This is a genomic window from Pseudofrankia sp. DC12, assembly GCF_000966285.1.
Lineage (GTDB): Bacteria > Actinomycetota > Actinomycetes > Frankiales > Frankiaceae > Pseudofrankia.
This window is the reverse complement of record NZ_KQ031391.1, coordinates 2683894-2799236: the sequence shown is the minus strand read 5'-3', so window position 1 is coordinate 2799236 and position 115343 is coordinate 2683894. Positions and strand designations below refer to the sequence as shown.

Sequence of the window (115343 nt, the reverse complement as noted above, 5' to 3'; positions counted from 1 at the left end):
CTGTCCGGCGGGGAGCAGAAACGCCTGGTCCTGGAGGCGCTGCTGCGCGGCCCGGACGGGGTGCTGCTCCTCGACGAGCCGGACAACTATCTCGACGTGCCGGGCAAGCGCTGGCTCGAGGAGCAGCTGAAAGCGACGCGTAAGACCGTGTTGTTCGTCTCGCACGACCGGGAGCTGTTGTCCCGTGCGGCCGAGAAGATCGTCAGTGTGGAGCCGAGCCCGGCGGGATCCGATGTCTGGGTGCACGGCGAGAGCTTCGAGACCTATCACGAGGCCCGCCAGCAGCGTTTCGAACGTTTCGAGGAGCTCGGCCGGCGCTGGGGCGAGAAGCACGCCCAGCTGAAGCGGCTCGTCGCCGACCTGCAGCAGTACGCCGCGCGCAGCCCCGACATGGCGTCGCGCTACCAGGCCGCGAAGACCCGGCTGCGCAAGTTCGAGGAGATCGGCCCGCCGCCGGAGCCGCCGCGCCGCCAGGACATCCGGATGCGGCTGCGGGGCGGCCGGACCGGGGTCCGCGCGCTCACCTGCGCGGGGCTGGAGCTGAGCGGGCTGATGCGCCCGTTCGACCTGGAGGTCTTCTACGGCGAACGGGTCGCGGTCCTCGGCTCGAACGGTTCCGGGAAGTCGCACCTGCTGCGGCTGCTTGCCGGCCAGCCCGTCGCCCACACCGGTGAGTGGAAGCTGGGAGCGCGCGTCGTGCCGGGCCATTTCGCGCAGACGCACGCCCACCCGGAGCTGGCCGGCCACACCCTCGTCGACATTCTCTGGAAGGACCACGCCAAGAACCGTGGCGGCGCGATGGGCATGCTGCGCCGTTACGAGCTCGAACCGCAGGGTGATCTGCCGTTCGAGAAGCTTTCGGGTGGCCAGCAGGCGCGGTTCCAGATCCTGCTGCTGGAGCTGGCCGGCAGTACCGCGCTGCTGCTCGACGAGCCGACCGACAACCTCGACCTGGAATCGGCCGAGGCATTGCAGGCGGCGCTGGAGTCGTTCGAGGGCACCGTCCTCGCGGTCACCCACGACCGCTGGTTCGCGCGCGCCTTCGACCGGTTCCTGGCCTTCGGCATGGACGGTCAGGTCCGCGAGACCGCGGAGCCGGTCTGGGACGAGGGCCGGGTCGAGCGCAGTCGCTGACCTACGAGGTGGACTCGATCTGGGCCAGGAAACGGTTGGCCACGGCCTGTTTGGCGTAGCCGGCCGGGTCGCGGACACATTCGGGGCACCAATGGCCGGCGGTGAGGATGAGGCGTGCGCTGCCGGTGAACTCGTGGCCGTCGGCGCACCGCCAGCGCAGCGGTGCCGTGACGTCGCCGGCAGGCAGGATCTCGGACAGCAGCTCGCCGCCACGGAAGTCGGCGGCGGCGGCGAAGTCGTCGTCGGTCCAGGCAGCCGGGTCCTTCGACTCGTCGTACCCGTGGTCGAGCAGCCGCGGGGTCTGGTCCGGCGCCGGGATCTGGAAGGTGGACCAGTCGCCGATGGCCTCCCAGTCCGCGCGGGAGCCGAAATAGGCGCGAATGCGCTGGTCGTCGTCGGCGCGGATCCACGCCATGCTGCCGCGGGGCTGGCGGGTGAGCGGGCCGATCACGAGGTTCTTCACGACCGCCGCCGGGATCCTTCCCGCCAGGCGCACCGATCGAGGGCACGCGCGGACGGCCCGGGCCAGCGCGTCGTCCACGGTGTCGCGCCGGAACGGCACGAGGTTCTCCAGGTCGTCCGAGTCGGTGTACCACTGGCCGTGGAAGTTCCGCGTGGCGAACCAGTTGCGCTCGTACCAGCGCCGGATGTCCGGCACGCCGAGCACGGCGGCCAGCCTGACCTGAATCTCCCAGTTGGTCAGCCGCCAGTCGGCGCCGCCGCCGATGTTGTAGACCCGGCCCCAGAACCGCTCGGGCACGCCGTCCTCGCAGATGTTGGCGAGCAGCCGGGCCGAGTCCTCGGCGGTCGCCCATTCCATGACGCCCGTGAACGGCACGTGGGTCACGATCGCGTCCCGGATCTCCAGCATCCCGGAGTGGAAGATCCCGGTCTGGCGCAGCCACACCCAGCGCGGCAGCCCGGATTCGATCAGCGTCCGCTCGGCGACGATCTTACTCTGCCCGTACTCGTCGAACCGCGAGACCCGAAGCGGGTCGCCGACCCGGCCCCAGTGATGCGGTGGATTGCGGTCACCGGTCTGGGCGACCGATCCGATCATGACGACGCCGATCGCCCCGGGGTCCGGCTGGGCCCGGGCCGCCCTGATGATGTTCCGTGCGCCGCCGACGTTGACCCGGTAGGTGAGCTCCGGCTGGTCGTCCGCCTGCGGGGAGACGATCGCGCCGACGTGCAGGACGTAGTCGCTGCCGCGCACGCACTGTTCGACGGTGTCGTAGTCCGTCAGGTCGCCCCAGACGACCCGCAGGTTCGGCAGGTCGCTGAACGCGGCGATGGCCGCGCGCTCGCGCCGGGTCGGCAGCACCAGGGCCACGACGTCGAACCGGTCCGCCCGGTCGGCGAACTCGCGCAGCACCCGGCGGCCCCAGTTCCCGGTCGCGCCGGTCAGGAACACGCGCCGTTTTCGGCTCATCGCAGCCCGCTTTCCCTGCTCGCCCGACGACCTCGGGCCGCGGCTCCGGGCCGCCGCCGGAACTTCTCCAGGTCACCCTCGCGCGGGGCCGCACCGGTGGCCTCGACCACTCTGACGACCGGGAGGTCCTGGCACAAACCGTCCCGCGGACGGTCCAGGATCAGGTGAGGATCCCGTCGTGACGCTGGCCTTGAAACTGCTGCTCGCCCCGCTCCTGGCCGTCGCCTCGTCACTCGCGGGACGACGGTGGGGACCTGGCCTGGCCGGCACGTTGGTCGCGCTGCCCGTCGTCGCCGGCCCGATCCTGCTTATCACCGACCTTCAGCACGGCCGGCGGTTCGCCGCGCCTGCCGCGAACGCCGCGCTGCTCGGCCTGGTGACGCTCGCCCTGTTCGCGGTGGTGTTCGCCCGCGCCGCACGCAAGCTGGGCTGGAAGGGCAGCCTCGCGGTCGGCTGGGGCGCGTGCCTGACCGCCGACCTTCTCCTGGCGTTGCTCGTGGTGCCGCCGCCGATCGGCCTTCTTCTCGCGCTGGCTGCGGCTGGTGGCGCCGTCGCGGTGATGCCGGCCGTTACGCCGACCGGCGGCGGGCACGGCCGGGCCGCGCAGCCGGCCTGGGATCTGCCTGGTCGCGCGGTCGCCACCGCGGTCCTCGTTCTCATGCTGACGGAGTCCGCGGCAGCGCTGGGCCCTCGGCTGACCGGTGTTCTCGCCCCGTTCCCGATCGCGACCAGTGTCGTCGCCGCGTTCACGCTGGCCCAGCACGGCCACCAGCTCACGGCCGCGCTGTTGCGTGGCGTTCTGCGAGGCCTGGCCGCATTCGCGACTTTCTGCTTTCTCGTCGCGGTTCTCGTCGTCCCGGCCGGGACATTTGTGGCATTCGCCGCGGCGCTCGCCGCGGCTGTGGTCGTCCAGATCGCCGTCGTTCGAGTCGCCGGACGCCGGCCTGGCCGACGGCCTCGCGGTTACTCCGGCAGCCAGTAGATGCCGGTCGGCCGGGCTTTGGCGTCAGTGAGGCTTACCTCGTGGCCCACCCGGCCATCATCGGGCCGCCGGTGCTATTCCAGGCTGGACGCGGTCTCGGTCTCGGCGGCGGGGGCGGGGGCGGCGAGGGTGATGACGACGCCGGTGTCGCCATAGGGGAACCTGCCCTTGCCGAGGTGGCCAAGGGTGTTGAGGAACTTCGTGAGGTGGACAGCGACGCCGTATTTCGCCCGCACCCTGGTCCGGATCGCGTCGAAGTCCGCACCGGACTGGGCCAGCTCGGCGGTTCCGTCGACCGCGGCAGTATCGGCCTTGATGCGGCCGCGGGCGTCCGAGGGCGCGACCGTCACCCTGGGGTTGTTGCGCAGCCGCTTGTACTTGCCGGAGGCGGACGACGTCCAGAAACCGACCCGGCCGTCGTCGAGCGGCACGATCCAGGTCGGCGTGGAGACACCGGCGCCGTTTTTGCGGAAAGTCGTGACCGCCACGTACTTCTCATCGCTGATTGCCATGGCGCCGAAGTCTAGGACCCCGTCCCACCAGCCGGCCGGCAGCCGCGCGAAAGCCATCGGGTACCCGTGAAACCACCCTGAGGGCACCGTGAAACCGGCGGCAGCCAGAGTTGTTCCCATGGGCCGGCCACACCGGAGCGGTCCGGAAGGAGCACCTTCATGACAGCCGCCGTCCACGCACGTGGTCTGGTCAAGACGTTCGGCGACGTGCGCGCCGTCGACAGCGTCGACCTTGACATCGGTGAAGGCGAGATCTTCGGCGTCCTCGGCCCCAACGGCGCCGGCAAGACGACGATGCTGAAGATGCTGGCGACGCTGCTGACGATCGACGGCGGCGACGCGTCGATCTTCGGTGTCGACGTTCGCCGCGAGCCGCACCGGGTGCGCCAGCTCATCGGCGTCACCGGCCAGTACGCCTCCGTCGACGAGAACCTCACCGCCACCGAGAACCTCTGGATGTTCGGCCGCCTCCAGGGCCTGAGCTCGCGCCAGTCACGCGCGACGGCCGCCGAGCTGCTGGAGCAGTTCGACCTCACGGACGCGGCGAAGAAGCAGATCTCGCAGTTCTCCGGCGGCATGCGCCGCCGGCTGGACCTGGCCGCGAGCCTGATCACCCGCCCCCCGCTGATCTTCCTCGACGAGCCGACCACCGGCCTCGACCCCCGCACCCGCGGGCAGATGTGGGACACCATCCGCGGCCTCGTCGCCAGCGGGTGCACGGTTCTGCTCACCACGCAGTACCTCGACGAGGCCGACCAGCTCGCCGGCCGGATCGCCGTGATCGACCGGGGCCGCAAGGTCGCCGAGGGCACCCCCGACGAGCTGAAGACCTCGGTGGGCAACCTGACGCTGCGGCTGCGGCTGGCCTCGGGCGCGGACACCTCGCTGGCCACGGATGTCGTCCGCCGCCAGCTCGGCGAGGAGCCGGTCGTCACCCCCGAGGCCGGGCAGCTCAACGTCGCGCTCGAGACCTCCGACCGGGTCGCCGACGTGCTGATCGGGCTGCGCCAGGCCGGTGTCAACATCGCCTCGGTCGGCGTGGACAAGCCGACGCTTGACGAGGTCTTCCTCGCCCTCACCGGCCACGACGCCGGCGAGGGCGACCAGCCGGACCCGGCCGTGCCCAGCCAGTCGAAGCAGCAGACCCCACAGGAGGTGGCCCGATGACCACGATCACCGCCGAGCCCCGGGCCACGATCACCGTCGACCCGCGGGCCGCGGTCGCCCGCACCCAGCACCGCCCCAGCCCGGCGGACACCCTCCGCCAGGTCCTCACGATGGCCTGGCGGGCCACCAAGAAGATGCGCCGCAACCCGGAGCAGTTCTTCGACGTGACGCTGCAGCCGATCCTGTTCACGGTGATGTTCGCCTACGTCTTCGGCGGGGCGATCTCCGGGAACGTGAAGAGCTACCTGCCGCTGATGATCCCCGGCATCCTCGCCCAGACCGTGCTGACCTGCTGCATGGCCACCGGCGTGCAGCTGCGCGAGGACATGGACAAGGGTGTCTTCGACCGGTTCAAGTCGCTGCCGATGGCCCGGATCGCGCCGTTGGCCGGGCCGATGGTCGCCGACCTGATCCGGTACGCGATCGCGTCGACGCTTACCTTCACCATGGGCATCGTCATCGGCTACCGCCCCGGCGGAGGCGTGCTCGGGGTGGCCGGCGCGATCCTCCTGGCGATCTTCACCGGCTGGTCGCTGGCCTGGGTCTTCACCTTCTTCGGCACCATCGCCCGCAGCGCGCAGAGCGTCCAGGGCATGTCGATGATGATCCTCTTCCCGCTGACCTTCCTGTCGAACGCGTTCGTGCCCGTCGACACGCTGCCGGGCCCGCTGAAGGCGTTCGTCAAGGTCAACCCGGTCTCGCACCTGGTCTCGGCCGACCGGGACCTGGCCAACCACGCGCACCTGTCCGCCCAGGTGGGGTGGACGCTGGTGGCCTGCCTGGTCGTGATCGCGATCTTCGCGCCGCTTTCGGTGCGCAGCTACAAGCGTCACCTCTGACGCGGACGTTCCTGAGCCTCATGACCGGGTGGATTCGAGGTCGCCTTGACGACCATGAGCCCCACCCGGTCATGTGGTGTTGAGCTGGCTGACGGCGCGAAGGGCCTCCTCGGCCAGGTCGGCAGCGGCTCGCTCGGCATAGGCCGCGCGGAATTCCGCCATCGAGCCCGGCGCCCTGTCCTCGGCGCAGGGCATGATCTTCTCCCAGGACATCGTGGGCATCATCCGGCTGTAGGCGAACCGCTCGGCGAGCACGAGCAGGCGCACCGCCTCGGCGGCGGGCGCCGCGGACCGCAGCAGGCCCCAGGCGCCCAGGGCGAACAGCGCCATGCCGAACACCGGGAAGTCGCGGCGGGCGTCGCTGAGCTTCAGCGCTCGCGAGGTCCTGGCGAGGCACGAGTGGAACAGCTCGGTGCCTTCGGCCTCGTCCTCGGGGGAGGCGTAGTAGGCGAACGCCGTCAGCGTGCTCGCGTCCGCGAACAGCAGCCAGGGCTCGGCACCGGTCGAGATGTGGCCCGGGAAGACGAAGGCGCGCAGCCGCGCGGCCGAGTCCCGGTAGGCGGCGAGCCCGGCGGCGGTGTCTCCGTTCGCCAACGCCAGCTCGGCCACCACCGTCCCGAGCCCGAGCAGCCCGCCGAGCGCCCCCCCGGTTCCCTTGAGCCGGTCGATGTCCGCAAGATGCGCCGACGCCTCGTCGAGCCGACCCGCTGCGATCGCCGAGAGCGCCAGCACCGAATGGACCTGGATCAGGTCGTCGAGCGCGCCGAGCCGCTTCAGTACGGGAATCGCCGCGTGGGCGTGTGGAACCGCAGCGAGCGGATGTCCAAGCTGCATATGGAGACCGGCCAGATGGGCGTGCAACATTGCCGCCAGCCACGGCCCGTCGTACTCCGCGCGCATCAGGCTCAACGCGTGCTCGGCGAGCACGATCGCGCGTGCGGGCGCACCGGAGTTCTCGAGCAGATGACTGCGCCACTGCAGGGCGGCGAGCGCCACGGACCGGTCCTCGGACTCGGACAGCTCCGCCAGCCGTGCTCCGAGCGGGTCTTTCCCGGTCAGGTCGTGCGCGAGCATCACGGTGACCATCGCGTTGATCCGTGGGTCACCGTGGTCGTCCGTCCCAAGCCGGACGAGCAGGTCGTGGATCTGGGCGAAGGCCTCTTCCTTCGCCCCGATCATCGCGTTCTGCAGCACGATGACCATGGCAGCCCGCGTCGCGTCGGCTGTCTCCGGCCCAGGGTGCCAACCGGAGACGGTCTCGGCGACAGAGGCCGCAAGGGCGGTCACTCTCGGGTGCTCACCTCGCAGGGACCACAAGCCTCCGAGACCGCACAGCAGGTGGACAGCCGCCTCCGGGTCGGCGGCGGCAAGCGTCTGCCGCAGCACGTCCGCCAGGTTGGTCTCCTCGGCGTCGAGCGCGTCGATGCCTTCGAGCTGATGGGCGCCGAACATCTGCCTGGCCGCCGCGTACGCGTAGCCGACCGCCCACGCCCGCAGCGCGGCCTGCGCCTCGTCCTGCTCGCCGGCCTGCGCAAGGCGCATCCGGCCGAACTCGCGGACCGTCTCGAGCATCCGGTACCGCACGCCGGCGTCCGTCTCGGCGACGGTCAGCAGCGACTGGTCGACGAGTGCCTGCACAGCGCCCAGCGCGTCCGGGCCGAGCACATCCTCCGCCCCCGCGAGGGTGACGCCGTCCTGGAAGACCGACAGCCAGCGCAGTGCCCGGCGTTCGCGCTCCTCCAGCAGGTTCCAGGACCAGTCGATGACGGCGGCCAGGGTGCGATGCCGGTCCGGCGCGTTCCTGACCCCGCCGCGCAGCAGGGCGAACCGGTCCTCCAGCCGTCGGCTGATCTCCTCGACGGACATCACCCGGGTCTTGGCGGCGGCCAGTTCGATGGCCAGCGGCAGACCGTCCAGCCGGGCGGCGATGTCCCGCACCGCGTCCTCGGGGAGCTGGACGTCTGGCCGCGCCGCGACGGCCCGCTGCCGGAACAGGTCGGCGGACTCCGCCGCGTCGAGCTCGCCCAGCGGATAGACCCGCTCCGCGCTGATCGCCAGCGGCGCCCGTGACGTGGTCACCACTCGCAGGTCGGCCGCGGTGGCGACGAGGAAGGCGACCAGGTCGGCGACGGCGTCGACGAGATGCTCGCAGTTGTCGAGGATCAGCAGGCTGGGCGCCACGCTGAGGTGCTGGGCGATCCGCCCGCGCACGTCGGCAAGCTGCTGGGGGGTCAACGTCCGGCGACCGTGCACCGAGTCGCGCACTCCCAGCGCGGAGCCGATCTCACCGATCACGTCGTCGGGCGTGGTCACGCCGACCAGCCCGACGAAGTGCACCACCGGCTGCTGCGCCGACCGGCCGAGCGCATGGGCCAGCCGGGTCTTGCCCAGCCCGCCCGGCCCGACGATCGAGACCACCCGCGAGGCACCGACCAGTGCCCGCAGCCGGGTGAGGTCCGCGGAACGCCCGATCAGCGGGCTCGTGTCGTAGTGCAGGCCCACCCGGACCGGCCGGTCGAGGTGCAGCAGCTCCTGGTGCACCCGTTCGAGCAGGACACCCGGGCTGACGCCGAGCCGGTCGCGCAGGCCGGCGCGGTACCGCTCGTACCGGTCGAGGGCCGGGCTCGGGCCGCGCACCGCAGCCTCGCTGCGCAGCAGGCAGGCCAGCACGGCCTCGTCGGAGGAGTCCCGGTCGAACGCCTCGCGCAGGCGCGGCAGCGCGGCCGCGTGCTCCCCGGTCAGGCTCAGCACCCGGCCGAGCAGCCCGCTTAGCTCGGCCCGGTGCGCGGTCGCGTCCCGGCGCAGCTCGGCGAGCGGGTGGGCGTCCTCGTCCCTGGGCTCGACCAGCGTCTCGGCCAGGGCCATCGCCTCGGTCGCCGCCTCGCGCGCCGCGGTCAGGTCGCCGGCCGCGAGCAGGCGCCGCGTCCGTCGGGTGAGGCCGCCGAGCCACAGCGCGTCGACCTGCTCGGGCGGGACGCCGAGGCGGTAGCCGTGCCCGTCGCGCACGACGGCGTCCGGCCCGCACTGGGACCGGGTCCGCGAGATCAGGACCTGGAGGGCCTTGCCGGCGTTCCCCGGCTCCTTGTCGCCCCAGACCACCTCGGCGAGCCGCTCGCTCGCCACGGCCTGGCCACCGCCGACCGCCAGGGCCGCCAACAACGCCTGCGGGCGCTCGCCGACCACTGGCCGGCCACGCCAGCGCACGCCGTCGAGAACGGCCAGGACGATCGGCACTCCTCCAGTCTAGGGAGGCGCTACACGCCGCCGGGATTCACGCGGGAGCCCGCCAGGCCCTGACTCGTCGCACGGCTTCGAGGCTGGGTCGACCGTCGGAGCTGAAAGCGATCTCGGCGGCCGGCGCGCGGGCGTGCACGGGCGCCATCGGGATCTCGCCGCTGTGGGCTGACGCCAGATTGCATACCCAGACTGGGATCTTCGGCCGGTGTCGGGCCGGTGGCCGGCCACGCCGACGGATGATCTGAGCGGCCGGGGCCGCCGACTTTTCGTGCGCGTTCAGGAACCGGGGGTCGAGGCCGGTCGGCAGAGCCGGACAACGAACTCGTATGCGCTTCACATGCGGTGGGGATCGGATTCTCACCGTGGGCTGGCTCGCGGCGCTGCCGCTCGTCGTTCTGCTCGGCCTGCTGCTGGCCGGCCGGATGCCGGTCGGCGTCGTCGAACGTCGGCTGACTTTCCGGGCCGATTTCGGCCATCGCGTAGGAGTCGTTTCCGGCCAGGCGGCGAGCGACGTTCATGGGCGAGGCTGGTGGGCGGATGGTTGCTCGGCATCGCCGTGGGCGAGTGCGCGCAGGGCGGTGAGCACTCCTGCGACGTCCGTCCAGGTCGGGGCCACCGGCCCGGTCGTGGCTGGTCGGTCGACCATGACGACAGGCACGCCGAGGGCTCGGGCCGCGTCGAGCTTCGCCGCGGTCAGGGAGCCGCCGCTGTCCTTGGTCACCAGGACGCGGACCCCGTGCTCGCGCATGAGCCGGGTCTCGCCGTCGACGGTGTACGGGCCGCGGTCGAGCAGCACGGTGTGCCGGGGCGGCAGATCGTCTGTCGGTGGGTCGACTGCCCTGATCAGGTAGTGCCGGTCCGGGTCGGCGGCGAACGGCCCGAGCCGGCGGCGGCCGGTGGTGACGAACACCGCGCCACCCGGCGGGCACAGCGTCCGGGCTCGTTCGGCTGCCGTTTCGAGGTCCGGCACGCGATGCCAGCTGTCACCAGGACGGTCCGTCCAGCCCGGCCGGGCCAGCCGCAGCAGCGGTACCGCGCCGCCGGGCGCGCCGTCCGCCTGGCTTTCAAGGCAGGCGGTGGCGGCGTGCGCGGACATCGTCGCGGCGAACGGGTGGGTGGCGTCGACGACGGCGTCGATGGCGCGCTCGCGCAGGAAGGCGCGCAGGCCGGCCACGCCACCGAAGCCGCCGATCACGGTCTCTCCGGCGGGCAGCGCCGGGTCGCGGACGCGGCCGGCGAGCGAGCTGGTGACGGCCATCCCCGGCTCCGCGACGAGCGCGGCGGCCAGGTCGCGGGCCTCCCGGGTGCCCCCGAGGATCAGGACACGCACGCGCGGTCCCGTTCCACCGAGTACAGGTGGCTGTCCCTGAAGCCCTCGGCCGCGAGCGCCGCGCCGACGATGATGACGGCGGCCCGGCGGATGCCGGCGGCGCGCACGGCCGCCGCGATGCCGTCGAGCCGGCCGCGCAGGACGACCTGGTCGGGCCGCGAAGCCCAGGCGACCACGGCGACCGGGATGTCCGGGCCGTAGACCGGCAGCAGCCCGGCGACGACCGCCTCGATCCGCTGGACCGACAGGTGGATGACCATGGTCGCCTGGGCGGCGCCGAGGGCCGCGAGCGTCTCCCCGGGGGGCATGGCCGAGGCGTTCTCGCTGGTCCTGGTCAGCACGACACTCTGCGCGACGCCCGGGACGGTCAGCTCCCGGTTCAGCTCGGCCGCCGCCGCCGCGTACGCGGACACGCCCGGGCAGATGTCGTAGCGCACGCCGGCCGCGTCGAGCCGGCGCATCTGCTCCGCGACGGCGCTGAACACCGACGGGTCGCCGCTGCAGAGCCGGGCGACGTCCTGCCCGGCGGCGTCGGCCTCGACGAGGTGGCCGACGATCTCGTCGAGGGTGAGCCGGGCGGTGTCGACCAGCCGGGCACCCGGCGGGCAGTGCGCCAGCACGGCCGGGTCGACGAGGCTGCCGGCATACAGGCAGACCGGCGACGCCGCGATCAGGTCGCGGGCGCGCAGTGTGATCAGGTCGGCGGCGCCGGGCCCGGCGCCGATGAAGTGGACGGTCATCGCGTCGCTTCCTGGTAGGTCGGTGAAGGTGACCGGGTGAGGTACCCGATGGCGGGTCCGGGCGGGTCAGACGGCCGCGGCCGCGCCGTCGGCTGGCGCGGTATGGACCCACTGCGTGACGGGCAGCGCCGGCCGGAACGCGGTGAACGAGCCGACCGGCTCGGCATGGGAGATCGCGATCCGGCGCAGCCTGCCGCCGACCCGGCGGTGCCAGTCCGCGAGCACGGCCTCGGTCTCGATCGTGACCGCGTTGGCGACCAGGCGTCCGCCGGGCCGCAGCGCCGCGAGACAGGTCTCGACGACGCCGGGACTGCTCGCACCGCCGCCGACGAAGACGGCGTCGGGCCTGGGCAGGCCGGCGAGCGCCGCCGGTGCGCGGCCCTCGACGACACGCAGCCCGCCCGCTCCGGCGACCAGGCCCGCGGTCTGCTCGACGGCGCCCGCGAGCCGCTCGGCGTTCGCGCGCACGTGGGCGGCCCGGTCCGCCCGCGGCTCGATCGCGACCGCGCGGCACCGGTGGTCGGCGCGCAGCCACTCGGTGGTGATGCCGCCGCTGCCGGCTCCGACGTCCCAGAGCAGCTCGCCGGGCGTCGGCGCGAGGGCGGCCAGGGTGACGGCCCGGACCTCCTGCTTCGTGAGCACGCCGTCGGTGGCGAAGGTGGTGTCGGGTAGCCCGGGGACCCGACTGGCCATCGCACGGGCCTCGTCGGAGGGGCCGGGGCCGCAGTGGACCGCGACGATGGCGAGGCGGTCGTGTGGCGGCACCGCGGGCTCTCGGAGCGGGCCGCTGACCCGCTCGCGCGGCCCGCCGAGGCGTTCGAGCACCGTGATCTCGGCGTCGAGGCCGCGTTCGGCGACCAGCGCGCCGACCCGGTCCGCGCCGTCCTTGTCGCCGGTGAGGACCAGCACCCGCGCGCCTGCGCGCAGCTGCGGCCCGACGGCGGCGTACGGCCGGCCGACCGCGCTGACGACGGCCACCTCCTCGACCGGCCAGCCGAGCCGGGCGCAGGCCAGCGAGATCGACGACGGGGCCGGCAGGACCCGGACCCGCCCGGGCCCGAGCACCCGCGCGAGTGTGCCGCCGACGCCGTAGTGCATCGGGTCGCCGCTGGCGAGCACGGCGACGCGCTTTCCGGCGTGGCTGTCAGGCAGCGCCGCCGCGGCCGCCGCCAGGTCGCGGGGCCAGGCCTCGACGGCACGGACCCGGCCGGCCACGAGCCCCAGCTGACGGGCCCCGCCCAGCACGACATCCGCGGCCGCGAGCGCCGCCCGGGCCGGCTGGCCGAGGCCATCCCAGCCGTCCTCGCCGATGCCGACGACCGTGACCTCGACGGCTCCCGTCGTCCCGGCCACCGCGCGACCGGCAGCCAGGACGGGTGCGGGGCCGCCGGGCGCAGGTCCGGTGGTTGTCGGCTCGGAGGGCTGGGGTCTGGCTGGCACAGGGGCGATTGTGCCCGCCAGCACCAGGTGGCGTCGCGCCGATGGATGGGAGGGTGGCCGGCGGGTGTTCGTGGTCACTGTCCCTCGGGTGCTCTCCCATGGCACCATTCCTGCCAGGCGATACGAGGGGAACTCCGGTGCGGCGCGGGCGCCAAGACCGGGGCGGTCCCGCCACTGTGAGCCGCGGCCGGTTCGGCGCGGTGAGCCAGAACACCTCGATCGCCCGCCCGTGGGCGGCAGTTCCCGGGCCCGTACGAGCGGCAGGCGCGGACACTGCCGGTGCGAGGTGGTGCACGCGTGCCCCAGTTCCCCTTCAGCGCGATCGTCGGTATGGACGATCTGCGGCTCGCGCTCGTCCTGAACGCGGTCTGCCCCGAGATCGGCGGCGTGCTCGTCCGGGGGGAGAAGGGCACCGCCAAGTCGACGGCGGTGCGCGCGCTCGCCGGGGTGCTGCCACCCGTGGCGGTGGTGGCCGGCTGCCGGTTCTCCTGCGACCCGGCCCGCCCGGACAAGGACTGCCCCGACGGCCCGCATCCGACGGCGGCCCCCGCCTCGCACCGGCCGACCCGGCTGTGCGAGCTGCCGGTCGGCGCGACCGAGGACCGCCTGCTCGGCTCGCTCGACATCGAACGGGCGCTGACCGCGGGCGTCGTCGTGTTCGAGCCGGGGCTGCTCGCCGCCGCGCACCGAGGCGTCCTCTACGTCGACGAGGTCAACCTGCTGCACGACCACCTGGTCGACCTGCTGCTCGACGCGGCCGCGCTCGGCGTGGCGCACGTCGAGCGCGACGCGGTGTCGGTCCGGCACGCGGCCCGGTTCCTGCTGGTCGGGACGATGAACCCCGAGGAGGGTGAGCTGCGCCCGCAGCTGCTCGACCGGTTCGGGCTGACCGTGCAGGTCGCGGCGCCGCGTGAGCCGGCCCGCCGGGCCGAGGTGGTCCGCCGCCGGCTGGCCTTCGACGCGGATCCCGACGCCTTCGCCGCCGGCTACGAGGGGCCGGAGCGGGAGCTGTCGGCGCGGATCGCCTCCGCCCGGGCCGCGCTGCCCGCCGTCCGGCTGCCCGACCGGGAGCTGACCCGGATCGCCGTCGTCTGCGCGGCCTTCGAGGTCGACGGGCTGCGGGCGGACCTGGTGACCGCGCGGGCCGCCGTCGCGCACGCCGCCTGGGCCGGGCGCAGCGAGGTCACCGAGGACGACGTCCGGGCCGCCGTCGCGCTGGCGCTTCCCCACCGCCGTCGCCGCGACCCGTTCGACGCGCCCGGGCTGGAGCCCGAGGCGCTCGACGCCGCGCTGGAGTCGGCCCGCGAGGAGCTCGGCTCTCTCCAGAACGAGCCTGACCAGAGCCAGGGCGACCAGTGCCCGGACGACCAGCCCCAGCACGAGTCGAGCGACGCCGCGGGCCAGGACGAGGTGAGCCAGGACGCGGCTGACGGCCCGGAGGCGGCCGGCGGCCCGGAGGGCCAGACCGACCTGGACATCGACCCGGATCCCGGCGGCCCCGGTGGCGGCGCTCCCGTCGCCGACGCGGACGACGAGGCACGCCCCGCGCCCGGAGGATCGTCCGGTGACCAGACGGCCCCGGCACCTCGATCTGCGACGCAGCCCGCGGTGGGCGTCGTCGCGCCCGCCGCGACGTTCCGTGCCCGCCGGCTGGAGGTGCCCGGGGTCGGCGGTGGCGTGCCCGGCCGACGGTCCCGCGCGGTCACCCCGGCCGGTGCGGTGGTCGGCGCGCGGGTCCCGGCCGGGCGCCTGCGCGACCCGCACATCGTCGCGACGCTGCTGGCCGCGGCGCCGCACCAGCTGGCGCGCGGCCGGGGTGGGCCTGGCCTGCGGCTGCGGCCCGGCGACCTGCGGCAGGCCAGGCGGGAGGGCAGGGAGGGCAACCTCGTGCTGTTCGTCGTCGACGCCTCCGGCTCGATGGCCGCGCGGGCCCGGATGGGTGCCGTCAAGGCGGCCGTGCTCTCCCTGCTGCTCGACGCCTACCAGCGCCGGGACAAGATCGGTCTGATCACGTTCCGGGGCGAGGACGCGCGTCTCACGCTCCCGCCGACGTCGTCGGTGGACGTGGCGGCGACGCTGCTGGCCGACCTGCCGTCGGGCGGGCGCACGCCCCTGGCCGACGGCCTGCTGCTGGCGAACCGGGTCCTGGCCAGGGAGCGGTTGCGTGATCCGAGCCGCCGTCCGTTGCTGGTCATCCTGACGGACGGCCGGCATACCGCGGGGCCGCGGCCAGCGCCGGCGGCCCGGCTGCTCGCCCGTGCCGGCGTCGCCGCGGTCGTCGTCGACTGCGAGACGGGCCGGGTCCGGCTGGGGCTCGCCGCCGAGCTTGCCGCCACCCTCGGCGCCACGCTGCTCGGGCTCGGCGAGCTCGCCGCTTCCGAGCCCGCGAACCCAGGCCGGCGCCGAGGTGGCCGGGACAACGCCGGCCTGGATGCCGCCGCCACCGGCGCCGGGCTCGCCGCCACCGTCCGCGCGGTGCGGGACGCCGCCTGATGGCCCCGCAGGGACAGGTGTCGAGCGTCCCCGCCGACGGGCTGACCACCCGGCAGCGGCGCAACCGGCCGCTGGTCGTCGTCCACACCGGCGACATGAAGGGCAAGTCGACGGCCGCGTTCGGCCTGGCGCTGCGTGGCTGGAACCAGGGCTGGCCGATCGGGGTGTTCCAGTTCGTCAAGAGCCAGAAGTGGAAGGTCGGCGAGGAGAACGCGCTGCGGGCGCTCGGCCGGCTGCACGAGCAGACCGGGGAGGGCGGCCCCGTCGACTGGTTCAGGATGGGCTCCGGCTGGTCGTGGACCCAGCGCGGACCGCTCGACGACCACGCCGCGGCCGCCGCTGAGGGCTGGGAGCGGATCAAGGCAGACCTCGCCGCGCAGACCTACGGCCTGCTCGTGCTCGACGAGTTCACCTACGTGATGGAGTGGGGCTGGGTCGACGTCGAGGAGGTCGTCGCGACGTTGGCCGCGCGTCCCGGCTTCCAGCACGTCGTCATCACCGGCCGCCGGGCCCACCCGCGCCTCGTCGAGGCCGCCGACCTGGTCGTCGAGATGACCAAGGTGAAGCACCCGATGGACGCGGGCCAGAAGGGCCAGCGGGGGATCGAGTGGTGACCGCGCCCCCGCCGGTGCCGGCCGCGCGTCGGGCCGCGACGCCGGTGACGGGGCCGCGTCCCACGACGCCGCCGGCCGCCGCGCCGGGCGGGCCGTGAGGATTCCGCGGGTCGTCCTCGCCGCGCCCGCCAGCGGTGCCGGCAAGACGTCCATCGCCACCGGTCTGCTCGCCGCGCTGCGGGCCAGGGGGCTCGCCGTCTCGCCGCACAAGGTCGGCCCGGACTACATCGACCCGAGCTACCACGCGCTGGCGGCCGGCCGGCCGGGACGCAACCTCGACCCCTGGCTCGTCGGCGAACAGCGGGTCGCGCCGCTGTTCCTGCACGGCGCACTCAACCCCAGGCGGGCCGATGTCGCCGTCATCGAGGGCGTCATGGGGCTGTTCGACGGGCACGCGACCCGGGCCGGGTTCGGCTCGACGGCGCACGTCGCGACGTTGCTGGCGGCGCCCGTCGTGCTGGTCGTCGACGCGCGGTCGGCCGGCCGGTCGACCGCGGCGACCGTGCACGGCTTCCGGTCGTTCGACCCGGGGGTGCGGATCGGCGGCGTCGTGCTCAACCAGGTCGGCACCGAGCGCCACGCGGAGATCCTGCGCGCCGCGATGGCCGAGATCGGCATGCCGGTGCTCGGCGTGCTGGGCCGGCGCGACGACCTGGCCACCCCGTCACGTCACCTCGGCCTTGTGCCGGCCGCGGAGCGCGCCGAGCCGGCGCGGGACGCCGTCGCCGAGCTCGGCGCGGCGGTCGCGGCGGGCCTTGACCTGGACGCGCTGCTCGCGCTCGCGGCGACGGCCCCCGACCTGCCCGCCGAACCGTGGGACGCGCGCGCCGCCGGACTGGAGCCGGCCGGGTCGCCGCTGTCGATGGGGCCGCGCCCGGTGATCGCGGTCGCGGGTGGCCCGGCTTTCACGTTCGGTTACGCGGAGACGCCCGAGCTGTTGGCCGCCGCCGGCGCCGAGGTCGTCGGCTTCGACCCGACCGTCGACGAGGCGCTGCCGGCCGGGACGTCGGGACTGATCATCGGTGGCGGGTTCCCGCAGGTGCACGCGGGCGCGCTGGCCGCGAACGCCGCGCTGCGGTCCCGGGTCCGGGCCTTCGCGGCGACCGGCGGCCCCGTCGCCGCGGAGTGCGCCGGGCTGCTCTACCTGAGCAGCGCGCTCGACGGCGCGCCGATGTGCGGGGTGCTGGGCGAGGTGACGGCGGCGATGACAGCACGCCTGACACTGGGCTACCGGGAGGCGGCCGCGGCCACCGACTCGGTGCTGGCCGTGCGCGGCACCGCCGTCCACGGGCACGAGTTCCACCGCACGGTCGCCACCCCGGCGGCAGGTGGCGCGCCCGGCGGTGACACGCAACGCGGTGCCGCCCCTGCCTGGCGCTGGCGGGACGCAGCTGGCGCCGAGGTCGCCGAGGGCTTCGTGCGCGGCGCCATCCACGCCTCCTACCTGCACACCCACTGGGCCGGGATCCCCGGCGCGGCGCACCGCTTCGTCGCTGCCGCCCGCGCGGCTCAGCAGGCTGAGGCCCTCCGTGCCGCGGGCTGAGCGCCGGCCCGGCGTCGCCCCGCCTGCCAGCGATGACGCGTCGGTCCGCGATGCCGCGCCGGCCGGCGTCGGCGGTGCGGCCGGCGTCGGCGGTGCGGCCGGCGTCGGCGGTGCGGCCGGCGGCCGCGGTGCGACCCGGAATGGGGGCGCGGCACGGGACCGCCGGCGTGGGGTTGGCCCAGGCGGGTTCGCCGGGGCGATCGTCGCCGGCGCCGTCGCGGACCTCGTCTTCGCCGACCCGTGCCGGTTCCACCCCGTCGCCGGCTACGGCCGGGCCGCGGCCGTGGTCGAGCGCCGGCTCTACGCCGACTCCCGCGTGGCCGGCGCCGGGTTCGTCGCCGTGGCCGTCGGCGGCCCGATGCTCGCCGCCGCGGCCCTGGACCGTCTCGTCCCCGCTCCCGCTCGCCCGGTGGTGCTGGCCGCCGTGCTGTGGGCCGCGCTCGGTGGAACGTCGCTGCGCCGCGAGGGGGCGGTCATGGCCCGGCTGCTGACGTCCGGTGACCTGCCCGCCAGCCGGGACCGGCTCGGGCACCTGTGCGGGCGAGACCCGAGCGGGCTCGACGAGCCGGAGCTGGCCCGGGCGGCGATCGAGTCGGTCGCCGAGAACACCGCGGACGCGGTGCTCGGCCCGCTGCTGTGGGGGGCCGCGCTCGGCCTGCCCGGCGTGGTCGGCTACCGCGCCGCGAACACCATCGACGCGATGGTGGGCTACCGCTCGCCGCGTTACCTGCGGTTCGGCTGGGCCGCGGCGCGCCTGGACGACGTCGCCAACCTGGCTCCCGCGCGGCTGTGCGCGGCCCTCACGGCGTTGGTCGCACCCGTGGTCCGCGGCTCGCCTGGGCAGGCCTGGCGGACCTGGCGGCGTGACGGCGACAACCATCCGAGCCCGAACGCGGGCCAGTGCGAGGCCGCGTTCGCCGGCGCGCTGGGAATCAGGCTCGGCGGCACCAACGTCTATGACGGCGAGGTCGAGACCCGTGGCAGGCTCGGCGACGGCGGGCCGGCGCTCGGCGCGGACGTCGCCCGTTCGGCGGACCTCTCCGGGGCGGTGGGCGCCGTCGCCGTCGTGCTCGCCGCGCTCGCGGGCGCGGGAAGGGTGGCGGCGCGCCGCCACCGGGGCCGGTCGTGAGCGGCGCGCTGCTCGTCGCCGGGACCACGTCGGACGCGGGCAAGTCGGTCCTGACCGCGGGCATCTGCCGGTGGCTGGCCCGCCAGGGCGTCCGGGTGGCGCCGTTCAAGGCGCAGAACATGTCGCTGAACTCGTGGGTGACCGCCGACGGCGCGGAGATCGGCCGCGCGCAGGTGATGCAGGCGGCCGCCGCCGGCGTTGAGCCGGAGGGCGCGATGAACCCGGTGCTGCTCAAGCCGGGGGCCGGGCACCGCAGCCAGGTCGTGCTGCGCGGCCGCCCGATCGCCGAGGCGGGCGCGCTCGACTACCGGGCCCTGAAGAGCCGGCTGTTCACCGAGGTGCTCGACAGCCTGGCCGACCTGAGGGCCCGGTTCGACGTCGTCATCTGCGAGGGCGCGGGCAGCCCCGCGGAGATCAACCTGCGGGCGAACGACATCGCGAACATGGGCCTGGCCAGGGCCGCCGGCCTGCCTGCCCTCGTCGTCGGCGACATCGACCGCGGCGGGGTGTTCGCGGCCATGTTCGGCACACTGGCCCTGCTGGAGCCGGCCGACCAGGCGCTGGTCGCGGGGTTCGTCGTCAACAAGTTCCGGGGCGAGCGGGCCCTGCTGGAGCCGGGCCTGGAGATGCTGACGGGCCTGACCGGGCGCCCCGTGCTTGGGGTGCTGCCGTGGCGTGACGGGCTCGGTCTGGACGTGGAGGACTCGCTCGGCCTGCCGGGGCCGGGCGAGACGAGGGGCGACCCCGACGGGACGCTGCGGGTGGCGGTGGTGCGCCTGCCGTTCCTGAGCAACTTCACCGACCTGGACGCGCTGGCGGCCGAGCCCGGGGTCGCGGTCCGCTACGTCGACCGGCCGGAGGACCTCGACGCCGCCGACCTCGTCGTGCTGCCTGGCACCCGCTCCACCGTGGCCGACCTGGACTGGCTGCGTCGGCGTGGGCTCGACGGCCCGCTCGCCCGCCGCGCCGCGGCCGGCCGGCCGGTGCTCGGCCTCTGCGGCGGCTACCAGATGCTTGCCGAGACGATCGTGGACGAGGTGGAGAGCGGCGCCGGGCGGGTCGACGGCCTCGGGCTGCTGCCGGTGACGATCCGGTTCGCGGCGGCCAAGACGCTCGGCCGGCCCGTCGGCGTGGCCTACGGCCAGCCCGTGCGCGGCTACGAGATCCACTACGGGGTGGCGACGGTGCACGGCGGTGCGCCGTTCCTCGACGGCTGCCGGGCCGACGCGGTCTGGGGCACCACCTGGCACGGCGCCTTCGAGAACGACGCGTTCCGCCGAGCCTTTCTCGCCGACATCGCGTCCCTGGTGGCTTCACCGTGGCAACCGCGCGACGAGGTCTCCTTCGCGGCGGTGCGCGAGCGGCGTCTCGACGTGCTCGGTGACCTCGTGGCGGAGCACCTCGATACCGGCGCGCTGCTGCGGCTGCTCACCGACGGCCCACCGGCCGGCCTGCCGTTCATCCCGCCCGGCGCCCCCGCTGGTGCCGCCAGCCCGGTCACCGCCAGCCCGGTCACCGCCAGCCCGGTCACCGCCAGCCCGGTCACTGGCGGGCCGGTCACTGGCGGGCCGGCTCCAGGCGGGCCGCCCGGGTGGACGGAAGCCGGCCACCTGCGTAGTTCCGTTCCACACCTGGGGAGCCGACCGTGATCCTGTTGCTGTCGACGTCGGACACCGACCTGTCGTGCGCCCGTGCCTGCGGGGAGGACTACCGGCTGGGCAACCCGGCCCGCCTCGACGTCGCCGAGCTTCCCGGGCTGCTCGACGGGGTCGACGTGGTCGTCCTGCGCCTGCTCGGCGGCCGGCGGGCCTGGCCGGAGGGCGTCGACGCCCTGCTGGCCCGAGGCCTGCCGGTCGTGGTCCTCAGCGGGGAGCTGATCCCCGACGCCGAGCTGATGGAGCTGTCCTCGGTGCCCGCCGGGGTGGCCGCCCAGGCGCACAACTACCTCGCCCACGGTGGGCCGGACAACCTGCGCCAGCTCGCCCGGTTCCTGTCCGACGCGCTGCTGCTGACCGGCCTCGGGTTCGACCCGCCGGTGCCCACCCCGCCCTGGGGGCTCCGTCCTCGCCCGGACGCGGCGGCACCGGACGGTCGCCCGGCCGTCGCGATCCTGTACTACCGGGCGCACGAGCTGGCCGGGAACACCGCGTTCGTCGACGCGCTGGCCGACGCCGTCGACGCGGCCGGCGGCCGGGCGGAGCCGGTCTTCTGCGCGTCGCTGCGCACGGCCGACGACGAGCTGCTCGCCGAGCTCGGCCAGGCGGACGCGCTGGTCACGACCGTGCTCGCCGCCGGCGGCGCCGCGCTGGGCGCCACCCCCGCCGAGGTCGGTGCCGGCGGCCGCGACGAGGACTGGGACATCGGCGCCCTCGCCGCCCTGGACGTGCCGATCATGCAAGCGCTGGCCGTCACGTCGTCGCGGGCGCAGTGGGAGGCCAGCGACGACGGCCTGTCCCCGCTGGACACCGCGACCCAGGTGGCGATCCCCGAGTTCGACGGCCGGATCATCACGGTCCCGTTCTCGTTCAAGGAGGTCGACGCCGACGGCCTGACCCGCTACGTGCCCGACCCGGAGCGAGCCGCCCGCGTCGCCGGCCTCGCGGTGCGCCACGCCCGGCTGCGCCATGTCCCGAACGCCGAGAAGCGGATCGCCCTGGTGCTGTCGGCCTACCCGACGAAGCACGCCAGGATCGGCAACGCGGTCGGCCTCGACACCCCGGCCAGCGTGCTCGCCCTGCTCACCGCGATGCGTGCGGCCGGCTACGACGTCGGCCCGGCGGACGGCCCCGGCGCGCTGCCCGGCCTCGAAGCCGGCGACGGGGACGCGTTCATCCACGGCCTGATCGCCGCCGGCGGCCAGGACGAGGACTGGCTGACCGCCGAGCACCTGGCCGGCAACCCGATCCGCATTCCCGCCGCGGTCTACCGGACCTGGTTCGCGACGCTGCCCGAGGACCTGCGCGCCGCTGTCGAGCAGCACTGGGGCCCGGCGCCCGGCGACCTGTTCGTGGACCGTGCCACCGACCCGGACGGCGAGATCGTGCTCGCGGCAGTGAGCGCAGGCAACGTGGTGATCCTCATCCAGCCGCCGCGCGGGTTCGGGCAGAACCCGATCGCGATCTACCACGACCCGGACCTGCCACCGAGCCACCACTACCTGGCCGTCTACCACTGGCTGCGCAACAGCGTGGGCGACGCCGGGTTCGGCGCGCACGCCGTCGTCCACGTCGGCAAGCACGGGAACCTCGAATGGCTGCCCGGCAAGGCGGCGGCGCTGTCGGCGAGCTGCGCCCCGGACGCGGCACTCGGCGACCTGCCGCTGGTCTACCCGTTCCTCGTCAACGACCCGGGCGAGGGCACCCAGGCGAAGCGGCGGGCGCACGCGACGATCATCGACCATCTGGTCCCGCCGATGGCCCGAGCCGACAGCTACGGCGACATCGCCCGCCTGGAGCGGCTGCTCGACGAGCACGCGCAGATCGCCGCGATGGACCCGGCCAAGCTCCCGGCGATCCGGGCCCAGATCTGGACGCTGATCGAGGCGGCGAAGCTCGACCATGATCTCGGCCTCGCCGACCGGCCGCACGACGCCGAGTTCGACGAGTTCATCCTGCACGTCGACGGCTGGCTCTGCGAGATCAAGGACGCGCAGATCCGCGACGGCCTGCACATCCTCGGCGCCGCGCCGACCGGCGAGGCCAGGGTCAACCTGGTGCTGTCGATGCTGCGGGCCCGCCAGCTGTGGGGCGGTGCCGTGGCGCTGCCGGGCCTGCGTCAGGCCCTCGGCCTCGGCGGGGAGGAGGGGACGACCCGCACCGACGCGGTCGAGGCCGTCGCCCGGGAGCTGCTCACCGAGCTGGACGGCCGCGACTGGGACCCGGCGGCCGTGGCCGAGGTCGTCGCCGAGGTCCTCGGAGTGCCGGCCGACACGGACGCCGTCGACCGGGCCCCCGACGGCCCGGACGAGGTCGACCGGGACGCCGTCGCCGCCGTGCTGACCTTCGCGGCTACCGAGATCGTGCCGAGGCTGGCCCGCACCACCGACGAGATCGACCGGACCCTGCACGCGCTCGCCGGCGGCTACATCCCGGCCGGGCCGAGCGGCTCGCCGCTGCGCGGCCTGGTCAACGTGCTGCCGACCGGGCGCAACTTCTACGCCGTCGACCCGCGCGCGGTCCCCAGCCCGCTGGCCTGGGAGACCGGCCGGGCGATGGCCGACTCCCTGCTCGCCCGCCACCTCGCCGACACCGGGGAGTACCCCCGCTCGGTCGGCCTGTCGGCCTGGGGCACCTCGGCGATGCGGACCTCCGGTGACGACGTCGCCGAGATCCTCGCCCTCATCGGCGTGGCGCCGCTGTGGGACGAGGCGTCCCGGCGGGTGCGCGGCGTCGAGCCGATACCGCTCGCCGAGCTGGGCCGGCCCCGGATCGACGTCACGGTCCGGATCTCCGGGTTCTTCCGGGACGCGTTCCCGCACGTCGTAGACCTGCTCGACGACGCGATCCGCCTGGTCGCCGAGCTGGACGAGGCGCCGGAGGACAACTACGTCCACGCGCACGCGGACGCCGACGCGGCCGGCCACGGCGACCGCCGCCGGGCCACCACCAGGATCTTCGGCTCAAAGCCAGGCGCGTACGGCGCCGGCCTGCTCCCGCTCGTCGACTCCGGCACCTGGCACGACGACGCCGACCTGGCCGAGGTCTACGCGGCCTGGGGCGGGTTCGCCTACGGCCGCGGGCTCGCCGGCCGGCCGGCCCGGGACGACATGACGGCGGCCTACCGGCGGATCAGCGTCGCGGTGAAGAACACCGACAGCCTGGAACACGACATCGCCGACTCCGACGACTACTTCCAGTACCACGGCGGCATGATCGCGACCGTCCGGGCGCTGACCGGGCGCGGCCCGCGCGCCTACATCGGCGACTCGACCCGGCCGGACGAGGTGCGCACCCGTACGCTCGGCGAGGAGATGGCCCGGGTGGTCCGGGCCCGGGTAATCAACCCGCGCTGGATCTCCTCGATGCGCCGCCACGGCTACAAGGGGGCCTTCGAGCTCGCCGCGACCGTCGACTACCTGTTCGGCTACGACGCGACGGCCGGTGTGGTGGCCGACTGGATGTACGAGGCCGTGACGGAGGCCTACGTCCTCGACGAGGAGAACCAGAAGTTCCTCACCGACTCGAACCCCTGGGCCCTGCACGGGATCGCCGAACGGCTGTTGGAGGCCGTGGGCCGCGGGCTGTGGGCGGCGCCCCGGCCGGAGACCCTGGACGCGCTGCGCGAGGTGTTCCTGCGCGCGGAGGGCGACCTCGAAGGGCGCGCGTAGATGGCGGCCCGAGACCGGGCGACCGACCGTTGCCCCGGCGCCCTGGTCCTGCACCAGGCCGCCGACGGTGGCCTCGCCCGGATCCGGCTGCCTGGCGGCCTCATCGCCGGTAGGACGCTCGTCGCGCTGGCGGAGCTGGCCGAGTCGTTCGGCCCGCGGGGCGCCGTCGAGCTGACCTCGCGGGGGAACCTGCAGCTGCGCGGGGTTCCGGCCGACCGGCACGCCGAGCTCGCCGACCGGGTCACGGCGCTTGGGCTGCTGCCGTCGGCGACGCACGAACGCGTCCGCAACATCGTCGCGGCTCCGTTCGCCGGGCTGGTCGGGGTGGATCCGGGCGGTCGCCCGGCGAGCGGCGTCCCGGGGGCGGTCTCGCGGCTCGACGGTCTGGTACGGGAGCTGGACCGGGGCCTGTGCGCGGACCCGGAGCTCGCCGGGCTGTCCGGCCGGTTCCTGTTCGGCCTCGACGACGCCTCCGGTGCCGTCGAGGCCCTGGCGCCGGACGTCTGGGCGACGCCGCTGGCCGGGGGCCGCTGGTGGGCCGGCCCCGCCGGCGTGGCGGTCGACGGTTCGGCGGTCGTCGCGGAGCTGCTCGCCGCCGCCCGGGGCTTCCTGCGATTCGTGGCCGAGGCGGCCGGAAGCCCAGCGACAGCCGGCACCCCCGCGGCGGCCGGCACGACCGAGGCGGCCGCAACCACCAAGCCGGCCAGAACAACTGGGGCGACCGGCACCACCGTGATGGCCGGTACCAAGGCGGCGGCAGACAGGACTGCGACGGCCGGCCAGCCGATCTGGCGCGTCCGAGACCTGCCGGACGCAGGCGCGAGACTTGCGGCGATCCTGCGGGCCGGGCGTCCCGCGGCGGCCCGTCCGGACCCGGCTGCCGGCCCGCGGCCGGTCGGAGCCTGGCGCCGTCCGGAGGGCGGTCACGCGGGCGCCGTCCTCGTGCCGCTCGGCCGGCTGACCCGGGCCGGCGCCGAGATGCTCGCGGCCGCGAGCCTGGGCGCCGATCCCGCCGAGGCCCCGCTGCGGGTCACCCCGTGGCGGTCGGTCGTGGTGCCGCGGCTGAGCGACCCGGGGGCCTTCATCCCGGCCGCGCGGCGGGCCGGGCTGGTTCCCGAGCCCGGCTCGCTGTGGGCCCGGGTCACGGCCTGCGCCGGGCGGCCCGGCTGCGCGAGCGCGCTGGCGGACGTGCGGACCGACGCGGCCCACGCGGCCGCGGCCGGCCGGCTCACCCCTGCCTTCGCCGCGCGGCCGGTGCCTCCGGGCGCGCGGGCGCACTGGAGCGGCTGCGCCCGCCGGTGCGGCCGGCCCGCCGGGTCATATGTGGATATCGTCGCCGGGCCTGACGGCTACCTGGTCCAGGCCCTCGGCGCCGAACCGAAGGAGTCCTCACGATGGTGACCGGCAGCAGCCAGCGCCGCTACGACTACGAGCGCGACGGCGCAGCGATCTACCGGCAGTCGTTCGCGACGATCCGGGCCGAGGCGGACCTGGCCGTCCTCACGCCCGAGCTGGAGCACGTCGTCGTCCGCATGATCCACGCCTGCGGGATGGTGGACCTGCCCGCGGACGTCGAGGCGAGCCCCGGCGTCGTCGGCCTGGCCCGGGCGGCGTTGCGGGCCGGCAAGCCGGTGCTGTGCGACGCCCAGATGGTGGCCAGCGGGATCACCCGGCGCCGGCTGCCCGCAGCCAACGAGATCGTCTGCGCGCTCGGCGACGGTCGCGTCCCGGAACTGGCGGCTCGGCTCGGCACGACGAGGTCCGCCGCCGCCCTCGAACTGTGGGCTGACCAGCTCGACGGCGCCGTCGTCGCCATCGGGAACGCCCCGACGGCGCTGTTCCACCTGCTCGAGCTGATCGCCGCCGGTGCGCCGCGGCCGGCGGCCGTCCTCGGGCTGCCGGTCGGCTTCGTGGGTGCGGCCGAGTCCAAGCGGGCTCTCGCGGACAACCCGTTCGACCTGCCCTACCTCGTCGTGCACGGCCGGCGGGGCGGCAGCGCGATGACGGTGGCCGCGGTCAACGCGATCGCCTCCGAGGCGTTGTGACCACGCGGCCAGCCACCGCCGGCACGCTCTACGGCGTCGGTGTGGGCCCGGGTGACCCCGAGCTCGTGACGGTGAAGGCCGCGCGGCTGATCGGCGCGGCCCCGGTCGTGGCGTACCACGCCGCGCGGCCGGGGCGGTCGCTGGCGCGGGCGAGCGCGGTGCCCTACCTGCGGCCCGGCGTCGTCGAGGAGGAGCTCGTCTATCCGGTCACCCGCGGTGTCACGCCGCACCCAGGTGGCTACCAGGGCGCGATCGAGGAGTTCTACGAGCGGTCCGCCGCCCGCCTGGCCGACCACCTGGCCGCCGGGCGGGACGTGGCGCTGCTCGCCGAGGGCGACCCGACGCTGTACAGCTCCTTCACTCACATGCAGCGCCGCCTGGTGCCGCGGTTCCGATGCGTGATCGTCCCCGGCGTGACGTCGGTGTCCGCCACCGCCGCCGCCGCGGGCGTCGCGCTGGTCACCGGCGACGAGACGCTTGCCGTGCTCCCGGCGACCACGCGGGCGGATCGGCTCGGCGCACTGGCCGCCGGGGCGGACGGGCTTGTGCTGATGAAGGTGCGCGGCGACCTCGGCGGTGTCCGCCGGGCGCTCGCCGCCGCGGGCCGGCTCGAGGACGCGCTGCTCGTCAGCCGGGCCAGCCGGGAAGGCGAGCGTGTCACGGCCCTGCGCGACCTGGTGGCCCCGGAGCAGGACGTGCCGTACATGTCGACCATCCTCGTGCCGGGTGCCGCCGCGGCCAGGCCCGCGCCGTCGAGCCCGTCACCGGCCGTCGGCCACGAGCCCGGTTCGGTCACCGTCGTCGGGCTGGGGCCGGCCGGCCCCGAGTGGCTCACCCCCGAGACGGCCGACGCCCTCGCGGCGGCCGACGACGTCGTCGGCTACGAGACTTACCTGCGGCGGGTGCCGTCCCGGCCAGGGCAGCGCCGGCACGCCACGGACAACCGGGTGGAGGCGGAGCGGGCCGCGTTCGCGCTCGACCTGGCCCGGCGGGGAGCTCGGGTCGCCGTCGTGTCGTCCGGCGACCCGGGGGTGTTCGCGATGGCCTCGGCGGTGCTGGAGACCCGGGCCGATGGCGGCTACCAGGACGTGCCGGTCCGAGTGCTGCCCGGCGTGACGGCGGCGAACGCCGTGGCCGCCCGGGTCGGCGCTCCGCTCGGCCACGACTACTGCGTCGTGTCCCTCTCCGACCAGCTCAAGCCGTGGCCGCTGGTGCTGCGCCGGCTGCGTGCCGCGGCGGCCGCCGACCTGGTGCTCGCCCTCTACAACCCGGGCTCGAAGACCCGCCGGGCGCACGTCGACGAGGTCCGCGCCTGCCTGCTGGAGGAACGGGACGCCGACACCCCCGTCGTCGTGGGACGGGCCGTGGGCTCCGAGGGCGAGCGGGTCGAGGTCATCCGGCTGGCCGACCTGACCGCCGACCATGTCGACATGCGCACACTGCTCATCGTCGGCTCGTCCCGGACCCGGTGGGACGCCGAGACGGGCGCCGTCTTCACCCCGCGCCACCATGACGGGCGCTCCGGCCCGGTCACCGTCGACGCCGCAGCAGGTACACGTCCATGATCCAGCCCTTGCGGGCGCGGGCCGCCTGCTTGGCCGCCGCGATCTCGGCGCCGACCTCGGCGAGCGGCCCGGCGATGGTGATCTCGTCGGCGCCGCCCAGGTAGGCGCCCCAGTAGATGTCCCACCGGCCGGCGTCCAGGTCGAGCCAGGCCGTCGCGCCGTCGAGCATGACGACGACCGAGTCCTGGCCGTCGGCCTCGGCGGCCAGGCGGCGGCCCGTGGTGACGTGCACGGCCCCGCCGACGGTGTTCAGCGGGACCCGATGGCGGGCGGTCAGCGCCTGGACGCTGGAGATCCCGGGGATGACGGTCACCTCGACGTCGACGAGGCCGCGCGCCCGGATGTCGTCGAAAATGCGCAGCGAGCTGTCGTACAGCGCCGGGTCGCCCCAGACCAGGAACGCACCCCGGGCCGGCTCGTCGAGCTCGGTCAGCAGGGCCTGGGCCCAGACCTCGGCGCGCGCGGCGTGCCAGCGACGCACCTCCGCCTGATAGTCGACGGGCGCCCGGTCCCGGTCCGGCTCGCTGACCTCGACGACCCGCAGGCCCGGCCGCGCGTACCGGGCGCAGATCTCGGCCCGCAGCGCGTTCAGGTCACCCTTCGCAGGCCCCTTGTCGATCGTGAAAAGGACGTCGACGCCGGCCAGCGCCGCGCTCGCCTCGTGCGTGAGCGACGCGGGGTCGCCAACCCCCATCCCGATCAGCAGCACCGACCGGCGAGGCGGCGCGCCCGCGCCTGCCGTGGTCGAGTGGTCGTGGGGGAGGCTGTCCTGGGACGTCGCAGGGGGCACGGGACCGACGGTAGCGGCGGGGTGGGCGCCAGCGACAGGCCCGGCTCTCCCTGCCTGCGGAGGCCTGGCCGTGGTAGCTGCGACAGATCGGGGCACACTGCTCCCTATGTGACGGCGAACCGCACCCGGCGTCTTCTCCGCGGCCGCCCTGGCGGCGCTGCTGCTGGCTGTGCTCGCGGGCTGCGGAAGGGCCGGCCACCGGGACGACGTGACCTTGCGCCTGGTGGTCAGCTCGACGCCAGCCAGGCCGTCTGTGCTCTCTTCGCCGCCTACCGTCGTTAGCGCCTCGAACGCCACGGTCGCCGAGCTGGCCTGATTGCCGTCTTCGCCCTCCGATGGTCGCGAAACGGCTGCGAGCCCGGCCCCGGGAGCGCCAAGACGGCGATCAAGCTCGGCGAAACCGGCCGGCCGAACGGGGCCAAGCCAGTCGCGGCCAGTTCTGACGCCCGCTCACGGCCAAGTCGGCCGGCCTGTCACATGGCCTTGGACGGCACGATGGCGTAGCCGAGGACTCGGATGTTCCAGCCCGCGAGGTCGGTGTCGGTCAGGCCCGCGCCCCGGCCGGCGGCCCGCAGGAAGCGCACCACGTCCGTCGACTTGACCAGCATCGCGTAAAGGCGGGTCGTGATCCCGGGGTATCCGCCGTAGCTCAGGTTGTAGGGCGGGACCGTGAAGCAGTTCTGGTTGGTCGTCGCCAGGTCGTCGCCGGGGTAGTAACGCCCGTTACCCCGGTTGTGATCGTTGGTGGAGTCGCTCGTGCTCGGATCGGCCCAGGCGGCGAGGACGAGCCGCGTGTCGCGCGGAACCGGTGCGCTGAGCCGGCCGCCGAAGGCCAGCGACGGATGCCAGGCCGGGTAGAAGGTGTAGCGCAGCTCGGTGAGCCGGGGACCGGCCGCGTCGCCTCCCGGGCCGGCCACCACGTCGGCCTTCGTCGCCAGCGGCAGGGAGTAGCAGCCGCCGGCGACAGGGGCGGCGCCGGGCGTGGCCGGGCTCTGGTCGACGCGCGGCGGGCCGAGGCCGCCGACCGGCCACGCGGCGCCGGGACCGCCTGGCCCCAGCGGCGGGGCCTGGCCCGGGAGAAGCCGCTCGGGGCCGCCGGGTGCCGTGGCGGTATCCGTCGGCACCGGTGTCGTGGGGGCGGCCACGTCGCCGCGCATCGCGAAGTAGGTGATCAGCGCGGCGCCCGCGCTCGCCAGGAGGGCGACGCCGATGGTCAGCGAGACCGATCGCCAGAGCCCGGCTCCCACCAGTCCTGACCGGGTCCACCGACCGGCACCCCGGCGGCCGTCGGTCGCCGCGGTCGGGTCGGCGTCCGCGGGCCAGTGGGCGCCTGCCCGTGCGAACCCGTTGCCGGCTGCCACCGTCCGCGCGGCGGCGTCCGGGTCGCCAGCCACCGGGCTGAAACCCGTCGGACGATCTCCGGATTCGGCCGTCTGGGCCTCGTCATCGGTGGCCGGCGCGGCCCCGTTTCGATCGGAGCGGGCCCGGACCCGTCGCCAGGCCGCCAGCCAGTCCTCGCGCCGGTACGGGTCGTAGGCCTCGACGATCAGGGTGAGGGTCTTCGCCGTCAGCCGCCGGCGCTCGTTGCGGACGTCGTTGACCGTCGTCTTGGACAGCCCCGTCCGCCGCTCCACGGCCCGGTCGTAGGAGTCGCCCAGCAGGGCGAGCACGGCGACCCGCAGCTCCTCCTCGGTCGAGACCGACGCGGGGTCTGGCGCCGGATCCACCTTCGGCTCCGTCATCAGGTCGCGCTCCTTCAGGTCGGGTCAGGCGGGGCGCCGCCGCCGCGGGCACGACGCCGACCGGTCGCCTTGCCCGCTTCTGGCGAGCACGTGGAGTACCCGTCGCGGGGGATTCTCCCAGTCTGACCGGCGAAACAGGACGGGACGGGACAGCCGGGACGTCGTGTCGCCGCAAGGGGCGTTGTCCCAGCGTGGCGGGTGGATAACCTGCCTTCGCGGCACGGGGGGCCGGTGGTGGCCGGTCACCGACCTCGGGAGTCTCGGGGTCGGTGGCCGGCCATGCGGGATCCAGTCGTCACAGCGCGGGCGAGTATGGGCCGTGACGACGACCACGCGAGCGGGTCAGAGTCGCTCCGCGCCCAGCCGTTCCGCCAGGCCAGGCAGCGGCTGCGGGTAGCCGGGCGCGGCCCGGTCGCCGTCAGTCAGCCGCCACGGTCGATGGACAGCGCGCCCCGCCAGGCCTGCCAGCTCCGGCACGTGCCGTCGCACGTAGACGCCGTTGGGGTCGAACCGCTCGGCCTGGCGCAGGGGGTTCAGGACGCGCCCCGGCCGGGTGCCGGTGCCGGCGACCCACTGCCAGTTCAGGCTGTTGTTCGCCGCGTCCGCGTCGAGCAGATGTTCGGTGTAGTGGGCGGCGCCGGTGCGCCAGTCGAGGCCGAGAGTCTTCGTGAGGAAGCTCGCGGTGATCATCCGAGCCCGGTTGGGCAGCCAGCCCTCGGCCAGCAGCTGACGCATGCCGGCGTCGACGATGGGGATGCCGGTGTGGCCGGAGCGCCACGCGTCCAGCGCCATCGGATCGTCGCGCCAGGTGCGCCGCGCGGCGCGGTAGTCCTCGTGCGCCGCGTCCGGTCGGGCGGCCAGGAGCTGGTGGAAGAAGTCCCGCCAGGCGAGCTGGCGCACGAAGGCGCGGGCCGGCCCGCTCGTCCCGGCCCGGGTCGCGAGCTCCAGCGCCGACAGGCAGCCCAGGTGCAGGTAGGGCGACAGCCGGGACGTGGCGTCCGCCGGGAGCTGGTCCCGGCGGACGTCGTAGTCGTCGATGCTCTGGCTCAGCCAGTTCTCGGCCCGCGCCCGGCCCGCGGTCTCACCGCCCGGAAACCCGCCGTCGCCGGCTGGCCCGTCGGTGGGTGGCAGCTTGCCCGGGTCGACGGCCGGTAGCCGGATTCGATGTGGAGGCGGGACGACCCGCCGCCAGCCGGCCGCCTCCCACCGCCGGTGGTAGGCGCCGAAGACGGCGTAGTGGTCCCGGCCGGCCGGGGTCACCCGGCCTGGCCCAACCACGGCGTGGGCCTCGTCGTGGCAGCGCAGCGTTCGCCCGCGCTCCGCCAGCGCCGAGTTCAGCGCCTCCTCGCGCCGCTGTGCGTACCCCGAGCAGTCCGCGGCCAGGTGCACCGTGCCGGCGTTGACCTCGTCCGCGATCCGGCAGACCTGCTCGACCGGGTGGCCGGCCCGGACCACCAGGCGCCCGCCCAGCCCCCGCACTGACCGGTCGAGATCGGCGAGGCTCTCGGCGAGGAAGCGCTGCCGGCCGCCGGCGGCGAAGGCGGGCCGCGCCATCGCCGGGTCCAGTACGAACAGCGGCACCGTGTGCTCGGCCTCGGCGACGGCCGCGGCGAGCATGGGGTTGTCGTGCACCCGCAGGTCCCGGGTGAACACGGCGAGCGTCGTCACCACGGCTGGCCCACGGGCGCCGGCTGCTCGGCCGCCGCGGCGATGGTGCGCGCCATCCGGCCCAGGACGACGCCGCGCACCGGCGCGAAGGACTTCCAGCAGACCTGGCCGAGGAGGCCATGCGGCTCGAAGATCGCGCGTTGCCGATAGACGGATCCCTGGGCGGCGGGGGCTGCTGAGAGTTCGAGCCAGGCCTGGCCCGGCAGGCGAAGCCGCGCGCGCAGCCGGAGCCGGCGTGGTCGTTCGACGTCCTCGACGCGCCAGCCGGCCAGGGCGGTGTCGGCGCTCCCGGCCGGCCGGAGCACCCGGCGGCGCAAGGCCTCGGCGTACCGGGCGAGGCGGCCGGAGCCGGTCGAGGCTGGCCAGGCGGTGGGGATGGCGCGACGGCCGTTCTCGGTGCCGACGGCCTCGATGACCCGCCACAGCCGGGCCGGCTCCGCCGCCGTGGCCAGCTCGCGCACGTCCTGGTAGACGGTCCCGCCGGACCAGTCCGGATCGGTCGGCAGCGGGTCCGACGGCGAGAACGGACGGGCTCGCGGTGCAGTGGCGCGGGCCCACCGCGACGGCACGTCGGCCTGTCTGGTCCGCGCCAGCGCCAGCGTGACCGCCTCGTCGTAGCCGGTCAGGCCGCGGGCCGGGTCGGGGACGTAGGCGGCGAGGTCGTGGTCGCGGCAGACGACCTCGTGGACGAGTGAGGAGATCAGCGGGACGGCGATGCTGCGCGGCACCGGCGTGACGAGGTTGACCCACTGGGCCGACAACCACGGCGTGAGCAGCGGGACGGGAACCACGACGCGGCGGGGCAGGCCGGCGACCGCCGCGTAGCGGCACATCATCTCCCAGTACGTCAGAACCTCGGGACCTCCGATGTCAAAGCCGCGGTTGACTTCGGCCGGTACCAGTTCGGCGGTTCGGGTCAGGTAATAGAGCACGTCACGGATGGCGATGGGCTGAACACGCGACCGTACCCAGCGTGGCGTGACCATGGCTGGGAGCCGTTCGGTGAGGTAACGAAGCATCTCGAAGCTGGCGGATCCCGAGCCGATCACCACGGCGGCCCGCAGCACCACCGTGGGCACCCCGGAGCCGAGCAGCTTCAGCCCGACCTCCTCGCGCGAGGCGAGGTGCGCGGACAGCCGCTGCCCGGCCGGGCTGATCCCGCCGAGGTAGATGATCCGCCGCACCCCGGCCCGCCGGGCGGCCAGCGCGACCGTGCGGGCCGCGGCCCGGTCGCGCTCGACGAAGTCGCGCTGGTGCAGGGAGTGCACGAGGTAGTAGAGGACGTCCTGGCCCGCCAGGGCGGCGGCCACCTGGCCCGGGTCGCCGACGTCGGCCCTGACCAGTTCGACCTGGTCCAGCCACGGCACCCCGGCCAGCCGGGCCGGGCTGCGCGCGGCGGCCCGCACCGTATGCCCCCTGGCGAGCAGCTCGGGGATGAGCCGGCTTCCGATGTATCCGGTCGCACCCACGACGACGCATCTCATTCCACAGTGCTTCCCGCCGCTGGTTGTTTCGACCACGCCGGGCAGTGGCTCGAGCCTTATGGCCGGGATGTCGTCCCACGGATCCGTCGACCGGGCGTGCGGTCGCGCGCGCCGTCGACGCGATCCCCAGCATTCCCCCTGGGATGAAGCTGGCGGTCAATGCCTCGCCGAGCACCGTCGCCACCGCGCTGGCCGATCTCGTCCGGGGAGTGCCCCATCGCGATCGCCTGATCATCGAGATAACCGAGCACGAGAACCACACCGCCGGGCCGGGCACCCTGCGTGCCGTCAGCCACCTGCGCGAGCCGCCCGACGCGGACACCGCGATCACCAGGGTGCCGGGCCGAAGCCGGGGAAGGAGCTCGTTGCTGGCGAGCTCGGCCACCGCCCGCCCGCCCGCCGCCCGCAGCCGGGCCGCGACGACCCCGCCCGCGTAGTGCGACGAGCCCATCCCGAGCAACAGGATCGGCCGGTCGGTGTCGACCCCGGCCCACAGGCCGCTGACCTGGGCGGACAGCTCGCGCAGCCGGGCCGGCTTCGCCTCCAGGTCCGCGCGGAACAGCTCGGCGTCCGTCAGGCTTCCTCATGGCCGGCGGCTGGCGCTTGTCCGGCGGCCGGGCCGAACCGGCGCCGCAGCGCGCCCTCCGGTACGTAACGCCAGCGCGGCAGATGACCATCGGCGTAGGCAAGCTCGCGGCACAGCTGCTGCCAGCCGTAGGCCTCCAGCAACGACTCGTCCAACAGCTCACCCCGCCCGGCCGAGGCGAGGCTGGCCCGGTAGCCGTAGAGGAACTCGGCCTGGACGCAGGCGGTCCACGCGGCGGCCGCGGCGTCGGGAACCTCGGGAGCGTAACGACGGACCACGTGCCCGACGTTCTCCAGAGACATGAGCATCCCGGCGATGTCGAGCGCGGCCGGCTGCGGCGCGCTGCGCTGCTGTGGGGTCAGCGTCGGGTTGCCGTCGAAGTCGATCACGAACAGCGGGCCGCCGGGCGCGCGCAGCAGCTGGCCGACGTGAAAGTCGCCGTGGGCCGCGACGAGCGGTGTCCCAGCGGCCCTGCCGAGTGGGCCCAGCGCCGCCGCGATCGTGTCGCGGTGCGCGTCCAACAGCGGCGAGCGCGTCTGGCCCAGCAGTTCCTCTGCCGCCGCCAGCCAGGCCAGCGCCTCGCGGGGGGAGGCTGTCGCGGCGGGCTGGTCGGCCAGGGCCAGGTGCATCGCGGCGGTGAGCGCACCCAGCTCCGCACCGAAGGGCTGGCCCACCCTCCCGGCGCCGTCGCCGCTGCCGCGCGGAGCTGGCGGCGTGGCAGGCGGACCTGAGGCCGCGAGCGCGCGCCGGGCCTCGTCGACGCACCAGGTCCAGCCGTCCTCCGCGCCGGGAACGAGATCGTTGACGGTCGCGACAGGCACCCAGTGCCCGTCCGGCGTGCGCCACTCGACCATTCCCCACAGCGCCGGCGTCTGGCCGAACCCGGCCTCGACGAGCCGGCGCAACCGGTCCGGCTGTGGCCCGACCAGCGGTTCGGTCGTCCACTTGACGACGGCGGCTTCGCCGATGATCCAGGACTCGTTGGTCTGGTCGGCCGCCACCCTCCGCTCGGTCGCCTCGAACGGCCGGCTCACCCCGCGGAGGATCCTGAAGCCGTCCGGAACAGCCCCGCCCGAGCCCAACAGCGTAAGCAGGGCGATTCCCGCACCGGAACCGCTCGGCCGGGCCCGCCAGGCGCCATCGACGAGCTCGACGACCAGCGGCAGCGTCGGGGACCCGTCAGCCACGGGCGGCGATGTGATCCAGCCCGACCCGCTCGATGAGGCCGGCGCCGGTACGCAGCCCGTCCCGGCCCCGGATCGCCGCGCCGACGGCGTCCAGCCTCGCCCGCAGCGCCGTGTCGGCGAACAGCCGGTCGACCGCGCCGGTCAGCTCGTCGTCGGCGAAGCCATAGGTCGACAGCCGGATGCCGTAGCTACGCTCGTCGACCCGCTGTGCGTTGTCGTACTGGTCCCAGAACAGCGGCAGCAGGATCATCGGCTTGCCGAAGTGTAGGCACTCGGTCGTTGTGTTGTTGCCGCCGTGAGTGATCACCAGGTCGACCTCCGGGATGATCGTCGTCTGTGGCAGCATCGCCGCGCCGACCATGTTCGGGCCGAGCTTGAGCTCCTCGGCCCGGGGGCCCAGGCTGACGATCAGCTTGTGCCGGGTGGTGGCCAGCACGTCGATGAGCCGCTGCATCAGGCCGACGTCCGCGCTGCCGAGCGAGCCGAGCGACAGGTACACCAGCGCCGAATCGGGGTCGCGGGTGACGAACTGGCCCGGCAGGTCGTAGGCGTCGTCGGTCTCGCGGACGCTTGAGTCGAGCCGGTGCCAGGTGGCATCGAGCGGCCGGGCGTCCGTGTAGTCGAGCTCCGCTGGGTAGACGTACAGGTTCGCGTGCGCCGAGGTCTCGATGTAGTCCCGCTTGGCCAGCGGCTTCGCGCCCTGAGCCTGCACCCACTCGTTGAACTGCGCCCACATCGCCTGATGCGTCCGGTCGAACTCAGCGAGGAACGCGTCCCATTGTGACCGGTCGTCCTCGGGGTAGCCGGCGAACGCTGGCGCGATGTCGTCGCCGCGTACCTCGAGCGGGTTGCAGGACACGATGCGCACGAACGCGCCGGCAGCGGTGGTGAGCGCCGGAAAGGCGATCACGTTGTCCTCGACCAGCACGTCTGGCTGATGCTCGGCGATGATCGCCTTGAGTTGCGCCTCGCAGTACTTCGCGCCATCGATGAGCGCCTGGTAGGTGGGCGCGACGAACGTCTCCAGCTGCTCGATCGTCGGCTTGCGGAACTCCGGCGCCGTCTCGTTGATGAAGTCGATCCAGAACTGCCCGGCGACCTCCTCGCCTGCGCCCGCCGCAGGCGGCGCCAGGTCGACGAGCGCCTCGACGAACCCGTACGGCGCGAGCTTGCCCTCCCAGGACCGCTCCGCGGCGAAGACGACGGTGTGACCCCGGTCGAGCAGCACCTTGCCCAGCCCGATGCACTGGTTGGTCGGGCCGTAGGCCGACTCAGGCATGAACAGCACGGTGAGGGGCATCGAACGTCCTCGCTAGCCGGGCGAACGGGGCGCGACGTCGCTGTCGCGGGCGCCCGGACTCTAGCAAAACCGTGTTTCCGCCCAGGTCAGCCCAATTCGGGGCCTTCAATCAGGGCAGGGTTCCGTCCCACCGAGGCGGCCCGGGTCCGTCGGCGGGCTCAGGGTGCGGGGCTGACGACCTGTGGCTCGGGGGCGGCCTCCGCGGGCACCAGGCGGTTGGCCGACCTCCGGAGCCGGACCAGCCGGACCAGCGTGTAGACCGTCGTGGCGAGGGCCAGCCACCCGACGCCGAGGGACCAGCCACCGGCGACGTCGCTGGGCCAGTGGACGCCGAGATACACCCGGGACACCCCGACCGCGGCCGCGAGCACCGCCGCCACCAGGCTGACGAGCACTGTAGCCAGCCTCGATGCCGGCAGCAGCCGGAGCAGTAGCAGGCCGGCCAGTCCGTAGGCGATCGTCGCCAGGGTCGTGTGGCCGGACGGGAACGAGTAGCCATCCGCTCCGGTGAGCCAGAGCCCCCTGGGCGGCCGCGGCCGGGCGACGGCGTGGCTGATCGCCAGCCGGACGCCCTGGCCGGCCCCGAGCAACGCGACCGAGCACAGCGGCAGCACCCGGTTCCGGGCTCGCCATGCCACCAGCCCGCCGAGCACGACGACGACCCCGTAGGCGACTGGCCAGGCGCCCAGGGTGGTGATCCCGCGGGCCACCGGCGTCAGCCAGGCCCGTTGGTAGCCGATGACGTCGTGCAGCAGCCTGGAGTCGGAGCTCGCCGCCCCGGTCGGGCCCTGGGCGTCCTGGACGAGGCCGGCGAGCAGCCAGCCGCCGGCCGTGAGCATCAGCACCGAGGCGGTCAGCCACCGGTCGGGCAGCTTGTAACGGTGCCGCGCGAGCCAGGACTGCACCCGCTGCGACTTGCGGGCGATCTGGTGGAGCACGACCAGCACGATCAGCGCGAGCAGCCCGCCGGAGATCAGGCTCACCTGGTGCTCGGCCGCCTTGTAGCTGGCGCCCGCGATGTAGCCGATCAGCGCGGACATCGTCACCCAGGCGAGGCCGCCGACGAGGTTGTACGGCAGGAAGGTCCGGTAGGGCAGCCGGCTGGTGCCGGCGAGCCCGGGCACGAGCGCGCGCAGCGCGGCGGTGAACCGCCCGATCAGCACGGCCCAGCCGCCGCGGCGGCGCAGCAGCGCCCGGCCCTGCTCGACGTGCTCCGGCTTGACCAGCCGCTTGGGCAGCCGCGCGAGCACCCAGTCCCCGTAGCGGGCGCCGACCTCGTAGCCGATGCTGTCACCGATCACGGCGCCCAGCGTCCCGACGACGATGACCAGCCATAGCGGCAGCTTGTGGGCGTGGGCGAGCACCCCGGCCACGATGATCGCGATCTCGCCCGGGAACACGACGCCGACGAAGATCGACGCCTCCGCCGCCGGCAGCGCGAATGCCACCAGCAGGACCAGCCAGGGCGGCAGGTTGATCAGCCCGTCGACGATCTTGCTCACCCGGCTTGGCCACCTCTCGCGTCTCGGCTCGCCCCGCATCCGGCCGCGGGCCGCGCCCTCCCGCGCGGCACGCCCTGCCTTGCGGGCGCCCGTTCGGCGTCGCCTCCAACGGCCGTCGGAACGGACTCTCACCGGCGGTGGGGGTCGTTCGCGGGGCGGGCCGGAGGCGTCGCCCCAGCCTGCCACATGCCAGTGACGGTGCGATCTACTACAAACTACTACGTTGCGGGAACAGGCCGAGGTCGGTCGTCTTCCGGTGTTGGTGGCGCAAGACAGAAGCGGAGAAAATTTCTTCGCTTCTGTCTTTTGGTATCTGCGCGGCCGTCGCCGTCCTAGCCGTCCTCGCCGCGGTCGCCGCGGTCGCCCACCCTCGCGGACCCGAACCGCCGCGTGGAGGCCCGAAGCCCGTCCGCCGGGGCGGCGCGAAGCCGAAAAGTGGTCGACGGCGACCGGCGGGGTCTGGTCAGATCGAGTTGTGCCGGCTTCGGGTGATACGCGCATGACGTTGGTCTTCGACGCTGACGACACGCTCTGGTCCAACAACATCAGGTTTGAGCGGGTCATCCACGACTACCTGGACTGGCTGGCCCATCCGACGCTGGACCGCGATGCGCTGTACGCCCTGCTCCTGGACATCGAGGCGGCGAACACGGTCGCGCACGGCTACGGCACGAAGGTCTTCCTGCGTAGTCTGCATGACCTGTTCGAGCGGCTTCGGGAGCGCCCGGCCGACGAGCGGGAGCGCCGAGAGATCGCCGAGCTCGCCGTGGCGCTGGCGGACCACCGGGTGGAGCCGATGCCCGGGGTGGCCGAGACGCTGCGCGAGCTCGGCGGCCGGCACCGGCTCGCGCTGCTCACCAAGGGCAACCCGGAGGAGCAGCAGGGCAAGATCGACGCCTCCGGCCTGGCCGGGTTCTTCGAGCTCGGTACCCACATCGTCCGGGAGAAGCACGTCGGCGCCTACCGCGGGCTCGCCGAGCGGCTCGCGCTGGACCCGACGACCACATGGATGATCGGAAACTCGCCGAAGTCCGACATTCTCCCCGCGCGGGCGGCCGGCTGGCGAGCGGTGCACATCCCCGACGAGAACGGCTGGGCGCTGGAGCACGCCGACCTCGACCCCGCCGACGCCGGTGTGCTGCGCCTCGGTTCTTTCCCGGATCTGCTGGGCCATTTCTGACGCCGTCCGGCGGCGACTCGACGGCGGACCTCGCCGCTCGCGCCGGGAGTGGCGCGCGGGCGGGCGGGGAGCCGGCGAGGCCTGGAAAATCCAGCGGGTGTGACCAGTTCGAAAGTTGCTCTCGCGTGGGCATAACTGTGCGATGGATCGCCTTGCTCTCTACAGATGCTCATCCCAAGGCGCGGCGGGGTGTGCGCCTGGGGGGACGGTCAGTCGTGCCGAGCGGGTCCGACCTGGCCTGAGCCAGGCAACACCGGACACCTGACCACAGGAGCCGGACATGGCCACTCTGCACCCGCCGCTGCCAGCGGCCACCCGCCGACGCCGCTTCCGCCTTGGGATCGCGCTGCTGGTCAGCTGCGTGGCGCTCGTCGCCTGGATCGTCGACCTGTCCGTCAGCCTGCCGATGCACTATGAGACTCAGGGCTGGCGACTGGCGTGGACCGGCTACGACGTCGCGGAGCTGGGCGCGCTGGCAACGACCGCTTACAGCGCGCTACGGGACCGCTGGACCCTCATCCCCGCCTCCGTCGTCACCGCGACTCTGCTGCTTTGTGACGCCTGGTTCGACATGGCCCTGTCCAGCGGAACCGATGACTTCCTGCTCAGCATCGCGACGGCGACACTCGTCGAGATCCCCACGGCCACCGTGCTCGGCCTGGTCGCCTGGCGGCTCACCCGGCGGCTGCGAGACAACGGGGCCGATCCCTCCGCGGAGCCGTCGGCGGCCCTGGATGTCGCGCTACGCGATGCGGCATTCGGAGCCGAGCTACGCGCGATCCTGGACGGGCCGAGTGTCGCCATGCTGGCCATGGTCGGCCCGGACGGCGAGCCGCACTCGCGCGCGGTCGGGCTACGGCGGGAAGGCGACGCGCTCCTGCTGTCGATCGTCGCTCCGCGCCAGCCGGCTGGAGATCTGGCGAAGGAGGCCCCGGTGAGCGTTTCCGTCTTCGATCTCACCAACCCGCGTACCGCGGTCGAGATCCGCGGGATCGCCCGGCTGCTCGCCGACGGGGAACGATCCGGGCCGGTGGCCCTGGTGCGCGGCGAGGCCGGGCCCGGGGCGGCGCCCACCCAGCTCGCGTGCGCCCCAGGACCGTCGGCGGTGGCCGAGCCAGCGGAGCTCGACGAGGCGTCGGAGCCCGCCGCGGTCCGACTCGTCGCCAGGCTCTTCCCGACCGCGGTTACTCGGCTGGCTTCCTGACCTCGGCGCGGAACACGGGGACACCAGAATCGCCGAGCTGGTCGAACGCGGCGCGCACCGCCATGCCAACCGCCACGTCCGCAGGCGCACCTCCGACGATGTTGGCCACGATCCGCAGGTCCTCCTGCTCCGCGAGCTCAACGACAGCTACGACGTAGGGCACCGGCAATGTCGGGTGGAAGGCGTGGTGATTGACCGTGAAGGTGAAGACCGTCCCGGCGCCGCTCACCGGCTCGACCGCCAGCGCTCCTCCGCAGGAGGAGCAGCGCGCGGCCTCCGGATGGGTCCAGCGCCGGCAGGCCGCGCAGCGCTGAATCATCAACGGGTGGCCCGCGTCGACTGACGACGTGGTCATGAGACCTCCGAGCTGCGTTGCCGGGCCGTCGGTGGGGTTGGCCACCGGCTCTCCCGACCGTAGGGCCCGCGGTCGGCCCGGCGGCGGGGTGGGCGTGTGATCCAGAATGCTTCGGGCGACGAGGGCGCACGCCGGGCCATAGCGTCGCCCGTATGACGGGAGTTCCGGAGCGGGGCGCCATCATCTCGGGCATCGGGATCTCGCGGATCGGCCGGCGCACCGGCATCCCCGGCCTCGACCTGACGGCGGAGGCGTCCCGGCAGGCGATCGCCGACGCGGGGCTGCGACCCGAGGACATCGACGGTGTCGCCACGCTGGGGGACACACCGGTCAAGGCGGCCTGCGGCGTTCTCGGCCTGGCGCCGACCTACCTCGGCGGCGGCATCGACACCGGCGGCCTGCTCTCGCCGGTCATGTCGGCCGTCCAGGCGGTCGGCAGCGGACAGGCCCGGCACGTGCTGGTCTACCGCACAGTCCAGATGATCGGCGGTGCGATCCTCCCCGACGGCGCGGCGCCCCATCTCGAAGGCGCGGGCCTGGACCCCGCTCCCGGGGGCGACGCGGCAGGGCCGGTTTTCCCAGCCCGGGACGGCCTTGCCGGTGGGATGGCTGAGCTGATGAATGCCCACGCGTACTCGGCCGCGAACTGGCTGGCGATGCACTGCCGCCGGCACATGCACCTTTATGGCACGACCAAAGAGCAGCTTGGCGCCCTGGCCGTCAACAGCCGACGCAACGCCGGGCTCAACCCGTCGGCCGTCTTCCGGACCCCGATCACGCTGGACGACTATCTGTCCGCCCGGCTCATCTCCGAGCCGTTCGGCCTGCTGGACTGCGACGTGCCCATCGACGGCTCGATCGCGCTGGTCGTGTCCACGGCGGACCATCAGACCGCCTGCGACCACCCCGTCCAGGTCGAGGCGATGGGCGGCTCGACCGGCCCCGGCGGCTGGTACCTGCGGGCCGACTACCCCAGGATGGCATCCTCTGACGCCGCGGCCGAGCTGTGGTCGCGGACAGACCTCAGACCAGGCGACGTCGACTTCGCCCAGCTCTACGACGGCTTCACCTTCCTGGCCCTGGCCTGGCTCGAAGCCTTCGGGTTCTGCGGCGAGGGCGAGTCCGGCCCCTTCGTCGCGGGCCCCGGGCGGATCGCGCTGGAAGGCTCGTTCCCGATCAACACCTACGGTGGCCAGCTGTCAGCCGGCCGGATGCACGGCTACTGGATCGTCCACGAGGCCTGCCTGCAGCTGCGCGGCCAGGCGGGCGAACGCCAGCTCACCCGGCGCGAGGTGGCCGCCGTCGGCGCCGGCGGCGGCCCCATCGCGGGCGCACTGCTTCTTTCGGCCCGCTGAGCCCGGCCACGACGACACGACCGGCCCAGCGCGGGAGCCGTCATCCGCCTGGGGACATCGCCTGGGCGCTGAGCAGGTGGGCGGCGGCGCGGACCTGCGCGATCGCGACGCGCCAGGCGGCGTCCACGATCGAGCCGACCGCCTCCGGCGCCGGCCAGAGCAGGCAGGACGGCGGCAGGCAGATCCGGTAGGCCAGCGTGCCGGACTTCTCGTGCGCGATCCAGGCGCCACAGGTCTGCGCGGGCGCGAGGGTGGAGATCGCGATCAGCGCCGCGGTCAGCTCGGCGTCGTCCGCTGGCCGGCCACCACCACTGGGCACACCGGTGTCGTCGAACGTCCCGAGGCGGTCGAGCTGACCCATCCGGCTGAGCTCGCCCAGCCGCTCCAGGTCGCCGGGGCGCAGCAGCCCGGGGTCCAGATGGGTGTCGAGGACCATCGTGCCGGCGCCGTAGAACGGGTGGTCGCCCGGCGTGGGCGGGGCCAGCCGCGCGATGGTCGTCGGCGCGCGCCGGCCCAGCCCGACCTCGTCGTCGGCCGTGAACGAGAACTCCGCGTCGGCGCCGAGCCCGCCTCCGGGCCCGAACCCGGAGACCTCGACGTCCGCCGTGTCGATCGAGGCGGTGGTCGAAGCCTCGGCCCGGCCCGCCGACGGGCTGTCGCCCTGCTCGTCCGGCACCAGCGGCTCGGCCAGCACCAGGAAGCCCGTGCCGTGGCCGTCGTCGGCGATCTGGCCGTCGAACAGGAGCCGGCCGAGCGCGTCCCGGACGTGCGCGTCCCGGAACGCGTTGCCGAGGTGGCCGGGCACGGTGAGCGGCTTCGCCCCGGGCCGGGCCGGGTCGGGCGGGACGCTGAGATCCGGCAGCCAGGTCCGGCTGCCCGCCGCCAGCGCGGTCAGCAGCAGGGCGAGCGGGCCGCGCAGGCCGTCGAGCGGGGCGTCGAGGCGGGTCACCAGGCGAGGCCGGCTCGGCTCGCTGACCGGCTCGGCCAGCCGCGGCCAGCTCATCAGCTCCTCGTGCACCGGCGGGGTCACCGGCCGGGTCCACTCGACGACGACCGTCTCCGGCCGGGCGTCGTCACCAACCGCTGGCGCGGCCGTCAGTGTGAGACCGGCCGGGTAGTCGAGGACGGCGCGAAAGGCGCCGAACAGCGACGGCAGGCCCGCGGCCAGCTCGGCCACCGTGCGCGCGTCCGTCACCGGTGCCACCGGCGAGTCCGCCAGGCTGACGAAGACGATCCACTGCTGGTACCGGACCAGCCGGCCCAGCGCCCCGGCGACCTCGTCCGGATGGTCGCCGAGCATCGTCTCCGGGAAGAACCAGGTGGTCAGGCAGGGGGCGTCAGTCGCGTCGAGGCCCCAGCCGCCGACGACCGTGAGGTCGTCGGCCGCGGTCTCGGCCAGCAGCGCGCGGTTGCGGTCGTTGCACCAGGCGGCCCGCTCGTCGACGTCGCCCGGCAGGTAGTCCAGGCAGGTGCGGACCCGGATGCCGAGGCCGAGGTCCGGGTGGTCGGTGACCGTCAGCTCGGACCGGCAGCGCGCGGCCGGGCCGGAGGGATCGTAGGTCCGCGTCCACCACTCGGCGGTCAGCGTCCGGCCCGGCTCGTGGCCGGTGACCCGGTGCGGCGGCGCCATCAACGAGGTCAGCGTGATCGGCAGCACGAGCGGGCGGACGGTGGCGTCGCCGTTCATCGCCTCCTGGGCACCGAGGCGGACGTCCGGCAGGGCCTCGAACAGGATGTCCCGGCTCGGGCGCGGCCCGTTCGTCGGGTGCGCCGAGCTCGCCGCGGCGCCGCCGCGCGCCGGCCCGCCGAGACCGACGAGCGCGGCCGCGGCCTCGTCGGCGCGGATCAGCTGGTCGACGGCGACCAGCCGTGCCCAGGACCGGTCGGGCGACCAGAGCGACGGCCCGAGGTGCACTCGGGCGACCGCCTCGACGGTCCCGGCGACCGGGTCGAGCACCAGGGCCGACCGGCCGTCGTCGGCGTTGCGCCGCGCGAGCAGCCGCAGGACGTCGAGGGTCGCGGGAACCTTGCTGGCCACCTCGGTCGAGATACGCAGGGAGCCGGCCCGGCGGTCGTCCGGGGCCGGCCGCGGGGTGACCCGCAGCCGCTGCCGGCCGTGGTACGGCCACCAGTCGAAGCCGGCCGAGCCCAGCACGGACCAGTCGACATCTGGCCCGACCAGCGAGGCGTACAGCGCGTCCAGGGCCAGCGCCGGCTCGTCGCAGGCGGTGGAGCTGGCGGCGAAGGCCAGGCCGGCCGGCCGGCGCGAGGCCGGGCCGATCGGGTAGCGGTCGGCCGGGGTGAGGTCCTCGCCGGTGAGCAGGACCCGGCGGGCGAGCATCGACGCGCCGGCCGCGGCCAGCAGCACCTCGCGCAGCAGCGCCACCGTCGCGCGGGTGCCCGCGGCCATGACCGCGTTCGGCAGGAAGATCGTCCAGGTCGGCGCCCCACCGCGCAGCACCCAGGCCCCGACGCCGTGCGCGGCCCCCGGGTCGCGGGCGTCCTGGATGTTCAGTGCGGTCAGGACGCCGGCGACGTCGTCGCTCGGCCGGACCGAGACCGGCGTGCGCATGGTGATCAGCAGGCCTTCGCCCGCCTCCGGGCGCGGGTCCTGCCGGCTGGCCAGCACGACGCTGGTCAGCAGGCCGGCCGGCGCCGGCTCCGGCGCGGTCACGACCTCGACCGGCCGGTCCTCCGGCGTGAAGAACGGCCCCCAGCTGAACGGCACCTCGCAGCGGAAGCCACGGCCGTCGCCGGCGCCCCACACCGGGCCGCCGTCACTTTCCTGGTCGTAGCGCAGCCCGTCGAACGCGGCCAGCAGCCCGCGCCAGAGCGGGGTGTTGTCCGCGTCGGCGCCGACGTGCAGCAGGTCGTGGTAGCGGGCGACGCGGTGCCGGCCGGGGCGGGCCTCGCCGTCGGCGTCGCGGGCGACGAACGGCACGCCGGCGACCTCGTCGTGCAGGCCGTCGCCGAGCGCGGCGACCGCCGTCGCGATCTGGTCGCCGACCGCGGCCACGGCGAGCCGGGCCAGCGCCGCGCCGCCGGGTGCCGCGACGTCCTCCTCGTCGGGGTCGTCGTCGGGGTCGTCGTCCTCGTCCTCATCGTCGCCGGCCTGGTCGAGCCGGCCGACGACGAACGAGCACGACAGGTAAAGGGCGTCCGGCCCGACGTCGGTGGCCTCGTCCGCGAAGGATTCCAGGGCCAGCGGGCTGGGCTGGGCGAGCTCGGCCGGCCGGGCCCCGGGCGCGGGCTCGGCGTGCGCCTCGAGGTGTTTCTCGGCGGCGGTGGATGCCTCGGCGCCCGAGCCTGCCTCGACGTCTTCGCCCGCCGGCTCCACCCGTACCGCCGGCTCGGTCGGGTCGTCTGCCAGGCTGGCGCGATCGGCCGGCCCGTCGTCCTCGTCCTCGTCGTCGTCGTCCGGGTCGGGGCGGTCCGGGATGGCCGGCCAGGGTCCTGCGATCCAGCGGTTCAGGGTGATCTCGGCGTTCAGCCGCTGGCAGAGGGCCCGCGCGCGGGCCGGATCGCCGATCGTCGAGACCGGCGTGGTGACCCGCAGTACGGCGACGGCCGACGCCCCGTCGGGGACCGGGAGCAGCTCCAGCAACGTCCCGAGCTCGCTGTGGCGCCAGAGCAGCCCGGTGCCGTCCGGGCCACGCCCGATCCACTCCTCCTCGGCGCCGAGCTGGCTGAGCAGGTGGGTCCGCAGGTCGGCGGCGAGCGGAAGGCCGGTATTGAAGGCGACCGCGTCACTCACCGTTACCGCCGTGGGAGGCGGGAAGGTCGTGTGGGTCTGGCGTGGCGCCCCCGGCCGCCGGGTCGGCCTTGCGCGGCGCCGGCGCGCCGCCGGCAGCCGGACCACCCGAGCCGTCCGTCCCGGTCTCGGCGGCCGGGCCACCGGTGACCATGGGGGTGTCGGTGGTGGCGGTCGTGTCGGTGGCGGTGCCCGCCGCCGGCGTCGCGGCGGTGAGCTCTCGCGCCCGGGCGATCGCCGCGGTCTCCGCCTCTTCGGCAGCCAGCGCCCGGACCGCGTCCGCCACGAGGATCTCGTGCGCGTCGCTGACCGGACCGGTCTCCTCGTCCGCGGGCCGTGCCTCGTCGGTCGACGGCAGGCCGTCGGCCGTCGCCGTCCGCACGTCGGTCGCGGCCCTGTCCGCCGCGGCGGCGGCCTCGGCGCGCCGGGCGGCGGCCGCCGGGTCCGGCAGCGGCTTGGTGAGCCGCGAGCTACGCCAGCCGAACTCGCGCGGTGCGACGAGCTCGTCGCACGGCACCACCGACCACGCCGTCGGGGTCCACTCGACGACGGCGTCCTGCTCGAACTCGGCGCCGAGCGCGCGCGCCCGTGCCCTGGTCAGGCCGGCGACGGCGATGCTCGTCTGCGCCTGGCGGCCGCCGCCGACCGCGGGCCACGAGGGCAGGCCGGTCGTGGCGACGCGGCCCGCAAGCGCGCGCTGGCGGTTGGCGTTCTCGTGCGGGCGCAGCCGGCGGGACCGCGGGTTGAAGGCGGTGAGCACGTGCACCCGCTCCACGCCGGGGAACGGGAACTCCCCGCTGGCGGTGCCGGCGGGCGCCGAGCGCACCACCACGGTGGTGTCCTCGACGCCGATCTTGACCTCGGCGCACGGGTAGTCGTCGAGGCGGCTCTCGAGATCGGTGGCGGCGCGCAGCCGGGTGAAGGCGTCGTCCAGCCGGGCCACCTCGGGCCGGCGGTGGTCCGGGTCGGAGGCCAGCAGCTCCCGGCGTCGGGAGAGGTAGGAACGGCAGATGGCCGCGACGGAGGTCTCCGGCTGGGCCCCGAGCAGGGCCAGCAGGTCAGCGCGGGTGGGGTTCGGGCGCTTGGACACGTCAACCTCCGGGGGCCTCGGTGGACCCCCGCGACCGTGCCCGGTTCGGGAGATCCGCGTTACCGCTACCAGTTGTCACCGGCGGCGATCAGGTCGTTCCTGGGGCACCTTGCGCGAAGGTTGCCGGACGGCGAGCCAGGCCTTGACGCAGTCCTCTTGACCACGAGCCAGGTTAGAACCTCCGTATACGTCTCGCAAGATTCAGCCGTCGGTGCCGAGGTCGCTACTGAATGCGTGACAATGCTACCGGCGGGAACCGACGATTCTGGTGCCGTCGCCGGACTCGCTCCTGGCAACCGCTCCCGGCGACCCCTGCCTGACGGACGGCAGCCGCCCGGTGAGTGGTCGCGCGCTGCCGCCTCGCGTTCGGTCGCCAGGCCCCGGGAAGGGCGCCGATCGGTGTCAGCCCGCCGCCGAGGCGGGCGGCGGTGACGATGTGGTCCCGGTCGGGGTGGGCGAGGCTGGTGGGGAGGGCGGACCCGTCGTAGGCGAGCCGCCGCCCGGCGGCGGGCCGGCGGCCTTGGCGACCACGAGCGTGACGGTACTCCCGCGCGCGATCATGGCGCCAGGAGTGGTCGTCTGCGACAGCACGGTCCCGACCGCGGCGCTGCTCGACTGCTGCGTCACGGCGGCGGTCAGGCCGTAGGAGGCGAGCAGCTGTTCGGCCTCGGCGCGCTGGCTACCCCTCGTGTCCGGCATCGCGACCTGCGCGCTGACCACCGTGATAGTCACCGTGGCCTGCACTGGCACCTTCGAGCCGGGCGCGGGGTCGACGGTCTCCACCAGCCCGGCGGTGATGGTCGACGGCCCGGAGTCCACCTTGATCGCGGCGACCAGCCCGGCCGTCTGCAGGGCGGCCTCGGCATCCGCCTGCGTCCGGCCGGCGACATCGGGAACCGCGGTCTCGCCCGGGCCGGTGGACACCGTCAGCGTGACCGTCGCGTTCTTGGCCGTCGTCGTGTTGGCGGGCGGATCGATGGCGGTCACCAGGCCGGCCGCATCCGGGGCGGCCGCGTAGGCGATCGCGACGTCGGTGAATCCGGCCCGGTGCAGGGCGTCCTGCGCGTCGTTCGTCGACAGCCCGATGACGTACGGCACGGTGGCCAGCGACTTCGTGCCGGCCGGTACGACCACCAGGATCGTGACGCTGGAACCCGGCGGAACCTCGGTGCCCGCGACCGGGAAGATCGCGGCCACATGACCGGCGCTGACGCTGGCCGGCCCGCTGATCGGGCGTACGACGACAGTCAGGCCCGCGTCCTGCAGGTTGGACCGGGCCGCGCTGTCGGCGAGCCCCACGACCTGGGGGATCTTGACGGAGTCCATGCCGGCCGAGACGACCAGCGTCACGGTGTCGGTCGGGTCGATCTCGATACCCTCGCCCGGCTGGACGCTGAGGATGGTGCCCTTCGGCTTGAGGTCAGGCTTCAGCTCGAACCGCCAGTGCGCGAAGCCGGCCGCGTGCAGCCGCGCCTCGGCCTCCTTGGCGGTGAGGCCCACGAGGTTGTCCGGGATCGTCAGCTGGGCGGCCAGGGCGGCATGGGCGGACCGGCCACCACTGTCCAGCGCCGCCGCGGCTGCCACACCGACGGCCGCCAGTGCCACGATCACGCTGAACGCGCTGATCAGGGTGGTCCACGGGATTCGGCCGTCCTGCGCGAAACGGGGGAACCACCGGGCGAGCGCCGCCAGTGGGCCCTGCCGGCGGGGCGGCGGCCAGGTCGATCCGTAGCCGCCTGAACGACCGGAGCCGTCGAGGCTGGCCAGGTTGAGGGTCTCCAGGGTCCGTCCCGGGCCGCGGGGCGAGTCGCCGCGCAACGTCATCGTCCGCTGGCTGATCCGGTTGATGCCGTCGGAGTCGTCGTCGAGGCTGGAGGCGGGGTCGGCGTAGTCCAGATCGCGGAAGCTCGCGTCCCCGGAGTGGTCAGGGCCGTCGTCGACGGCGTCGAGGCGGGCGAGGTAGCCGACCGTGAGCTCGGTGCCTTCTTCACTCCAGACGCTCAGGTCACCGAACGTGAAGTCGTCGTTGAGGCCCGCGACGTCCACCGGGCCGCTGCCGACGGTTGGCTCGTCGTCCCCGGCGACGGCCGGCTCGCGCACGCCGCTGGCCAGTTCCAGGGACCCGTCAGGCGCTGTGGACTCGGGCGCGGCAACCCCGCCGGCCGCGCTCGCGCCGGACCCGTCGCCCGGCGAGCTGTCCGCGGCTGTGTCGGCGCCGCCCGCCGCCGCGCCGACCAGCTCCGTGCCGGCGACACCCGCGCCGGCTTCAGCCGTGCTGGTCAGCCCCGCGTCCGCGACCGGAGCCGCGTCCGCCTGAGCTGCGCCGCTCAGTGCCACCGGACCTGACTGCGCGCCTGCCGGGGTGCCCACGCCGGCCGGCGCGGCCCCGTCGGCCACCTCGACGGCGCGGGCCGCGTCCGAGCCGTCGGCCGCCGGCGCCCCGGCGGACAGCGCGCCGAGGCCCGCGGCGGCCCCGGCGCTGGACGCCGCGTCACTGGTGGCCACGGCACTCGCCGCCGGACCGCCGTGCCCGACGCTGCCGCTGGACCCGTCGGTGGTCGGCAAGGCCCCGGCGGCGGGGGCTCTGTCCGCGGCGTGGGGACTGGCCGCGTCGAGGCCGCCCACGCCGGCGGCCGGCGCGGCGCCGTCCTGCTCGCCGCCGGTACCGTCGGCGCCCGTCGGTGCCACCGCGCCGCTCGCGCCGGTCACCGGCTCACTGCCTGGGGGGGTGACCCAGACGGGCGAGGTGGCCCGGACCGTGCTCAGCGCCTGGAGCCGGCCGACGATCTCCGCCGCGGTCGGCCGCTCGGCCGGGTCCCGTCGCATGGCGGCCCGCACGACATCGGTCAGCCCCTCGTCGAGCCCGTCGAGGTCCGGGTCCGAGTTGACGATGCGGTACAGCACGGCCGGCACGGCGCCGCCGCCGAACGGGCGCCGCCCGGTCGCGGCGAAGATGATCAGCCCGCCCCAGGAGAAGATGTCGGCGGCGGAGGTCACCCGCTGGCCGCGGGCCTGTTCCGGGGCCATGAACGCGGGGGTTCCGACGACCAGGTCCCGGGTCACCGCGACGCTGTCCGCGGCCCACGCGACGCCGAAGTCGATCACCCGCGGGCCGAACTGCGAGAGCAGCACGTTCGACGGCTTGAGGTCGCGATGCACCAGCCCGGCCGCGTGGATCACGGTGAGCGCCGAGGCGACGCTGACGGCGACGCGCTCCACGTCGGCCGACCCGAGCGGCCCCCGCCGCGACACCGTCTGGGACAGCGGCGGCCCGTCGACGAACTCGGTCACCAGGTAGGGCGCGCCGTCCGGGGGGTCGACGGCGTCGAGCACCTCGGCGGTGCAGTAGCGGGCGACCCGGCGGGCGACCTCGGCCTCGCGGCGGAACCGCGCTCGGTACTCGGGGTCGTCGGCCAGCTCGGCACGCACGATCTTGACGGCGACGCGTCGCCCGGACGGGGATCGGCCCAGGTAGACGGTGCCCATGCCACCCTCGCCGAGGCGGCGCAGCAGCTGGTAGCCGTCGAGCTCGCGGGGATCCGACGCGCGCAACGGGCTGCCCGGCAGCGGCGTCGCCCGCGCCGGCGGGCGCGCCAACGCACGCGACGCGCCTCCGCGTGAGTCCACGTCCCCCCCGATGACCAGAGCTGTGCCGGACGGCCGCGCGTCCCAAGTCTGAGGACGCTCCAGGCGACTGTTTGGTTGTCGTCTGTCGTATACCTGACAGGTCCGACAACCCCTGACACCGACTCGCCGCGACGCTCCTGCCGGCCACGCTCTGTATCCAACGACTCGTGTCGTCCGCCGGTGGCCGCGAGGCACCAGGCTTCAGGTCAGGCGGGTTGGATCATGTCCCAGCGGTTGCCGGCGAGGTCGAAGAACACCACGACCCGGCCGTACGGCTCGTCCCGCGGCTCGCCGAGGAAGGTGACGTCCGCGGCGCGCAGGCGTCGGTAGCTCGCCTCGAAGTCGTCGACGTGCAGAAAGAACCCGACCCGCCCGGCGGCCTGGTTACCGACGGCGGCCGACTGCGTCGGCCCGTCGGCACGAGCGAGCAGGACCGAGGTCTCGGCGCCCGGTGGGCGGACCACCACCCACCGCTTCGGCCGCCCGTCGCTCGTCGTCGCCGGCGAGTCCTCGACCAGCTCGAAACCGAGTACCTCGGTGAAGAAGACGATCGCGGGGTCGTACTCGTCGACGAGCACCATCACCTGTGCGAGCTTCACCGCACGACCCTAGCCACATGGCCCCGTGCGGCGCGCGGTCAGGGAGCGCCGGTGGCCTGGGCGGCGAAGTCGAAGACCAGCCGGTCGGGCTTGGCCAGCTCGGTCACGCGGTAGCCGGCGACACCCGACAGGCCGATGCCGAAGTGGACGTAGCCCTCGAAGTCACCGGCCAGCGCGATCTGGCGAATCGCGGGTAGGCCGCCGCCGTCGATCGGGCTCGTCACGGTCGGCTGGCCGGAAGCGTCGTGCGCGGCCGCGGGGGTCAGCACGATCTGGAAGAACGCCTGCCCGGCGAGCGCCATCGCGGTGCCCTGGCCTGGCGTGAGCACCTGGTTGACGTACTGCGCGGTGTAGCCCGGCAGCCCGCCGGTGAACTCGAACACCACCCGGTCGAAGCTGAGTTCGTTCACGACGTCGTGACCGGCGGTCACATTGACCAGTTCGGGCGGCGGCGTCGTCGACCGGATCCTGGAGGTCGGCCCGCTGGGCCACGCGGGCGCGCTCGGCGCCTGCGCCTCGCTGGGGCTCGGCTGCGGCGTGGCGACCTGGCTGGGCGTCGCCGTCGGGGCTCCGCTTGACGTGGCGGGCGTCGTGGGCACCGGTGTGCCGCCGCTGGAGCAGCCGGCGAGGACGGCGGCGACGAGCGCCAGCACGGGCAGGGCGGCGCGCGCACCCCTGCGCTGGGGCGGCCGGGACCCCGCCGTCGGCGCGGCCGGGCGCGGGGAGGCGGGGGTGCGGGTCCGTGGGCTGGTTGACGGCATGACGGCCTCCGACCTGATGCCCGGTCCGCCGGACCGGCGGCCCCCGGGAGCGCTGAGGGTACGCCCGTGGCGGCGCAAGTACGGCGGGAATGTCCCCATGCTGACGGCCGTGGCACCGGCGAGCCAGGCCAGGGTGGCCCGTCGCCGCCCGGCCTTGTGGCCCCCTGGGCCGGTCACGGTGCCGCCGCGACCGCGATGGTCCGGGTGCCCGCAGGGGCGGCCGTCCCGATGGTGACGGCGTCGCCGAAGGCACGGGCGCCGCCGTCGGCGTCGATAAGCCAGTAGCCGCGGCCGCTGGGGGTGGCCGCGATGCCGACGACGGTGCTTGACCCGGCCGCCGAACCGTAGCCGCCGGCAGTGCCGTGCGCGCCGACGACTCCGGCCGCGGTGACCGTCCAGTAGCCGGACCCGGTCGGTGACGCCGTGATGCCGACGAGGCGCTGCGGCCCGGTCGCCTGGCCGGTGGGCTGCGCGCCGGGGGCGATCGTCCCGGCGTCGCCGAACGGGTAGACGCCGCCGGCGGCGTCGAGGAGCCAGTAGCCACCACCGGTCGGGGTGGCGGCCAGGGCGACGACCGGTGCCGCGGGCGCGGTGCGCAGCGACCCGTAGCCGGCCAGCGTGCCGTGCGGGACGACGGTGCCGGCGGCCGTGACGGTCCAGTACCCGCCTCCGGTCGGGCCTGCCGCCGCCGCCACGACCGTGCCACCCGCGGAGACGGCCGGCACGGCGGGCGCGTCGCCGACCGGGCGGCCGGCGCCGGCCGCGTCGACCAGCCAGTAGCCGTGGCCGGTCGCGGTCGGCGCGATCGCGACCGCGCCTGGGCCGGCGGCGCCGGTGGCGACCGCCTCCGCCGTGCCGCGGGCGAGGACCGAGCCGTCGGCGGTGAGCAGCCAGAACCCAGGTGGCCTTGGTGAGCCCTGGTCTGGTGGCGTCGGCGCCCGGCCGGGAGACGTGGTCGGGGTCGCGGGAGCGGTCGGGCGGCCGGGTGCGCCAGCCGAGCCGCTGGGCGGGCCGGTTGGCGCGGGCGCCGTCGTCGGTTCGGCCTGCGGCGGGCCGGCGGACCCGGGCGTCCCGGCGCCGGCCTGGCCCGGGGACGGGCCTTCGGTACCGGAACCGGACGCGGCCTCCGAGCCGCCGGTACCGACGCGGCCGCCTCCACCGGTCCGGCTGGTGCCACCGGTCTGCCCGCCGCCCGGACCGCCGGAGCCGGTTGGCTGGCCGGACGGCTGTTCGCCGGCGGTCGGCTCGGGCTGAGGCGGGGCGGCGGTGTTGCTCGCCGGCGGTTCGGGCTGGCCGGAGCCCGGCGGCTGGCTATCGGTCGGCTGGCTGTCGGTCCGCCCACCCGGCTGGCCGCCGCCCCGGCCGTTTCCGGACCCGGTCTGTCCGCCGTTCCGCCGACCGGTGCCCCGGTCCGTCCCGTCTGTTCTGTCGCCGCTGTCGCCGCGGGTGTCGCGGGTGCCGGGCGGAGTCCAGCCGGGCCAGATCAGGCCCGGCCGGCCGCCCGTGCCTGGGCCGCTGGCCTGGGACGACGGCAGGCTGGCCGTCGGCGTGGGGCCGGGAGGCAGCGGGCGCGGTGTGTCAGTGCGGGTGCCGCCGGGCAGCGCCGCGCCGAACTTCAGGAGGGTCCGCCGGCTGGCGCCGTCGACCAGGACGACGGTGGGGCCGGTCTCGTCATTGATCCACAGCTGGCCGTTCTGGACGTCCAGGCTGATCCGCGACGGGGTGCCGATGGGCGCGACCGGCACCGGCGCGGCGAAGCGCGCGGTGGTCGGGTCGAAGTCCCAGACGACCCCGGCCGTGGAGTCGGGCACGTAGACCTGGCCGTCGTGGGAGAGCGGCGCGCCGACCTGGTGGCCCGGGCCCGTGCCGGTGCCCGTGGCGGCCGCCAGGGCGGACACGTCGACGTCCGCCGCGCCGAGAGCGGGCAGCGTCGTCGAGCTCACCCGGCCGGTGGCGAGGTCCGCGAGAAGCAGTTCGCCGTTCGCCGGCTCGGCGAGCGGGAGCACGTGACCGTCGGTACTGGTCGGAAGGACCAGTCGGTCGTCGGCGCCTGCGGCCGCCGACTGGGGCGGCGCGACTGGCAGCCGGATGGCCGGTTCCGCGTGGTCCGCCGTCAGGCCGGCGACCGTGCCGGCGGTCTGGTCGACGACGACGGCGGACCCGGCGACGGTCGTGACGTCGATCCGGTCGCCGGCCGGAGCCGCCGGCACCGGCGTCCCCGGAACTCCGGCCCGGATCGGGACGACGGTGCCGGCGCTCGGCACCGGCACCCACAGCGTCCCGTCCGGCGTCTGGGCCACCGTTCCCAGCCCGGCCGGGAAGGTGATCGGCGCGCCGAGTTGGGCCAGCGTGCGCGGGTCGAGGCGGATCACCCGGCCCGAGGCGGCGTCGACGGCGTAGGCGACCCCGGCCGCGGCGAGCACGACGCCCCCCGGCGGCAGCGCGACCGAGGCGCTGATCGTCAGCAGCGACGGGTCGACCAGCCAGACGGTGCCCGCGAGGTCGTCCACGACGATCACCGCCTCGGCCTGGTCCGACGGCCAGCCGACGCCGAGGTCCGCCGCCGCGGTGGCTGTCGGTGCCGCCGCGGCGGTGGACGACGGGGCAGCCGGAGCGGTGGACGTCGGCCGACGGGACCCCGCCGGCTGGGATGGTCCCGCGTCGGTGGGAGTCGCCCCGGCGGGCCGCGCGAAGCCGGTCAGCACGGTCAGCGGGTGCCCGGCCGCGCCCGGGAGCGCCACCGCGGCGTCGGCCTGTCCGGACGGCCCGTTGACGTGGAACAGCAGGCCGAGCCGCTCGCTCGCCAGCCAGCCGCCACCGTCGGACAGCGCCAGCGCCACCGGGTGGGAGCCGCGGCCGAGCGCGGCCGCGCCACCGACCGCGACGAGCGCGAGCGCCGCGACGATCGACGTCACCCGCCGGGCCCGGCCCGACGGCGCGGGCTCGTCCGGAGGTCCGCTCGGCCCGGTGAGCTCGTCATGGCTGTCGGCCGCGGCCGGACCCGCGAGCGCGTCAAGTCCGGCCAGCCCGATGGATCCGGGTGTTCCGGCGGGGCCGGCCGGACTGGGCGGAGTCGGTCCGCTTCGCGGTGTGCGGGTCACGGCACGTGTGACGGCCGGCCTGTCTGACGGGTTGCGACCCGATCAGAGCCAGAAATGCGTCGTTGGCCCGGCTGGCAGGGAATCACCCGAAATCACCGAGCGGCCAACTTTCTCGGGTTCCGGGACAACGAACGGCGGAGGTCCCTCGTCTGAACTGAGCGAACCGGCTCGGGCCGCGGGGAGACCTTGCGGGCGCGCACACCGGGAAGGTTCCGGGTGGCTCCCCCCGCCACCCGTGCGGGCGGGTCGCGCCTGCCGTCCCCCTCGGACGGCGTGACCCGCCCGCCACTCGCCGCGGAGCCGCGCGCCGCAGCCGGGCGCCGTGGCCTTCGGCAGCCGAGACCGCTCCCGTAGTCCACGGAGGAGACCGGACGTGACGATCCCCAGCGCCACCCGGGCCGGCGCGCGATGAGCGCCGCGCTGGACACGTTCGCGACGGCCTTCGCCGACGTGGTCGCGAACGTCGAGCGGGTGATCCGCGGCAAGCGGGAGGCGATCGAGCTCGCGGTCATCTGCCTGTTCGCGGAGGGCCACCTGCTCGTCGAGGACGTGCCCGGCCTGGGCAAGACGACGCTGGCCCGCAGCCTCGCCGCGTCGGTCAACGCGAGCTCCCACCGCATCCAGTTCACCCCGGACCTGCTGCCCTCCGACATCACCGGCACCACGGTCTACAACCAGCGCCTCGGTGAGTTCGGCTTCCGTCCGGGCCCCGTCTTCGCGAACCTCGTCATCGGCGACGAGATCAACCGGGCGTCCCCGAAGACCCAGTCCGCGCTGCTGGAGGTGATGGAGGAGCGGTACGTGACGGTCGACGGCACCCGCTATCCGGTGCCGCTGCCGTTCATGGTCGTCGCGACCCAGAACCCGGTCGACATGGACGGCACGTACGCGCTCCCGGAGGCCCAGGTGGACCGCTTCCTCATGCGGCTGCGCCTCGGCTACCCGAGCACGGAGGCCGAGCTGGAGATCCTGGAGGGCCGGCAGGTGGGCCGCCGGGTCGAGGACCTGGCCCCGGTGATGCGGGCCGAGGACGTCATCGCCCACAGCGAACGGACGCTGTCGGTGCACGTTGCCCCGGCACTGCGGCGCTACATCGTCGATCTGGTCGCCTCGACGCGGCGAATCCCGGACGTGCTGCGTCTCGGCGGGAGCCCGCGCGGCAGCATCGCGCTGCTGCGGGCGGTCCAGGTGCGGGCCGCCTCCACCGGCCGGGAGTTCGCCACCCCGGACGACGTGAAGGCGCTCGCCGCCCCGGTGCTCGCCCACCGGCTGGTGCTCAGCCCGGAGACCGAGCTGAAGCGGGTGACCGCCGAGGACGTCGTCGCCGAGGTGCTGCGGGCGGTCCCCTCACCTCGCCGCCTCGTCGGCGTGTGACCGGTGCGCGCGGGAACAAGTGACGCGAGCGAGAAGGCCCGAGGCGCGGAGGCGACGGACGAGACGTCGTCAGCCGGCGATGCGGGGACCGCGCTGATCTCGGCCGGCCTGGCGGCCGGGGGCCCGGCGGCGGCCGCGCAGGAGACGCCCGAGCAGCGGCCGGTCGTGGTCACCCGGATCACGCCGCTGGGCGTCGGGGTGCTCGCCACCGGCGTGGTGCTGGCGGCGGGTGCCTTCGTGCTCCGCTACGCCGAGCTCGCAGCGCTGGCCGCGGCGGCGCTCAGCGCACTGCTGCTCGCCGGTCTGGCGGTGGCCCGCCGGCCCCGCCTGCGGGCCACGTTGCGGGTCAGGCCCGGTGGGGTGCCCCGGGGCGAGCCGGCCGCGCTCGTCGTCGAGCTGCACAACCCGCACCGGCGGCCGTCGCCGCGCGTCCGGGTGGAGATCCTCTGGAGCCACGGCGCACGCGGCCTCCCCCCGGCGCCTGGCCGCCGGCGTCGGCGCGCCCTCGCGACGGCCGGCGAGGTCCGGGACGCCCGCTGGGCGGGGGCCGGGGCGCGCGCAGGCCAGACTTCGCCCGCCGGGCGGGGTGCCGCCGTGCGAGGAGCCGCGGGACCGGCCGCTGAGGCATCCATCGAGGAGGCCAGTCCCACCAGCGGCGCCGACCGGCGCCGGTGGGCCCGGGCCGGCGGGACGATCGTCGTGGATGTCCGCCGGCTCGGCGGCGCGAGCAGCCGGTCCCTGGAGCTGCCGCTGGACACCCAGCGCCGCGGGATGATCGGTTTCGGGCCGGTGCTGGTCCGCCGGTCCGACCCGTTCGGCCTGGTCAGCTCCGCCAGCTGGCTCGCGGCGGCCGACGTCCTGCGGGTCCGGCCCCGGGCCGTCCCGCTGGGCGCGGCTCCGGCGGCCCCGGCCCGTGACCCGGACGGGCGGACGGCCGACGGCGCCGCCGGCGGGGTGATCTTCCACGGGCTGCGCGAGTACGTCAGCGGCGAGGACCTGCGTTTCGTGCACTGGCCGTCCAGCGCCCGGACCGGCGTGCTGATGGTCCGCGAGCACGTCGAGCCGAGCGAGCCGGCGTCGACAGTCGTCCTCGACACCCGGCCGGTGGCCTACCCGCCCGGCGAGGTCGGCGCGGAGACGTTCGAGGAGGCGGTCGACGTCGCCGCGTCGGTGCTGCTCGGGTGCGCCCAGGAGTCGCTCGGCGTCGTGCTGCTCACCACCGCCGGGGTGCGCCGGCCCGGCCGCGGCCGGGCGCCGGAGACCTACGCGCTGCTCGACGACCTCGCGGAGGTCGACCTGGACCCTGCCGGCACCCTCGACGTGCTCGGCACCGTGCGCCGTGGCGGCGTCGGCACGCTGGTCGTGGTCACCGGCGGCTTCGACGACGGGCAGCTGCGGGCCGTGGCGCCGGTGGTGCACCGCTTCGGGCAGGTGGTGGTCGTGCGGGTCGGTGCCCGCAGCCTGGCGGCCGCCCGGGCCCGCTCCCGGCGGACGCCGGCCGGCCGGCCCCGGCTGCGCCGCGCCTCCTCGGCGCCCGACGCCGCGACCCTGCTCGGGCGGTTCGACCTGATTGGCCGGCCCAGCGAGATCGGTACCAGCGTGGCCGGGCGGCTGCGCGTCGTGGACATCCCGGACGCCGCACGGCTGGCCGAGGTCTGGCCGGTCGGCAGCCGGGGCCGGGCCGCCGGGGTGCGGTCCAACGCGCGCGCCGGCTACTTCGGCGGCGGTGTCGTGTGAGCGGGCCCGACCGCCCGGACCTGGTGGAGAACGCGCGGCGCCGGGAGTGGCGGGGCGTCTCGCCGCGCGGGACGCCCAGCGGCCGGCCGGTCGACGGGCCCACCTCGCCGACGGTGCCGATCGTGCAGCGTTCCGAGGCGGACACGGTGCGCGTCCCGGTGCCGCCACTGCCCGCGGCGCGTCATCCGGCCGGCCGGGGCCGGTCGGCGCGGGAGCCCGCGGCCGAGGGCGGCTGGGGACCCGAGGCTCGTGGGCCGGAGGCCCCGGGGCCGCAGGCGCCTGGACCTGAAGCCCATGGACCGGGATCCGACGCGCCGGCCGGCCGGGCGGGCACCGGCTCGGGCCTCCTCCCACGGAGCCGGCCGGCCCAGCCGCCCGCGCCGGCGGAGCCGGCCGGTCGGCGTGCCGCGGCGCTTCTGCTGGTGGCGGCGCTCGCCGCCGTCGACGGGTGGGGGCTCGTCCGGCTGTTCTCGGCGGCGGACCTGCGGCTGCTCGTCCCGGTCGCCGCCGTGGCGCCGGTCCTGCTGGTCATGGCGGCCTCGTTGGGCCGGCGCCGGGCGGCCCCCTTCGCGCTGTCCGCGTTGCTGTGGACCGCGGGTTTCGTACTGGTGGCGGCGGCGCTTGTGACGGCAGGAGCTGGCGGGCCCGTCGCCCGGCTCGCCGAGGTCCGGACGGGAGTGCTCGCCGGGCCGACGCGGCTGCTCGACGTAGCCGTGCCGGCGCCCGCGGACGCCGACCTGCTCGTGGTGCCCTTCCTGGTCACCTGGCTCGCCGCCGCACTCGGCGCGGAGCTGGTCGTGCGGACCAGGACCCGGCTGCTGCCCGCCGGCCCGGCCCTGCTCGGCCTGCTCGCGGCGACGGCCGCGGCGGTGCCGGGGCCTGGGTCGAACCTGGCCCCGGCGGCGGCCCTCGCGGCCCTGGCCGGCCTGCTGGCGCTCGCCCGTCGGCCGGTAGCCCCGATGGGAACAGCCGGGCCCGGCACGGTTGGCCGGCCGGGAACGGGACCGCGCTCGGTGCAGACCGCTGACGGGTTCGCCCTGGGGCCCGCGGCAGGCGGGACGACACCGGGCGAGCGGTCGGACGGTTCGGCGCCGGCTGGGCCGATCCGGATCACGCTCGGCCCCGGCCGGCCGTCACGGCCGCTCGCGGCGGCCCGAGCGACGGGGGCGCTGGCCGTCGTGGTCGTCGCGGCGGTCGCTGCCGGCGCCCTGCTGCCCGCTGCCTTCGCGGCCGGCGGGCCGGTGGACCCGCGGGCGTACCGGGCGACCCCGGCCGACCAGGTCGACGGCCTGAACCCGCTGTCCGAGCTCGCCGGCTGGACGGCGCGGCCGGACGACAACCTGTTCACGATCCGGCTGGCCGGCCAGTCGGCCGGCCCGGTCCCGCTGCGGCTCGCGGTGCTCAGCGACTTCGACGGCGCCAACTGGACGTCGTCCGCGCCCTACACCCGCGTCGGTCAGACCGTCACGGCCGCCCGGGACCAGCCGAGCACGGGGGGTGCGCCCGTCACCCAGGAGCTCACCGTCGCCGGGCTGACCGGGACGCTGCTGCCGGCGCTCGACCGTCCGGTCCAGGTCGGCCCTTCCGCGGATGCGGGGCTGGCCGCCGACCTGGCGGACGGGCTGCTGCTGCGGACGGCGCCCGTGACGACGGGTGAGCGCTTCACCGTGGTGTCGCGGCCGGCGCCGGTGCGCTCGGTGGCCCAGCTCGCGGCGCTGACCAGCGGCACCGCGGCGACCGCCGACCAGGACGCCGAATACCTGGCCGTGCCGGCGAACGTGCCGCCGGTGCTGCGTGCGCTCGCCCGGGTGGCCGCCGGCCAGGGCACCGGCCCGTTCCAGCAGGCCGCGCTGCTCCAGCACTACCTGGCGACCAATTTCCAGTTCGACCCGCGGGTTCCGCCCGGGCACTCGCTTGCCCACGTCGAGCACTTCGTCGCCGACACGCGGCGTGGCACGTCGGAGCAGTTCGCGACGACCTTCGTGCTGGCGGCGCGCCTCCTCGGGCTGCCGAGCCGCGTGGTGGTCGGGTTCACCCCGGCCGCTCCGGCCGGGTCGGCGGCCGTGACGGTGACCGGGCGCCAGGCGCTGGCCTGGGCGGAGGTCCGGTTCGACGGCGCCGGCTGGCTGCCGTTCTTCCCGACGCCGTCGGCGGTGGACGCCCAGGGCGCCGCGCTGGCCGGATCCACCCAGGGCGAGTCCGCCGCTCAGGCGGCGCTGGTGGACGCCGCCGTCCGCGGCCCACTGGCCGTTCCGGCGGCCGTGAACCGCCCGGCCGCGGCCGCCGCGGCACCGTCCGGGCGTGCCGGGCACCTCCGCGGCCTGGTCGAGTGGGTAGCCGTGGGCGTCGGCGCGTTGGCGGCCGGCTATCTCGGGATCGCGTTGGGCCGGCCGTTGGCACGTCGGCGGCGGCGGCTGTCGGCCCGGCACTCGCCTCGGGAACGGGTCGTCCTGGCCTGGGAGCACGCGGTCGACGCGCTCCTGGCTGTGGGCGTGCCCGTACCGGCCTCGGCTAGCCCTGCCGAGGTCGTCGAGCTCGGCGCGCAGGCCGTCGGAGGTGAACGTGCCGACGGCAGGCGGGCGGGCGCGGCCGGGGCGGGCGCCAGCATGAGCGCGCTGCGTGGTCTCGCGCACCTGGCCACGCTCGCCCTGTTCGGACCGGATGACGGTGCCGGCCGGCCCGAGGGCACGGCTGGAGCCGTGCTGGTAGCCGGCGCGACGGTGGTGCCGGTGCCGGGCAGTGGCCCGATGCCGACCCATCGGCACGGCCCGACGCACGCGGCCGGCCGGGTCCCGCGTGGGCTGGCCGGTTTCCCGGTCACGACTGGCCAGACCGGACCGGCGGCTGGCCGCCCGGGACCGGGGGCGCTGGCCGATGGCCGACGGACCGGCCGGCTGGGGCTGACCTCCGGCCGCACGGGTCCGCTTGCGTTGCCGCGCGACGGGTCCGGTGGGCCGACAGGTTCGCTCGCGTCGCCGGCTGGACCGGGCGGCGCTGACTCGACGATGACGGGCGCGCCGGGTTGGGACGGCGCGGCCGGTCGCCGGTCGGCCGGCGAGGCTCGCCGGCTCGCGCGCACGGTCGAGCAGGCGGCCTGGCGGTCCACGCCCTGGCGTCACCGGCTGACCGCGCGGCTGTCGCCGCGAGCGGTTCTCACCGGCCGCCCGCCGCTGCCGAGAGGCTGACCGCGGGCGTGCGGCTCGTGCCCTAAAGGCCTACCTGCTCCATCGCGTGCAGGGCCGCCACGGTCGCCGCGTGCAGGCGGGACTTGATGACGCCGAGGGCCGGTGAGGCCTTCCCGGTGAGCGGCCGGGCGATCTCGACGGCCGTGGTCTCGATCGCCCGTTGCGCCTCGCCGACGTCCGTGACACCGGCCGCGGCGACGGCGTCGACGATACCGGCGGCCAGGGCCTCAGTGCCGCCGTACCGGCGACCGGTGACCATCGCCTCGGCCGCGGTCCTGGCCGGCAGCCGCGCGGAGATCAGGCTGGACATGCCGACAGAGAACGGAAGCCGCAGATCGACCTCGGGTAGGCACCAGAAACCGCGGTCGGCCCGCATCACCTGGAAGTCATGCGCGAGCCCGAGCATGGCGCCACCGGCGAAGGCATGGCCCTGCAGCGCGGCGACCGTGACCAGCGGCAGTGTCAGGACTCGGGCGAACAAGGCCTGCACGGAGCCGAGATAGTCGGTCAGCTCATCGGTATGGGCGATCATCCAGTCCAGGTCGAGCCCATTTGACCAGATCTTTCCACGTGCGACCGTGACGAGCGCCTTTGGCCCGTCCGCCGCCTCGACCGTAGACAGCAGGGCATTGACCTCGGCCAGCCAGTCCTTCGTGAACCGGTTCTCGCCGTCGCCGAGATCCAGCACGTACACCTCGCCGTCGTGCTCCAGCTTCGGCATCGTTGCTCCTCGCCGCATCGTGGTCCGTCCTGTCATCGTCGCCGATCCGCGTCCGCTCGCTGGTCGATCAGACGTGGCCCGCGCTCCGGCTTGACCGGACACACGTTCTCAAATCCACCGAAGCGGCCAAGCCGGCCGGCGAAGCCCGGCTACCAGCCCGACCGCCGGGTACCTGGCGACATGAGAGTGAAAGCAGGACCAGGCAGGGGAGACGAGATGACGACTCCGACCAGCGCGCCGGCCAACCGGGGAAGGGCCGCCGGACAGGCCGACGCCCGCTCCAGCAAGACCGCGGCCGGGCCGGCCCGCGGCAGGACGGCCGAAGCCGGTGAGGGCGCGACCGACCAGGAGATGACCCGGCAGGTGTTCCGGCAGACCGCGTCCGACCGGGCGGTCGAGCCCTTCTTCGAGCGGGAGCGAGATGGTGCGGCCACGGAGGTGGAGGCCGCCAAGGCGGGCGCCGATGAGCTCACCTGACCTGAGCCGGCCGCGGGTTCGCGGCATGCGGCGGTCGGGTCGCGGTTTGCGATGCGCGAGCCGGGAACGCACCGACAACGAGAACGCCCGACAACGGGTCGGGACCGATGAGGACACTCGACACGCAGGCAGGGACGTGGTGCCGATCGTCTGTCGACCGCGGACGGCGCGGGGCTCGGCGGAACACGCGGGGCTCGCCGGAAGAACAGCCCTATCGGGTCGCCGGCGGAGCGCCCAAGGCGCCCAGGATCGATCCGCGGGGCCCGGCGGCCGCGGACTTTGATTCCTGCGCCAGGGAAATCCAGCTCCCAGCGATCTCGATGCCCATAGCCAAGAGGTGATGCAGATGGCGACGAAGACGACGACCGACAAGCTGCGCGCAGGCGTGCCATCGGCGATCGCCAAGTCCGACGACGCGACCGTGGTGGCCTGGAAGAAGGCACACGACGCTGCCGTCAACGAGCTCGGAGCGGGCCAGCGCGCGAACCTCGTCGCCTATGCCAAGCTGCGGCACACGCACGAGAAGGTCGGAGACCACTGGGAGCAGCGGCCTGCCGCCCCGCCTGCGGCGGCGAAGCCAGCCACGACCCGGTCCCGTCAGCCGCGGGCCACGGTCTCGGGCGGCGCCATCAAGCCACTGGCCGACAGGTCGGCTCCCGCGCCCAAGACGACGTCGGCGAAGCGGTCCGGAACGGTCCGGCCCGCCGCGCCGTCGGCCGCGTCCTCCTCCCGCAGGACCTCGGCTCCCCGCGCCTCGACAGCGGCGACGAAGCCGGCAGCCCGGGCGCCGTCCACGCGTCCCGCGCCGGCGAAGCCCGCGGCGCGGGCCAGCTCATCCGCCCGGTCGACGGCCCGCGCATCCTCAGCCGCCAGGCCGGCGGCACGTCCGAGCTCGCCGCCCCGGGCGGCGAGCGGCAAGTCAGCGGCGGCCGCCAAGCCCGCCTCCACCGGAAAGTCCGCCCCGGCGGGCAACTCCCCGTCAGGCGGCAAATCCGCCTCCACCGGAAAGTCCGCCCCAGCGAGCAAGTCGGCATCGAGTGGCAGGTCCGCGCCGGCTGGCAAGTCGGCGTCGGGTGGCGGGTCGGTAGCCGCCGGAAAGTCCGGATCAGCTGGTAAGGCGGCGCCGCGCGGGAGACCGGCCGCGGCCGGCAGATCGGTATCCGCCGCGAAATCATCGGCATCGTCTGGCCGCCGGCCGGCCGCAGGCCAGGCGCCGACCGTGAAGGCCGTCGAGAAGCCGGTCGTCGTCGAGATCGAGATGCCGGTGCTGAAGCCGAAGGCCGTCGTCAAGCCGGTCGTCGTCGAGATCGAACGGCCCGTTCTGCGCCAGAAGGTCGTGGAGAAGCCGGTCGTCATCGAGGTCGAGAAGCCGGTGCTGCGCCGGAAGATTGTCGAGCGGCCCTTTGACATCGAGGTCGAGAAGCCGGTCATCCGGCAGAAGATCGTCGAAAGGCCGGTCGTCATCGAGATCGAGAAGCCGGTGGTGACGGAGAAGGTCGTCGAACGGCCGGTGGTCGTCGAGAAGATTGTCGAGAAGCCCGTCTTCAGGGAGAAGATCGTTGAGAGGCCGATCGTTGTCGAGAAGGTCGTTGAGAAGCCCGTGGTTCGCGAGAAGGCCGCCGAGAGGCCGGCCGCCGGTGCCGGCGCTCGGTCGTCCGCCGGCGCGGCTCCGGTTCGGAAGGCCCCGCCGTCCGATGCGAAGGCTTCGCTGACGAGTCCCGGCGCCCCGGCGCGCCCAGCGCCTCGGTCGACCCCGGCCTCACCCGGGCCTGCGCCGCCGAAGCCGTCGGGGTCTGCCAGGCCGCCCGGCGCGCCGCCCGCACCGCTCGCCCCAGAGCTCAAGGGGCCGACCAGGCCGACCGCCGTGAGTACTGGCTCGCGGCCTGGGCCGGACCCGAACCCGCCGCGTCCCGTCCCGGCGAGCCCGTCGGCCGGCGGTATGAGCTTCATGGCGCCGGCCGGCGGTCAGCTACCGGGCTACGGTGATCGCGTCCACGGGCAGCTGGATGGTTCGGCGCCCATCGCCGACCTGCGGTCCGCCGCGCGGGCGCTGTCGATCGCCGACTGGGCCCGGCTGCCGAAGGACGAGCTGGTGGCGGCGATCCAGAAGGTCAACCGGCGCTGACCAGGTCGTAAGCGAGACCGCGGCCGCGGCGCGCGGCGGAACGCGCCGACGGCCCAGCCGGCCAGGACGGCGGCTGGGCCGTCGGCGTGTTGCGAGCTGGTTTCGCGGACCGCCGCTCGGTGGCCCCGGCCTGGAAGCGCCGATAGGCTCGCTCGGTGACATCGGGCGGAAGCCTGGCCAGCGAGATCGGGTTGCAGGAGCCAGGGCCGCGTAACACAGAGCCGCGTTTGGGCGCGGCTCTCGGTCGCCGCCTTCGTCGATCGAATATGTGGCGCACCTCACGAATAGCACTGTGAATTACAGATCGCACACGGACCGTTTCTGGGCCGAGTCGGCCCGTCGACCGTGGCGCTGCCAGCTAATGGCAGGCTCGCGCTGGTTGCTGGATACTGAGCATCACCTGCAAGCCAACTGCATACTGTGCCGCTCACACCCGTGCGGGAGAGTCCCGGGCAAACCAGCCCGTGGCGCCGAAGGAGCAAGACCTCCCCACAAACTCTCAGGCACCCAACCGCCGGGTCAGGCAACTCTGGAAAGCGGACGCCTCGCGGTGTCCCGCCGACGGTGCAAGCCGGGCACGAAGGTCTCCCAGGGCGCGCCAGCCGCGTCCGGGCCGGCCTCCGGGCCGGCGAAGCTCTCAGGCCGATGACAGAGGGGGAGACGAGGCGGTCCGGCGTCGTCGGTGAATGCCGGCGGGGCGGCAGGAGCCGCTGTTGTCTCCCGGGGCGCCCGCCCTGGGCCCCGACGTGGAGCCCGGCGTCAGCCGAGGCCCGCCTGACCCACCGGAGTGGCCCGAATGACCGAGAACGCGACCAGTACGCCGACGCTGCCGGCCACCTCGTACCCGGTGTTCGCCGATCGGCACATCGGCCCGGACCTCAGTGCGCAGGCCGCGATGCTCGCCGAGCTCGGCTATCCGACGCTCGCCGCGCTCACCGACGCCGCCGTTCCGGCCGGGATCCGCGCGGAGGCGCTGGCGCTGCCCGCGCCCGTCCAGGAGAGCGCGGCGCTCGACGAACTGCGCGCGCTGGCGGGCCGTAACCGCAGGGTGACCACGATGATCGGCCTCGGCTTCCACCCGGCCGTCATGCCAGGGGTGATCCAGCGCAACGTGCTGGAGAACCCGGCCTGGTACACCGCCTACACCCCGTACCAGCCGGAGATCTCCCAGGGCCGTCTGGAGGCCCTGCTGAACTTCCAGACGATGGTCACCGGCCTCACCGGCCTCGCCACCGCCGGAGCGTCGCTGCTCGACGAGTCGACCGCCGCCGCCGAGGCGATGCAGCTCGCCCACCGGGCCGACAAGGCCAAGCGGTCGACCTTCCTCGTCGACGCCGACACGCTGCCCCAGACGATCGAGGTCGTGCGGACCCGGGCTGAGGCGCTCGGCCTTGAGGTGCACGTCGCCGATCTTCGTGCTGGCCTCACCCGAATCCCGTCGCCCGCGCCCGGTGAGGGGCCGGCCGAGGCGCTGACCGCGGAGCCCGGCGAGGAGCCGCAGGAGGCCGCGGGCGCGTTGCCAGCGGCCGTGCTTGCCGACACCTTCGGCGTGCTGCTGTCCTACCCGGGCGCGAACGGCGAGGTCCGCGACCTGCGCGGTGTGATCGCCCAGGCCACCGGTCGCCAGATCGTGGTGACGGTCGCCGCCGACCTGCTCGCCCTCACGCTGCTGGCGTCGCCCGGCGAGCTCGGCGCGGACATCGCGGTCGGGACCACCCAGCGCTTCGGCCTGCCGGTGATGTTCGGTGGCCCGCACGCTGGCTACCTGGCCGTCCGCAAGGGCCTGGAGCGCAACCTGCCCGGCCGCCTGGTCGGGGTGTCGGTCGACGCCGACGGCCGGCCGGCCTACCGGCTGTCCCTGCAGACCCGTGAGCAGCACATCCGCCGGGAGAAGGCGACCAGCAACATCTGCACCGCACAGGTGCTGCCCGCCGTGCTCGCCTCGATGTACGCCGTCTACCACGGTCCAGCCGGGCTGGCCGGGATCGCGGCGACGATCCACGATCACGCCACGCGGCTCGCCGCCGGGCTTCGGGCCGGTGGCGTCGAGGTCGTGCACGACTCCTACTTCGACACCGTGCTGGCCCGGGTGCCCGGCCGCGCGGCGGACGTCGTCGCGGCGGCGCTCGACAACGGGGTCAACCTGCGCCTCGTCGACGACGACCACGTCGGGATCTCCTGCAACGAGGCGACGCTGGACGCGGACCTCGCCGCGGTCTGGTCCGCGTTCGGGGTGGCCGCCCCGGACAGCCACGCACAGGACAGCCTGGCGATCCCGGCCGACCTGGTCCGCACGTCGGCCTACCTGGAGCACCCGGTCTTCCACAGCCACCGGTCGGAGACGGCGATGCTGCGCTACCTGCGCCGGCTGTCGGACGTCGACTTCGCCCTGGACCGCGGCATGATCCCGCTCGGCTCCTGCACGATGAAGCTCAACGCGACCGCCGAGATGGCCGCGGTGACCTGGCCCGAGTTCGCCGAGATCCACCCGTTCGCTCCGGTGGAGCAGGCCGCCGGCTACCTGGAGATGATCTCGGACCTGGAGCGGTGGCTCACCGAGGTCACCGGCTACGCGGGCATCTCGCTGCAGCCGAACGCGGGCAGCCAGGGCGAGTTCGCGGGCCTGCTGGCGATCAGCTCCTACCACCGTGACCACACGCCGGCCGGCGCCCCCGCGCGGGATCTCTGCCTGATCCCGTCGTCGGCGCACGGCACGAACGCCGCGAGCGCGGCGATGGCCGGCATGAAGGTCGTCGTCGTCGCCTGCGACGGCGACGGCAACGTCGACCTGGCCGACCTGGCCGCCAAGGCCAGCCAGCACGCCGAGCGGCTCGCCGCGCTGATGGTCACCTACCCTTCGACGCACGGCGTCTACGAGGAGGGCATCGGCGAGGCCTGCGCGATCGTCCATGCTGCTGGCGGCCTGGTCTACGTCGACGGCGCGAACCTCAATGCGCTCGTCGGCCTGGCCAAGCCGGGTGAGTTCGGCGCCGACGTCAGCCACCTGAACCTGCACAAGACCTTCTGCATCCCGCACGGCGGCGGCGGCCCCGGTGTCGGCCCGGTCGCGGTCGGCGAGAAGCTGCTGCCCTACCTGCCGAACCACCCGCTACGCCCGGAGGCCGGCCCCGCGACCGGCGTGGGCCCGATCTCCGAAGCACCGTGGGGCTCGGCCGGAATCCTGATGATCCCGTGGGTCTACCTGCGGCTGATGGGTGCCGAGGGCGTCACGGCCGCCACCTCGGTCGCGGTGCTGAACGCCAACTACATCGCCAGCCGGCTGCGGCCGCACTACCCGGTGCTCTATGCGGGCCAGAACGGCCTGGTCGCGCACGAGTGCATCCTCGACCTGCGCCAGCTCACCAGGGACACCGGCGTGACCGTCGACGACGTCGCCAAGCGGCTGATCGACTACGGCTTCCACGCGCCGACGATGTCGTTCCCGGTCGCCGGAACGCTCATGGTCGAGCCGACCGAGAGCGAGGACCTCGGCGAGATCGACCGGTTCTGCGACGCGATGACCGCGATCCGGGCCGAGGCGGACAAGGTCGCGGACGGCACCTGGCCGAAGGACGACAACCCGCTGCGCAACGCCCCGCACACCGCCGAGATGGTCACCGGCGACGTCTGGGACCACGCCTACCCTCGTTCGGTGGCCGCCTACCCGGTGACGTCGCTGCGCGCGGCCAAGTACTGGCCCCCAGTCCGCCGCATCGACGGCGCCTACGGTGACCGCAACCTCGTCTGCACCTGCCCCCCGCCGGAGGCTTTCGCCACCGACCTGACCATCGCCGACGGCGTCTCCGCGACACTCCCAGGCGCCCGCTCGGCCCTCACCCCCGTCGGCTAGCACCGGGACCACAGCGCCAGCCGCGCGCAGCCAAGGCCCCGGCCGGTGGCCGGGCTGAGGCTCGGCCACCGGCTGGCTCGGCGGTTCATGATCGCTGCTTCGTTGCGCCACGAACTCGAAGGGAGACGCCGATCTGAGGTAGACGGTGATCTTTTGGAGGGGTGCTGCACGGGAGATGGAGGTTGGCCCTCCGTGATCGCCATGCGGGTGGTGGTCACAAACCGCCGTCAGCGGCGTCAGCCGAACAGCTGGGGTCGTGAGCGTGACGGAAAAGGCGCGGCGGTGATCGTGTCAGGTGTGGGCCGGGAAGGCGAGCGCGAGCGAACCACCGTTGAAGTGTCGAAAAGATGTGGATGGCGTCAGAACCGGGGCAGTGAAACGGCTTCGGGATGAGTCTGGGGGTTACCCGTCTACTGCCCAGACGGCGTCCGGCATGCAGGTGGCGCGAGCCCGGTCCGGGCTTCCGTGTGGAACGTGGGAACTTTCCGTATGCCACGTCTCGCGTCGAGTATGGCGTGGGTGAGGGAGAACTCCAAGCGGCGGAATCCGTGAGGACAGAGTACCGAAGGTGGAAACGGAAGGGGCGGACCGCCTCGTAGTAGCGCGGAGACTCCTGTAATGGGGGTGGAGCGAAGGGGGCGGGCTGTCCGGTGACAATGTGTCGGTCAACCGTTGGATGCGGGAGGAGCCGGTCGGCGTGTCACAGCCGAAACCGTTTGACATTGACAAGCGGCTGTTCGTGGAGGCTTTTGGGAGAGTCCGGGCCAACAAGGGTGCGGCGGGAGTCGACGGGACGTCGATCGCCACGTTCGAGAGCAGGCTTAAAGACAACCTGTACAAGACGTGGAATCGGATGTCGTCGGGTACCTACTTCCCGTCGCCGTTGCGTGAGGTGGTGATACCGAAGCCGGAGGGTGGCTCGCGCGTGTTGGCGGTGCCGACCGTGGCGGATCGGGTCGCGCAGACGGTGGCCGTGCTGGTCCTGGACCCGCGAGTGGAGCCGATGTTCCATCGGGACTCCTACGGGTACCGGCCAGGGCGCTCGCCGCTGGACGCGGTCGCGGCCGCACGTACGCGGTGCTGGAAGAACGACTGGGTCATCGACCTGGATATTCGGGCGTTCTTCGACAGCGTGCCGTGGGATAAGCTGATGGCGGCGGTGCACCGGCACCTCGACTGGGATACCCGATGGGTCGGGCTGTATGTGGAGCGCTGGCTGAGGGCTCCCCTGGTCCGAGCGGACGGGACCCGGGAAGAACGGACACGGGGATGCCCGCAGGGGTCGCCTGTGTCACCATTGCTGGCTAACATCTATCTTCACTATGCGTTCGACACCTGGATGATCCGGGAATTTCCGGGTGTCCTGTTCGAGCGGTTCAGTGACGATGTGGTCGTGCACTGCACCAGCGAGCAGCAGGCTCGCAGGGTGCTGGCGGATATACGCGGCCGGCTGGCGGAATGTGGCTTGGAACTGAACGAGTCCAAGACCCAGGTCGTTTACTGCGCGGACGACGGACGGAGGAAACCCTGGGACGGGCCGACGGGCTTCGACTTCCTTGGGTACACGTTCCATGCCCGGACGGTTCGCCGCCGGGACGGGGCACTGTTCGTCGGTTTCACTCCCGCGATCAGCGACAGGAATGCCAAACGGCTACGCCGCCAGATACGCCGGTGGAGGTTGCATCGGCGCACGGCCGGGACTCTCCAGGACCTGGCAGCGAGAATCAATCCGCTGATCAGGGGTTGGATCAACTACTACGGTGCGTTTACACCGTCTCGGTTGGCTCCGACCCTCCGCCTGATCGACGCCTACCTGGCGCGATGGCTGCAACGCAAATACAGGCGGTTCCGACGGCGGTGGCGCCGGTCGCTACGGTTCCTCGCGGAGGTACGTCGCCGCGACCCGGGACTGTTCGCGCACTGGCAGCAACCGCTGGCGGTCGGTAGGACAGCACGAGCCGGATGAGTCGAGAGGCTCACGTCCGGATCTGTGGGGGCCGGCGGGTGAGACTCCCGCCGGCTACCCGGCGCCCTCCCGTGGCTGCGGATCCGGCCCAATGGCTACACCCGCCAGGTGCCCGGTCATGCGGCGGTGCACGGCGATCCGAGTTGCCAGCAGAAACGCCGCCTGACGCCGTCGGACATCCCGACGGGCTGCCACATGTGTTCGTCGACCGCAGCCCTGGCCGGATCGCCGTGCCTCGGATGCTGCGCGCCGCTGGATTGCGGTAAACCACGCTTGCCGAGCACTACGGCATCCCGCAGGACGAGGACGTGGCTGACGTCACGTGGATCGAGGACACGGCCCGACTCGGCTGGGTGGTGTTCATGAAGGATGCCCGGATCCGGCGTCGCCCCGCGGAGCAGGAAGCCGTCCTGACGCATGGGGCCCGGTGCTTCTACATCGTGAACCAGAACCTGGCCGGTCCTGAATGGCGCGCTGGCTGCTCGCCAACCTGGCGGCGATCACGGCAGCCTGTGCGTATCCGGGACCGCCTATTTACGCGGTCCACGGCGGCGAGATCAGAAATATGGAAGTAGACCTGCCACGGCCTCGGTGACGGGCTCGCCTGGCGAAGGCATCCGGCAGGTTCCACGGTGGCCGTGAGCGGTGCCACGAGGTGCCAGCCGCCCGGCCCCGGGCAGGGCGGGGCTGAGGCGGGCATGTGGGGCGCAAGGTTGGGATACTGATCGCCGCGGCCACCGCGTCGATCTGGGCCGGCGCCCCGACCGAGGACCGTGCGTCGGCGCCGTGGGCCAAACCGGCCTGGCGCTGGCTGGGCTGATCTAGGAGGAGCGCGATGGGCACGACCATCCAGGGGATCGACGGCGCCAGGGCGCTCGCCGGGCAGGACTGGGGGACGAGCAACTGGGTCGAGGTCACCCAGGAGCAGGTCAACACCTTCGCCGACGCGACCGGTGACCACCAGTGGATCCACGTCGACGTCGAGAAGGCCAGGTCCGGCCCGTTCGGTGGGCCGATCGCCCATGGTTTCCTGACCCTGTCGCTGATCCCGGTGCTGTTCCACGACGTGGTGCACGTCGAGGGGATCTCGATGGCGGTCAACTACGGGCTGAACAAGGTGCGTTTCCCCGCGCCGGTACCGGTCGGCTCGAAGCTGCGGGCTCAGATCAAGAACCTCACGGTCGAGGACGTCGCCGGCGGCGTCCAGGTCGTCAACCAGGTCACGATCGAGCGCGAGGGTGGGACCAAGCCGGTCTGCGTCGCCGAGTTCATCTCCCGCTACTTCGCCTAAAGGGCGAAGCGGCCGGAACGGGCGCGGAGCGCCCGCCGGCTACTTCGCCTGGCGGCGCTGAGCGCCCTCCCTACGTGGACCGAGCTCGGTCTGTACGACCGGGCTCGATGTTTGGCGTGGTTGGCAGCGTGGTTGCGTCTCGCTCGGGGGTACGAGCGTCGGGAGACCGCTGACGCGGCTCCCGACCTCGTTGGCGTTGCCAGGTGATGGGTGCCGGTTCTTCGGTGGGTGTCTGGTCGCGTGGTGCGGGGAGGGGAACGGTCTCCGTGGCCGGCACGGTGGCTTGGCCGCCGTGTAGGTCGACGTGGGGGAGAAGGCGGTCCAGCCAGCCGGGGAGCCACCAGTTGGCGCCGCCGAGGAGGGCCATCGTCGCCGGGACCAGCACCACCCAGACTCGCCCGGCCAGGTACGCGGAGATGTCGGTGAACGCGGCGGTCCAGCCGGTGATCGCGACGCCGGGCGGCAGCACGTCCGCGCGCAGGTGGCGGACCAGCGCGGACGCCCTCGCGTCGCTCGGGCCGACCGTCGGCTCGGCGACGATGACCGCGGTGGAGCCGTCGGCGGAGACGATTGGGTCCTGGACGTCGGCGATGTCGGCTGGGATGGCAACCCCGGGGTGTCGTAGTTGTCCTGCGGCGTCCCGCCGGACAGGCTGACCAGCCCGAGCGCGACCACCAGGGCCACGACCCAGGTGGCGGTCACCCGCCACGGGTGGGCGGCACAGGCCCCACCCACTCGGCGCAGGAACCCGGACATCGTCTCCTGCCTTCTCCGGTTGTCGTCCCGGACATGACGAGCCCGGCTCTGGGACTTTGATGTGCTCTACCGCTCTTGAGCAGCCGCCTGCGCGACGGCTGGGCTGCCAGAACGGCGACGGTCCGGCCGGCGACTCGACGCCGTCGGCGGCACCCGTAGCGCTGTGAGTGGTGGCTCACGGACGACTGGTGGGTTTGCTGGTCCCGGAGAGACCCAATCGCACGTTGCGTGAGCGTACCTGCACAAGGGTGGCCCAAAGGTGTCACATGTCCCGTCCCGGCAGCTATACGAAGAGCGACGACTCGGTACGGTTGGGTTGGAACTCGCGGTTTGCCCGCTCCCAGTGGCGAACATTTGCTCCCGGTGGGTAGCGCGCTCGACTGACCAGCGCCCGACTGACCCAGAAGTGGGTCGCGGGGACAACGGCCGTCCCGGCCATCAGGAAGACATGCGAAAGGCTGCGCATGGCCCCGGTTCATGACCTACGCCGAGCCCGCCCGGAACCGATGGCGCCGTCGCCCCATCCCGGACCCGCCCCGGCCGGTAGTCAGCCGCCGACCCCGGTCGGGCTGACCGGTTCGGCCGCCGTCGCACGCGCCATGATCGTGGTTGCCCCGCGCAGATCCGCGAGCTTCTCGCAGCCGTCACCATCCGAACCGGTCTGCGCCCCCGCCGGCGCCGCATCGGATCCGGCCGCGCCGCTGGCGCCGGGCTTCGCCGGGCCTGGCCCCGATCGGGCGGCCGCCGGCGCCGGGGGCTCGCCCGGACCGGTCCGGGCGCCGGCGCCGGGGCTGGGGAACGACTGGCTGTGGCTCGGCTACCTGGGCGCCGGCGCGGTGGCCGCCGTCGGCTACATCGAGGTCCCGGCGTCCGGCGGGTGGCTGGTCGCGCGGATGGTCGCCGGCTGCGGTATCGGCGTCTCGTCGGCCGTCGCCGTGTTCGCCGGCCTGCGGCGGCACCAGCCGGAGCCGCGCCGGCCCTGGCTGCTCATCGTGCTCGCTCAGCTGCTCTTCACGAGCGCCAGCGTGGTCTTCTACGCCGCCGAGTTCCGGTCGGGTGACCAGTGGGTTCTGGCGGTCAGCATGCTGCTGTACCTGGCGCACTATCCGGTCCTGGCCGCCGGGCTCCTGCTGATCGTTCGTCGGCGCGCACCCCGCGGCGAACTGCCAGCCTTGTTGGACGGGCTCCTGGTGGCCACCGGAGCGACGACGCTGTCGGTGCTGCACCTGATCGGGCCGGGCCTAGACGAGAACATCCCCCGCCTGGTCACCTGGACCGCGATCGGGTACCCGATCGCTGATCTCCTCCTGTTCACGATCGGCGTTCGACTCGTCGCCGGCACGGGATTCCGGCCGCCCGCTTTCATCCTGCTGAGTGCCAGCCTGTTCGCCGTCCTGGCCGCGGATACCGGCTATGGACTGCGGCAGCTGCACGCCGTCTACACGGTCGGTGGCCCGCTCGACGGGATCTGGCTCGCGGGGAGCCTTGCGCTGGGCGCGGCGGCGCTGCATCCGACGATGGCCGGGATCGCCCAGCCGTCGTCCAAGCCGCCCGGGCTCGGCCGCGCACGGCTGTGTGGTCTCTACCTGGCCGGCATCATTCCGCCGCTCACGCTGGTCGTGCCGCGTGGCAACACCGACGAGGTGACGGAGCTGGTCAGCGCCATCGCCATGGTCATCTCGACGGCCCTCATCATGATCCGGATGCGGTACGCCGAGGTGAGCCAGCGGCGGCTCGCCAACACCGACGTGCTCACAGGCCTGTGTACCAGGCGATTCCTGGAGACGCGGCTGGCGCTCGCCTCGGTCCGGGCCAGCCGGCCGGGCGCCACGCTCGCGCTCCTGCTCATCGACGTGGACCATTTCAAGTCGGTCAACGACCGGTTCGGCCACCCGGCCGGCGACCGCGCCCTCACCGAGGTCGCCCGCCGGCTGCGCGCGGTCGCCCGGTCCGCCGACGTGGTGGCGCGCTATGGCGGGGAGGAGTTCGCGCTGCTCACCACCTACCTCGACCAGGACGACCTGTACGTGCTCGGCGAGCGGCTGCGGCTGGCGGTCGCCGCGAGCCCGGTAGCCGTCGACGACGGCACCGCGCTGCCGGTCACGGTGTCGGTCGGGGCCGCCTCGACGACGCTGCCGGCGAGCCCGGCCGAGCTGGTCGACCGCGCCGACCGCGCGCTCTACGCGGCCAAGTCGGCCGGGCGTGACCGCTGTGTTCTGGCGGCACCCGCGCCCCAGCCCGACGCCGGCCTGGCTGCGGCGCAGCCGCACTGCTCACCGTCGGCTGCCTGACTCCCGTTGCCCGCCCGTCTGGCCGCACGAGCCGGCGGCAGGCTCAGTCCGGCGGCGTCGAGAGCGGTGCGTCCAGCGGGCGCCGGCGAATCTGAGGGAGATAGGGCGTCAGCTCGTCCGGATCGAAGCGGCACAGTCTGATCGACCACCAGACGGCCCGGGCGGCGTCGGTGTCGCGATCCTCCGAGGTCTTGTACGAGCCGTCCGGGAAGAGCGCCGTCCAGCGGCCGCCGGAGAGCCCGAGCATCGTGGCGAGCGGCGCGCCGCCGTCCGCGACCGTCCACAGCCGGGTGGTGCCGTCGGCGCTGCCGGACACGAGCACGTCACCCGACGCGGCGAACGCCACCGAGCGGATCTCCTCGGTGTGCCCGGCCAGGCGCCCCAGCTGGCCCCCCGTCACCGGATCCCAGAGGCGCACGATGCCGTCCTCACCGCCGGACGCGAGCAGGCGTCCGTCCGGCGCGAAGGCGACAGTCCGCACCCGGCCGCCGTGGCCGACGAGGCGGTGCCGAAGCGCGCCGGTGGCGGCGTCCCAGATCCGGATCGTGCCCGAGCCCGAGGCGCTCGCGAGCAGCTCGCTGTCGGGTGAGAACGCCACCGCCTGGACCCAGTCGGTGTGGCCGGCGAGGCGACGAGCGCTCGGTGCCGACAGCGTGCCGGACGTGCCGCGCATCGCATCCAGGTCCCAGATGTGCACGGTCCCGGCGTCGGTGCCCGCTGCGAGCCGCTCGCCGTCCGGTGCGAACGCGACCGTCAGCACGCGCAGGCCGCCGGCCTTCAACGTCGCGTTCGGGCGGCCGGACCAGGGGTTCCACAGGCCGACGGTGCCGTCCGGGTGGCCGACGGCGAGGACCGTCGTGTCCGGGGAGAAGGCGACGGCGCGTGCCGGGGATCGCCTGGTGTCCAGCCTGCGCACCGGCGTGTCCAGGTTGGTGCGGGCGTCACAGGCCCGTCCGGCGGCGAGCTCGTAGATCCGGACCAGGCCGTCATCGGCGGCGGTGGCGAGCAGGGACGCGTCGTCGGTCAGGCTCATCGCGTAGCACCAGGCGCGCTCGCCGGAGCCGCCGTGGACCTGGGCCGCTGTCCTGGTGTCCCAGATCCGCAGCGAGCCGCTTTCGCTCGCGGCCACGACCAGGGGCTGCTCGGGCACGAAGGCAGTCGCGAGCACGTCCGTGGTGCGTCCGGCGAGCAGGGTCCGGCCCGGTGGGGCGCCGTCGGTGACCTTCCACACCTCGACCGTTCCGTCCGCGCAGCCCGCGATGAGCGTGTCGCTGTCGGCGCCGGCGAACTCCAGAATCGTCACCCAGCCGCTGGGCGCCCGTAGCGTGGTGCGCAGGCCACCGGTGAGCAGATCCCATACCCGGATCGTGCCGTCGTCGGAGCCGATCGCGACCTGCGAACCGCTGGCGTCGAAGGCCAGGGCCCGAGCGTGCTGGTCGCCGCGCCGGCGGCCCACCTCGCGCCCGGCGGCTAGGTTCCAGACCCGGGTCGTGTTCTCCCCGTTGACCCAGGCCAGCAGCGTGCCGTCCGGGGAGAAGCACATCGTGCGGGCGTGCTCGTTCGGCAGGCCGAGCGTCGCGAGGTCCGTGCGGGTGCGCACATCCCACAGCCGGACCTCGTCGCCGTAGGCCAGCAGGGTCCCGTCCGGCGAGAACCGCAGCGCCTTGATGCGGTCGGTCGACCGGTGCAGGGTCGCGACCTTGGTGAGCGTGGTCAGGTCCCAGACGTGCACGTGGCCTTCGAAGCAACCGGTGGCGAGCAGCAGGCCGTCGGGAGAGAACGCGAGCGCGCGAACCCGGCTGGCGTGCCCGACGAAGCTGGCGACCTCCTCGGCCGCGCCGACGTTCCAGATCTGGATGCCACCGGCGACGTCCCCGGCCGCGAGCCGCGAGCCGTCCCAGGAGAACGCGACCGAACGGATCCACTCGCCCCGCCCGCGCAGCATGGCCAGCACATGCCCGTCAGAGAGGTCCTCGAGCGCGACGTGATGCCCGGTGCCGTAGGCGATCAGGTCATGTGCCGGCGAGAGCGCCTGCGTCCAGCGGACGCCCGAGTCGACGACGATCTCGACGGGGTCCCGGCCCGGAACCGCGGCGGCGGCGAGCTCGGGGACCGTCCGCGCCCGGTCTGCTGGGGTGGCGCCGAGCAGAGCGGCCCGTTCCCAACGGCTGCCGGTGAGGACCGTGTCGGTCAGGTCGGGATCGGTGAGGCGGGCCCGGCCCAGCTCGGCGTTGGTGAGGTTGGCGCCGGTCAGCCGGAGGCGGCGGGCCCGGACGCCGGCCAGTCGCGCCCCGGTGAGGTTCGCGCCGGTGAGGTCGCAGTCGTCGAGGTCGGCATCGGTGAGGTTCGCGCCGGTGAGGTCGGCGCCGGTGAGGTCGAGACCGGTCAGGTCGGCGCCCTCGAGGTGGGCGCCGCCGAGCCGGGCGCCGCGGGCGGCCGTGGGGTCGGCTCTGCGCGCGATCGCGAGCGCGTTCGCGCGGGCTGCCTGGCCCGACTCGGGGTCGGCCAGGGCCTGGCTCGCCCAGGCTGTCACGGCAGCGTCACCGGCCACTCCGCGCAGGAAGTCGACCATGAGCGGCGACATCACCCGGGCGACCAGCACGCCGGAGTCGACCAGGTCACCGGGGCCCGGCCCGACCGGCTGTGCGTCGAGGTCGGCGCCGCTACCGGTCGGGCTGGCGCCGGCCGGGCCCTGGGCCGTGGTGGCGACGCCGGCGAGCCCGCGGGCGGCAGCCGCGGCGACCAGGTACTCCATCACCGACTGGTGGATGAAGGTGAAGCCGCCGTCGTCGGCGCGGACCAGCAGGCTGCCCGAGCCGACCATGTGGGCGGCCTGGCTGGAGTCCAGCTGGCCGGCGTCGACCCGGTCGGTCATCGCGTCGAGGGCGGTGCTGGTCGTCGCGGTCAGCTCCGAGAGGTTGATCACCTGGTCGGTCGTCCGCCAGAGCCGCAGCGCGAGCGCGGTGACGGCCTCCCGGCGCTCGCCGGCCGTCAGGGCGGGCCCGGCGCCGGGCGGGCGGGCCCGGCGCTCCTCGTAGCGCAGCCACTCCTCGATCAGCTCGCCGTACAGGTCCGCCGAGCTGATCATGCCGGTCCTGGCCTGGACGGCGCGCAGCCGGTTCGTGTCGAGCGACGCGATGAATCCGAGCATCCGGGGGTTGTGCGACAGGCCGAGCAGGTCGCGGACGTCGTGGATCAGCTCCAGCCGCTCGCGGGCCTTCGCGGCGTCACCGTGGTGCAGCCGGACCAGGAACTGCTCGATCTGCCGCTCGGTGAAGTCGCCGACCTCCGCGATCCGGCTGGCCGGCAGCAGCTCGACCCGGGCGCCGAGCGCCCCGCGGACCTGGCCGTGGGACAGGAAGTGCTGGGTCCGGCTGGTCACGACGACCTTGGCCTGGCCCTCGACGGCGTCCAGCAGCCGGCCCAGGTGCTCGGCCGCGGTCTCGTAGGTGACCCGCAGCGCGAGCTCGTCGAACCCGTCGAAAAGCAGCACCAGCCGGCCGCGGCGCAGCATGTAGCGGAAGACGGACACGTCGACCCGCTGCTCGCCGGAGGCGACCAGATGGGCCGCGACCAGTTCGTCGACGCTGTGCGCCTTCTCCATCGCGCGCAGGTCGATCAGCAGTGGGATCAGGTGGGGGCGCCGTTCGGGCAGGGTGCGAGCCAGCTCGTGCAGGCAGAACGTCTTGCCCCGGCCGAAGTCGCCCAGGATCAGGACGAACCGCGCCGAGTCCGCGGTCAGCCAGTCGACCAGCTGGCCGAGCAGGTCCCGGCCCTCGGCGGCGCCGTCGCCGGTCGCGCCGCCGTCGGGCCGCGTGCCGCCGGGCGTGACGTCGGCCGCGGCGACGTCGGCCGGGGTGGTGTAGACCGGGGCGCTGGGGGCCGGGGTGGCGTCGGTCCGGTCGGCGGTGACCGGGCCGCCGTCGATCACCCGGAACCGCTGCGGCAGGTAGAGCGCCGGCGGATAGAGCCGGTCGGCGGCCAGCCGGTCGCTCTGCCGGCGCAGGTAGCCGCGCAGATCCAGCAGGCCCTGGTACTCGACGAAGCTGCGCAGCCGGACCCCGCGGACGGAGGCGTGGCGGACCAGCGTGTCGGGCGCCGGCAGCGGGCCGCCGTAGACGAGGTCGGAGGTCAGCTGCGGGTCGGTCGCCGCGTACTGGTGATGCACATGCTCGACGAACCGGTCCACGGCGCTCTCGTCGACGCCGTCCTCGGCGATCCCGACCGGGCGCTGTTCGAACACCGGGCCGTGTGGCACGGTGACCCTCAGGTATTCGGGAGCGACGCCCGTCGGCGAGATCCTGGTGACGGTCGCGCCCGGGGACGAGAGTTCGGCGATCTCCGCCACCCGGTCGGCGAAGGTCTCCCCGCGCCGCGCGCCGGGGCCGTCCTGCGCGTCGGGATTGTCGGCCCGGCGCTCGCCCGCGGGTCCGCTCCCGTCACCCGCGAACGCGGCGGCCCTGGCGGCGGAGCCGGGGCCTGCCATGGCCGGCGCTCGGCGGGTCGGGCGGGGGAACGTAGTGGCGGCGTGCTCCCAGCGGGTCCGGTAGGTGACGATGCCCGCCGGGCCGACCTCCTCGGCCGGCCGCCAGGCGCCCGCGCGACGCGAGAACCGCCGGTCCAGCCTGGTGACCTCCGAGCGGCGCAGCCGCAGGACCTGGTACCGCAGCGCCGCGTCGGCGGTCGGGACGGGGTGCGGCGGGTGCGCGCTGATCAGCGTCGTCCCCGAGCGCGGCAGCCGGGTCGGCACCGCCGGCAGCGGCCCGTCGGGCGTGGGCGCCCCGTGTCCGTGCGCGGCGACCAGGAGGTTCACGTGGCTGCCGAGGATCAGGTCGACCCCGTACGCGTCGGTCGCCTTCGCCGAGTGCACCCGGTCGGCGGCCAGGGGCGGGTGGTGCCCGACGGCGAGGCGGAACCAGCCGGCGCGTTCGTAGCCGGCGAGCCGGTCGGCGAACCAGTTGGCCTGGGCCTGGCCGACCTCGCCGCGGTCGTCGGCCTGCCGGTGGCTCATCGCCATCGTCGAGTTCAGCCCGGCGATGACGAGCCGCAGGTCGGCCATCGGGTAGAGCGTCCATTCCTGCCCGACCGCGAACGTCCGCTCACCGAGGTCCCGGTAGAGGTTCGCGTGGAAGTCGACGAAGTGCCGCCACTTGCGCCAGTACGGCGTCGTCGGTTCGATCTCCTCGTCCTCGCAGGCGGCGAAGTAGGCGCGCGCGGCCGCCGCGCTCACGTCGCCGCGACCCGGTACCAGCGCGATGCGGTCGACCGGCAGGCTCAACCGCTCGGTGAGCGCCGCCAGCCGTACCGCCGCCTGCTCGTACTCGCCGCGCCGGCCCTCCAGCGCGACTCCGGTGACCACGATCAGGTCCGGGCTGAGGCCGGGGTTACCGGCGAGCGTGTCCAGATCGTCGAGAAGCGCGGCGCCGAACGGTTCCGGGCCGGTGTCCGGCGCGTGTCCGGGCCGCGTCGGGGCGGCGAACGCCGGCAGGTGCAGCAACGTGATCGACGTTCGCTCGGCGCCGCCGTCGGCGGCCGCCTGGGGTGGGCTGGCCGTCCTGGTGGCGGTGGCCGGCGCTACCCGCGCTGGGCCGGGCGACGTCTCGATCGCCGTTGGTGTCGACAATGGCTCCGGCCGGACGGGTCCCGGTTCGAAGCTGATCTGCGCGGGGGCCGTCGCGTCGCCGCGCGGCCCGGGCAGGGCGGGGCCAGGCCGGGTGAGCGCGGCTGCCGACAAACGGGGGAACGGTTCGTCTGCGGTGCCGGACGGCAGCTCGGCACGGGTGGCGGCGAGGACCGTTCGGTCGGGATCGTCCGGTCCGGCCGGGCCGAGCACCGTTGGCCGCCCAGCCAGCACGGCTGGCGGCGCGGGTCCCGCGGCGGGCAACGCGAGCCTCGGTGCCGGAGCGGCGATCTCGTAGCCCGGGAACGGCGGCTCGTGCTCGGGCGCGGGCCGGCCGGTAGCCGGCTCGACCAGCCCCCGCAGCACCGTCTGCACCGCCATCGCGCGATCCAGACCGAGCAGCACGATCATGTTGATCGTGCCGAGCAGCGGTGGCAGCTCGCACTGCTCGACCAGCACCGGCAGCAGGAAGCCGTCGCGGGTGTGCGCCAGCCGCATGCCGGCCTGCCATTCCTCCCGCACCCAGGACGACCGGTCCAGGTAGGCGGGGGAGACGACCGCGATCATCCGGTCCGCGCGGGTGAGCGCGGCGTCTATCTGGTCGACGAAGTTGGCGCCGAGCGGGAAGGAGCGTCGGTAGAAGTCGACCTCGTAGCCGGCGTCCCGCAGAACGTGATCGAGCCAGCTGCCCCAGCGCTCGTCCGGCCCCGCCACGCTGAGAAAGATCCGCCGCACCTCACCCGTGGACGGAACAGTCTCTCCCCACACGCCCCGATGGTCCCAGAATCAGGCAACGCGCAAGGGAAATCGGGAAATGCGTGCCTCAGGGCCATGACGCACCCGGTGCCGGCTCGGCGGTCGTCCGCCGGGCCGGCCCCCGGGTGTCGTCAGGAAGCGGCGGGCGACGTCGTCGCCGAGGTCGGGACCTCGGGCTCGCCGCCGGGCCGCGGGACGCTGACGGACGCCGCCGCCGGGCTCGCGGCCGGGCCGCCCTCGCTCAGGCCGATGCGCTCGTGCAGCCAGCGCAGCGGCGCCGGCGCCCACCAGTTGGCGTTACCAGCGACGCGCATGAACGCGGGCACCAGGACGCCACGCACCAGGCTCGCGTCGAGGACGATCGCCAGCGCGGTCGCCAGGCCGAACATCTGCATGAACCGCACCGAGCCGGTCGCGAAGGCCGCGAAGGTCACGGCGAGCAGCAGGGCGGCGGTGGTGACGATCCGGCCGGTGCGGGCGAGGCCCGCGGCGACGGCCTCGGTGTTCGGGGTGCCCGCGTCATGCTCCTCCTTGATCCGGGAGAGCAGGAAGACCTCGTAGTCCATCGACAGCCCGAACGCGATGCAGAACAGCAGCACCGGCATCGACGTGTCCAGCGGGCCCGGGGTGAAGCCGAACAGCCCGGACAGGTGCCCCTCCTGGAAGATCCACACCGAGACGCCGAGGACCGCGCCGAGGACCAGCCCGTTGAGCACCAGCGCCTTGAGTGGGAGCACCACGCTGCCGGTGAACAGGAACAGCAGCACGAACGTCGCCAGCGCGATCAGCCCGATGGCCAGCGGCAGCCGCGAGCCGATCGCGTTCTTGCCGTCGACCAGCCCGGCCGAGACGCCGCCGACCAGCACCCGGGTGCCGGGCGGCGCGGGCAGCGCGCGGGCGGCGTGCGCCATCCGTTCACCGGCCGCCGACATCGGGTCGATCGACGGGACGACCTGCAGGAAGGTCGCGCCGTCCGCCGCGAACCTGGCGTTCGCCGGGCCTGGCGCACTCGTGCGGGCGCCGTCCTGGAAGGTGCCGGCGGCGCTGTCGACCCGGCCGGCGCCGGGCAGCCGGGACAGTGCGGCCGCGTAGCTCGTCAGGGTCGCGTCGCTGGTCGGGCCGTTGACGACGATGTTCATCGCGCCGCTGACGTTCGACCCGAAATCCTCGCGCAGCACGTCGCCGACCTGGCGGCTGGGCGCGGCGTTGAGCACCCGGTCGTCGGGGGTGGCGAAGGAGACGTGCAGCACGGGCGCGGCGAGCAGGAGCAGCAGCGCGACCACCGGCAGGCCGGCGAGCAGCGGCCGGCGCATCACCCTCGTCGCGACGCCCCGCCAGAACGGCGACTCGGTGGCCTCCCGAGGGACGTCGCTCGCCGCGTCCGAGGCCGCGGCGCACCGGCGGCGGCGGACCAGGCCGATCAGCCCGCTGACCGGCAGCGCGTTGACCCGCTCGCCGAGCAGCAGCAGCACGGCGGGCAACGCCAGCACCGCGGTGAGCATCGTGACCAGGGTGACGGCGATGCCGGCGTAGGCCATCGACTTCAGGAAGTAGGGCGGGAAGACGAGCATCACGGCGAGGGCGACGATGACGGTCGCGCCGCTGAACAGGATGGTCCGGCCCGCGGTCCGGACCGTCGCGATCACGGCCGCCCGCTTCTCGGCGCCGGTCACGCGTTCCCCAGGGCCGCGCCGGACCGCCGCGAGTTCCTCTCTGAAGCGACTGACCATCAGTAGGGCGTAGTCGATGCCCAGGCCCAGGCCCATCGCCGTGGCCAGGTTCACGGCGAAGATCGAGACGTCGGTCAGGGAGCCGATCAGCGAGAGCGCGGCGAAGCCGCCGAGGATGCCGATGAGGCCGACGCCGAGGGGCAGCGCCGCGGCGACCACGCCGGCGAACGCGACGACCAGCAGCACCAGCGTGATCGGAATCGCGATCGACTCGGCCGTGCTGAGGTCCTTGGTCACCTGGGCGTTGACGTCCCGGTTGACCCCGGCTCGCCCGCCGGGTCGCACGGTGATGGGGCCGTTGTCGGCGGCCTTCTCGATCTTCGTGACGACGGCCTTGGCGTGGTCGTCGTCCACCGAGGCGACGACGAGCGCCTCGCGCGCGTTGGTGGAGCGGAGCGCGGCGCCGGCGCCGGTCCAGTAGGAGACGACGCCCCGCACGCCGGGCTGCTTGCCGAGCTCGGCCGCCAGCGAACGCCCGGCGGCGGCGACGGCCGGGTCGTCGACGGTGCCCGAGTGGGCGGTGACGAGCAGGACGAGGTTGGGAGTGCCGCCGAAGCGGGCGTCCACCTCGTTCGCCGCCCGGGTCGAGTCGGACTTCGGGTCGTCGAAGCCGTTGGACAGCAGCTTGCCGAACGCGCCGACGCCGAGCACCGCTGCGCCGAGTACGAACAGCAGGGCGACGGTCAGGACGATCCGGGGCCGGCCGGTCACACCCCGGGCAAGACGAGCGAACACTGTTGCCTCCTGAGAGCTACACTCGCTTAAGAGAACATTGTTCGCGAAAGTGAACGCTGTCAATAGAAACTTCCGGTCGTTGCTGGAAAGATGGCTGAGATGAACCCACTGGCCCCCCGTCGCGAGCGGCTACGCGCGGCGACGATCGCGGAGATCAAGCAGGCTGCCCGCGACCAGGCCGCCACGGGCGGGGTCGGTGCGATCTCGCTGCGCGGCGTGGCCAAGGCCATGGGGATGGCGCCGTCCGCGCTGTACCGGTACTTCGACAGCCATGATGTGCTTGTCACCGAACTGTGCGCGGACGCCTTCGCCTCGCTCGCGGACGCCCTGGAGGCCGCGTATGTCTCCGGCCAGGGTGTGGACCACGCCCGGCGGTGGTTGCTGCTCGCCCGCGCCTACCGCCGCTGGGCACATGAGCACGAGACGGAGTACATCCTGCTGTTCGGCCCGCGCGCGACGCTCGACCTGGACGACAAGTCCGGCCGCTGCGGGGCCGAGATGCGCCGCGCCGTCGGGGTGCTGTTCCAGTGCATGATCACGGAGATCGCCGAAGGCGTGATCGACCCGTCCCACCTGGACGCGGGGCTCAAGCCAGGGCTGCGTGAGGGGCTGGCGGCCTGGGGTGTCGAGGAGGGCGCCCCGATCTCATCGGCCGCGCTGGCCGGCTGCCTGATCGTGTGGACCCAGCTGCACGGGTTCCTGTCGCTGGAGCTGTTCGGCCACCTGCCGCCCGTTCTCGGCGATGCCTCGGACCTGTACGACCAGCAGATGCTCGACGTGATCGTCCGGATCGGCTACCGCGAGCCGATCGACCTCGACGTGGTGACGGCCCCCGGCCCCAGCTTGCCCAGCTACCTTTGAGCCCTACCGGCTGGCGGGCCTTGCCAGCCCAGCAAAGAAACCGACCCCGTAGCGCCCAGACCCCCGACGTCCACGGAATGCCCCGTCAGACGTTGGGAGGGCGCTCAGCGCCCGACCAGGTGAGGCGGCCGGCGGGCGCTCAGCGCCCGTTCCGGCCGCCTCACCATTACGCGGACGTGCGCATCTGGCGCCCGAGGCCGTCGAGCGCCGCGTGCCGGGCGGTCGCGATCTCCGGCATCCGGGCCTGGTAGGCCGGCGAGGTCGCCAGCGGTGGATAGAAGCCGAGCCGCGGCAGGAAGTCGACCTGGTCGTAACCGGGCGGTCGGCGCAATGCGTGCTGACGACCAGGGAAGAGCAGCCCGTAGTCGTCCGCGATCTCGCAGACCGTGGTCAGCGGATCGGTCCGTCGACGCTGGAAGAACGCCTCCAGCACGTCGACCGTGAAACTTATCTCATGAAACTGCTTGACCAGGTCGAGATAGTGCTGACCGACCTGGTACTTGATCGGCAACTCGACCTGGGCGTATTCCTCCGGCGCCAGCATGTCCATCGCCAGCACCTTCACCGACGTCTCCACGCCGTAGCCCCGGGAGAACGCCAGCGCGGCGAAGACATCCGCGTCGAGGGCGAACTCGCCGATCAACGGCTGGACCGTGCTGGTGATGGCCGGCACATAGCCGGACAGCTGCTTGGCGTAGAGCGAGCGCAGCATCTCGGTGGTGCGCCCGCCGGGCTGCCCACTGCCGGTGAGCCGAGGCGACGCGCCGTTGACGAACATCAGACCCTCGTCCGTGGTCAACGCGGCGGCGAGCCGGCCGACGGTGGCTGGGTCGTAGTTCTCCAGATCCGAGTCGTGAAAGATCAGCCGGCTGCCGAAGGCCAGGTAGGCCAGGCTGCGCATGGCACCGGCCTTGCCGCCGAACGCCGCGGACTCCGGCCCCGCGTGCCGCGGGAGCACGGACTCGCCGCGCACCGCCCAGCTCGCCCCGGCTTCCTCGGCGATCTCCACCAGGCCATGCTCGTCACCGTCCGAGGTCGGGTCGACGACGACGCCGATCTCGTCCAGGACGTGCCGGTCCCGTATCCATCGATCTCGGATTCCCGCGATCATGTTGCCCAGGGTGTTCGCCGACTCCGGCCCACGGGCCGGAATCAGCAGGCTCAGCGTGATTCCCTTCGCGAGCCTGTCCTCCTCGATCGCGTCGAGGTCGAGGGTGGTGGGATCGAGCGTTTGCACGGACGCCCCTCTCTGGTGACCTTGCGTGCCTGGGAACATCCCCCTCCGACCGGCTGTCGGGTGACGTCGCGTCCGGTGTCGGAGCTTGCTGGCACGGGGCCGGCCACCAGATGTGAGTCGCGCCGGACTCACACCGCCCCGCGCCGCGGCACGTGCCACGACACCGTCCGTCCTCGTCCGGCCCAGCGCACTCGTTCACAAGGCTGGTGCACCCGCCGACCGAAACAGGCCCTCTCCTTCTGACGGTGCGCTCGTCGACCGTCGCGCGTCGTCGACAACATGCGGAACGTCAAAATATCCGCTTCGGCCCATTGGTCCCAGCCGGGCGCGGCGCGGGCGTCATCTCTCACAACACGAGGCTTGGGCCGTTGACGGCCCTGGCGCGGCAGTTACCGCGCTGTCACGCCCGGACATCGACTGTCGCGCTTCGTCGCAATGGGACGGCCGTATCCGGAGTTCCGGTGCGCCGTACGGCGTACCCACCCTCACCTGGGTCGACGCGTCCCTGTTCGGTGTTCTTCCATAGATCTTCCGTTGATCTTTTGGTTATGTCGAGACCCCAAGGGCGACTGGTGATCACCCTGTCCGGGCCTGTCGCGGGGCGTCTGCGCGGCGGGCTGGCAATCTCGATGGTCTCCCCGCCGCCCCGGCGCATCGAGATCTGACGCCAAGCCGACATCGAGTCGCGACCTGGCGTCCTCCGGGCGGCGCGGCGCCCGGCCGCGGCTCAACGAACGGGACGTGGCGCGGCTGGGGGCGTCGAACCTGGCAGGAGCGAGCCTGCCGGGCCAGCGGAGCCCGGGCGCCGGCTCAGGCGGCGGAGACGCCGGGCTTGCCGGGGTCCGGCTCGGGGGTGGCCGGGGCGGGAGTGACCACGAGGTCGAACCACAGGTACTTGCCGTGGTCGGCGGTGACGGCGCCCCAACTGCCGGCGAGCGCGTCGAGAACGAGCAGCCCGCGGCCGCCCTCGGAGTCGTCGTCGACCGCGCGCCGCTCGGGCAGCGAGGTCGAGGTGTCGGAGACGGACGCGTGCACCAGCCCGGGGCGCAGCTCCACCAGCAGCCAGACCGGGGGCCGGCCGTACTTCACCGCGTTGGTCACCAGCTCGCTGACGAGCAGCTCGGCGACGGCCGTCGCGTCCTCGTCCAGCCCGGCGCCCCGCAGCGACTCCCGCAGCACGTGGCGCGCCCGCGGAACGGCGGAGGGCAGGTATGGCAGCTCGGCCAGGATGTGAGTGGCCTGCGGCGTCGTCGAACCTGCCCGGCGCACCACGTCCACCGACACCAGCTCCCCCTTGGACTCCGCGCGCGGTACCGGTGTCATGGCGCACGGTGCCGGCGACGGCGCGCATGGAACCGGAGGAGATTCCTGCGGCACGCTCATCGACCACCACATCGCAGCGAGGACATCCGGAACGTTCTACCCGGCCAGGACGGTCCGGAAGCATCCGGGAGGCTCCGAGTTTCGGTTCCCACTCCTGACCTGCCCCGCCGGCCATCCAGCCCGCCCGCGGGCCGGCGCGGCGCGGCCTGCGCGGGCACGGCCAGCCGGAGCGTGTGCGCCAAGGTCGGAATTCGTCCTGGTAACGCCTTTGCGGCCCTTCGAGAATGACGGTCGGTCATCACCGGCGGACCAGTGGCAGCCTCCTACCCCGCTACCCTTCGTCGCAACCACCGGCGCAACTCCGCTACGGAGAGTCGCGATCCGCCGGCAACTTGCCCGGCAAAACGGGACGCAACGGACCTGAATCCGGATCCCGGTCGACGACCACCTTTGGGTAGCTGAGTCACTCCCCGTAGTGGCTAGTTGGTGGCTGGGGTGCGCAGGACGACGATCGCGACGTCGTCACGGAGGTTCCCGCCAGCGAACCGGTCGGCCGCCGCCCTGACGCGGTCGGCGACGCCCTGCGCCGACAGGCCCGCGCAGTCGACGACGGCCTCCAGCAGCCGCTGCTCGCCGAGCAGCTCCCGGCCGGACCGGGCCTCGACGACGCCGTCGGTATAGAGCACCAGCGCGTCCCCGGAGCACAGCTCGACGTCCACCGATGGGAACGTCACCTCGTCGTCGTCCAGAACGCCCAGCAGCGTCCCCGGGACGCCGACATACGACGCGGTCCCGTCGGCGCGCAGCAGCACCGGCTGGGGGTGGCCGGCGAGGTGCAGCGTGAGGCGGACGCCGCGCTGGGTCGGCTCGGCCAGGCTCGCGGTCGCCAGCGTGCAGAATCGTGGCTGGCCGTGCGGGTACGCCGTCGCGGTGTCGCGCAGCGTGCGGTTGAGGTCGCCGAGGATCTGCCCGACGGGGGTCGCCTGCCCGGTGAGCAGCCGCAGCACGGCACGGGCGACTCCGGTCACCGTGGCCGCCTCGGCGCCCTTGCCGCAGACGTCCCCGATCGCGACGGTCCACCCGTTCGGGCCTGGCATCAGGTCGAAGAAGTCGCCGCCGACGTCGAGCCCGGCCGACTGGGCCGCCCCGTAGGCGGCCCCGAGGTCGAGCCCGGGGATCTCGGGGAGCACCGGCGGGCGCAGCCCGGCCTGCAGGCCGTCGGCCAGCTCCACCTGACGGCTGTAGAGCCGGGCGTTGTCCACCGCGAACGCGGCGCGGCGGGCGAGGTCGGCGAGCAGGTCGGCCTCGTCGGCGGCGAAGGAGGCGCCGCCCGCGCGGCCGACGGCGACCATGCCCAGCACCCGGCGCCGGGCGCGCAGCACCGCGACGAGGACCGGGCCGTCCGGGGTGCTCACCTGCCGCACCGGGGTGGTGCCGGCGCCGCGCACCGCGGTCATCAGCGGGCCGGTCAGATCGGTCGCGGTGTGCGACAACCCCGGCTCCGCGGCCTCCTCGGCGTGCGCGACGGCGGCGAGGACCGGGTTGCCGTCGTCGCGGCGCAGGTACACGGCACACCAGCGGCCCAGCCGGGGAACCGGGAGGTGGGCCAGCATCGACAGGGTGTGCTCCAGCTCGAGGCTGCCGGCGAGCAGGTCCGAGGCCTCGGCCAGGAACGACAGCATCCCGATCCGGCGCTCCTCGGCCTGGCGCATGTCGCCGCCGCCGAGCGCCAGCGCCATCCACCGAGCCACCAGCTCGACCCGTTCGAGCTCGACCGCGCCCGGCTCGCCCAGGTAGCCCGGCTGCGTCGGGTCCGGCCAGAGCAGGACCTCCCCGAGGGTGTCCTGGGTCGGGTCGAGGGGGATGGCCACCGCCGCCTCCGGGTGGCCCAGGTCGCCCAGCGAAGCGACGATCTCGGGCCGCGGGTCGTCCTGCGCCGGCCGGTGGACCAGCCCGCCGGTCACCGGCTGGGTGTCGACCAGCTGGGCGAGCAGCTCGGCGACCTCGCCCTCGGCGGTCAGCGCCCGTGCCGTCGAGCGGGAGACGATCCGGGGCGCCCGCGCGACCGGCTCGGGCAGCTTCTTGGCGAGCAGCACAGGTGCCCGGTTGGCCGGCTCACCGCTGTCGCCGGCGGCGTCAATGGGGGCGGGGCCGGAGCCGTTGGCGCCGTGGCCCGGTGGGAAGGCCGCGGTGGGCGGGGGATCGGTGGGCAGCGCGCTCGGCAGGGTTGGGCCCGCGATCAGGCCCGCCACGGGCTCGGCGGGGCCTGGCTCGGAGCTGGTCCGCTCGCCCGATCCGGACTGTCTCGGGGCGGGCGCGGCCACGGTCGCTGTCGACGTGGGCGATGATATGGGGAGAGTCACATTTTCGCCCGGCCCGCTTGGGCCGTTCTGGGGGCTGTTCTCGCGCTCGGCCGGCTCCGGCTGGGTGCCGACGGGAAGGCGGAACCAGACGCTCTTGCCGCCGGCTCCGTGCGCCGTCCCCCAGCTGATGGCCAGCGCGTCGACCAGCGCGAGGCCACGGCCGTCCTCGCGCAGGCCGCCGAGCCCGGACTCGCTGAAGGGGTCGTTCGCGCCGTCCGGCCCGCCGTCGCCCGGCCCGTGGCGGGCCGCGCCGATCCGGACGGGGTGCAGGTCGCGGACCTGGATGGTCAGCTCGCCCAGCGGTGCGGCCGTGACGTCGACGGTGGCCGGCGTGCCGGCGTGGACGACCACGTTGGTGACCAGCTCGGTGACCAGGAGCAGCGCGGAGTCGAGCGTGTCCTCGTCGACGGTCCCGCGCAGCGCGGCGAGCAGAAAGCGGCGAGCGGACCGGGGCGATTCCGCCGCGGGCGGCAGTGTGATGGTGTGGTGGGGTGGCCGTCCGTCCAGCCCTGCGCCGTCCATGTCGGTCAGTCTCTCCTGTGATGTCCCCGGTAAGGCGGATACTGGCGCCGGGTGTGACCTGCCGAGGGACGAATAGCCACCGCCGGTGTGCTGCCGTAGACCCCGAGGAGACAGATGAGCCTCGACCGTGACCACGAAACGCCGGATGCGCGCCAAGATGATGGCGCCTTGCCCGGTTCGTCGACCAGCCCGAAGGCCGGCTCGGCAGTGGTGGGACACCCGGGGACCACGGACGGCGCGCGACCGAGACCCATGACGGCCTCCGAGGGGCCGGGCTCGAACGGTGCGGCCGGCTCGAGCGGCGCGGCTGCCGAGGAGGTGGCCGCGGCGGCGGGCAACGGAGTCGCGACCGACCTGCTCGACCCCCCTGAGGACGGACCGGGGCTGGGCGGCGGCCCCGTCTCTGTCGACATGCTGCTGTCCGACCTGCTCGCCGGGCTCTCCGGCCTGTGCGACGGCGACTTCACCGTCCGGCTCGGCCACCGCGACGGCCTCGGCGGCGAGGTCTCCCGCCGGTTCGACGAGCTGGCGGCGACGCAGGAGCGGCACTCCCGCGAGCTGGAACGGGTCAGCGACGTGATCCGCCGGGACGGCCGGCTCACGCAGCGGATGGACGACCTGGGCGGCCGGGACGGCTGGCGCAGCATCACCCGCTCGGTGAACTCGCTGATCGACGACCTGGCCCGCCCGACCCACGAGGTCGGCCGGGTCATCGCGGCCGTCGCCGAGGGCGACCTCTCCCAGCACATGCCGCTGGAGATCGCCGGCCAGCCGGTGCGCGGCGAGTTCCTGCGCATCGGCACGACCGTGAACACGATGGTCGACCAGCTCTCGTCGTTCGCCGACGAGGTCACCCGGGTGGCCCGCGAGGTGGGCACCGACGGCGCGCTGGGCGGCCAGGCGAACGTCAAGGGCGTCTCCGGCGTCTGGCGAGACCTGACCGAGTCGGTGAACTCGATGGCGGGCAACCTGACCACCCAGGTCCGCAACATCGCGCTGGTCACCACCGCGGTGGCCCAGGGCGACCTGTCGCAGAAGATCACCGTCGACGCCCAGGGTGAGATCGCTGAGCTGAAGTCGACCGTCAACACGATGGTCGACCAGCTCTCCGCGTTCGCCGACGAGGTCACCCGGGTAGCCAAGGAGGTCGGCACCGAGGGCCGGCTCGGCGGCCAGGCACAGGTCAAGGGCGTCTCGGGCGTCTGGCGCGACCTGACCGACTCGGTCAACGTCATGGCCGGCAACCTGACCACCCAGGTGCGCGGCATCGCCGAGATGGCGGCCGCGGTGCAGCGCGGCGACCTGACCCGCCAGATCACCGTCGACGCCCGCGGCGAGGTCGCGGCGCTGGCGCACACGCTGAACACGATGGTCGACCAGCTGTCGTCGTTCGCGGACGAGGTCACCCGGGTGGCCTGGGAGGTCGGCACCGAGGGCAACCTGGGCGGCCAGGCGCACGTGCGCGGGGTCTCCGGGGTGTGGCGGGACCTGACCGAGTCGGTGAACTCGATGGCCGGGAACCTGACGGCCCAGGTGCGGAACATCGCGCTGGTCGCGAAGGCGGTGGCCGGCGGCGACCTGTCGCAGAAGATCACCGTCACGGCGCAGGGCGAGATCGCCGAGCTCAAGGAAACCCTGAACACCATGGTCGACCAGCTCTCGTCGTTCGCCGACGAGGTGACGAGGGTCGCCCGCGAGGTGGGTACCGAGGGCAACCTGGGCGAGCAGGCGCACGTGCGTGGGGTCTCGGGGGTGTGGCGGGACCTGACCGAGTCGGTGAACTCGATGGCCGGGAACCTCACCGCCCAGGTCCGCAACATCGCGCTCGTGACCACCGCGGTCGCCAACGGCGACCTGTCTCAGAAGATCACCGTCAACGCCGAGGGCGAGATCGCCCGGCTCAAGGACACCGTCAACACGATGGTCGACCAGCTCTCGTCGTTCGCCGACGAGGTCACCCGGGTGGCCCGCGAGGTGGGCACCGAGGGCAAGCTCGGCGGCCAGGCGACGGTCACCGGGGTCGCCGGCACCTGGCGCGACCTGACCGACAACGTCAACCAGCTCGCGTCCACGCTCACCACCCAGCTGCGCGCGATCGGCGACGTCTCCACGGCCGTCACCCGCGGTGACCTGACCCGGTCGATCTCGGTCGAGGCCGAGGGCGAGGTCGCCGAGCTCAAGGACAACATCAACCAGATGATCACCCGGCTGCGCGAGACGACGGATCTCAACGCGCAGCAGGACTGGCTGAAGTCGAACCTGGCCCGGATCGGCAGCAAGATGCAGGGCCAGCGTGACCTCTACGCGGTCTGCCAGATGATCATTTCCGAGATGACCCCGGCGGTGAACGCCCAGCAGGGCACGGTCTACCTGCTCGACTTCATCGAGGGCGACAAGCTGCGCTATGTCGCCGGCTACGGCTCGGTGCCCAGGCGTCGCTCGGACGGCACGTTCCTGTTCGGCGAGGGCCTGATCGGCCAGGCGGCGGTCGAGAAGACCCGGATCCGGGTCGAGAAGGTGCCGCCGGGCTACCTGACGATCCGCAGCGGCCTGGGCAGCGCGCCGCCGAGCGACCTGGTGGTCGTGCCGGTGCTGTTCGAGAACCAGGTGCTCGGCGTGATCGAGCTGGCCAGCTTCACCCCGTTCTCCGACCTGCATCTGACGCTGGTCGACCAGCTCGTCGACACGATCGGTGTCGTGCTCAACACGATCATGGCGAACGCTCGGACGGAGGAGCTCCTGGCCCAGTCGCAGCGGCTCACCCAGGAACTGCGCAGCCAGTCGGTCGAGCTGCAGCGCACCAACGCCGAACTGGAGGAGAAGGCCCAGCTCCTGGAGGAGAAGAACACCGAGATCGAGCAGGCCCGCACCGGCCTGGAGGAGAAGGCCGAGCAGCTGGCCCTGTCCTCGCAGTACAAGACCGAGTTCCTGGCCAACATGAGCCACGAGCTGCGGACGCCGTTGAACAGTCTGCTGATCCTGGCGAAGCTGCTGGCCGACAACCAGGACGACAACCTGTCGATCCAGCAGATCGAGTTCGCCAAGACGATCCACTCGTCCGGCTCCGAGCTGCTGATGCTGATCAACGACATCCTCGACCTGTCGAAGGTCGAGGCCGGCAAGATGGACGTCGAGGCGACGGCCGTGGGCACCGCGGCCATGTGCGATGCCCTCGCCCACGCGGTCCGGCCGGTGGCCGAGGTGAAGGGCCTGACGTTCGAGGTCCAGGTCGCGGATGACGTGCCGGTCGAGTTCGTCACCGACGAGCAGCGCATCCAGCAGGTGCTGCGCAACCTGCTCTCGAACGCGGTGAAGTTCACCGACTCCGGCACCGTCCGCCTCGACGTCACGGTCGCGTCGTCGGACGGGCCATTCATCGTGCCGAGCCTGCGCTCGGCGCCGACGGTGCTGTCGTTCGCCGTCTCCGACACCGGCATCGGGATCGCGGCCGACAAGCTGCGCATGATCTTCGAGGCGTTCCAGCAGGCGGACGGGACGACGTCACGCCGCTACGGCGGCACCGGCCTGGGACTCTCGATCAGCAAGGAGATCGCCCGGCTGCTCGGCGGCTCGATCGCGGTCTCCAGCGTCCTGGGCCAGGGCAGCACGTTCACCCTGTACGTCCCGTCCGTGATGCCCGCCGACCAGCCGTTCTACGGACCGATCCCCGGTGAGCCGGACGACGTGCTGATCATCATCGGCGGCGACGGCGCGCTGTCCGGCGCGGGTGGGCCGTTCGGGTCACCCGTCCAGGCTCTCGGCAGCGGCGCCGGGGGCGACCCGTGGGTCACGGACCCGTCGGCGCAGTCCGGGCCGTTCGGCGCCGCCCCGTCGACGATCGCACCGCCGGGAACGCCGGACCTGGGCGCCTCGTCGCCCTCGACCGGTGATCTGGTGGGCGCCGGCGCGAGCCGGCCGCGGCTGGAGAGCTCCATCCCGGAGCCCGTCGGCACGCCGTTCCTGACCGAGACCTCGCGGCCGCGCCGGGAGCTCGGCCCCGACGAGGTCGACCCGTTGCAGGGTGCGACCGTGCTGGTCGTCGACGACGACGTCCGCAACGTGTTCGCGCTCACCAGCGCGCTGGAGATGTTCGGCATGCGGGTGCAGTACGCCGACAACGGGCACGACGCCATCAGACTGGTGCAGCAGGCGTCAGCCGCGATCAGACTGGTGCTGATGGACGTGATGCTGCCCGGCATGGACGGGAACGAGACGACGTCGGTGATCCGCGCGATGCCGGCGTTCGCCGACCTGCCGATCCTGGTGCTCACCGCGAAGGCGATGCCGGGCGACCGGGAGAAGAGCATCTCGGCCGGCGCCAGCGATTACATCACGAAGCCGGTGGACCTCGACCATCTGCTCTCGGTCATGCGTTCACACATGTCGGACCGTCCCTAGACGGACGGATCCGCACAAAACGCCCGGGTTTGCTGTTGTCGGCCGACGTCGCTCTGCCGGCTGGTGAGGTTTGCGAGGGGGCGGTGGTGACCGGTTGGCGGCGATCGGCGATGGTTGGTGTGTCGGCGGCCGGTGGCGGGCGATCCTGGCGGCCTCGTGACACGCGGCTGACGCGACGGCGAACACGACCTGAAGGAGGAGGACGGCGGGTGACCGAGCGGACCGGCGGTCCTGTCGACCCAGGAGACGGGCCGAGCACGGAACGGCCGCGTAGCAAGATCCTGTTGGTTGACGACCGGCCCGACAACCTGATGGCGCTGGAGGCGATCCTCGCGTCGCTGGACCAGGAGCTCGTCACCGCCTCTTCTGGCGAGGAGGCGCTCAAGCGGCTGCTCGTCGACGACTTCGCGGTGATCCTGCTGGACGTCCAGATGCCCGGCATGGACGGCTTCGAGACGGCCCACCGGATCAAGCAACGCGGCCGGACCAGGGACACCCCGATCATCTTCCTGACGGCGATCGACCGCGAGCCGCATCATGCGTTCCGCGGCTACGCCGTCGGCGCCGTGGACTACATCGCCAAGCCGTTCGACCCGTGGCTGCTGCGGGCGAAGGTGAGCGTCTTCGTCGAGCTGTTCGAGAAGAACGAACGGCTCGGCGAACTCGTCCACCAGCGCGGTCGCGACTTCGACCTGATGACCGAGGTCGCCGAGCGTCTGATCGCGTTGGACGTGCTGCTGGAGGGCGCCCGGGACGCCTCGCCGGAGGAGATCATCGCCGCGGCCGGCGCCGAGGTCCGCGGCCTCGTCGCCCGCATGAGCCCATTCGCCCGCTCCAGCCCGACCAACTGACCGGCTCCATCTCGCGGCGCTGCTCCTCGCGAGCGCTTCCTCGCGCTCAAGATCGCTAATTCGGCCCGCTGGCGGTCCTAAAGCGTGGTGGCCGGTGGTCGGACCATCGGAAGGTCCTCGACGGGATCCTGTTCCAGGAACGAGCCAGCACCCGTTTTCCTGCCCAACTGGCGATCATCGGTCGCTGTCGGCGCCGTCGGCGGCCATGATCGTGAACTGTGCCGGGAAACAGGCGTTCGATGCCCCATTTTGCGCCCTTTATCCCTGCGCAACGAGTGATCACGGCCGGTCAGCTGTCGGGGTGCCAGCTGAAGATCTCCGTCTGTGCAGGCGATCGGGCGTCACCCACGCCACGAAGATCCAGGCAAGGGTGCTGTTGGCGTCGGACTGGCCGGCTCGGGGCCTGGCGTCAGGTCGAGTCCGCCCGTCCCTACGTCGTGGTCGTGGTCTCGTCTCGTTCAGCGGCACGACGTAGGAGTGGGTTCGGCCTCGGTGGGCGTGGTTCGAGGTCAGCGGCTGGTCTTCAGATCACGGATTCGGGAGAACTGGCCAGCACCAGAGAACTGGCCAGCAGGATCCTGCTGGCCAATTACACGCAGCTACGATTCGGCCGGGACTGGCCGCCGATCAGGGGGCGAGCGGTCGCTCCGGCGTCCGTTATGCGGCGTATGCCTGGGCGCCTCTTCTAGATCACCGAGGCTCTCCCGAATTGGCCAGCAGGGTCCAGCAGAGCGCCAAAACGGCGATCAACGGGCGGCGAACCGGTGCGGGAGTCCGGCCGTCAGGAGCGGACCAGGCGGGCGATGGCGGCGCTCGCCTCGCGCAGCTTCGCCTCGGCGACCGGGCCGCCCTCGGCGGCGGCGTCCGCGACACAGTGGCTCAGGTGGTCCTCCAGCAGGCCGAGGGCGACGGACTGGAGTGCCCGCGTCACGGCGGAGACCTGGGTCAGGATGTCGATGCAGTACTTGTCATCGGACACCATGCGCTGCAGCCCGCGGACCTGGCCCTCGACCCGGCGCAGCCGGGCAAGGTAGTCCTCACGGTGGTGGCTGTAGCCGTGCGGCGGCACTGGCTCCGCGGCGGCTGGGTCCGTCCCGGCTGGGCCCATGCCGGCGGTTGGGTTCTGCTCGGCGCCAGGGCTCTGCGCGGGGCCCGGCTCTGGAGCGACGTTCGCGGCCTGTTCGCCGCCCGAGTTCGGGCTCGTCGACATGCCACACCCCGTCCCGATGGCCGTGCGTACCCCCCGAGAGTACGCAGGAACCGCAGAACGGGGCCGCTAGCCCGGCCGCCGCTGATCGGGCGTCCGGTGATCGCTGCTTGCGCCCTCCGGTGGTCGTAAAACGGCCGCGGATACGACCACCGGAGGGCTGAAGTCGCGATCTTGCCAGGCGGTGGGCCGTGCCCGTCGCCATGGCGGCGGTCAGGCGTCGACCGGCGTGCCGACGGACGTGAGCAGGGCGTCCGAGGTAGCGACGGCGCCGAACACGCCGCCCTGCATCTTGACCATCTTCAGGGCGGCCTCGTAGTTGCCATAGTCGGTCGCGCCGGTGCAGTCGGACAGCAGCAGGCACTCGTAGCCGCGGTCGTTGGCGTCACGCATCGTGGTGTGCACGCAGACGTCGGTAGTGATGCCGGTGAGGATGATGTGCGTGATCCCGGCCCGGTTCAGCACGAGGTTGAGGTCCGTCGCGTAGAACGAGCCCTTGCCCGGCTTGTCGATGACGACCTCGCCCGGCAGCGGCGCGACCTCGTCGACAATCTCCCACCCGGGCTCGCCGCGGGTCAGGATCCGGCCCTGCGGGCCCTCGTCGCCGATGCCGGCGCCGATGTTCTTCGAGCGCCACAGCTTGTTCGGCGGGCAGTCGGACAGGTCCGGCCGGTGGCCCTCACGGGTGTGGATGATGAAGAAGCCGAGCGGGCGCAGCACCTCGAGCAGCCGGGCGGTCGGGGCGAGCCCGGCCCGGGTGAGCTCCAGGTCGTAGCCCATCGCGTCGACGTAGCCGCCCTTGCCACAGAAGTCGACCTGCCAGTCGATGTTGATGACCGCGGTGTGCGCTGCGCTGAACGTGCCGTTGTACGGCCAGGCATAGGGCTCCGCGTCCACCGTGCCGAACACGGCTGGCCCGTTGGTCTCGGTGTCGGTCATCGTGGTCCTTTCCCGGGCCCGGCGCCGAAGGCTGTGATCAGTTGAGCTGAGGCGCCGGATGGTCAGATATCGGATTGTCGGAAGGTTCGAGTAGCCGGGGCATCGGCTGGGCGGCGGCGTTGGCTGGCCCAGGCCGGTGTCCGGACGGCCGGTAGGCCCGCGCCGTCTGGTCCCAGCGTGGGACGGCGACGGCGCGGGCCAGCGGCGGGTCAGCGCGGGTAGCGGATCAGGACAGCGGTAGGGCTGGACCCGGTGGCGGGATCAGGACTTGGGCAGCTGGCCGACGACGCCGTCGACGAAGTAGTCGATGGTGTCCAGGGTCGCGTAGTCGGGCACCGTTCCGGCGGGAATGCGGACTTTTCCGTCCTGGTCGGTGATCGGGCCCTTGAAGGGCGAGCCGTCCGCCGCCGAGATGCTGGTCTTGGCCGCCGCGATGGCGTCCTTGGTCTCCTGGGTGACGGACGGGCCGAACGGCGACTGGACGAACGGGTTCGCGCCGTTCTTGTAGCCGACCCGGTAGTTCGCGTTGTACTTGCTACCGGTGAACGTGCCGGCCTCCGCCGTCTTCACGATGTCGGTGTAGAGCGGTCCCCAGGCCCACTGCGAACCGGTGAGCCAGCCCTTCGGCGCGAGCGACGAGGCGTCCGCGTGGTAGCCGACGGTGTAGGCGCCCGCGGCCTCGGTGGCCTTGATGACGGTCGCGGTGCAGTCCTGGTGCTGGGTGATGACGTCGACGCCCTGCGAGAGCAGGCTCTGCGCGGCCTGCGCCTGCTTGGCCGGGTCACACCAGTTCGAGGTGTTGACGGTGTAGGTCTTCGCGTTCGGGTTGACCGACCTGGCGCCCAGCTCGAAGGCGTCGATGTTCGCGATGGTCTGCGGGATCGGGAACGCGTAGACGTAGCCGAGCTTGTTCGTCTTGGTGGCCTTGCCGGCGGCGATACCGGCCAGGAAGACGGGCTCGTACACGGTGCCGAAGTACGTGCCGACGTTCGCCGTGACCTTGCCGTTGGCGATCACGTTGCCCTGCTGGACGACGACGACGTCCGGGTGCTCGGCCGCGACCTTCAGGGCCGCGTCCAGGTGCCCGTAGCTGGTGGCAAAGATGATCTTCGCCCCCTTCTGGATCATGGAGTCCATGACCCGAGCCGCGTTGTCGTCCTCGGGGACGTTCTCGGCGGTGATCACCTGGAGGTCCGGGAACGCCTTCTTGACCTCCTGGCTGCCCTCGTAGGCGGCCTGGTTGTAGCCGTAGTCGTCCTTCGGGCCGACGAAGATGAAGCCGACGGCCTTGCTGCCCTTGCCGGGCGCAGACGAGCCGGACGCCCCGCTGGTGGTGGAGTCGTGGGACGCCGCGCTGCTGCAGCCGGCGGCCGCGAGTGTGAGCGCGGCGGCCAGCGCGGTGCACGCGACGGTCGCGCGTCCTGAGCGCAGGCGCAGGCGAGCGGAGGTCTCGTCCGAGGAACGAGGACGACGCCGCGTGGGGGTCCCCGCGCGGCGCGGCTGCGCCGCGTGGGGGTGCGACGAGTGCGGCGGCGGAGCGAACTTGAGACGCGGTCGGAATCTCATGCGAACGGGTTCCTTTCCCATGGCAGGCAGGGAATTGGGGAGCCGAGAGCCTCGGCTGTTTGCTGGAAAGCAAAGGTGGGTGCCAGGGTCAGGCAGGCACAGACGGGCGGTGGAGGTGCCTGCCCCGGGCGGCTCCGGGGCAGGCGGCGAGAACCGGGTCAGCCCGTGGCTGATCGGTGGGGGAGATGGAGAGCGGGGTCTAGGTCGTCCTGGTCTCGAAGACGCGGCGCAGCTCGTCCGGAGCGGCCAGCAGCGTGCGCTTACCGAGGATGGCCAGGACGAGGATCGTGACGACGAACGGGATCGCGTCCAGCGCGAACTGGTTGATCCCGTAGCCGCGGGCCTGCAGCGCTGGCGAGAGCGCCAGCGCCGCGCCGAACAGGTACGAGCCGGCCATCACCCGCAGCGGGTTCCAGGTGGCGAAGATGACCAGCGCCACCGCGATGAACCCCCGGCCGACGGTCATGTTCTCGAACCAGGCGTTCGAGTAGGCGATCGACAGCTGCGCCCCGCCGAGCCCGCACAGCCCGCCGCCGACGATCACCGAGACGTACCGGACCGCGCTGGTCGAGTAGCCGTGCACCAGCAGCACCTCGGAGTGCTCGCCCGCCGTGCGGACCAGCAGGCCGACCCGGCTGCGGTAGAGCACCCACCACACGGCCGGCGCCACGAAGTACGACAGGTACGTCAGCGGGTCGTGGTCGAACAGGATCGGCCCGAGCCACGGGATCGACGCCAGGCCCGGCACCTTCCACGGATTGAGCGCGTGGATCTGCCGGCCCACGTAGGCGGCGCCGAACAGGGAGGTCAGGCCGAGCGCGAAGAACATCACCGTCAGGCCCGAGGCGAACTGGTTGGCCTTGCGCGCGATGACCAGGATCGCGTGCACCGCGGACAGCGCCGCGCCGGCGCCGATGCCGGCGAGGACGCCGACCCACGCGCTTCCCGACGTCGCTGTCGCCGCGTAGGCGGCCAGGGCGCCACCGAGCATGCTGCCCTCGGTGCCGAGATTGATGACGCCGGCCCGCTCCGAGATCGTCTCGCCGAGCCCGGCGTACATGATCGCGGTCCCGCCGCCGACCGCGCCGGACAGGACGTCCACCGCCAGGTTGCTCATCGCGCCGTCCCGTTCTTGATCTTCTTTGGCCAGGGGCGGGCCGCACGCGCCGTCCAGCCGAGAACGGCGATGAGCACCAGGCCCATGAGGATGTTGACCGTCGCGGCCGGCAGCCCCGAGTCGAGCTGGAGGCTGTCACCGGCGACCGTGATCGCCGCGAGCGCCAGGGCGGCCACGACGACGCTCACCGGGTTGTGCCGCGCGAGCCAGCTCGCGAGGAACGCGATGTAGCCGAAGTTGGTGGTGATGCCGGTGCGCAGCTTGTACTCGACGCCGGCGTAGTGGACCATCCCGCCGAGGCCGGCCAGCGCCCCGCCGACGAGCATCGCCGAGAGCAGCAGCATCGCCACCGGGAGCCCGGCGCGGCGGGCCGCCTCCGGGTTGCCGCCGATTACCCGCAGCCGGAAGCCCCAGGTGGTGAAGCGCAGCAGCGCCCAGACGACGACGGTAGCGATCAGCGCGAAGACGATCCCGATGTGCACCGAGGTGGTGCCGAGGTAGGGCAGCTTCGCGGTGTCGGCCAGCTCCGCGGTGGTCGGCTGCCCGGTGCCGTGCGGGTCCTTCCACGGCGAGTAGATCAGATAGAGCAGCACGTCGAGCGCGATGTAGTTCAGCAGCAGCGTGCTGACAGCCTCGTTGATCCCCACCGTGAGGCGCAGCACGGCCGCGAGGCCGGCCCAGGCGGCGCCCGCCAGCATCGCGGCGACGGCCATCAGGAGCATCGCCAGGCCGCCACTGAGCTTGTCCCCGAGGGAGATGCCGATCCCGCCGGCGGCGACCGCGCCGATCACGATCTGGCCCTCGCCGCCGACGTTGACCAGCCCGGCCCGCGCCGGCACGACGACGGCCAGCGCCCCGAGCAGCAGCGGCGCCGCCTTGATGAAGATCTGCTCGATCGACTGCGAGTTGGTGAAGGTCGACGTCCAGACGTTCGAGTACACGCTGGCCGGGTTCGCGCCCTTGGCCAGCAGGAGCACAGTGAAGATGGCGATGGCGCCGGCGAGCGCGAGCGCCCAGCGGGCCGTCGCGCGCCCGACGCCGGCGAGCCGGCTCTCGGGTGCCGGCGCGGCGGCACCCAGCGGGACACCGGCCGGTGTCACGGGTGTGGCTGTCGCGGTCATCGCTGCTTCGTCCGGGCTGAACTGCGCCGGAATCGTGGTGTCGGTCAAGACTGCTCGCCCCCCGTCTGAGCGTCCGTCTGAGTGCCGCTCAGGGCGGCGGCGTGCGTGCTGTCGGTGGTCTCGGCGGGCTGGCCGGTCGCCGGCCCGGTCGCGGTCATCAGCGTGCCGAGCTCCTGGCGGCTGGTGGTCGCGGCAGGCACGATGCCGGTCAGCCGGCCGGCGCAGAACACGGCTATCCGGTCCGCGACCGCCATCAGCTCGTCGAGGTCCTCGGAGACCACCAGCAGGCCGGCCCCCTCGGCCCGTCTGGCCAGCAGCAGCTCCTGGGTGCGCCGGGTCGTCGCGATGTCCAGGCCCCGGCTCGGGTAGGCGGCGACGACCAGCGGAGCCTCACGACCCAGTGCCCGCGAGAGCATCACCCGCTGGATGTTGCCGCCGGACAGGTCGGCGACCCGGCGGTGCGCCGGGGCCATCCGCAGCTGGACCTTCTCGTTGATGTCGGTCGTGTGCCGCCCGACCCGGCGCCAGTCCAGGCCGATGCGGCGCAGGAACGCCCGCAGGTTGGTGAGCGCCATGTGCTCCAGCACCGTGAGGGTGGGAACGACCGCGTCGTTGACCGGGTCCTCCGGCACGTCGACGGCACCGGCCGCGATCCCCGCGGTCGGCCCGCCGCGGCCGAGCTCGCGGCCGTTGACCCGGACGGTTCCGGCCGTGACCGGCCGGGCGCCGACGGCGACCTCGCACAGCTCGCGCTGCCCGCTGCCGGCCACCCCGGCCACTCCGACGATCTCGCCCGGGTTGACGGTGAGGGTGACGTCCTGCAGCGCGGTGACGCCTCGGTCGCCGAGCGCGCTGACCCCGGTCAGCTCCAGCGCGGGGGGTGCCTCCGAGGTGACGGTCGGGCGCTCGGCCGGCAGCGCGGCGACCGTCTGGCCGACCATCGCCTCGACCAGCTCGCCGTCGCTCATCGGCTTCGGGTCGACGCCGGCGAGCACGACCCGCCCGCCGCGCAGCACGGTCACCCGGTCGGCGATCGCGCGGACCTCAGCGAGCTTGTGCGTGACGATCACGATGCCCAGGCCCTGTGCGCGCAGCCCGTTCACCATCGCGAACAACGCCTCGACCTCGGTCGGCGCCAGCACGCTGGTCGGCTCGTCGAGGATGACGATCCGGGCCCCCGACATCAGCACCTTGAGGATCTCGGTGCGTTGCCGCTCGCCGATGGACAGGTGCCGCACGAGGGCGGTCGGGTCGACCGCCAGCCCGTAGGACTCGCTCGCCTCGGCGATCCGCCTGCGCAGCTCGGCCTGGCGGATCGTGACCCCGGACGTCGCCAGCGCCAGCGCGTAGTTCTCGGTGACCGTGAACGCCGGCACCAGCCGCAGGTCCTGGAAGACCATGCCGATGCCGAGCGCGCGGGCCTGTGTCGGCGAGCCCACGGCGACCTGCTCGCCGGCGACCCGCAGCTCCCCTGAGTCCGGCCTGTACATGCCGTAGATGAGCTTGAGCAGCGTCGACTTGCCGGCGCCGTTCTCGCCGATGAGGGCGTGCACCTCGCCGGGCCGCACGTCGAAGCTCACGTCGGAGTTGGCGAGCACCTCGCCGAACCGCTTGGTGAAGCCGGTGACGCGCAGCAGCGGCTCGGCCGTGGCTGTCTGGCCGTCAGGCGCCGTCGCGGTTACCGCGGACACGGCCGGCTCCCGGTGAGGGCGGCGGTCCGGCCGTCGGCACGGCTGCGCGGCTGGTCTCCGGCAGGCGGGTGGGACGGTTTCCCGGTGGCACGCCGCCGGTTGGTTGTTTCGGGCCAACGCCCGAACGTGGCTGACATCGCGGCCCTTCTTCTGGCGCCTGTGCGTGGCCCAGAAGCGCGTCGGGCGAGGCCGGACCGGATTGCCGTGCGGCCGCCGCGCGCGGCCGGTCGGCCGGCTACCGGGATTCCTGCGTCCGGGCAGCCGACAGCGGCGACGAGCGGGGTGGCGGTGTCACGGCTTCAGCGCGGCGAGCGGCCTCGGCGGAGCGCCATCTGGGTGATTGCGCGAGCGGCCCGCTTCTCCACGACCTCCATCGACTCGCCGACGTGGTTGCGCAGCTTGCGCACCGCCTCGGGCAGGTCGCCGCCGAGCACCGTCTCGACGATGTCGAGATGCTGCTCAATGGTCATGTGGATGCGGTCTTCGGTCAGGAAGTCGTGCATCCGAACGGGCCGGATCCTGGCGTTGATGGCGTCGAGCATGTTGGCCAGCTCGACGTTGCCAGACGCCCTGCAGAGAGTGAGGTGGAATCCTTCGTCGAGCGCGACAAAGGAAGGGTCAGGGTCGGGCGGCGCGACGCGCAGCGCCTCCCAGTTCTCGCGGAGCTGTTCCAGCAGGGCGGCGTCGTGCGGGACGCCGGATTCCAGCGCCCGTTCCAGGCTGTGCAGCTCGAGGACGACCCGAATCTCATAGAGGTCGCGCAGTCCGTCGAGATCCGGCTCGGCCGGGTAGTAACCGCCGTCCGGCCGCTTCTCGACCAGGCCGTCACCGGCCAGCCGGGTGAGCGCCTCCCGCACCGGTGTTCGGGAGACCCCGAGCAGCGCGGCGAGCCGCTCCTCGGTCAGCCGGTCGCGGAACGAGAACTCGCCCGCCATCAGCCGCTGCCGCAGCCCGACGTAGGCGTGTTCCCGCAGGTTGCCGGTCGTGGCGCCGCGGGCCGAGGGTGGCCGGGCCGAGAACCGCTCGGCGGGTGCCTGCGCACTCGACGGCCGCCCCGCGGTCGGTTGCGCACTTGACGGTCGGGCCGTCGGCGGCTGCGTCGGGGTCATGACGCCGAGCATCCGCCATCGACGACGGCCCTGTCGTCGCCGCGTGCCCGATCGAGGCCTGCGGCGCACCGAGCCGACCGTACGTCGCACGCCGAGTCGAGCCGGCCTGCTGACGGCCTGCCGCTCGGCGAGCACCGGCCCGCCGCCGGGGCGGCGGACGGGGAACTTCGGACACTGCGCAACACCCATCCCCCCGAATACGAGCCTGTATACAGGCTCGTGTACATGCAGGTGACGGTAAAGATTCCCGTGTTTCGGATCAACCAGCCGATTGTTACGTTCCTGGGTCGACCCAGCCTGCCCGGGAAGCAGCCCGGGCCGGCGGCCCGATGATGTCGAGGGCCCGGCGCCCGGCCAGACCGCGCCCGTGGGACGCCCGGCGCGCGGCGTCCTCGGTGGCGGGCAGGCGGGCCGCATGACGGATGGTCAGGACGAGAGGTGTGACTGTGGGGACGATCACGGCCAGAGCGGCGCCCACCCCGTCGTTCCTGCTCCTCCACGGAGCGGCGACCACGGGCGCGATCTGGGCCGGTGTGCGCGGCGCGCTGGGGGACAGGCCCTCGTTTGCGCCCGACCGGCCGTCCAGCGGCGATCTGGACCGCGAGCTGGCCGCGCTGCGGGACGCCGTCGCCCTGGCCGCCGCGGGGGTCCCGGCGGCCCCGGCGGCGCTTCCCGCGGGTGCGCCACCGCCAGTTCGGTTGGCCGCCGGCGCGACGGTCACGTCGGCGGCTGACGGGCCGCGGGCGGTCGTCTTCGGCGGGGTGAGCGGCGGCGCGACGCTGGGCCTCGCCGCGCTCGCCACCGGTGTGCCACTCGCCGCCGCCGTCCTGCACGAGCCGGCCGTCGGCTCGCTGCTGCCAGGGCTGCTCGCCCCGATGGCCGCGGCGTACGCGAGCGGCGGCGTCGCCGCCTTCGGGAGCGCGCTCTACGGTCCCAGCTGGCGGCCCACGGACGCGCCGGCCGATCCCGACGCCGTCGCGCGGGACCTGTCGATGTTCCTGCGCTTCGAGCCCGCCGTCCCCAGGCCCACTCCCGGCCCGGTCGTCGTCACGGTTGGCGAGCACTCACCGGAGGTTCGGCACCGCGCGGCGGCGGCGCTGCACCGGGACCTCGGGCTCGAGGTCAGGGTCCTGGCGGGCTGTGGCCACGCCGCCCACCTGGAGGCTCCGGCCCGGTTCGCCGAACTGCTCGCCGAGGTCGCCGCCACGCTTGGCTGACGCCACGGGGCCGGCCCGGGCTCGTTCACGGGCGGCTGGGGCCGGTCCGCCGGCGGCTCCTGCCGTCCGCCCGGGCGTGGCCGGCAGCCAGCGCGCCGGGTCAGTGGTCGACGTGGTGCGGGGGGACGTCGTCGAGCAGCCGGGCGAGGTTGTCGGCCTGGCCGGAGCGGGAGTCCTCGGGGTCGATTCCGTGCACCGGCTCGTCGTCCCAGTCGAGGCCGAGCCGCCGGGACGGTGGCCGGATTCCGGCGGCCGCCCCGGGAGCCGGCGGCTGGATTCCGGTGCGCGGGTCCGCGGCCTCGTCACGGCCCGGGCCGGCCGCGGCATCAACGACGGGGGAGTCGTTACCCGCCTGGTTGTCGCTCGTCATAGTCCGATCCTGCTCATCGTCCGGGCGGTCCGTGGCGGCGGTTGGCGCTGGATTACGTCCGGTTGAATTGCTATACCGCAAAACATCACCTAGCGCCTATCTGGCGCCAGAGCAAAGTGGCTACGATGTCCGCCGTGGACGACGGTGAGCAGTTGGTCGGCATCGGGGACATCGCGTTCCAACTGAAGATCACGCGCCAGGCGGTTGACTACTGGACCCGTAGGGATCCGCGGTTTCCGGAGCCGGTGCAGGTCATCAACGCCCCCGCGGGCAGCGGTGCGAAGGGAACCCGGGTATGGCGCAAGCGCGAGGTCGATGTCTGGATCGTCGAGCACTACCGGCGACGTAAGCCGTAGCGCGCACTTCCTGCGCTCGGCCGCTCCCTCCGGGGCTTCGCATCGTCGCGGCGACAAAGCCCGGCCCGGCGCGCTCCAAGCGACCATCGGCCGCACCCGGGAAGCCGGGGCATCGACCTTCCGCTGCCGTGTCGGACACCTTCTTTGCTTGGCGTCCGACACCTTTTGGTTGGCCGGTTAACGGAAGCCTGACTACCGCTTTAGCGGCTCCGCGGCGGAACTCTGCCTCGAATCAGTGCAAAGCGGGCTGGCTGTCGCGCCTGGGCGAATTAGCCCGCTACCGGCCCGCCGCGGTGGGCCGACGGCCGAGGCCAGAGCCCGCCGCGGCGCGGTCGCGGACAGGGGCGCGGCGGCGTTCATGCTCCGCCCCTGGCCAGCGAACTGCTGGTACAGCGGTCGGTCAGGCCGCGCTGGCGGAGGACGTCGCGCTGGTCGAGCTGCTGGCGGCAGGGGCCGCGGCCGGCGCCGGGCTGGCGGTCGACGGCGCGCTGGGGGCGTCAGTCTTCGGCGCGTCCTTGCCGCCGGTGTCGGCCGTGCCGTCCTTTCGCTGCGCCGGCGCGGTGGCCGACGAGCCGGAACGGCTGTCGGTCTTGTAAAACCCGCTGCCCTTGAACACGAGGCCAACCGAGCTGAACACCTTGCGCAACCGACCTCCGCAGGCGGGGCACTCGGTCAGCGCGGCATCGCTGAAGCTCTGCACGGCCTCGAGGTCGTTGCCACAGGCGGTGCAGCGGTACTGGTAAGTCGGCACGGTCTCCCTCGCTGTGTCCATCCGGCCAGGTACGGGCCCTGGTCTGTCGGCCCAGGTCCGGGCCTTGGTCCTTTGGCCAGGTCCGGGCCTTGGTCCTTTGGCCAGGTCCGGGCCTTGGTCCTTTGGCCAGGTCCGGGCCTTGTCGATCTGGCACTCGTAGCTAGCGACTGCCAACTCTAACCGCTCGGCCCCTCGTCGCGTTCCGGCTCAGGCCGACGAACCTGTATCCGAACCGTCACACCGAGCCGTGACCAGGGAGGTCCGGGGCTGCCGGACCGGCGGCCGAGCCGCGTTCTCCTCCCAGGATGCACCGCCCGGGATGCACCGCCCATGCCACCCTCACTCCGGCGCCCGCCTGCCTGGGAGGCCCGACGGAGCCGCGTCCCGACGGCGGGCGGCCCTGCCTGGGGGGTGTTCGCCCTACCGGCAGCGCAGCAGCCTGGTCGGCGTCACGATCGCGGCGACGGACCGGTCGTGCGCGGCGACGGGCACCGCCTCGACGATCGCGTGCTCGTCGACGACGGCGACCAACGTCGCGGTGGCGCGGACCCGGCGCAACGCGCGGTCGTAGGAGCCGGCGCCACGGCCCAGCCGGTGTCCCCGCGGGTCCACGGCCACCGCGGGGACCAGGACGACGTCCGCGGCGGCCAGGTCGACCGTCGCGCCCGCGGGCGGTGGCTCCCGGGTGCGCAGCGCGCCCGGCACGAGGGTGCCGGTGTACTCCCGGAAATCGAGGTCCAGGTCGCCGCGCACCACCGGCAGCAGCACCCGGATTCCGCGGGCGCGCAGCGCCCCCAGCAGGGGCAGCGTGCTGGGCTCGCCGGGCAGGCTCACGAACGCGGCGACCTGGCCGGCCGCCACGACCTCCGGGAGCGACAGCACCCGGCGGGCGATCTGGGCGCCGTCCTCGGCCTCTGACGAACCCGTCTGAGGTCCCGTCCGGGGGCCCGTCTGGGGCACGGGAAGGATCGACGGGCCCCGCCCGGCCCCAGCCGACGGCCAGGAGCCGGTCAGGCCGACGCCCGCACCCGGCCCGGGGCGTGGCCCGGTGCCCTTGCGGCAGGCGGCCAGCCTGCGGCGCAGCTCGGCCTTCGCCTGGGCAATCGCCTCATCCTCGACCGGGGGCTCGTCCGCGCCCTGCTCCCGCACCCGTCAAGACTGCCCGAAGTCGATTGCCGGTGGGAGAACTCCGCCCGCGAGGGTCACCGGCGACCACGCCCACGGGATGACCAGCTGTCAACAACGGTATGTCGGCCGTGGACGAACGGTCTCTCCGGGCGATCAGACGGGTCGCCGCGCTCGGCGCCAGGTGCGTTGCCGGACGACCACGCTGAGCCGGGTGTGGTGTTGACCGATCTGTGCGCCCTTGGCTGTGCCGCCGACGGTTGGGCCGACTAAGGTTTCGGCTATGCCAGTGACGAAGGCGGTTATTCCGGCTGCGGGCCTCGGGACCCGGTTCCTTCCGGCGACGAAGGCCGTGCCGAAGGAGATGCTGCCCGTCGTCGATCGCCCGGCCATCGAATACGTGGTCGAGGAGGCAGCCCGCGCCGGGCTGCGCGACGTCCTGCTCGTCACGAGCCGGTCCAAGAAGGCCGTGGAGGACCACTTCGACCGGGACGCCGAGCTGGAGCTGGCGCTGGAGCGCAAGGGCGACGGGGCCCGGCTGGCGCGGGTCCGCGGGTCCGCGGAGCTTGCCGAGGTGCACTCGGTCCGGCAGGGCGCGCCGCGTGGTCTCGGGCACGCCGTGCTGTGCGGCGCCCAGCATGTGGGTGACGAGCCGTTCGCGGTGCTGCTCGGCGACGACCTGATCGACGAGCGCGACCCGCTCCTGGAGGAGATGCTCGCTGTGCGCGAGCGGTTCGGCGGCAGCGTGATCGCGCTGATGGAAGTGCCGGAAGAGGTCGTCTCGCTCTACGGCGTCGCCACCGTCGACCCGGACCCGGTCGGTGCCGGCGAACGCTACGAGACCGTGCGCATCCGCGACCTGGTGGAGAAGCCGCCGGCCGACGAGGCACCGAGCAATCTGGCCGTCATCGGCCGCTACGTGCTCGCTCCCCGCGTCTTCGAGGTGCTGCGCCGGACGCAGCCGGGCCGCGGCGGCGAGATTCAGCTGACCGACGCGCTGTGCGAGATGGCACGGGCGGCTGACGAGGACGGCGAGCCCGTACACGGCGTCGTGTTCACTGGCCGTCGCTACGACACCGGCGACCGGGTCGACTACCTGAAGGCCGTCATCCGGCTGGCCTGTGAGCGGGCTGACCTGGGCCCGGAGATCTACCCGTGGCTCGAGGAATACGTCACCAACGGCGGCCCGAAAGCGGACAACTGATCAGCACCGGACCAACGATCGACCAGCACCCCGCTGGTGACGCCGCAGAGTGGGTGCCTGCCGAAGCCTTGACCTGCTCTTCTGACACACAACGGGCTGTCGGTATCCCTTGACGGTGGCGGTGCCGGCCGGAACGCTCCGATGTCTGGGACAAGCGACAGTCTGTGACGCGTGACCGTTCGGACCGCCAGCGCACCGGGCGGTCTGCCGCGGTCGTGGTTCGTGGCGGACGCGGCGAGAGCGGCCGGTCGCCCAGGCCAGCCACGAGGTTCCGTGGTTCTTCAGGGAGCGGGGCAAGCGCCGATGAAAACGGTCGACGAGCATATTTCGGACATTCTGGAATCGGTCGCGGTGCTGCCCGCACGGCGCCTTCCACTGGCGGCCGCGCATGGTTGCGCCCTGGCCACCGATGTTCGCGCGACAATCGCGCTTCCCGGTTTCGACAACTCGGCGATGGATGGTTACGCGGTGCGCGCCGCGGATGTCGAGCAGGCCAGCGCGCAGACGCCCGTCCGGCTTCCGGTAACCGGTGAGATCGCGGCCGGCGCGGCCGGCCCGGCCCCGGTCGCGCCGGGTACCGCTGCGCGGATCATGACCGGTGCCCCCGTCCCGCCCGGCGCGGACGCCATCATCCAGGTGGAATGGACCGACGGCGGCACGGAGACGGTCGCGGTCCACCAGCCGGCCCGCCGCGGCCTGCACATCCGCCGGGCCGGCGAGGACGTCACTCCCGGCAGCCTGGTGCTCCCGGCGGGCGTCGTACTCGGGTCCGCGCAGATAGGTCTGCTTGCCGCGATCAACGTGGCCCGGCCGCCGGTGCGCCCGCGGCCCCGCGTCGCCGTGCTGTCGACCGGCAGCGAGCTGGTCGAGGTCGGCAAGGTCGTCGGGCCTGGCCAGATCGTCGACTCGAACAGCCACGCGGTCTCCGCGGCCGCTCGCGAGGCCGGCTGCGAGGTACGGCGGCTGACCGGAGTGCCCGACGACCCGGCCCAGTTCGAGGCCGCGCTGCGGGCGGTCCTGCCCGAGGTGGACGCGGTGGTCACGACCGGCGGCGTGAGCGTCGGCGCGCACGACGTGGTCAAGGAGGTCCTGACGGCGACCGGCGAGGTCCGGTTCGAGCGGGTCGCGATGCAGCCCGGCCAGCCGCAGGGCTTCGGCGTCATCGACGGCGTCGCGGTCTTCACCCTGCCGGGCAACCCGGTGAGCGCGCTGGTGTCGTTCGAGCTGTTCGTCCGGCCGGCGCTGCGGAAGATGCGTGGCTTCACCGGGCCGGGCCGGCCGTCGCAGGTCGTCACCGTGGCCGAACGGCTCACCTCGCCGCCGGCGAAGCGCTCGTTCCTGCGGGTGCGGGTGGACCGCGACACCGACGGCGGGCTCGTCGCCCACTCGGCCGGTGGGCAGGGCTCCCACCACCTGTCGGCCGCGGCCAGCGCGAACGCGCTGCTCGTCGTCCCCGAGGCCGTGACGGTCGTCGAGCCGGGTGACCAGCTGACCGCCATCCTGCTCACGGCCGAACCGGCCGACGGCATCCTCGCCGGCCTGGCGGTCGATGCCGCCCCCGCGACCGTCGCGTCCGCCGTGCCCGCGCTGGAGGCGAACGTCTAGATGGAGGCCCCGGCGCGGCTGACCCATGTCGACGAGACCGGCGCCGCCCGGATGGTCGACGTGTCGGCCAAGGACGTCACCCAGCGGGTGGCCACCGCCGGCGGCCGGCTGCTGGTCAGCCCGACGGTGGTCGACCTGCTGCGCGGCGAGGGGATGCCCAAGGGCGACGCGCTGGGCACCGCGCGGATCGCCGGGATCATGGGCGCCAAGCGGACGTCCGACCTGGTGCCGCTGTGCCACCCGCTGCCGATCTCCGGGGTGACCGTCGAGCTGACCGTGGCCGACGACGCGGTGGACATCGTCGCGACGGTGCGGACCACTGGGCGCACCGGCGTCGAGATGGAGGCGCTGACCGCGGTCGCGGTCGCCGGCCTGACGCTGCACGACATGGTGAAGGCGGTGGATCCGGCGGCCGAGCTCACCCGGGTCCGGCTGCTGGCCAAGTCCGGCGGCCGTAGCGGAGACTGGCGCCGCGGTGAGGCAGCCCCGGCAGGCGGGGAGAATGGCGCCGCGCCGGCCAGCGGGCGGCCGGGCGACTCACGGGAGGAGACTGGGTGACCGGGCCGGCACAGGTGCCGACGGGTGCGCGGGCCAGCGTCGTGACCGTCTCCGACCGGGCGTCCGCCGGCACGTACGCGGACCGCTCGGGGCCGCTGCTCGTGGCCGGGCTCGCCGAGCTCGGTTTCGTCGTTGACGGCCCGGTCGTGGTGCCCGACGAGCGGGACCGGATCGTCGCCGCGCTGCGGGCGGCGCTGTCCGCCGGCGCGGATCTCGTCGTCACCACTGGAGGCACCGGTCTCGCCCCCCGAGACGTCACGCCGGAGGCGACCGCCGAGGTCGTCGAGCGGGACGTGCCCGGCCTCGCCGAGGCGCTGCGTGCCGCGGGCCGGGACAAGGTGCCCACGGCGATGCTCTCCCGCGGCCGTGCCGGCGTCGCCGGCCGGGCGCTGGTGGTCAACCTGCCCGGCTCGACAGGCGGGGTGCGCGACGGCCTCGGCGTGCTCGGCGCGGTCGTCGGCCATGCCCTGGACCAACTGCGCGGCGGCGACCATCCGCCCGCGGCCGGCGCCTCACCTGCTGGTGGCCGGCCCCGAACCGGCCACGGCCAGGAACCGGCGCCTTCCGAGAGCGGTGTCGCCGCGGGCGTCGCGGGCCTGCGCCCGGCCGACAACGGGAAAGACCCAGGCCCGTGAGCCCGCCCGGCTGGCCCGCGCGGCTGGCCGACGGGCCGGTCGCGGTCCGCCCGCTGCGGGTGCGCGACGGACCGGTGTGGGTGGAGGTGCGACGGCGCAACGGGGACTGGCTCGCGCCCTGGGAGGCGACTCCGCCGGGGATGACCGGGATCCGGATCGGCTGGGCGCAGCGCCAGACCCTCGGCGTGTACAGCCAGATGCTGCGCGGGCTGCGCCGGGCTGCGCGTACCGGCACGGCGCTGCCGTTCGCGACGACCTACGGTGGCGCGCTGGTCGGGCAGATCACGGTGTCGACCATCGTGCGCGGCGCCTTCAACAGCGGCCATGTCGGCTACTGGGTCGACCAGGGACACGCGGGCCGGGGCATCACCCCGACCGCGCTCGCGCTCGTCGTCGACCACTGTTTCGGGCCGGTGGGCCTGCATCGCCTGGAGGCGAACGTGCGGCCCGAGAACAGCGCCAGCCGCCGCGTGCTGGAGAAGCTCGGGTTCCGCGAGGAAGGCATGCATCGCCGTTACCTCGCCATCGACGGCCAGTACCGCGACCACGTTGGCTACGCGCTCACCACCGAGGACATCCCCGAGGGCCTACTGCACCGCTGGCACGCGACTCGATCCGTGGAAAGACAGCAGTAGCGCTCGGCACTCGGAACGGCGCCGCCACCGCGGTGAGGGGCCATATCGGGCCGGCAGAGGCCCGCTGAACGTCGTGGCTGGCGCCGGTCGGTGCGTTCGGGGTCGGCCCGGCCGAATCGCCAGGCCGGGCGGCCGGGTTGAGCGTCCAGACACCGCGGAGTGCTTGACAGGAGCCGCTGTTGCGCGACACGCGGTCTTGTGGTCGGTGACCGGACGGTTTTCCCTCACTAGCGTCAAGCACGAAATCGAAAACCCACCACATCCAGGCTGGCAGGACAAGCTGGCAGGACAAGCTGGCAGGACAAGCTGGCAGGACAAGCTGGCAGGACAAGCTGGCAGGTCGGTGGGCTCGGCTGAGGCCCGGCAGTCCCGCCGGAGACAGGTCTCGCGCAGACGTCTGACAGAGACGAGGAAGGCGGCGGCACATGGCCGGCACTCCCGCGCTCCGTGCGCGTTCGGCGTCGCGTTGTCGACGCCGGCACGGTTCGTGGGTGGCGGCCGGAGCTCCGGCCGCGCGCCGCGTGCCGCCGACCGGCGTTGTCCGTGACGTGCCTGGCTCCGATACGGCCGGTAACGGGGGCGGGAACCCGGTGATCTCCCCGTGAGCGCTCTTATCTGGCTGGCCATCGTTGGCGTTTGGGGATTCGTTCTCATCCCGATGTGGCTTCGGCGTCATGACGGCGGGCTTGAGCAGCGGTCCGCCGACCGGTTCTCCACCGCGATGCGAGTCCTTTCTCGCCGCGGCCGCGCCCAGGCGGAACCGCCCGCGGAGGGCGATCTCGGGGGCGGCCCGGCCGAGGACGACGTCACGACCGGCGGCGCCGACGACCTCGAATCCACGGTGGAGCTCCAGACCCGGCCCGCCGCGACCTCGTCCGACGGACGGCGGCCCACGGCGCCCAGCCCGGCGAGCGAGCCCGGCGTCCCCGCGGTTCGCGCGCCGGCGCACGCCGGCATCGCCGCGCCCACCCGCGGCACCGTTCACGCGCGCCCGGCGGCGCGTTCTCGGGCCGCGGCCGGGGACGGACGTGAGCTGGACCAGACCGCGCACACGGTCGCCGTCGGCCCGGCGCGCCCGGTGCCACCGGCCCGGCCGGTGGACCCGGAACGGCATGCCCTCCTGCGGCTGCGCCGGCAGCGGCTGTACGTGCTGGTCGCCGCCGTGCCGGTCACCGTCGGCCTGGCCATCGGCCTGGCGGGGATGTGGATCGTCGTGCAGGCCCTCGTCGATGTCGGACTCGCTGCCTACGTCGCTCACCTGCGGCGCTCCGCGCGGACCGAGCGGCGGCTGGCCGCGTCCCGGGCCGCCCGCGACCGGCGGATCGCCGCGGACCGCGCGGCCCGCCGGTCGATCTGGCCGGGCGCGGCCGGGGCGCCCGGCACCCGTGTCACGAGCAGCCCGGTCCGGGCGACGCCGCAGACCGCCTCCCGCGAGGCAGGGCCGGGCAGCCTGGCCGGCACCGCCGCGGCCGGGCCCGCGGGCCGGCCGCACGTGTCGACTGGAGGCCGGGCCGGCTCGTCTCCCGAGTACACGCCCGTCCGCCTGTCCGAGGACCGCGACGCCCCCCTCAGCTCGGAGGAACTGGCCACCGCGCGGGCCGAGACCGTCGAGATCGCGGCAGCCGCGTCGGCGGTGCCGGTCGTGCCGGCGCCGGGGGCGGCGGACGACGGGTACACGAACAACGTCCGGGTCACTGCCAGCCGGCCGGCGGGGCGGCCCACGGCGCGCCCGCCGACGTCGCGGCCCGGCCGGGTCCAGGTCAACCCGCCCGGTACCCACGGCGGCCTCACCGCGCCACCACAGGCCACCGCGGCCCCGCCGGCGGCGACCCCGCAGGTCGCTTCCGGGCTGCCGGCGGCGACCCCGCAGGTCGCTTCCGGGCTGCCGGCGGACGGCACGGCGACCGACGCCGAGGGCGCGGCGGTTCGCGTCCTGCGCCCCGCCGTCGGGGACTGAAGCGCCTCCCGGCCGCAGGGCTGACGCCGGCGCGGAACCGGCGTCCTGGCGCCTGTGAGGAGCGTCGCATTCGGCTGCACCACGTGACCGAGGCGGTGCTCGGCGCCGAGGCGATCCGGACCTATCCGGCGTCACGGCCCCGATCGGCTTCGGGCCCTGGCGTGGTCTGCCGCGTATCGGGTGGTTCCCGGCAGGCACGGCGCACGCGTCCCGTCGAGAGGCGCCGTCGGCGGCTGTGCATAATGGAGCCGTGACCCACCGTGTGCGGCCCAGCCTCGCGCCACTTGGCGCCGTGGCCAGCGCGCCCTGTCCGCGGTGTTGTCGTTGTCGACGCCCTCGCGTCCGCTGACGTCCGCGTTCTGATCGTCATCGCGGCGCCGTCCTAGCGCCGCCGGCCCCTCGGGGCCGACCCCGGCGGGGCGCGAGGGGTTTCGAAGCAGCTGCCGTCGACCGCCCCCGCTCCGAGCGCCCACCCGTCTGACGGGCCGGCCGACCGGGTTGGAGCCGCTCCCGACGGACGCGCCGGCCCGTGCAGAAACTGAGCCGGTCCGCCCAGGCGCTCGGGGCCGTCGCCACGTCGAGCGGAAAGCCCGGTTTGTCCGCCGCCAGCCCCTGCTCGGGGGCTCGTCGCGGCGTTGCCCGGTGGCCGGTGACGCGGCCCGGCGCCGCGAGCCCAGGACGCTGGCCGCCCCGAAGAGGGGTCCCGGGACGAGCACATCCGCGGTCGCCCACCCACCATCGAAAGGCAGTCGCCGTGACGTTCGAAGCCTGGCTCGGCCGGCTGCGGAACGACGGATACCTGCTCTGCCCGGCCAGCACCGCCGTGCCGGTGGAACTGCGGGCGGTGCGCCCCGACGGCTGGGGCCTGCACCTGCGCTGCCGCGGCGTCCAGGTCCGCCTCGGCCTCTACCGGCCCGGCCGCTCGGCCTGGCAGGTGCCGCTGCGCGACCGGGAGGTCGTCCCGGAGGAGGCCCTCGAGCTCTGGGAACACCGCCCGCTGCGCCACGTGGCCGAGCCCGGTGCCGGTCCCGGCGCGACCCTGCCCACCGGGACCAGGATCGTCTTCACCGGCTCCCAGGACCTCCCCGATCACCAGCTCGTCTTTGACGGTTCCCGGGAGCACGGCTGGCGTGGGCACGAGGCCGGCCTGCTGCGGGCCGGCGCCGCGGCCGAGATCTTCACGGCACTGCTCGCCGCCGCC

78 protein-coding genes, 1 pseudogene and 2 riboswitches (2 of these 81 only partly in view) are annotated in these 115343 nt (G+C 73.8%); of the genes and pseudogenes, 40 read left to right on the top strand and 39 right to left on the bottom strand.

The window, feature by feature from the left end:
- A protein-coding gene (locus FRADC12_RS11035; protein ID WP_045876584.1) for an ABC-F family ATP-binding cassette domain-containing protein crosses the window boundary here: on the top strand, nucleotides 1-1134 show its 3' portion. The gene continues 486 nt to the left of window position 1, outside the view; only the last 1134 of its 1620 coding nucleotides appear in the window; the start codon falls outside the window, past its left edge; it ends in the stop codon at nucleotides 1132-1134.
- A 1-nt stretch (nucleotide 1135) separates the two neighbouring features.
- On the opposite strand, the gene FRADC12_RS11030 is transcribed toward FRADC12_RS11035, so the two are convergent.
- Nucleotides 1136-2566, bottom strand: a complete 1431-nt coding sequence (locus FRADC12_RS11030) for an NAD-dependent epimerase/dehydratase family protein (RefSeq protein ID WP_045876583.1) — start codon at nucleotides 2564-2566, stop codon at nucleotides 1136-1138.
- Nucleotides 2567-2744: 178 nt separating this feature from the next.
- Between FRADC12_RS11030 and FRADC12_RS11025 the strand changes: the two genes are divergently transcribed.
- Nucleotides 2745-3548, top strand: a complete 804-nt coding sequence (locus FRADC12_RS11025) for a hypothetical protein (protein ID WP_045876582.1) — start codon at nucleotides 2745-2747, stop codon at nucleotides 3546-3548.
- A 74-nt stretch (nucleotides 3549-3622) separates the two neighbouring features.
- Here the strand turns inward: FRADC12_RS11025 and FRADC12_RS11020 are convergent, their stop codons facing one another.
- Complete coding sequence (locus tag FRADC12_RS11020; RefSeq protein WP_232303728.1) at nucleotides 3623-4117, bottom strand: PPOX class F420-dependent oxidoreductase; 495 nt, start codon at nucleotides 4115-4117, stop codon at nucleotides 3623-3625.
- 102 nt (nucleotides 4118-4219) lie between these two features.
- Here FRADC12_RS11020 and FRADC12_RS11015 point away from each other — a divergent pair, with 102 nt between their 5' ends.
- Together FRADC12_RS11015 and FRADC12_RS11010 are read left to right on the top strand one after the other, a co-directional pair.
- A complete protein-coding gene (locus FRADC12_RS11015; RefSeq protein WP_045876581.1) occupies nucleotides 4220-5227 on the top strand; it encodes a daunorubicin resistance protein DrrA family ABC transporter ATP-binding protein in 1008 nt (335 codons plus the stop codon).
- On the top strand, nucleotides 5224-6066 hold the full coding sequence (locus tag FRADC12_RS11010) for an ABC transporter permease (RefSeq protein WP_045876580.1): 843 nt from the start codon (nucleotides 5224-5226) through the stop codon (nucleotides 6064-6066). The genes FRADC12_RS11015 and FRADC12_RS11010 overlap by 4 nt, the downstream gene beginning before the upstream one ends.
- A gap of 69 nt (nucleotides 6067-6135) precedes the next feature.
- Here the strand turns inward: FRADC12_RS11010 and FRADC12_RS11005 are convergent, their stop codons facing one another.
- The 4 genes from FRADC12_RS11005 to FRADC12_RS10990 all read right to left on the bottom strand — a co-directional run bounded on the left by FRADC12_RS11005 (nucleotide 6136) and on the right by FRADC12_RS10990 (nucleotide 12726).
- The gene (locus tag FRADC12_RS11005) at nucleotides 6136-9300 is read right to left on the bottom strand and encodes an ATP-binding protein (protein WP_045876579.1); all 3165 of its coding nucleotides are present in this window, start codon (nucleotides 9298-9300) and stop codon (nucleotides 6136-6138) included.
- Between the two features lie 517 nt (nucleotides 9301-9817).
- Nucleotides 9818-10633 (bottom strand): cobalt-precorrin-6A reductase, encoded by an 816-nt coding sequence (locus FRADC12_RS11000; RefSeq protein ID WP_045876578.1) that lies wholly within the window; start codon nucleotides 10631-10633, stop codon nucleotides 9818-9820.
- Nucleotides 10621-11373, bottom strand: coding sequence for a precorrin-4 C(11)-methyltransferase (gene cobM / locus FRADC12_RS10995; protein ID WP_045876577.1), 753 nt, complete (start codon nucleotides 11371-11373; stop codon nucleotides 10621-10623). The genes FRADC12_RS11000 and cobM overlap by 13 nt, the downstream gene beginning before the upstream one ends.
- Before the next feature lie 66 nt (nucleotides 11374-11439).
- Entirely contained in the window at nucleotides 11440-12726 is a 1287-nt protein-coding gene (locus FRADC12_RS10990) for a bifunctional cobalt-precorrin-7 (C(5))-methyltransferase/cobalt-precorrin-6B (C(15))-methyltransferase (RefSeq protein WP_045876576.1), read from the bottom strand.
- Between the two features lie 384 nt (nucleotides 12727-13110).
- On the opposite strand from FRADC12_RS10990, the gene FRADC12_RS10985 reads away from it, so the two are divergent.
- From FRADC12_RS10985 to cobJ, 9 genes are all read left to right on the top strand, one after another.
- Nucleotides 13111-15306 (top strand): VWA domain-containing protein, encoded by a 2196-nt coding sequence (locus tag FRADC12_RS10985; RefSeq protein WP_198152861.1) that lies wholly within the window; start codon nucleotides 13111-13113, stop codon nucleotides 15304-15306.
- Complete coding sequence (cobO, locus tag FRADC12_RS10980) at nucleotides 15306-15920, top strand: cob(I)yrinic acid a,c-diamide adenosyltransferase (RefSeq protein WP_045876575.1); 615 nt, start codon at nucleotides 15306-15308, stop codon at nucleotides 15918-15920. Before FRADC12_RS10985 ends, cobO begins: the two co-directional genes overlap by 1 nt.
- 94 nt (nucleotides 15921-16014) lie before the next feature.
- Nucleotides 16015-17463, top strand: a complete 1449-nt coding sequence (locus FRADC12_RS10975) for a cobyrinic acid a,c-diamide synthase CobB (protein WP_045876574.1) — start codon at nucleotides 16015-16017, stop codon at nucleotides 17461-17463.
- Nucleotides 17450-18592 carry a cobalamin biosynthesis protein gene (locus tag FRADC12_RS10970; RefSeq protein ID WP_232303727.1) on the top strand — a complete coding sequence of 381 codons (1143 nt, stop codon included), beginning with the start codon at nucleotides 17450-17452 and terminating at the stop codon, nucleotides 18590-18592. Before FRADC12_RS10975 ends, FRADC12_RS10970 begins: the two co-directional genes overlap by 14 nt.
- Complete coding sequence (locus FRADC12_RS10965; protein WP_084010586.1) at nucleotides 18589-20241, top strand: cobyric acid synthase; 1653 nt, start codon at nucleotides 18589-18591, stop codon at nucleotides 20239-20241. The genes FRADC12_RS10970 and FRADC12_RS10965 overlap by 4 nt, the downstream gene beginning before the upstream one ends.
- Entirely contained in the window at nucleotides 20238-23918 is a 3681-nt protein-coding gene (gene cobN, locus FRADC12_RS10960) for a cobaltochelatase subunit CobN (RefSeq protein ID WP_045876573.1), read from the top strand. Before FRADC12_RS10965 ends, cobN begins: the two co-directional genes overlap by 4 nt.
- On the top strand, nucleotides 23919-25319 hold the full coding sequence (locus FRADC12_RS10955) for a ferredoxin-like domain-containing protein (protein WP_045876572.1): 1401 nt from the start codon (nucleotides 23919-23921) through the stop codon (nucleotides 25317-25319).
- On the top strand, nucleotides 25313-25963 hold the full coding sequence (locus tag FRADC12_RS10950) for a precorrin-8X methylmutase (RefSeq protein ID WP_045876571.1): 651 nt from the start codon (nucleotides 25313-25315) through the stop codon (nucleotides 25961-25963). The genes FRADC12_RS10955 and FRADC12_RS10950 overlap by 7 nt, the downstream gene beginning before the upstream one ends.
- The gene (gene cobJ, locus FRADC12_RS10945) at nucleotides 25960-27528 is read left to right on the top strand and encodes a precorrin-3B C(17)-methyltransferase (RefSeq protein WP_045876570.1); all 1569 of its coding nucleotides are present in this window, start codon (nucleotides 25960-25962) and stop codon (nucleotides 27526-27528) included. Before FRADC12_RS10950 ends, cobJ begins: the two co-directional genes overlap by 4 nt.
- On the opposite strand, the gene cobF is transcribed toward cobJ, so the two are convergent.
- The 4 genes from cobF to FRADC12_RS10925 all read right to left on the bottom strand — a co-directional run bounded on the left by cobF (nucleotide 27494) and on the right by FRADC12_RS10925 (nucleotide 33197).
- Nucleotides 27494-28318, bottom strand: a complete 825-nt coding sequence (cobF, locus tag FRADC12_RS10940) for a precorrin-6A synthase (deacetylating) (RefSeq protein ID WP_232303726.1) — start codon at nucleotides 28316-28318, stop codon at nucleotides 27494-27496. The genes cobJ and cobF overlap by 35 nt on opposite strands.
- A 473-nt stretch (nucleotides 28319-28791) precedes the next feature.
- Nucleotides 28792-30060 (bottom strand): hypothetical protein, encoded by a 1269-nt coding sequence (locus FRADC12_RS10935; protein ID WP_045876569.1) that lies wholly within the window; start codon nucleotides 30058-30060, stop codon nucleotides 28792-28794.
- A gap of 342 nt (nucleotides 30061-30402) precedes the next feature.
- Nucleotides 30403-31731 (bottom strand): cryptochrome/photolyase family protein, encoded by a 1329-nt coding sequence (locus tag FRADC12_RS10930; RefSeq protein WP_045876568.1) that lies wholly within the window; start codon nucleotides 31729-31731, stop codon nucleotides 30403-30405.
- The gene (locus FRADC12_RS10925; RefSeq protein ID WP_232303725.1) at nucleotides 31725-33197 is read right to left on the bottom strand and encodes a DUF2867 domain-containing protein; all 1473 of its coding nucleotides are present in this window, start codon (nucleotides 33195-33197) and stop codon (nucleotides 31725-31727) included. The genes FRADC12_RS10930 and FRADC12_RS10925 overlap by 7 nt, the downstream gene beginning before the upstream one ends.
- 158 nt (nucleotides 33198-33355) lie before the next feature.
- Between FRADC12_RS10925 and FRADC12_RS32170 the strand changes: the two genes are divergently transcribed.
- On the top strand, nucleotides 33356-33649 hold the full coding sequence (locus tag FRADC12_RS32170) for an EAL domain-containing protein (protein WP_045876566.1): 294 nt from the start codon (nucleotides 33356-33358) through the stop codon (nucleotides 33647-33649).
- Nucleotides 33650-33785: 136 nt separating this feature from the next.
- On the opposite strand, the gene FRADC12_RS10915 is transcribed toward FRADC12_RS32170, so the two are convergent.
- From FRADC12_RS10915 to FRADC12_RS28330, 3 genes are all read right to left on the bottom strand, one after another.
- A complete protein-coding gene (locus tag FRADC12_RS10915) occupies nucleotides 33786-34985 on the bottom strand; it encodes an aminoglycoside phosphotransferase (protein WP_045876565.1) in 1200 nt (399 codons plus the stop codon).
- A complete protein-coding gene (locus FRADC12_RS10910) occupies nucleotides 34978-36285 on the bottom strand; it encodes a nucleotide disphospho-sugar-binding domain-containing protein (protein ID WP_045876564.1) in 1308 nt (435 codons plus the stop codon). The genes FRADC12_RS10915 and FRADC12_RS10910 overlap by 8 nt, the downstream gene beginning before the upstream one ends.
- A 158-nt stretch (nucleotides 36286-36443) precedes the next feature.
- Entirely contained in the window at nucleotides 36444-37787 is a 1344-nt protein-coding gene (locus tag FRADC12_RS28330; RefSeq protein ID WP_084010585.1) for a bifunctional DedA family/phosphatase PAP2 family protein, read from the bottom strand.
- Nucleotides 37788-38286: 499 nt separating this feature from the next.
- Here FRADC12_RS28330 and FRADC12_RS10900 point away from each other — a divergent pair, with 499 nt between their 5' ends.
- Nucleotides 38287-38967, top strand: coding sequence for an HAD family hydrolase (locus tag FRADC12_RS10900; protein WP_045876563.1), 681 nt, complete (start codon nucleotides 38287-38289; stop codon nucleotides 38965-38967).
- A 280-nt stretch (nucleotides 38968-39247) separates the two neighbouring features.
- A complete protein-coding gene (locus tag FRADC12_RS28325) occupies nucleotides 39248-40171 on the top strand; it encodes a pyridoxamine 5'-phosphate oxidase family protein (protein ID WP_052710836.1) in 924 nt (307 codons plus the stop codon).
- On the opposite strand, the gene FRADC12_RS10890 is transcribed toward FRADC12_RS28325, so the two are convergent.
- Nucleotides 40152-40526, bottom strand: coding sequence for a Zn-ribbon domain-containing OB-fold protein (locus tag FRADC12_RS10890; RefSeq protein ID WP_045879412.1), 375 nt, complete (start codon nucleotides 40524-40526; stop codon nucleotides 40152-40154). The genes FRADC12_RS28325 and FRADC12_RS10890 overlap by 20 nt on opposite strands.
- Nucleotides 40527-40678: 152 nt before the next feature.
- Here FRADC12_RS10890 and FRADC12_RS10885 point away from each other — a divergent pair, with 152 nt between their 5' ends.
- Nucleotides 40679-41881: a thiolase family protein gene (locus FRADC12_RS10885; RefSeq protein WP_045876562.1), complete on the top strand. Its 1203-nt coding sequence runs from the start codon at nucleotides 40679-40681 to the stop codon at nucleotides 41879-41881.
- Nucleotides 41882-41921: 40 nt separating this feature from the next.
- Here FRADC12_RS10885 and FRADC12_RS10880 read toward each other — a convergent pair whose 3' ends face one another.
- The 6 genes from FRADC12_RS10880 to FRADC12_RS10855 form a co-directional block, all read right to left on the bottom strand.
- Nucleotides 41922-45635, bottom strand: a complete 3714-nt coding sequence (locus FRADC12_RS10880) for a hypothetical protein (protein ID WP_157488800.1) — start codon at nucleotides 45633-45635, stop codon at nucleotides 41922-41924.
- Nucleotides 45628-46722 (bottom strand): DUF3293 domain-containing protein, encoded by a 1095-nt coding sequence (locus FRADC12_RS10875; protein ID WP_045876560.1) that lies wholly within the window; start codon nucleotides 46720-46722, stop codon nucleotides 45628-45630. The genes FRADC12_RS10880 and FRADC12_RS10875 overlap by 8 nt, the downstream gene beginning before the upstream one ends.
- A gap of 51 nt (nucleotides 46723-46773) precedes the next feature.
- Nucleotides 46774-46884, bottom strand: a riboswitch (SAM riboswitch).
- A gap of 240 nt (nucleotides 46885-47124) precedes the next feature.
- Nucleotides 47125-50349, bottom strand: a complete 3225-nt coding sequence (locus tag FRADC12_RS28320) for a PASTA domain-containing protein (protein WP_052710835.1) — start codon at nucleotides 50347-50349, stop codon at nucleotides 47125-47127.
- Nucleotides 50350-50555: 206 nt separating this feature from the next.
- Entirely contained in the window at nucleotides 50556-50948 is a 393-nt protein-coding gene (locus tag FRADC12_RS10865; RefSeq protein ID WP_198152860.1) for a VOC family protein, read from the bottom strand.
- Between the two features lie 38 nt (nucleotides 50949-50986).
- Nucleotides 50987-51709: an AMIN-like domain-containing (lipo)protein gene (locus FRADC12_RS10860; protein WP_045879410.1), complete on the bottom strand. Its 723-nt coding sequence runs from the start codon at nucleotides 51707-51709 to the stop codon at nucleotides 50987-50989.
- A gap of 173 nt (nucleotides 51710-51882) precedes the next feature.
- Nucleotides 51883-54810, bottom strand: coding sequence for a hypothetical protein (locus FRADC12_RS10855; protein ID WP_045876558.1), 2928 nt, complete (start codon nucleotides 54808-54810; stop codon nucleotides 51883-51885).
- A 408-nt stretch (nucleotides 54811-55218) separates the two neighbouring features.
- On the opposite strand from FRADC12_RS10855, the gene FRADC12_RS10850 reads away from it, so the two are divergent.
- The 3 genes from FRADC12_RS10850 to FRADC12_RS10840 are packed head-to-tail and all read left to right on the top strand — an operon-like array spanning nucleotide 55219 to nucleotide 61106.
- Nucleotides 55219-56184, top strand: coding sequence for an AAA family ATPase (locus tag FRADC12_RS10850; RefSeq protein WP_045876557.1), 966 nt, complete (start codon nucleotides 55219-55221; stop codon nucleotides 56182-56184).
- 3 nt (nucleotides 56185-56187) lie between these two features.
- Entirely contained in the window at nucleotides 56188-57921 is a 1734-nt protein-coding gene (locus FRADC12_RS10845) for a DUF58 domain-containing protein (protein WP_232303724.1), read from the top strand.
- Nucleotides 57918-61106 carry a transglutaminaseTgpA domain-containing protein gene (locus tag FRADC12_RS10840; RefSeq protein ID WP_052710834.1) on the top strand — a complete coding sequence of 1063 codons (3189 nt, stop codon included), beginning with the start codon at nucleotides 57918-57920 and terminating at the stop codon, nucleotides 61104-61106. The genes FRADC12_RS10845 and FRADC12_RS10840 overlap by 4 nt, the downstream gene beginning before the upstream one ends.
- 22 nt (nucleotides 61107-61128) lie before the next feature.
- Here the strand turns inward: FRADC12_RS10840 and FRADC12_RS10835 are convergent, their stop codons facing one another.
- On the bottom strand, nucleotides 61129-61827 hold the full coding sequence (locus FRADC12_RS10835; RefSeq protein ID WP_045876556.1) for an enoyl-CoA hydratase-related protein: 699 nt from the start codon (nucleotides 61825-61827) through the stop codon (nucleotides 61129-61131).
- 216 nt (nucleotides 61828-62043) lie between these two features.
- Between FRADC12_RS10835 and FRADC12_RS10830 the strand changes: the two genes are divergently transcribed.
- Complete coding sequence (locus FRADC12_RS10830; RefSeq protein ID WP_045876555.1) at nucleotides 62044-62304, top strand: hypothetical protein; 261 nt, start codon at nucleotides 62044-62046, stop codon at nucleotides 62302-62304.
- A 340-nt stretch (nucleotides 62305-62644) separates the two neighbouring features.
- Nucleotides 62645-62842, top strand: a pseudogene (locus FRADC12_RS34850) (ChaB family protein); the annotation flags it as partial.
- Nucleotides 62843-62901: 59 nt separating this feature from the next.
- On the opposite strand, the gene FRADC12_RS32160 reads toward FRADC12_RS34850, so the two are convergent.
- A complete protein-coding gene (locus FRADC12_RS32160; RefSeq protein ID WP_198153180.1) occupies nucleotides 62902-63366 on the bottom strand; it encodes a hypothetical protein in 465 nt (154 codons plus the stop codon).
- 157 nt (nucleotides 63367-63523) lie between these two features.
- Here FRADC12_RS32160 and FRADC12_RS32155 point away from each other — a divergent pair, with 157 nt between their 5' ends.
- From FRADC12_RS32155 to ltrA, 3 genes are all read left to right on the top strand, one after another.
- A complete protein-coding gene (locus FRADC12_RS32155; RefSeq protein WP_198153179.1) occupies nucleotides 63524-64429 on the top strand; it encodes an IMCp domain-containing protein in 906 nt (301 codons plus the stop codon).
- 428 nt (nucleotides 64430-64857) lie between these two features.
- Nucleotides 64858-64953: riboswitch (glycine riboswitch) on the top strand.
- A gap of 272 nt (nucleotides 64954-65225) precedes the next feature.
- Nucleotides 65226-68279: an aminomethyl-transferring glycine dehydrogenase gene (gene gcvP, locus FRADC12_RS10820; protein WP_045876554.1), complete on the top strand. Its 3054-nt coding sequence runs from the start codon at nucleotides 65226-65228 to the stop codon at nucleotides 68277-68279.
- Between the two features lie 697 nt (nucleotides 68280-68976).
- Entirely contained in the window at nucleotides 68977-70245 is a 1269-nt protein-coding gene (ltrA, locus tag FRADC12_RS10815) for a group II intron reverse transcriptase/maturase (RefSeq protein WP_232303511.1), read from the top strand.
- A gap of 116 nt (nucleotides 70246-70361) precedes the next feature.
- Here ltrA and FRADC12_RS31115 read toward each other — a convergent pair whose 3' ends face one another.
- Nucleotides 70362-70664 carry a hypothetical protein gene (locus FRADC12_RS31115; protein WP_157488798.1) on the bottom strand — a complete coding sequence of 101 codons (303 nt, stop codon included), beginning with the start codon at nucleotides 70662-70664 and terminating at the stop codon, nucleotides 70362-70364.
- Between FRADC12_RS31115 and FRADC12_RS34845 the strand changes: the two genes are divergently transcribed.
- Both FRADC12_RS34845 and FRADC12_RS10810 read left to right on the top strand, forming a co-directional pair.
- Nucleotides 70554-70820, top strand: a complete 267-nt coding sequence (locus tag FRADC12_RS34845) for a PIN-like domain-containing protein (RefSeq protein WP_198152859.1) — start codon at nucleotides 70554-70556, stop codon at nucleotides 70818-70820. The genes FRADC12_RS31115 and FRADC12_RS34845 overlap by 111 nt on opposite strands.
- A gap of 260 nt (nucleotides 70821-71080) precedes the next feature.
- Entirely contained in the window at nucleotides 71081-71536 is a 456-nt protein-coding gene (locus tag FRADC12_RS10810; protein ID WP_045876553.1) for a MaoC family dehydratase, read from the top strand.
- 70 nt (nucleotides 71537-71606) lie between these two features.
- On the opposite strand, the gene FRADC12_RS29525 is transcribed toward FRADC12_RS10810, so the two are convergent.
- On the bottom strand, nucleotides 71607-72245 hold the full coding sequence (locus FRADC12_RS29525) for a hypothetical protein (protein WP_045876552.1): 639 nt from the start codon (nucleotides 72243-72245) through the stop codon (nucleotides 71607-71609).
- Between the two features lie 646 nt (nucleotides 72246-72891).
- Between FRADC12_RS29525 and FRADC12_RS10800 the strand changes: the two genes are divergently transcribed.
- On the top strand, nucleotides 72892-74583 hold the full coding sequence (locus FRADC12_RS10800) for a GGDEF domain-containing protein (protein ID WP_232303723.1): 1692 nt from the start codon (nucleotides 72892-72894) through the stop codon (nucleotides 74581-74583).
- A gap of 43 nt (nucleotides 74584-74626) precedes the next feature.
- Here FRADC12_RS10800 and FRADC12_RS28305 read toward each other — a convergent pair whose 3' ends face one another.
- Nucleotides 74627-80917, bottom strand: coding sequence for a TIR domain-containing protein (locus FRADC12_RS28305; protein ID WP_198152858.1), 6291 nt, complete (start codon nucleotides 80915-80917; stop codon nucleotides 74627-74629).
- Nucleotides 80918-81090: 173 nt separating this feature from the next.
- The gene (locus FRADC12_RS10790) at nucleotides 81091-83424 is read right to left on the bottom strand and encodes an MMPL family transporter (RefSeq protein ID WP_045876551.1); all 2334 of its coding nucleotides are present in this window, start codon (nucleotides 83422-83424) and stop codon (nucleotides 81091-81093) included.
- 99 nt (nucleotides 83425-83523) lie between these two features.
- Here FRADC12_RS10790 and FRADC12_RS10785 point away from each other — a divergent pair, with 99 nt between their 5' ends.
- Nucleotides 83524-84285, top strand: a complete 762-nt coding sequence (locus tag FRADC12_RS10785; protein ID WP_045879404.1) for a TetR/AcrR family transcriptional regulator — start codon at nucleotides 83524-83526, stop codon at nucleotides 84283-84285.
- 166 nt (nucleotides 84286-84451) lie between these two features.
- On the opposite strand, the gene FRADC12_RS10780 is transcribed toward FRADC12_RS10785, so the two are convergent.
- The 3 genes from FRADC12_RS10780 to FRADC12_RS10770 all read right to left on the bottom strand — a co-directional run bounded on the left by FRADC12_RS10780 (nucleotide 84452) and on the right by FRADC12_RS10770 (nucleotide 89730).
- A complete protein-coding gene (locus tag FRADC12_RS10780; RefSeq protein WP_045876550.1) occupies nucleotides 84452-85522 on the bottom strand; it encodes a glycosyltransferase family protein in 1071 nt (356 codons plus the stop codon).
- Between the two features lie 810 nt (nucleotides 85523-86332).
- Nucleotides 86333-86845: an ATP-binding protein gene (locus FRADC12_RS10775; protein ID WP_045876549.1), complete on the bottom strand. Its 513-nt coding sequence runs from the start codon at nucleotides 86843-86845 to the stop codon at nucleotides 86333-86335.
- A 479-nt stretch (nucleotides 86846-87324) separates the two neighbouring features.
- Nucleotides 87325-89730 (bottom strand): SpoIIE family protein phosphatase, encoded by a 2406-nt coding sequence (locus FRADC12_RS10770; RefSeq protein WP_045876548.1) that lies wholly within the window; start codon nucleotides 89728-89730, stop codon nucleotides 87325-87327.
- A 114-nt stretch (nucleotides 89731-89844) separates the two neighbouring features.
- Here FRADC12_RS10770 and FRADC12_RS10765 point away from each other — a divergent pair, with 114 nt between their 5' ends.
- Together FRADC12_RS10765 and FRADC12_RS10760 are read left to right on the top strand one after the other, a co-directional pair.
- Nucleotides 89845-94128, top strand: a complete 4284-nt coding sequence (locus FRADC12_RS10765) for a HAMP domain-containing protein (RefSeq protein ID WP_052710829.1) — start codon at nucleotides 89845-89847, stop codon at nucleotides 94126-94128.
- 209 nt (nucleotides 94129-94337) lie between these two features.
- Nucleotides 94338-94979 (top strand): response regulator, encoded by a 642-nt coding sequence (locus tag FRADC12_RS10760; protein WP_045876547.1) that lies wholly within the window; start codon nucleotides 94338-94340, stop codon nucleotides 94977-94979.
- Nucleotides 94980-95760: 781 nt separating this feature from the next.
- On the opposite strand, the gene FRADC12_RS10755 is transcribed toward FRADC12_RS10760, so the two are convergent.
- From FRADC12_RS10755 to FRADC12_RS10725, 7 genes are all read right to left on the bottom strand, one after another.
- Nucleotides 95761-96189: a metal-sensitive transcriptional regulator gene (locus FRADC12_RS10755; RefSeq protein ID WP_502685243.1), complete on the bottom strand. Its 429-nt coding sequence runs from the start codon at nucleotides 96187-96189 to the stop codon at nucleotides 95761-95763.
- 210 nt (nucleotides 96190-96399) lie between these two features.
- Nucleotides 96400-97125: a biuret amidohydrolase gene (gene biuH / locus FRADC12_RS10750; protein ID WP_045876546.1), complete on the bottom strand. Its 726-nt coding sequence runs from the start codon at nucleotides 97123-97125 to the stop codon at nucleotides 96400-96402.
- Between the two features lie 261 nt (nucleotides 97126-97386).
- Nucleotides 97387-98691, bottom strand: coding sequence for a BMP family ABC transporter substrate-binding protein (locus tag FRADC12_RS10745; protein WP_232303722.1), 1305 nt, complete (start codon nucleotides 98689-98691; stop codon nucleotides 97387-97389).
- A 199-nt stretch (nucleotides 98692-98890) separates the two neighbouring features.
- The gene (locus FRADC12_RS10740) at nucleotides 98891-99808 is read right to left on the bottom strand and encodes an ABC transporter permease (protein WP_013421736.1); all 918 of its coding nucleotides are present in this window, start codon (nucleotides 99806-99808) and stop codon (nucleotides 98891-98893) included.
- Entirely contained in the window at nucleotides 99805-100929 is a 1125-nt protein-coding gene (locus tag FRADC12_RS10735) for an ABC transporter permease (RefSeq protein ID WP_232303721.1), read from the bottom strand. The genes FRADC12_RS10740 and FRADC12_RS10735 overlap by 4 nt, the downstream gene beginning before the upstream one ends.
- A 44-nt stretch (nucleotides 100930-100973) precedes the next feature.
- Complete coding sequence (locus FRADC12_RS10730; RefSeq protein WP_045876544.1) at nucleotides 100974-102620, bottom strand: ABC transporter ATP-binding protein; 1647 nt, start codon at nucleotides 102618-102620, stop codon at nucleotides 100974-100976.
- 299 nt (nucleotides 102621-102919) lie between these two features.
- Nucleotides 102920-103729, bottom strand: coding sequence for a GntR family transcriptional regulator (locus tag FRADC12_RS10725; protein WP_255355186.1), 810 nt, complete (start codon nucleotides 103727-103729; stop codon nucleotides 102920-102922).
- Between the two features lie 440 nt (nucleotides 103730-104169).
- Here FRADC12_RS10725 and FRADC12_RS10715 point away from each other — a divergent pair, with 440 nt between their 5' ends.
- A complete protein-coding gene (locus FRADC12_RS10715) occupies nucleotides 104170-104946 on the top strand; it encodes an alpha/beta fold hydrolase (RefSeq protein WP_232303720.1) in 777 nt (258 codons plus the stop codon).
- A gap of 100 nt (nucleotides 104947-105046) precedes the next feature.
- On the opposite strand, the gene FRADC12_RS10710 is transcribed toward FRADC12_RS10715, so the two are convergent.
- On the bottom strand, nucleotides 105047-105316 hold the full coding sequence (locus FRADC12_RS10710) for a hypothetical protein (protein ID WP_045876541.1): 270 nt from the start codon (nucleotides 105314-105316) through the stop codon (nucleotides 105047-105049).
- A 125-nt stretch (nucleotides 105317-105441) separates the two neighbouring features.
- Between FRADC12_RS10710 and FRADC12_RS10705 the strand changes: the two genes are divergently transcribed.
- On the top strand, nucleotides 105442-105672 hold the full coding sequence (locus FRADC12_RS10705; protein WP_198152857.1) for a hypothetical protein: 231 nt from the start codon (nucleotides 105442-105444) through the stop codon (nucleotides 105670-105672).
- A 400-nt stretch (nucleotides 105673-106072) separates the two neighbouring features.
- Here FRADC12_RS10705 and FRADC12_RS10700 read toward each other — a convergent pair whose 3' ends face one another.
- Together FRADC12_RS10700 and FRADC12_RS10695 are read right to left on the bottom strand one after the other, a co-directional pair.
- Nucleotides 106073-106423, bottom strand: coding sequence for an FmdB family zinc ribbon protein (locus FRADC12_RS10700; RefSeq protein ID WP_045879399.1), 351 nt, complete (start codon nucleotides 106421-106423; stop codon nucleotides 106073-106075).
- 420 nt (nucleotides 106424-106843) lie between these two features.
- Entirely contained in the window at nucleotides 106844-107572 is a 729-nt protein-coding gene (locus FRADC12_RS10695; protein ID WP_045876539.1) for a 5-formyltetrahydrofolate cyclo-ligase, read from the bottom strand.
- Between the two features lie 259 nt (nucleotides 107573-107831).
- Here FRADC12_RS10695 and FRADC12_RS10690 point away from each other — a divergent pair, with 259 nt between their 5' ends.
- From FRADC12_RS10690 to FRADC12_RS10660, 7 genes are all read left to right on the top strand, one after another.
- Nucleotides 107832-108752 carry a UTP--glucose-1-phosphate uridylyltransferase gene (locus FRADC12_RS10690; protein WP_045876538.1) on the top strand — a complete coding sequence of 307 codons (921 nt, stop codon included), beginning with the start codon at nucleotides 107832-107834 and terminating at the stop codon, nucleotides 108750-108752.
- A gap of 303 nt (nucleotides 108753-109055) precedes the next feature.
- Nucleotides 109056-110357: a molybdotransferase-like divisome protein Glp gene (gene glp / locus FRADC12_RS10685; RefSeq protein WP_045876537.1), complete on the top strand. Its 1302-nt coding sequence runs from the start codon at nucleotides 109056-109058 to the stop codon at nucleotides 110355-110357.
- Nucleotides 110358-110915 carry a cyclic pyranopterin monophosphate synthase MoaC gene (moaC, locus tag FRADC12_RS10680; RefSeq protein WP_045876536.1) on the top strand — a complete coding sequence of 186 codons (558 nt, stop codon included), beginning with the start codon at nucleotides 110358-110360 and terminating at the stop codon, nucleotides 110913-110915.
- Nucleotides 110912-111550, top strand: coding sequence for a MogA/MoaB family molybdenum cofactor biosynthesis protein (locus FRADC12_RS10675; RefSeq protein WP_045876535.1), 639 nt, complete (start codon nucleotides 110912-110914; stop codon nucleotides 111548-111550). Before moaC ends, FRADC12_RS10675 begins: the two co-directional genes overlap by 4 nt.
- The gene (locus FRADC12_RS10670) at nucleotides 111547-112185 is read left to right on the top strand and encodes a GNAT family N-acetyltransferase (protein WP_045876534.1); all 639 of its coding nucleotides are present in this window, start codon (nucleotides 111547-111549) and stop codon (nucleotides 112183-112185) included. Before FRADC12_RS10675 ends, FRADC12_RS10670 begins: the two co-directional genes overlap by 4 nt.
- 601 nt (nucleotides 112186-112786) lie before the next feature.
- The gene (locus tag FRADC12_RS10665; protein ID WP_157488796.1) at nucleotides 112787-114142 is read left to right on the top strand and encodes a SepX/GlpR family protein; all 1356 of its coding nucleotides are present in this window, start codon (nucleotides 112787-112789) and stop codon (nucleotides 114140-114142) included.
- Nucleotides 114143-114896: 754 nt separating this feature from the next.
- Nucleotides 114897-115343, top strand: partial view of a hypothetical protein gene (locus FRADC12_RS10660; RefSeq protein WP_045876532.1) — the 5' portion only. It continues 171 nt past the right edge of the window; the window shows 447 of its 618 coding nt (coding positions 1-447); the start codon lies at nucleotides 114897-114899; its stop codon lies off the right edge, out of view.

Excerpts from the sequence above, each read along its gene's own strand:
- FRADC12_RS11030 (WP_045876583.1), bottom strand. The coding sequence starts at position 2,566 with ATGAGCCGAAAACGGCGCGTGTTCCTGACCGGCGCGACCGGGAACTGG.
- FRADC12_RS11020 (WP_232303728.1), bottom strand. The coding sequence starts at position 4,117 with ATGGCTTTCGCGCGGCTGCCGGCCGGCTGGTGGGACGGGGTCCTAGAC.
- FRADC12_RS11015 (WP_045876581.1), top strand. The coding sequence starts at position 4,220 with ATGACAGCCGCCGTCCACGCACGTGGTCTGGTCAAGACGTTCGGCGAC.
- FRADC12_RS11010 (WP_045876580.1), top strand. The coding sequence starts at position 5,224 with ATGACCACGATCACCGCCGAGCCCCGGGCCACGATCACCGTCGACCCG.
- cobM (WP_045876577.1), bottom strand. The coding sequence starts at position 11,373 with ATGACCGTCCACTTCATCGGCGCCGGGCCCGGCGCCGCCGACCTGATC.
- cobO (WP_045876575.1), top strand. The coding sequence starts at position 15,306 with ATGGCCCCGCAGGGACAGGTGTCGAGCGTCCCCGCCGACGGGCTGACC.
- FRADC12_RS10955 (WP_045876572.1), top strand. The coding sequence starts at position 23,919 with ATGGCGGCCCGAGACCGGGCGACCGACCGTTGCCCCGGCGCCCTGGTC.
- FRADC12_RS10950 (WP_045876571.1), top strand. The coding sequence starts at position 25,313 with ATGGTGACCGGCAGCAGCCAGCGCCGCTACGACTACGAGCGCGACGGC.
- FRADC12_RS10935 (WP_045876569.1), bottom strand. The coding sequence starts at position 30,060 with ATGACGGAGCCGAAGGTGGATCCGGCGCCAGACCCCGCGTCGGTCTCG.
- FRADC12_RS32170 (WP_045876566.1), top strand. The coding sequence starts at position 33,356 with ATGAAGCTGGCGGTCAATGCCTCGCCGAGCACCGTCGCCACCGCGCTG.
- FRADC12_RS10910 (WP_045876564.1), bottom strand. The coding sequence starts at position 36,285 with ATGCCCCTCACCGTGCTGTTCATGCCTGAGTCGGCCTACGGCCCGACC.
- FRADC12_RS10900 (WP_045876563.1), top strand. The coding sequence starts at position 38,287 with ATGACGTTGGTCTTCGACGCTGACGACACGCTCTGGTCCAACAACATC.
- FRADC12_RS28325 (WP_052710836.1), top strand. The coding sequence starts at position 39,248 with ATGGCCACTCTGCACCCGCCGCTGCCAGCGGCCACCCGCCGACGCCGC.
- FRADC12_RS10890 (WP_045879412.1), bottom strand. The coding sequence starts at position 40,526 with ATGACCACGTCGTCAGTCGACGCGGGCCACCCGTTGATGATTCAGCGC.
- FRADC12_RS10885 (WP_045876562.1), top strand. The coding sequence starts at position 40,679 with ATGACGGGAGTTCCGGAGCGGGGCGCCATCATCTCGGGCATCGGGATC.
- FRADC12_RS10860 (WP_045879410.1), bottom strand. The coding sequence starts at position 51,709 with ATGCCGTCAACCAGCCCACGGACCCGCACCCCCGCCTCCCCGCGCCCG.
- FRADC12_RS10850 (WP_045876557.1), top strand. The coding sequence starts at position 55,219 with ATGAGCGCCGCGCTGGACACGTTCGCGACGGCCTTCGCCGACGTGGTC.
- FRADC12_RS10835 (WP_045876556.1), bottom strand. The coding sequence starts at position 61,827 with ATGCCGAAGCTGGAGCACGACGGCGAGGTGTACGTGCTGGATCTCGGC.
- FRADC12_RS10830 (WP_045876555.1), top strand. The coding sequence starts at position 62,044 with ATGACGACTCCGACCAGCGCGCCGGCCAACCGGGGAAGGGCCGCCGGA.
- gcvP (WP_045876554.1), top strand. The coding sequence starts at position 65,226 with ATGACCGAGAACGCGACCAGTACGCCGACGCTGCCGGCCACCTCGTAC.
- FRADC12_RS31115 (WP_157488798.1), bottom strand. The coding sequence starts at position 70,664 with ATGCGTCAGGACGGCTTCCTGCTCCGCGGGGCGACGCCGGATCCGGGC.
- FRADC12_RS10810 (WP_045876553.1), top strand. The coding sequence starts at position 71,081 with ATGGGCACGACCATCCAGGGGATCGACGGCGCCAGGGCGCTCGCCGGG.
- FRADC12_RS10800 (WP_232303723.1), top strand. The coding sequence starts at position 72,892 with ATGATCGTGGTTGCCCCGCGCAGATCCGCGAGCTTCTCGCAGCCGTCA.
- FRADC12_RS10785 (WP_045879404.1), top strand. The coding sequence starts at position 83,524 with ATGAACCCACTGGCCCCCCGTCGCGAGCGGCTACGCGCGGCGACGATC.
- FRADC12_RS10775 (WP_045876549.1), bottom strand. The coding sequence starts at position 86,845 with ATGACACCGGTACCGCGCGCGGAGTCCAAGGGGGAGCTGGTGTCGGTG.
- FRADC12_RS10770 (WP_045876548.1), bottom strand. The coding sequence starts at position 89,730 with ATGGACGGCGCAGGGCTGGACGGACGGCCACCCCACCACACCATCACA.
- FRADC12_RS10765 (WP_052710829.1), top strand. The coding sequence starts at position 89,845 with ATGAGCCTCGACCGTGACCACGAAACGCCGGATGCGCGCCAAGATGAT.
- FRADC12_RS10755 (WP_502685243.1), bottom strand. The coding sequence starts at position 96,189 with ATGTCGACGAGCCCGAACTCGGGCGGCGAACAGGCCGCGAACGTCGCT.
- biuH (WP_045876546.1), bottom strand. The coding sequence starts at position 97,125 with ATGACCGACACCGAGACCAACGGGCCAGCCGTGTTCGGCACGGTGGAC.
- FRADC12_RS10745 (WP_232303722.1), bottom strand. The coding sequence starts at position 98,691 with ATGAGATTCCGACCGCGTCTCAAGTTCGCTCCGCCGCCGCACTCGTCG.
- FRADC12_RS10740 (WP_013421736.1), bottom strand. The coding sequence starts at position 99,808 with ATGAGCAACCTGGCGGTGGACGTCCTGTCCGGCGCGGTCGGCGGCGGG.
- FRADC12_RS10735 (WP_232303721.1), bottom strand. The coding sequence starts at position 100,929 with ATGACCGCGACAGCCACACCCGTGACACCGGCCGGTGTCCCGCTGGGT.
- FRADC12_RS10725 (WP_255355186.1), bottom strand. The coding sequence starts at position 103,729 with ATGACCCCGACGCAGCCGCCGACGGCCCGACCGTCAAGTGCGCAACCG.
- FRADC12_RS10710 (WP_045876541.1), bottom strand. The coding sequence starts at position 105,316 with ATGACGAGCGACAACCAGGCGGGTAACGACTCCCCCGTCGTTGATGCC.
- FRADC12_RS10705 (WP_198152857.1), top strand. The coding sequence starts at position 105,442 with ATGTCCGCCGTGGACGACGGTGAGCAGTTGGTCGGCATCGGGGACATC.
- FRADC12_RS10690 (WP_045876538.1), top strand. The coding sequence starts at position 107,832 with ATGCCAGTGACGAAGGCGGTTATTCCGGCTGCGGGCCTCGGGACCCGG.
- glp (WP_045876537.1), top strand. The coding sequence starts at position 109,056 with ATGAAAACGGTCGACGAGCATATTTCGGACATTCTGGAATCGGTCGCG.
- moaC (WP_045876536.1), top strand. The coding sequence starts at position 110,358 with ATGGAGGCCCCGGCGCGGCTGACCCATGTCGACGAGACCGGCGCCGCC.